A 115,343-nucleotide genomic window follows, 5' to 3' on the forward strand; every position below is an offset into this window, starting at 1 on the left:
ATCATGGTCGTGCTCCGCCTGACGCATCCGCGCCAGCGCTCCGCTGATATTGGCTTCCGAGTCAATCAGGAAGAGTCCGTTGGCCACAATGGATTCCCCTTCCTGCAACCCGTCAGCAATGCCGGTTTGTTGCGATGTGGCCTGCAACACGCGAATGGCTTTCGGCACAAAGCGCCCCGCGTGGTCTACGGTGATCACGCGCTGTTCATCACCGGTATCGATCACCGCCTGGGACGGGATCAGCAGCATCTCGTCGCTTTGGCTTTGCAGTTGCAAAAACGCGTTCATGCCAGGTTTCAGCAATTCATCACGGTTATCCACTTGCAGGCGCACCTGAAGCGTGCGCGTGGTCTGATCAACACTCGGCAAAAGGGTCCATTTTTCGATCCTGAACGTGTGGTTTGGATAGGCCGGCACCGACACGGCAAACCGGGAATGGTCGTTCAGCAATCCGGCGACCGCTTCCGGCACCGCCGCGCTGATCCATACCGGATCCATGCCCTGAATCTGTGCGACCACCTTGTCTTTCGAAATGTTCATGCCGCTGCGCAGATCAAAGGCGGTAATCACGCCATCAATCGGCGCTTTGATGGTGAAGCGAGTCTGAATGCTGCGCGAGGTGCGTAAACGCTGGATGTCCTCTTCCGGCATTCCCGCCAGACGCAAACGCTCCAGAATTCCTTTCACCTGGGTTGTCGACCCGCCGCTACTGGACAGCAACAAATATTCGCTCTGCGCCGTGACCCATTCAGGAATGGTAATATCGATCAGCGTCGTGCCTTTTGGCACCTTATCGCCAAGGGTGAGCGGGTATACCTTCTCCACAAACCCATCGGCGCGCGCCTGAACAATCACAAACTGATAATCGTTAAAACTGACGTTGGCCGGAAGGGTGCGGCTATATTGCAGGCGACCTTTGCTGACTTGTACCGTCTTCATGCCAAGGTTCTGCACCTGCACCGGATCAATACGGATACCGTTGCTGTTTGCCGCGTCGCCCTCATCGGCGTATTTCGGCACCAGGTCCATATCCATAAAGGGAGACTTACCCGGTTTGTCGAATTTCGTATCGGGTTTCATCGGGTCATACCAGAATAAAACTTTGCGCTCTGCTGTGGGAGAAACGGCTTTTTCGCTGGTGGTAAAATAAGGGAAAGCTGCAACAGCAATCAGCCCGCCGATTATCAAACTACCGAGAGCCACAGCAGCATATTTATAGGTTAACGATGCCATGATGTGATTATTCCGTTGTCCGTAGCGGTGCGATATTTAAACCCCGCGCGATAAATCGCGCCGCTACGGAGGGTGTTATCCAATATTGATGCTCTGCAACAGCGAGATATTCCCCTGCTGAATAAACGAGAAGCTGACCGGGCTACCCACCTTTAAGGCATTGATGCTGTCGTCCTGAGTGATAAAGGTGAAGCGCATGGTCATGGCAGGCCAGCCGAGTGCCGGGATCTCTTCATGAGCGATGGTGATTTTTTTATTCGCCAGGTCAATCTGTTTGACCACGCCGCTGGCGTTAATAACCTGCTGCGCTATGGCGGCATGCTGCTCGCTCGCCTGCACACCGGGCAGCAGCATTAACGGGAAAAAACTGAATAAAGCAACGTTAATAAACTTACGCATAATATTGACTCCTGATGATATGAATTAAAAAGTTATTCTGTCCAGCCGCCGCCCAGGGCGTTAAACAGGTTGATTTCATTTACCTGGCGGGAATATTGCAAATCCAGCAGGGTTTGTCGGGTGGAAAATAACGAACGTTGTGCATCCAGCACCTCGATATAACTCACTGCTCCGCTGGAATATAACCCACGCGCCCGTTGCAAAGTTATTTCCAGCGAGGACAGGTAGCGCTGCTGCGCCGCCATTTGTTTTTCGAGGCTGTTGCGCAATGCCAGGGCATCGGCCACCTGCTTAAACGCGGTTTGAATTTTTTGCTGGTAATTCACCACCGATTGTTGCTGACGCACATCCGCCACGGCCAGGTTGGCCTGATTACGTCCGGCGTTAAAAATCGGCACCTCAATTTTCGGGATAAAATTCCACATCCCACTGCCAGCGGAGAACAGATTGGTCAAATCCGTACTGCTGGTGGAAAGCTCGCTGGTCAGGCTAATCGACGGGTAAAATGCCGCTCTGGCCGCGCCGATATTGGCGTTAGCCGCCATCAACTGGTGTTCAGCTTCCATCAGATCCGGGCGCTGGCGCAGGATCTGGGAGGAAAGATGCGCAGGAAGCGTTACCGGATGAAGTTCGGTTGTGCCGGGCGGCATGGCTGGCAGGTTTTGTCCACTGCCCAACACCAGTTGCAACGCCGTCTTCGCCTGTGCCAGTTGTCCTTCTCGCGCAGCCATCTCCGCCCTGGTGCTTTCAATCAAACCACGCGCCTGCTCCACTGCCAGGACGCTGCTACTCCCGGTCATCAGCTGTTGTTCAACTAACGCGTAAGATTGCTGATAATTTTGCAGCGTCTCGCGCGCGATATTCAGTTGTTCGTCAGCCAGTTGCAGGCTGAAATAATTCTGAGCAACGGTGGCTACCAACAGGATATGGACCGCACGCTGCGCTTCCTGGCTGGCAAGGAAGTTTTGCCGATCGGCTTCGCTGAGGTTTTTCAGCTTACCGAACAAATCCAGCTCAAAACTCAGGTCAATCCCGGCCTGATATTGCCTTTCCGTGACGCCGTCACCTTTTATGCCTCCGCTGTAACTCGCCTGCGATGCGCCATTCAGCTGCGGGTAGCGATCGGCATCGGTGATCCGATACTGCGCGCGCGCCTCCTGCACTTTCAGGGTCGCCATGCGCAGATCGCGGTTATTACGCAGCGCTTCATCAATCAAACGCTGAATCTGCGGGTCAGCAAAAAAGGTGCGCCAACCGCTATCCTGATAACCACGGGTCTGCGGCACCAGGCTGTTGACTGACAGCGAAAATTGTTGCGGGATCGGCAGTTCAGGTGCCTGATACTCCGGTGCCAGCGAGACACAGCCCGCCAGTAACAAGGTCGCGGCCACAACGGTCAGTTTTAATTTGTCCATGATGTTCTCATCCGCCGCGCCGCGACGAATACCTGCAAGATATAATGGCGGCCACTGTAACCGGGCGACTCTGTTGGCAGGGTGACAGGTGAATGACAAAGCTGTCATTTTCAGATGAAGTCGTTGATATCGCCCTTTGGCCGCTTAGAATGACATTCGATGAGTCGGGAGCGCGGTGAGAAGATGAAAATACTGATTGTCGAAGATGAAGTGAAAACCGGGGAATATCTCAGCAAGGGGCTGACCGAGGCAGGTTTTGTGGTGGATCGCAGCGACAACGGCCTCACCGGTTATCATCTGGCGATGACTGCCGATTACGACCTGATCGTACTGGATATTATGCTGCCGGACGTGAACGGCTGGGATATTGTGCGCATGCTGCGTGCTGCCAATAAAGGCATGCCGATTCTGTTGCTGACCGCGCTCGGTACCATTGAGCATCGGGTGAAGGGGCTGGAGCTGGGGGCTGATGATTATCTGGTGAAACCTTTTGCCTTCGCCGAATTACTGGCACGGGTCAGAACCCTGCTGCGGCGCGGCGCTAACATCATTCCTGAAAGCCAGTTCCAGGTGGCCGACCTCACGCTGGATCTGGTTTCCCGTAAGGTGTACCGGGGCAGTAACCGCATCACCCTCACCAGCAAGGAGTTCACATTGCTGGAGTTTTTTATTCGCCATCGTGGCGAAGTGCTGCCGCGCTCGCTGATTGCCTCGCAGGTATGGGATATGAATTTTGACAGCGATACCAATGCTATCGATGTCGCGGTTAAGCGGCTGCGGGCGAAGATCGATAACGATTTTACCCCGAAACTGATCCAGACCGTGCGCGGTGTTGGCTATGTCCTTGAGGTGCCCGATGAGGATTAACCGCTTGCGCCGCCCGCTGTCGCTTGAGTTTCGACTGACCTTTTTTATCAGCCTCACCACCATCATCGCCTTTGCCGCTTCGGCCTGGATCATGCTGCACTCGGTGCAGCATCATTTCGCCGAACAGGACGACAACAATCTGCGCCAAATCAGCACGACCCTGTCCACCATCCTCAATAATCCGGACGAATCGGAACAACAGAAAGTCGAGAAAATCAGCATCATTCTGAACAGCTATCGCTATATTTCGGTGTTGTTGCTCACCGCGGAAAATCAGGTTCTGTTCCGCTCGCCAGATGGCCCGGAGTTGATGCCGGTAGTGCACGATCCCGCATTTCGTCAAAAGCTGGCGTCCGGCGAGGTTTTTCTCTGGTCGGATGGCATGGCTGCACACCCGATGCGCAGCGCCAGCTATCGGATTATCGCTTCATCGATTGCGCCGGGTAATGACCGGTTATTGATTGCGCTGTCGATCGATTTTCATCTGCACTATCTCGATGCGCTGAAACATAACTTGCTGATTATCGCTTCGCTTATCAGCCTGCTGATCATCTTTATTGTGCTGTTTGCGGTGCATCGCGGTTATCAGCCACTGCGTAATGTCAGCGGGCGGATTAAGAACATCACCTCAAAAAATCTCGATGTCCGGCTGGAACCGAAAAGCGTGCCGATTGAGCTGGAGCAGTTGGTGATCTCCTTCAACCATATGATCGCGCGTATTGAAGATGTGTTCACGCGTCAGGCCAATTTCTCCGCCGATATCGCTCATGAAATCAGAACCCCGATCACCAATTTAGTCACCCAGACGGAGATTGCGTTAAGCCAGCCACGCAGCGTGAAGGAGCTGGAGGATGTGCTTTACTCCAGCCTTGAGGAGTACAACCGCATGGCAAAAATGGTCAGCGACATGCTGTTCCTCGCCCAGGCAGATAATAATCAGCTGATGCCAGAACGTATCGCCCTGGATCTGCGTAGCGAAGTCATACGGGTGTTTGAATTTTTTGAGGCCTGGGCAGAAGAACGCGAGGTGCGGTTAACGCTGGAAGGGGGAAGCGCCGTGGTGGAGGGTGACCCGTTGATGCTGCGCCGGGTGATCAATAATCTGCTTTCCAACGCCATTCGCCATACGCCTGCCGGTCAAGCCGTTACTGTCCAGCTCCAGCCGCGCGGGAATCAGGTGGAGATGGTGGTTGCCAACCCTGGCGTTCCGATTGCGCCAGAGCATTTGCCACGACTTTTTGACCGTTTCTACCGCGTTGATCCGTCACGCCAACGAAAAGGCGAAGGCAGCGGTATTGGTCTGGCGATTGTAAAATCGATTGTCACCGCCCATCAGGGGGAAATCAGCGTGGTGTCCGATGCCGTTACCACCCGATTTACTTTACTGCTGCCGGGAATTAACGTTAAAAATGCGCCGTCGCGGCTTTAATAATTCATCCCTGACAAATCACAAGTTCCTAATAAAGAAACACGATTCTTCTGGCAAAACAACCCATTCTGATCCGACCGCACATTTTGTATGTCTGTCACAAAAAATAAATAAATAATTCCCTTAATACCTGAGCAAATGTTGTCATTCTTACCAGGTTGGCTTTAGAATCGCTTCATCACTTGCCGTTCAATGCACAGAAAAAGTTATAAGTACCGTGCAATCTGCTTTATTCTAAGCCAGAGTTGTGCTGTACTTCTCTGCACAGAAATGTAAGGGTCAGATGTTCTACCTATAATTGCGCAGTACAAAATCAAACAAAGCTTAATTTATTCGTTCAATGACACAGAATTTTTGGGAGAAGTCCATGAGTGATTCACTTAAGGCGTTTAATAATATTCGTATCCTGCGTGCTCAGGCGCGTGAAGTTCATCTGGCAGAACTGGAAGAGATGCTGGAGAAGTTCACTATTGTGGTTGCCGAGCGTCGTGAAGAGAACCACGCAGAAGAAACAGCGGTGCGTGCGAAGGCAGAAAAGCTGGCTAAATACCGTGAATTGTTGCTGGGCGATGGCATCGATCCCACCGAATTATTAGGTGTATTGCAGGCCGCCGGCAAACAGCGTACCAAGCGCGCTCCGCGTCCGGCGAAGTATAAATATACCGATGAAGACGGGCAGGAAAAAAACTGGACCGGTCAGGGCCGCACACCTGCGGTGATTAAAGCGGCGATTGCCAGCGGTAAATCGCTTAATGATTTCTTAATCTAATCCAGCATTGTTTGTAGCGGCGCGATTTATCGCGCAAGGTGTTTGAGCAAAAATGCGCGCGATAAATCGCGCCGCTACGGAATGTGCCAGAAGTTATTCGGATTATTACCGGCTTTACTCGCGAGGATGCGCATTGTAATGTTTGGGTTAAAACATAATAATAGTCGGTGACTTTCTATGCATGCTTTGCTGACATCGCTAAGATTCCCCTCACCTTTTGACCAGGTTAAATCATTTAGCCCATTTCAGGCCGATATCATTAAAACCATTGCCCTGATGGCGATGCTGGCTGATCACATCAATACCATTTTATTAAATAGTCACAACGCCCTTCTTACGGCTCTTGGTCATAGCGCTTTTCCTTTATTTACCCTTATCTGGGCCGCCAACCTGCCCGATGATGCTGCACGGCTGCGTCAGCGCGCCAAACGGCTATGGATGTGGGCGATCGCCACCCAACCGCTGTTCTGGCTGGCTTTTATGATGAAAGGTCAGTCATGGCTGGCACTTAACATCCTGTTCGCCTATGCCGGTTGTACGCAATTGCTGAGCTGGTTTGCACGATGGGGTATCAATGGTGCGATGGCAGGGCTGGCGGTGCTTCTGCTGCTGGCATGGCCGTTGACACCTGCCAGCTATGGCATTCCCGGCATCGTATTTTGTTTGCTGTGTATGGCCGCCAGATGCATCAGTGCTGTCGCGGAAAGTCGCTTGTTTCTGCTGCTGGTGTGCGCGGCGTTGACATGGCTGAGTTTGCCCGGTCACGGCTTTCAAGACACCCTGGTTTACGATTTACTGCCAGGGCTGGTGCTACCACTGTTGATTATTGCCGCAGTCGCTGCGCTGCCGCATATCTCGGTAGCTCGCCTCTGGCCCCGGCGTTTTTTCTATCATGCCTATGCCGGACATCTCACCCTGCTTGGCGTGCTGGCGGTAATGCCGGTGCGCCTTTAGCGGCTGATTTCACCGCCATATCCGGTTACCTTCAGCACATCTCCGATCATTTCCACCACGGCAAATGGCGCGGCCTCTGCGCCATCCAACAGCCCTTGCAGGGTAAAAAATTCAGTATCGCCGATACGCGCATAGCCGCCGCGATGATCATGTCCCGCAAAACAGGCACGTACCCGGTAACGGCAAAATAGCGCCGCCAATTGGGGACCATTCCACAGGATATGCGTGGTATGCGGTGCCAGCGGGTAATGACCAAATACGATCACCCGCTCATCGCTCGCCTGCGCCTGCTGCAACTGCTGTTCTATCCATTGCCACTGCTGGCTGCCTACCCCGCCATTCCACGGTTGTGCCTGCGGCTGCTGGTTTGTCACCAGTTCTGCCAGCATTGTTTCAGCCTGCTGACGTTCGGCACCGCTGCAATACAGACTGATATCGTTACCGTCATACACCACAAAACGCCAGCCTGGCAGGCGGAAGCTGTAATAACTTTTTGGCAGCGGAACATCGGCCAGACGGTCAACCAGGCTGAGTGCATCATGGTTACCCATCACCACCGCATGCGGGTGTTGCAGGCGCTGATAAATCGGCAGCAGCGCGGCATAATCTTCCCAGTGACGATCAACCAGATCCCCAAGCGTCACGACAAAATCCAGCGGCTGCTGGTTCAGTTGCCCGATGATCGGCGGCAACTTGTGTAATGCATGGCGGTAGTAGCGGTTTTTCTCATGATCAGCTTCGATGTCGGCGTACTGTGGGTCCGCCATCAGGCCAAAGCGTAAAGCCGGATTGAGTAAACCAGGGCGTAAAGTCGGTAATTGATAAAACTGACTGACATCGCCCAATAAGCTGCGCTGCTGTGCGGTTAACGGCTGAACAAATGACATGAAGATCGCTCCTTAACGAATACCGGCACGCATAAATGACTGAATAAATTGACGCTGGAACAGGAAAAACAGCAGCAACAGCGGCAATGTGGTCATCAGGGTGGCCGCACCAATTAATGCCCACTGCACCCCCTGCTCCGGGGCGGAAAACAGTTGCAGCCCTACCGTTAATGGTCGTACCTGCACGGAATCGGTAATCACCAGCGGCCAGAGAAAATCATTCCAGTGAAAACTGATCGACACCAGCGCAAAAGCCACGTAAATCGGTTTCGCCAGCGGTATATAAATTTTGCGCAGGATATAAAAACGGCTGGCCCCTTCGATAATTGCCGCCTCTTCCAGCACCAGCGGAATACTTTTGAACGCCTGACGCAGCAGGAATATCGCAAAGGCCGAAGCAAAATAGGGCAGCGCAATGCCGGTCAGGCTATCGCGTAATCCAAGCGCGCCAATCGTTTTGTAATTATTCAGGATCAGCACATCGGGGCTGATCATTAATTGCAGCAGGATAAGTGCAAACAATATGCCGGAATATTTCATGCGAAAGCGCACTAACGCGTAAGCCGCCATAGTAGCTAAAACCAACTGCACGACCACGATCATCACAACCAGCAAGCTGGTGTTAATAAAATAACGCCCGAATGGCGCGGCATGCCAGGCGTTGACGAAGTTTTGTAACGTCAGCGGCGCGAACAGCGAAAAACTGCCCTGCTCCGCCGCCGGATGGATCGCCACCCACAATGCCACCAGAATGGGTAGAAACCACAGCAGCGCCGCCAGCCAAATCACCAGGTTGAGCAATCTCATTGATAATGCGCTCGCTTATCCAGCAGGTTAAATTTAATCAGGGCAATGCTGGCAAGGATAACCAGCAATACCACCGTCATCGCGGCAGCAGCGGGCATATCCCAGTAGCTGAATGCGGTGCGATAAATATAGAACAGCAACAGACTGCTGCTGTTATCCGGACCGCCATTGGTCATGGCAATCACCTGATCAACGATACGGAAAGCGTTCATCGACGCATTGATCAGCACAAAGAGCGTGGTGGGCATCAGTAGCGGCCACTGCACGCGCCGGAAGAAATAACTGCGCGATGCGCCTTCTATGGTGGCCGCTTCACTCAGACGTGGATCGATTTGCTGCAACGCCGCGAGGTAGAAAATCATAAAAAATCCCGCCTCACGCCACACCGACACCGCCATCAGACAATACAGGGCACTCCCCGGCTCCCCCAGCCAGTTGACGGCGGGTAACGAGAACAGCGCCAACAGTTTGTTCAGCAAGCCGAGCTGCGGCGTGTAGAAAAACAGCCACAGATTGGCGATGGCGATCATCGGCAGCAGCGACGGAATAAAGAAGGCTGCACGCACCAGCGCGTTACCTCGCAGATGGCGGTTGACCGCCAGCGCCATCATCAATGACAGCGCTACCGCCAGCGGAATAGTGATCAGCGCATACAGCAGGTTATTCCACAGCGAACGGATAAATACATCGTCATCCAGCAACGCCAGATAGTTATCCAGCCCGACAAAGCGGGCCGGATGACCATTGCGTGCGGCACTGAACACGCTCTCCCACAGCGTCGCCAGCACCGGATAATGGGTAAACAGCAGCAAAAAGCCCAGCGCCGGTAATATCAGCAAGTAGCCATACAGTTGAAGTGACCAGAACCGTGGGCGGCTGACTGCCACTGTTGGGAGGAGCTTGCTCATTATTGATACGCTTTTAACAGACGGTCGGCCTGCTTCTGCGCTGATTCCAGCGCCTCAGCCGGTGTTTTTGTCTGCGTCACCGCCGCCTCGATCGCGTGGTTCAGCGCTTCCTGGATCTGCACGCTGTTATAGGTCGAGAGTTCCGGCTGCGCGTACTTAAGCTGTTCGCGAGCGACCAGCGCCTGCGGCACATCCTTAACATAATCTTTCATCACGCTGGTATCCCAGGCGGCGGGCGATGTGGCAACGTAGCCGGTGGCGATACTCCAGCGAGCAGCCTGTTCCGGTGCAGACACCCAGCGGATAAATTCCATCGCGGCTTTTTGCTGTTCCGGTGAGGCATTTTTAAACACGTAGAGGTTGCCGCCCCCTGTCGGACTGCCACGCTGGGTTTTCTCCGGCAACATTGCCACACCGAACGGAAACTTCGCGTTTTCACACACCACAGTCAGATTGCCGGTGGTGGTGACCATCATCGCGGTTTTGCCGCTGATAAAATCCTGCGGCGTGGTGCCCCAGGCGATGGCGCCTTGCGGTGACACGTTTTCTTTCTGTCCGAGATCGGTCAACCATTGCAACGTGGCAATATTGCCGGGGGTATTGAAATGCACCGCCGTGCCCTTACCGTTATCCAGACGACCGCCGTTAGTGGCAGACAACCCCTGGAAGTTCCAGTAGCCGTTGGGCGTTGACGGGATCTCAATCCCCCACTGGCTGACGCCGTTGTTATCTTTGATCACCAGCTTCTTACCGAAATCGACTACCTGCTGCCAGGTGGCTGGCGGCGTATTGGCGTCCAGTCCGGCTTTTGCAAACGCTTGTTTATTCCAGTACATCACCACCGTGGAGCGCTGGAACGGGATCCCCCAGACTTTACCGTCGATACGACGCAGAAAGGCTGGATAGAATCCGTCGATCCATTGCTTTCCTTCGGCATCATTCGCCAGATCGCTGGCAGCAACGATAGCGCCAGCATCAATCAACGAATACGCCTCAATATCACCAATCACCGCCATCTGCGGCGCATTGCCGCCGCGAAAAGCGGTGAGCGCTTTGGTGACGGTGGTGGCGTAATCTCCGGTATAAACCGGCTGAATGCTGACCTCAGGGTGCACTTTTTCAAAGTCAGCCACCAGGGCATCTACGGTGTGGCTTACCTTTCCCCCCACCGCAATCGGGTAGTACATCTGCAATGTAACCGGTTCGGCGGCCAGTGCTGCTGAGGATGCGCAAAGTAATAAAGCTGAAGCGAGGCGTATGTGACGAAGAGCAGACATGATTTTTCCCTGATCGAAAGATGAAGGTTAAACAGCGTATTTTTTTTCGCATGAATAGAGCGTTTGCTCAGCCAGCCAACAGCGCTTTCCGCTGTGACTGGCAAACAAATATTGTTGCGAGGGCGACCATTGCAGCCCGACCAGACTGCCTTCCTCAAAGCGTTGCATGCCAGGCACCTTGACGGTGAGCGCGTCAGTGACGTTCGCCAGTGCACACACCAGCAGGGTGTCGGCACCCATATATTCGTAGCTGATGACGTGGGCGGTCAGTTGTGCGCTATTCGGCTCGACCAGGGTGATATCTTCCGCTCGTAATCCCAGACTCAACGCGGATTCATCAGGATCGATCACGATCGGTGCCACCATGCGGCTGAGATAGTGCGCACTGCCCCGACAATGCAGCGGCAGAATATTCATCGGCGGGGCACCAATAAATTGTGCAGCGAAAATGCTGGCAGGATTGTTGTAGAGGTCGTCTGGCGTGGCGTGCTGCTCAATGCGGCCGTCATTCAGCAAAATAATGCTGTCGGCCATGCTCATGGCTTCGGTCTGGTCGTGGGTAACGTATAACATGGTCAGACCGAGTTTCTTCTGCAAGGCACGGATCTCACGCCGCATACTCTGGCGTAGTTTGGCGTCCAGATTCGACAGCGGTTCGTCCATCAGACACAGACGGTGTCTGGCGATCACCGCTCTGCCGAGCGCCACACGCTGCTGCTGACCGCCAGAGAGTTGAGAGGGTTGGCGATCCAACAGTTTCTCCAACTCCATCAGCTTGCTGACTTCAGCCAGACGCGCGGCAAACGTCTGTTTATCCTCGCCACGCGCTTTCAGACCGAACAACAGGTTTTCGCGTACGCTGAGGTGGGGAAACAGGGCATAAGACTGGAACACCATCGAGAGTTGGCGCTGTGACGGCGGCAGATGACTCATCGCGTTGTCGCGACAGTAAATTTCACCCTGGTCGGCGTTTTCCAGCCCGGCAATGGTGCGCAGTAAGGTTGATTTACCGCAGCCGGACGGTCCCAGCAGTGCGACAAAAGTCCCTTCTTCCGCGGCAAAACTGATGTCGTTCAGGGCAACTTTATCGCCCCAGGCTTTGGTGATGTGTTGAAGAGAAAGGTAGCTCATGCGCCCTCTGGCCCGGAATCAGAATGGCGGTAACTTAGCTGGGGAGAGTGAAGGAATTATTTAAGTTGAGTGACGTTTAGATGATGGCAGGGTGATCCGGGTGCCGCATTAACACAAATTTATTGTCCGAACGATAACTCTTACTGTCATAAAATTTGACCCATATAAATTTCGTATAACATTATTCTGAAAATGTTGTTTCAGCTGATTATTCCATATCATAACTTTCAATGGGTTGTATTATCTTGTAACGAAACGTAATAAGCGCTCCTCCGAAAAAAATACAAAATAATTACACTTTTTCGGACCGGTAAGAGATGCTGCCTTCCCGATCACACAGAGATAATAACAATGAAAAACACCTACTACATCAGCATCTCCAAAACCAATGATAATCATATCCTGCATAACGCTACCTGCCGAATTTATGCGGAAAATAAAGAGGATATGATTCTGATTGGTCGTTACGAGCAACTTGTGATTGCACTGGGCGTTTCTCGCAATAACTTCAGAAAAGTCACACCCTGCCCGCAATGCGTCCTAAAACGTCGGTTGTATAACTTTTCACGACCACGGCAGGAACCTGTCCCGGTGCGCCATTTCCCGGATTAATTACCGGGCATGGCTGACAATCGTAGCGGTGCGATTTATCGCGTGATGATGCTAAAACGCGCGATAAATCGCGCCGCTACATGCCAGAGTTTTCCTCAATTGCCCCGCGTTTCCCGCCGCCAGGCATAGCTACAGGTGATAATCGCCAGCACTAACGCCGACGCTTTGACCAGCCATTCGGCGGTTATCACGCGCCTGAGCATACTGAAATAACCTTCTGCATAAAGCGGCACATTGGCGATTTTCAATGCAAAAATATAGAGGACACCCAGGACGACAAGCTTACCGATAAACCAGCCAACCGCCGGGACAAGCAGCCAGAGTTTGCGGTTGGCAATACGATTCATCAGGCAAACGAAGCACAGCAGCGGTATCATTGCCGGGATTATCTGGATGCTGTTCACCGCAATCAGTTGCACCCACGGCACGCCGAATTGTTGACGCATCTGCCACGACATGGCGATATCAACAGGTAACGCGCAATACAGCAGCAAAAAACAGACAACGCCCCATACCAGGGCAGCCCTTAACGCATTATTCATCCTGGTTCCCCTCACGAGATATGTTGCGTTTATCGAACAATGCATAACAGTAAAGTTATTTACCGCCATGAAATCTGATATTTTTCTGAGAGTTACCAGGAATTTTCTTTGAGCAATTAGGTTTTTGCTACGCGGTGTCAGCCTGATTATTACAACACCCGTGACATCCCCCACATTCTGCGGCCGTGTTATGTGGTGCGAGCGTAAAATGATGCGACGTCATGCGTCTACCCAGACGACGCATCACCATCAGGATGACACCATTCAGTGCGATCACGCTGACCACGCAAAGCGAACTGAAGCCTGGATGTGCAGCAAAACTCACGCTTTGATAAAACAGGGTAGCCAGCGACCAGGCAATGTTTAATCCCCAGAAGAAGGAGAACAGCATCCAGTTGCGCCCTGCTTCACGGGCAATCGCCCCCATTACTGAGACGCAAGGCACGTAAAGCAGCACAAAGATCAGATAGCTGTAGGCAGCGAATCCATTACCAAATTTCGCACTCATCGCGCCCATCTGCCCGGCATCCATCACACCATCGCCTTTACTGGCCTCGATGGGGTTTGACAAGGCGCTTAAACTGAAAGCCGCCGTCAGGCCATCGCGGGTTTGTGTCAGTGCGTCTTTGATTTCACTTAGCATATTAAATTCGCGCGGGTCGAATTTCCCACTCTGAATATCTTCCCCGGTATAGAGACTGTTCAGCGTTCCTACCACCACTTCTTTTGCCATGATGCCAGTAACCAGCCCAACCGTGGCCTGCCAGTTATCTTGCGTGACGCCAATGGGTAGTAAGACTGGGGTAATCACTTTGCTGGCAGCAGCCAACGCGGAGTCATTGATGTTATCGACCGTTCGACCAGTTAATGAAAAACTACTCAACACGCCAATCAACATGCTGACCAGGATAATGACCCTGCCCGCCCGTACGATAAACATTTTCAGCCGCTGCCATGTTTGCAAGAGCAGGCTTTTAAGATGGGGTCGGTGGTAAACCGGCAGTTCCATAATAAACGGCGAAGCCTCACCCCGTAACAACGTGTGCTTTAACACCAGGCCGGTGCCAATCGCTACCACCATACCCAGTACATACAACGAGAAGACCAGGCTGGCACTGTGCGTATCAAAAAAGGCAGCAGCAAATACGGCAAAAATTGCCAGACGCGCGCCACAAGACATAAAGGGGGCAATCAAGACCGTAATCAAACGTTCACGCGTGGTATCCAGGGTACGAGCGCCCATTACGGCGGGCACATTACAGCCAAAACCGACAATCAACGGCACAAAGGATTTGCCGGGTAGCCCCAGCGATTGCATCAGACGGTCCATCACAAAGGCGGCGCGCGCCATATAGCCGGAATCCTCCAGGAACGACAGGAAAAGATACATCAGACCAATTTGTGGGATGATCGGCAGCACCGTGTTGATCCCGGCTCCGATGCCCTGAGCCAGAAAGGTTGTCAACCAGTCCGGGAAATGCCAGCTGTAACCCAGCCATTGTGCACCATGAATAAACAACGCCACCGAACCGGCATCAAAGATAGGTTGTAGCGCAGCGCCAATATTGATCGACAACACAAACATCAAATACATCACGGCGAGAAACACCGGAATGCCCGCCCAGCGGTGAAGAAGGACATTGTCGAGTCGCTCGGTAAAACGATTCGGGGTACTGTGCTGAATATTGCTGACGGCGGCGCATAGTCCGTTTATGGCACGGTAGCGTGCATCGGCGATTGACATTGCGGGATCATCGCCGGCCTGTCGGGTGAGGTCAGCGAGGTGTGGCACCACCGCCGGACAGAGCGACTGGCTATTGATATCGCCTTCCAGCAACTGCAATGCCAGCCAGAATTGTTTTTCTGCTGGAATATCAGACGGCATCCAGGCACATAAGCGCGGGATAACCGCATCGATCGCCGCCGGATAAATGACCTGCCTGACTGGCTGATGAGCAGGTTCGCTGTCAATCACCGCCTTCAGTTGGGCTATGCCTGCACCACGCGTCGAGGTGAGCGAAACCACCGGACAACCCAATCGTTGTGATAGTGCGGCAATATCGATATCAATATGCTGGCTGGCGGCAATATCCTGCATATTCAGCGCAATAATGCAGGGCACACCCAGTTCCAGCAGTTGGAAAGTGAGAAACAGATTGCTTTCGAGGTTGGATGCATCAACGACGTTAATCACCAGGTCAGCATCATCATTAAACAGGTACCGGCAGGCGATGCTTTCATCAATCGAGCTGTCGGCAGAGAGGGTGGTCAGCGAACGCGTTCCCGGCAGGTCAATCAGACGGACATCCGTCTGCGCGGTGAAAAACTGCCCCTCTTTGCGTTCCACCGTGACACCTGCCCAGTTTCCCACACGTTGGCGTGCGCCGGTCAGCTGGTTGAATAAAGTTGTTTTGCCGGTGTTGGGATTGCCAATCAGTCCGATGGTGAGTTGTTTCATGACACCACTTCCTCAAGCAACAGCGAGGCCAGGTCACTCTGTCGTACCGCCAGGCTAACGCGACGGGTGCGAATTTGCACCGGATCACCCAGCGGAGCGACACGGATAACCTCAATCAACGATCCAGGTAACATCCCCATGGTTAACAACTTCTGCCGCCAGTGTGGGTTTATCGCAGGTTGGTAACCCGCAATGCGCCAGGTGGTTTGCGTTTTTATCTGCATATCATCAGCCAGTCCGGTAATCAGGAACGGCGATTATATAAATGATAAGCATTCCACTTTTTTGATCTGAGACGTGATCAGAGTGGGGAGCAGGGTTTTAATTTCAATAAAAGGTTAACGGCGGGCGGATTTGCGGGGGGATTTTAGGTTTTCATCTGTCTATTGCCAGGCAGACGAGTACCCCAGGTGTCTGACGGGATGTCCTATAGATGCAAGAATGATGTTGTAATTATTATCAGAAACTGCATCACCAACGATTTGGTAAAACTAAGAACGGGTCACGCAGCAGCACCTTAAATAACGCTGCTGCGGAAGTAATGCCACTAATGTTTTCTGCTATGCGCCCCCAAACCAGAATAATTGACAAACGACATGCCGCAGTCTTTGCAAACTATATCCGTTTTTTTGTGTGTTTCTTTGTGCATGGGGAGTTCGGTTTCAGAATAAAAAAACGCAGGGCACCCCTCAATATCGCAACGATATATTGGTGTCAGATTATGAGATTGCAGGTGCTGATAATAGGTGGCAAAGCTATCAAAAACTCGATTGCATAAGGGGTTCATACACTTGAAATTATTCATCCCATGATTTGCCACAAGGAATGCAAGGAATACATGGCGTTGTTGAATAAATCGAACTTTTGCTGAGTTGCAGGATCAGATCACGCATTCTCCTGACTACGCAGGCAGTACCGTCGCAAAGCAGAAGTTCAAAATCACCAGCTGGTCCACCTACAACAAAGCCCTCATTAACCGTGGCACCCTCACTTTCCGGCTGGACGATGAGGTGATTCAGGCTTGGTACACGATAAATGCCATTGAATCGGTGCATCGCCAGTTCAGGAAACTGACAAAAACCAAAGGCGCTTTCCCGAATGAAAACAGCCTGCTGAAACTACTTTATCTGGGGCTGATGAATGCACAGGAAAAAAATGGACAATGCCCATCCAGAGCTGGAATTTGACATTGTCGCAGTTTGCCATTTATTTTGACGGTCGATTGAATAACGTGATGATGTTGTAGCATTTTTAACGTGACACAGAATTCTGAACACTCTCTTATGTCTCTCTATTTAATCTCCTCAAGGTCGTGGTAAATCTCTGTTAACAGGACGTAAATCTTCCTCATCCCTGTACTGAGGTTCTGCCTGTTTCAGTTCCGGTTGTACATTCCTGTTCCTCAGGCTCTCTTCAGTAGCATGTACGCTGGCCATTAGTTTTGGATCACTGACTTTAAAGACGTGTCCGTCACGCTTAGTAATGTTTCGGACTACGCCAGAATACAGTACGCGGTTAACTGCTTTCTGATCTCCTGTCAGCATCGTATTGTCGCCGCTGCGCCACGCAGTCAGCTCTGCAGCAAGGTCATTATTGAAACGGTCAGACTTGCTGTCAGGCGCAGAGTAAACTTCAACTCTGTCACCAAAGTCGGTAACAGCTGGCTTACCATCACGAAGGTAGCTGACGGTTCCGTCACGCAGCAGACGAGTCTCGTGCTCGCTGGATTTAAATGTTGGAACGTTGTCACCAGGGCCATAATGAATGACGGCATTCGGTTCCGGCCACGCATTATTGTGCTTACGCGCGGTGCGCTTCTCACGATACGCCCAGCCTCGCATTTGGCTGAGCGCCGCTGCATCCCCTTTCACGGCTTCCCGCTCAACCCATGACTTCCAGCTCAGCGGTCGGCTTTCTCCCGTATCTTTAAGAGTCTGACGCTCCTCACGCAGCTGCAGCCGTAATTCGGCCATCGCCTTCATTTTTTCAAACTCGGCAACGCGGTACATCAGTTTGCGCATAAGCGGGTCCCTGACGGTGTCACGGACGTGGGCTTTGGCAACCAGACAGTGGGACACAATCTGACGGAACCGCTCACCTGCGCGCAGGTCAGGTTTCTCCCAGCCGTTACGATAAGCCTCGTAGCGCGCCCTCAGAATGTCACGCGCTATCGCGCGGGCTTCGCGACGTTCACGACGCGCTTCCTGGTCACGAACGTGGAGCTGAGGCATGTAACAGTTCTGCATGTCCAGCATGCCGTCTTCAGGGCGGTCAGGGTTATAAACCGGAGGGGCTGGCTGATACTTGCCGTGCTGACTGACCATCGAGGCAAGGCTGATATCCGGATGAACGTCAGAAGCTTTCACGCTGACGCCTTCCGGGTTCATCAGATCGAATACGGCAAGCCCGCCACTCTGCTCGCGCAGTCCCAGACCGCGGGTATAGAGAATATTATGCAGGCGGTCCCAGCTCATGTTGCCCTGCGCAATCACGTCAGAAAGAATCTGACGGGTTTCCCGTACCGCATAACCGTGCAGGCTTTCTTTGTCTGAGAAGATTTCACGCTTAGCTGCGCCGCGCGGAGCTGACGGCATATCGCGACGGGTACGGTGAAGATCACCGTAAGCATCCATATGCCAGCTGCCGTTATCCACTTTAAAGCCGAGCTCTCGCTCCAGCACGCGGCAGCACTTCTGTAATTCATCGGCGTCGTTCCACATGTTCTGCGCGCGGAACGTGGTCGGGTGTACGCGGTTAGCCGATATGTGGCAGTGGATATTATCCGTGTCACGGTGGATGGCAGCCACGTACTGGTGTTCTTCCATGCCCAGCTGTTTGAGGCTGTAACGCACGGAGCGGAATACCGCATCGGGTGACGGGTCCTCATCGCCCTGCCAGGACAAAATAAAGTGATACACCGCGTCTTTACAATGGCGGTTCTGCGAGGCGGTCATATCCATTTCTGACGCGGCAGTTTCCAGTGAGAAGCAGTTGGTTTCACATAGCACTTCACCCGAGAGTACGCGCTGAATGCCCTTGGGTGAAATGCTGAGGATTTCGGTAGCAGGTGTTTCGCGCTTGCGTCCGACGTAATCAACAAGCTGACCAAATCCCGGCGTGGAGACGTACTCATTACCGGGACTATGAACAGCTTCATGCGTCACAGCTTCACCTGGCTTTTTTTCCTCCCGCGTGCTCACGTAGCTGACCAGCTTCTTAAAGCTGGTCTTCTTATCGCGACGCTTCGGCGGGATGATAACGTTCATCAGTCTTTCATGTCCTCGACAGGAACAGGGGTCATATCCAGCGTGTTTATGGCGTTCTTGATGCTGGTCAGCACCTCGGAGAACTGATGACTCAGTTCTGTGGTCATGCTCTCCTGCATCTGGGTGTACAGATGTTTCTGCTGCCCACCCAGACGAAGCAACTCGTTCATCATGCGAATGTCGGTGCGCACGGTAATGCGGCGGTTAAGTGCCGTACGGCGCAGGTACTCAGAAGTCGTCAGCCCGGCAGCTACAGCTTTGTTGTTGATGGCCTCGTACTCTGCATCCGTACAGCGGCATTTGACCAGTTTATCTCTCTGACGCTTTTCACTTTTCGACATAACTCAACCTTGGCACATTACCCGGGTCTCGGGGTGGAGCCCTGAGCAGGTCGTTTTGGGAATCATTGCCAGCGTGCTGGCGGTGGTCACAAAACATTTCATGTCCTGTGTTTTTAAAGAACTGTTCGTATTTTTCCACTTAGCTGGTCCGAAGTAAACCGGCGTCATGTGAGGTGGGGGAGGAATGGTGGTATAAATCAAGAAAAATCGGGGCTTTACCAATGCGAAGGAAGAAATGAGATGGCGGTACGTAATGTTTTCACACAGGAGCAGCTGGATGAGGCTCGCAGGAGGCTGGAAAATCTGCCGGATTTGACTCCACAGCGCATCACCAGAGAGGCCGCACTGAAAGATACCATTCTGGTTCTGGCGAAAGAGAAAGGTTACACAGTAGCGGATATCAAATCAGCACTGGACGCAATGGATTTTCGTTTCAGTGATAAAGCTATTTCTGCGGTGATAAACGGAGTAAGTGGGAAGAAAAAGCGTCAACCTCGTAAGCCTGAACCAGCACAGGATAAAATCAAACCGCAGGACAGTCAGACGGCATTATGAAAATCTCCGGCAGGAAAAACATTAACCTGCCGGAAATTTTCAACCAGTTGAGAACGGATAAAATCACTCCATTAAACAGGCTTCAGCGCCTGAGTGAATCAACTATGCCTGACACCTTCATTAAGATTTTCAATTCAAAACCGAAGGATCGTGAAACCCGTGTCAAAGTCATACACCGCAAACGGATAACTGTCACGGAGGTAAATTTTACGTCCATCCGGCTCATCTGTGGGTTCATCGATGACGGTGAGTGACAGAAATTCTTTACCCTGAATTCCGCCAGACCCGTTGAAAACACCGCAGCAATAAAGGTAGTCAGCAAGGTCATTGAACTGCTCCGGTGTGAGCGACTTATCTATATTTTCTGAATTTCCTTTAAGCTGATTAAGCGCATAATAAATGGCACACTCGGTGATATTGTAAATCTTCAAATGTTCCTCATCAGTCAACGGGCGACCGAGTCTGAAGGAAACAGAATCGGTCACCAGTTCGGTGAATCCATCATGCGAGTCAGTCATCGCTTCTGTAATATCTTTGATGGTCATTTTCATTTCGTTCAGTCCCACTTTGTATCTTCGTCGGATTCCGCATCGAAGTGCATCCTGGCGGTATTCAGTGCACCTTCAAAAGAGACAGGACCGCTGTCCGGCCAGCAGTGCGCGCACAGGTGCATCAGGTCGGTCAGAAGATCAGTGACGGCAGTGTCAGCCGGTTCGTAGCTGTTTCCGATGCCCGTCATATCCGCGAAATGTAACAGCACTGATGCCGCAAGATTGATGCGGCGTGCGTTGTCTGTCTCCGTTTCGACAGCCGATGCCCGTGCCGACAGGGCCTGTAAATCCAGGATGGTGAACGTTTTTTCAGAAAGCGAAGCGGTCAGAGTGGTGCTGGTTCAGAATGCATAATCATTTCCTCTGCGGTGATCTGGCACAAGGGTGGTTTCCGGACAAATGACGTATCGGGGCCGGTCATACACTGGCCCCGATACGCATCAGGCGCAGATGGTTCGGTTATAAATCACCTTATAATCGGTGTACTCCGGGCCATCCCGCAGCGGTTCCAGCCGCACCACGTTCTCCGCAACGCCGTTCATAGTCAGCACGCGCTCGATGCCCGCGTGCCAGTCTTCATCCGCGCTCAGCGGAAACCAGAGGTTACTGTTAGCGCCGCTCAGTAGCGGGTCGCAACAGACGTGTACGCCGCGTCCGTGGCGGGTGTTATTGCTGGCTGTCACAATCAGTTCGCCGCGCACCTGACGCGTAAATGATGCGCGCACCAGTTGCGTTACAACGTCGTCCCAGCACCATTCCCTGTCATCCGGGACGGGAAGCTCGACGCAGCGAAGGGACTTGCAGCCTGCGCGCGCCATACTTTGCGCAAGCTCCATTACAGAAGGCTCACCGCAGCTGGCGTCTGCGCCAGTGATCCAGTTGCCGTGATGAAAAAAGGCTTCTTCGCCGTTGTCCAGGCGTATAAAGGTGTATTCACCCAGCACGCGGAGAATGTCGTTCTGCGATACTGGTGAAAGAGAAAAAGGTAAATTCAGCGGAGTTGCGATGCTCATGCCTGCACCTCCAGCTGGTGACGTACAGCGCGCATAAAGTGCGTAAACTGGTTAAAGGTCATTTTTGGTACGCGCACACCACGTCCGCTGTTGAAAGCTTTTACAAATGCCGTTGCCTGTGCGAGGATTTGCGGGTCAAAAATCATATTACTCTCCTGAGTGTCTGGTCTTTGATGAGGCAGCCAGCTCCAACTGGCCGCCGTAATGAAGCAGGGGCTACCCTGCTTTTTTTACGCCTGTACGTTGCTGACCTGCTCCAGCTCAGCGGTCAGCCACTGGCTGGCTTTTAAAAACGCCGTTTCACCCTGAAGCCCGAAATGCGCCAGCGCGATCCGCCCGGCTTCTTCCCAGACTTGCGACTCATCAGCCGGAAGCATCACCTGATTTACCGGTACCCGCTGCACTACCGCCGCGGCTAAGTTGTTCAGGATTTGGGTCATAAATTCCCGACGCTGGCCCAGCGTCATCGCGACATCATTCAGATCGGTCAGTGCCTTCAGCTGATTATTGAGTGGCTGACGCACGCCATGACTGTTGATGTACCTGCGCAGCCAGTAGCCCGCATCATGCTCAAAGCTGAAGCCCCTCCAGATAAGAACGCCAGATGGCTCGCGTGCGACGAGGCGGAAGTGGCTGCCCTGAGCGTCTTCAATGAAAACATTGCTGAAAGCGGCAGCGACGTTTGCAGCCTGTTCGCGCGTAAAAGTGCCGTCACCCAGCGCCGCTACGCAGCGCATTTCGGTGGTGGTGCCCGTCTGGTTTGAAATCATGATGTGCCCCTGTCTGAAATTAATGATCCGGCTGAGCGCCGCGCGGTGCCCGAAAAGCCCTTCTCTGACGCGGGTTTCTTCTTTCCGGTCTGGCCTTTCGCGGTTAAGGGCAAAGGAGCAACGACGGAGAGAGGGCATAAAGGGGCGACGACAAAAAGTTTTTGAGGACCCTCGCAAAAAGTTTTTGGCGGCGTTCATTCCACCCCTTTCTGCCTGAACCGGCGGTGCTACGACCAGCCCTCCGCGCAAGGGCTGGCCGGAATGCAGGGAAGCGTCAGAAGGGATGTGTCAGACCGCCCCGCGGGCTGGCCTTAAAGTCCCGGCGGGGTTTGCCGGGACGGTGAAAGCGACGGCGCAGCCGGCAGCAGCCGTTGACCTGGGACATCAGACCGAAACCGCTTGCGGCCGAAACCCGAAGGGGTTCGGTGGTGCTTGGCGGCTTGCCGCTTAGCGACATAGGGCTCGACGACCCGGCACCGCCGGGGAGCCGAAGGGGGCTGTGCGACAGGAAGTCGTTTAACATATTGTTTTACATTGATAAAATCAGCTATTCCATTAGCTGTAGCCTACCGGAACAGGCGTTGCTGGCAACGGCGGGGTCTGAAGCTTCCGGGACAACGAGATCGGGCGTTAGCCCGGGGAGGCCTCCGTGAGGGAGCCTCCCTTGCTGCAAGCATCATGCGGCTGGATTGCTAGGCTGGTCAGAAGGGTTAACACATGTGAACTGTTGATAAACGCCGTTATCGGCAACAGGCCAAAGATGCTGAAAGGCCTGAACCAAAAGGGTACGAGATCTGGTTGCTCCACAGGGCCACCCGGAGCACATGGACACAGAGATCTCCGGTGAATAGACAGAACCCACCCTGACCCTTTGTATGTTAAACGGAACCTGGTAAACCCGTATCGCTGCCTGATGGCAGGTGAACCGTAAGGGACACTGTTGGCGGTGCGGGCATAGGAGGACGGAAAAAGCGAATGCCTGATGGTAATCATCAGGATACGGAGCGGATCATACTTCGACGCGAAAGCGGGCAGACTTCCGTCTGGTCTTTAACTGCATGAAATATTGTAAAACTTTCAACAGGATATCTGTGAGATGAATACACACAGCAGTGTGTCCACGATACCCCGCCCGGCAGGTTGGCACGCCATTGACTGGCGAGCCTGCCATGCCAGGGTGCGAAAGCTACAGCTACGGATTGCAGAGGCAACCCGACAGCAACAATGGCGGCGTGTCAGGGAACTGCAGCGTATTCTCACGCGTTCATTCTCCGGCAAAGCCGTTGCTGTCAGGCGTGTGACTGAAAACACCGGGAATAGGACGCCCGGCGTGGATGGCAAAACATGGAACACCCCGGATGAAAAATGGAAAGGAATGTACAACCTGAGTCTGAGAGGTTACAGACCACTGCCGCTCAGGCGCATATACATCCCAAAATCGAATGGCAAAAAGCGTCCGCTGGGCATCCCGACAATAAGGGACAGAGCCATGCTGGCACTGGAGCCTGTGGCAGAAACAACGGCTGATAATAACAGCTATGGCTTCAGGCCCATGCGCAGTGCTCACGATGCCATTGAGTCCATATTTCACCGGATGAGCCAGAAAGTATCGCCAGCATGGGTGCTTGAAGGCGATATCAAAGGGTGTTTTGACAACATCAGCCATGACTGGCTACTGTCCAACATACCAATGGACAAGCGGATCCTCAGAAAATGGCTGAAAGCCGGATATATGGAAAAAGGCGTCTTCTTTCGCACCGAAAGCGGCACTCCGCAGGGAAGCATTATCTCTCCCCTCCTCGCCAATATGGCACTCGACGGACTGGAGGGAGAACTGATGCGTACATTCAGGAAGAGCAGACATTACGGGGCAAAACATCAGGTGAACTATGTGCGCTATGCCGACGACTTCATCTGCTCCGGGATCTCCCGCGAGTTACTGGAGAATGAGGTTAACCCCCTGATAGCGGAGTTCATGGAACAACGGGGACTTACGCTGTCTGAGGAAAAAACAGCGATAACGCACATAGAAGAAGGCTTCGACTTTCTGGGTCAGAACGTCAGAAAATACGGCGGCAAGATGTTAATCAAGCCTGCTAAAAAGAATCTGAAAAACTTTCTGAGCAAAGTCAGAAGAATAATTAAAGGGAATCCGACGCTTCCGGCATGGAAACTGATTAACCTGCTCAACCCCGTGATCCGTGGATGGGCGACTTATCATCACCATGTCGTGGCCAAAGATATCTTTAATTACGTCGATACCCAAATCTGGCGGGCAATATGGCGGTGGTGTAAACGGCGGCATACACGTGAAGGCCGGCGTTGGGTTGCAGATAAGTATTTCACATTTGGAGACAGGCGATGGCTGTTCAGCGCCGCTACCCCGGAAGGAAAAATACTCTATCTCACCCGGGCGATGGATACGCCCATTAAACGCCATATCAAGATCAGAGGAGACGCGACCCCTTATTCGCCCGGTATGGAAATCTACTTCGAGCGGCGTCTGGATCTGATCTGGACCGGAAAACTGAAGAAGATGAAAACCGTGGCGGCATTGTGGAAACGTCAGGGTAAATGCTGCCCGCGTTGCAGACAGCTCATCACCAACCAGACAGGCTGGAATATACACCACCGGGTCAGGAAGGTGATGGGCGGCAGCGACGATATGTCTAATCTTGAACTGCTACATCCCAACTGTCACCGTCAGTTACACAACAGGGAGGCCGGTGCCCATAACGGGCATTTATAAAGGCTTGAGCGGTATGCGGGGAAACCTGCACGTACCGTTCTCAGGGGGCGGTGGCGCAGTAATGCGCTGCTGCTACCCGACCATGCTGTTGCTGTTGCTGTTGCTGTTGCTGTTGCTGTTGCTGTTAACAGGATTTTTTCGGCGGCGGGAACAGGCAAAGGATCTGAGAAAAACCTTTGCTGATTCAGGGAAACGCATGCCGGAAATAAGCGGCCTGACGGGGATGGCCGGTGCGGCAGCACCGGCTGTTACCGGCCCGCAGGGCGGCGGTGTTGGCTTCCGGGGCGTGAATAGAGCACAAAGAAAAACCGCGCCGGTCAGCGCGGTGTGGGGGTATCCGCTGGATTCGCCTCAGAGCTGTGCGAGGGTCTGCAACGTTTCCGGGTTCTGCTGCACCATACGGATCAGCAGAACGGCCTGAGCGTTAGGCTTAGCCCGGCCCTGCTCCCAGTTCTGATAGGTGGTTTCACCCGTGTGGAGATAATGCGCAAAAACGGCCTGTGACAGGTTAAGTTTTTCGCGCACGTCGCGCAGCTCCTGCGGCGCAATGGTAGCGGGCTCCCGCTTACTGACCTTATAGGTCTTGAGCGTGATTTTTCCGTCCTGATGAGCTTTAAGCTCCTGCATACCCGTCATCAGTTCACTGAAAATGTCGCGTTCAGTCATATCTCAGCCCCTTTTTAATCACGTTCAGCGCCTCCGCCAGGGCATCGCGCTGCTGTTTTGTCAGATCGTCACGCTAATCTTTATGGTAGATGGTAAACAGGATGAACTGACCTTGTTCATTGGTCCAGTAGTAGATAACTCTGATCCCGCCTCTTGCGCCCTTGTTGCGCCGCTCATCCTTGAAGCGAACTTTACGAAGACCACCCGTATCAGGGATTACATCCCCCCTTTTTAGGGTCATCCAGTAACATGTTCTGAAATACCCTGAACTGATCGTCATTCAGATACTCAGCCCGGTATTTCTCAAAGCTGAAAAGCTCGATAAATATTGCCTGCATGGTTTCTCCCTGCCCCCAACTAAGGGATATTTTATCCCCATATTGGGGATATTTCAATATTCATCCGTCAGCAATTGAGGATAAGATTGTACCGTCAGTTTGTTCGGCACCAGCCAGCGGTTCATCGCTTTCTGCGCGCTGTCCCTGTACAGCGCGCAGGTGTATTTCCCCCGCCACTTCACAGGCGACATCTCCGGCGTACAGCTGAAGGGTTGCCGGCTTGCCGGTTAGCGACATAGGGCTCGACGACCCGGTTTGCCGAGTCGCCGAAGGGGGCCCATGCTGTTGCTGTTGCTGTTGAAATGTATTTTTATACGGTGAGAGCCTCACGAAGGTGGAAGATGATTCAGACACACGCATGATGGACATACACGGCCTGCCGGGAAAGGACGGTGCACCAGCACCGACTTTTCCCTGCCCGCAGGGCGGCGGTGTTGCATTTTGCGGAACGAGCTGGGGGCACAGGAAAAACCGCGCCATTCAGCGCTGTGTGTGCAGGTTTGTGCCAGAGTGCGTTACTTTACGGCGCGGTGAGGGGCAGAACCGACATTCATACCCGGATGCAGATGAACACCGGAAACATCGGTGGTTTCACGCGCCTTATGCAGGTCGCAGGCAGCCTGCATGGATAACCACAGGCGCGCCGCAATCCCCAGCCCCGCCTCCAGCCGTACTGCCATTTCCGGGCTGACAGACGCCTTTCCGCTAGCGACCTTGCTCAGCGCCGAAGCTGACACGCCCAACTCTTTCGCCAGCACACGCAGGCCGATGTTATTATCTTCAATGTACTCGGTGATCAGACCGCCCGGATGCGGGGGAATGAACATGGCCATCAGTGGTAGTCCTCCAGGTTGAGAATATAGGCATCACCGTCCGTGAATTCGAGGGTGATACGCCAGTTAGCCCTGACCGTGATGGAAAACAGGTTTTTCCTGTCTCCCTTCAGGGGGTGAAAACCAAAGCCCGGATAGTTTCTGAATTCATCCGTGGAAAGCGCCTCATCGATGGCCAGCAGGCGGAGCCGGACGCGTTCAGCGCCCTTCGCCTGTACGCCGCTGATATCACCTTTTTCAAACAGCTTCTGTAATCATTTGTGCTTCCTGCTTTTAATCACTTTTCGGCTCCGCGTTTCCCATTGAGAAACAGTATATCATATGTTTCTCAGTCTCGGTCTGACGGCGTCTGGGTCGTCAGCTTGTTGGGCACCACCCAGCGATTCATTTCTTTTTGAGCGCTGTCCAAGTGCAGCGATCGCAAATGAATTTCCCCGGCTACCCCACAGGCGGTATCTCCGGCATACAAATGTGTTTCTGACTCTTATTTTGTTTTCCCTCTGACACTTCCCTCAGGCCGTTATAACGCCTTTATCCTGGCGTTTACTGCAAAGATCCCGTTCGCTCTCTATAGCTTATATAAGCTATAGAGAGCAGGCTTATACGGCAGCACTGCATAAGCTAGAGAGAGTTGAGATAAGCTGTAGTGAGTACAATACTTAGTTATCACGCCACCCCACAAATGTTAGCAATCACTAACATATTATAAATCATGTGGTTATATGTTAGTGGTTACCAGGGCGGTAGCACAATATAAGCTATAACAAGTAGGCTACTCCTCTCATGCTATATATAAGCTATAGGGAGTAATATATCTGTTCTGTCACGACCCGATAAGCTGTAGTGAGTAATTCATGGCCCATGAGGATAGTCAGCATAAGCTGTAGTGAGTAAAAAATGTGATGCCCTACCCTTTTGGCAGGCACCGGACAGGCCTTCTGCTCACTATAGTTTATTTCATAAGCTATAGTGAGCAGAATACATAAACTATAGGGAGTAACAGCCACCGATCAAACATGAGAAGATGATGATAAAAAAATAATAAATCAGGATATTAACCGGATAAGATAAACTGTAGTGAGTCTAGTGGGAGGTAACATAAGCTGCAGTGAGTAACCTACTCACTGCAGCTTATCGGCTTATTTGCCTTTGAAGAGTTTTTCGAGATCGGCCATAGAAATGCCTAACTTACTCAGAAGGTTGAGCTTTTCCTGAAGCTCCACATCAACAGGTTCAGCTGGTGTGACAGGCACTGGTGGTTGTGCGTTTTCAGCACTCTCGTTCCTGGGTGCTTTCAGCTTTGGCCGACGATAATGCACATTAAAATAGACGCTACGCCCCCGTTGCACCTCGGAGTAATCGAGATATCCAATCTCCTTAAGTTGCTCCATAGCACGCCGTACCGTCTGGTTTTGCGAAAACACCGGTGACTTCAGGTTCAGCCTGTCACGCAAGCGAGCCAGTGAGATCGGTGCCGGATTCTTTGGCAGGCTTTCGATATAGGTGTACAGCGCCTGAGCAGACTCACGTCGCTTTAGCGCATTAATCGCTTTAAGCTGCAAAAGCACCTTACGATCAAACTCATACAGCTCAAACAGTTTGGGATCCGCTTGTAAAATCACGATATCTTTTTTGGTATCGTAATAGGCTGACTGAACCAAATGCGTGATGTATTCCTTACCATCTTCCCCCATATTGCTGGTAAAGGAGATCGTTGTCGCTGCGATACGCTTCAGAGACGGACTGATGCGCTCTCTGAGTTTTTTGGAAGAACGGCTGGAGGGGATTCCGCAGAGTTTGGCAAATTCAACGAAGGGAAGCTGTACCTTGTCACCGATGACTTTATGCTTGGCAAAAGAGTGAATGATCCCGACCCAGGTCTTGAAATCATTGTCCATATCCAGGCGCGGACCGACTATCTCGACTTTGTCAAATCCCTCTGCTTTAGCCAGCGAAAGTCGGGTCAATTCTTCCGTTGCATCAGTGGTAGAAAAGGTTTTATTTTTACTGTTTTTCAATGACTTAAGCGTAGGGACAAATACACCGAGCCTCATCAATGCAACGGGTTGAACGGTATTATTTGCATTCGGCGTTAGCGTGATCACCTCACCTGTAATTTTGTCCGTTTCTTCAAACAGTTTTTTGAGGTCAAGATTTTCGCTGTCCACAGGCTTTCTCACGGTTTTCGATGATGATCGACAAAAGGATCGAGGCATCTGGATTTGTGAATGACAGAACAACAACTCACGCAGGGCGAGCCTAATTGCATGAAGACAGGAAGAAAAAACTATCCACAGCAATATCTGTGTTCAGGGCGTTTGACTCACTATAGCTTATGTCGCTTTCTAACTACAGCTTAGATTTAACAATCTATAGCTTATTATAAGCTGCCTATAGTTTATAATTTACTTTCTATAGCTTATGCAATACCCCTTTCAGGCCAGAACTGGTGCGGGCTGGTGCGATCGGGGATCTCTTTGGGATCTATATGGGATCTAAAATGGATCTAAATTATTGGGATCTGGACTGTGGATAAGTGGATATCTTGCTGACCGTTCTCAGTAATTCTGAGGCTTATGTGAAAAATGCGAAGTCAAAATCGTTCTGCAATAAGACAAGTTTTCCGGCTTATACAAACCCTGGGTAAATCCTCCCCCCTGATAAGCAGCTTTGTTGGCTGTTAGGGATTAACATTCAGCTTGTCAGAAGCAAGCTGAGCACAACATGGTGCCTGTAAGCGTGTGTACGTCATCCTGTGTGCCTTAAAGACCAATTGCGGGAAAAATCCTCTTTCTTCTTTCTGGTGAAGCCATGTGGGGTTCTACAGAGTGGTTTCCTTACACCTAGAATATAAATTTATCGGCCTGATGATCATGACGGATTTCTTGCGAAGTGAAATGGATCGACAGCACTGAACAACTGATCCTGAACTGACAAAATCACTTAAAGGAGAAGAACGAGTTACAACGTCACAAGTTAGTTATTATGTTGTTAAGATGATAACTAACTTTCTTGATAATATTGCTTACTGAAGTTTCGCTCTGCTGATCAACACAGAGATCTCTTCATCAGAGAAACGCTCCAGACCTAGAATCGCAGCACGTACAATATCTGAACGATTAACCCTCGTGCCTCCGGCAAGAATTTCATTACGTATACGGTTATCAATCTCGCTAAGATTTTCGTCAGTGAAAGAGATGCTGACAGGTTTTGCTTTAGCTTTCTTCACAGGCTCTGCTTCAACTGCATTTACGTCTGGAGCGGTATTGGGTGACAACGCTGCTGTGCCACCATTGATAAAGTCGTTTTCTCTGTCTTTCATCACACTTGATCTGTTTCTCATAGAATGACCTCCTGGATCAGTCTTTCGACTTCATCTTTCGCTTTTCTGTTTTCTGTTTCATAGATGGTCATGGATTCAGCCCAAGCATCTCGGTGCGCTTTACGATCACAAATGCGGGTATCGGCCAGTTTCATTTGAGGGAAATCTTCCAGTACTTGAGCAGCTTCGTTGCCTTCATTTACGAACATGTTGGTAGGTGTCATGTTAAGCACCAGATATCCTTTAACATCCTCATTGAAATCTTTTGCGGCTGTAAACACCGAGCAGGTATGTGGCACGACATCGAGGTCCATCTGAGAAGGACGCAGCGGTGAGATAAAGACATCGGCGGCCATCAGGCCACTGCGCATCTCTGCACTGTCTCGTCCGGCGCAGTCAGCAATGATGAAGTCATAGGATTTTGCGTGCTCTTTCAGCATCGCTTTAATATTGCCAGAAGCACCAGTGACGGGAATATGTGGCAGCGATTCCGGGCGATTGTTGTACCAGGTCAACACAGATTTTTGGTCATCGGCATCAACTATCAATACCCTGTAGCCACGGGAAAGTAAGCCAGCCGCAATCGAAACAGCCAGCGTACTTTTGCCAACCCCACCCTTCTGGCTTCCTAAAACGATAATCATTGATGAGCTCCATTGAAGACGACAAAAACAGGAATAACTATGCCTGATTATCTTAACAAGATAATTAAATAACAACAAGGCAAGAGATTATCTTGTTATAATGGTAAGGTTGTTCAATATAACCACATGACAATATAGGATTGTTAAGATAATATCATGTTATGATAATGCAGCATTAGGCTTACATTGTTATTATGATAATATCTTGTTAAGGTTTTTTTCGGTCATATTTTTGAGAGACATGCGATTACAATGATTCGTGGTAAGATGAATGTGTATCAGATGTATCGAATAACCAGGGCGTTTCCTGATGTCGAAAACCCTCTTTTTACTTATCACTTTCAACCTTGAATGACCTGATTTTAAGCGCGCGATATCTCTTGTTATGCTTTAGGTTAAGGTGAAGCTTTGGTGTTGCTCCCTCATTTTATTCTGCGTTATTGTGCACCATCGCTATTCCGACCCCGTATTTTCTCTTCCATTACGTGTCGTATGCTGGCTGATTGTGATATCCGGTATGCCATTAAAAAATTATCATATTATCTTAATAAGATAATAGCTTGGTGTTGCCACCAATAAGAATAGCACCCACTTAACTAACGAGTTGTTATCTTAGCTTCTTAACAAGACAACCTTTTACGTATTACCTTCAAATCCTCTGCAGCATGAAAGCTGTAGAGTGACTGTTGAAATAAGCATTCGGGGCAAAGTAGCAGAAACGACAATTTCAGAGATTAGTTAACGTACTGAACCAATATGGTGCCATAGCATAAAATGCCCTGAGAAGCTGAACAGCATACGTGACGATTGAGTTGTTATTTTATTTTTATAATATCTTATTAAGATATTAATTGCTATACAGTATAATAAGAAGTTAATATGTTAAAATATTATCTTAATAAGATCTTATCTTAATAAGATATTATCTTATGTTCGTCAGAACACGTTGTTTACGCTAAAAAACTGAGCGAGACTTTGTTACGGGTCAAATCCCAATGTTTCCTAATATAGCGCACCGGGTATGATGTTATGCAGTGAGAGAAATCGTCTCTCAGACTTTTTGTAATTAGTCCAATCTGTTCTAGGCATCACTTGTGATACGGTTGCCATCACACCGTTGAGCATAACCTTATGAAATAAAATCGATTAGCGCATGCACTCCCGAAAGGAGAGGGTTTGTGATACGGTATTTTCATCTTATTCCTTCTCACATCGCACACACTGATTTATCACAACATGACAACACATCATAACCTTGCAGTAATGCACTGGGGCACCTATCGCGTATCAACCTCCGAAGGCGCATTGACTGGCATAGACCCGGTCGAGTGGGATCGTAATCCCTCGGCAATAGGCCAGTCTCTGGTCGGCACAGTCGATGGTCCGAGCCGTATCCGTCGCCCTGCCGTTCGTTTGGGATATCTGCAACAGGGGCGCGATGCGCGTCATGGACGTGGCAAAGAACCTTTTGTCGAAGTCAGTTGGGAAACAGCCCTTGCGCTGGTAGCCGATGAACTCACGCGAGTAAAACAAACACATGGCAATCAGGCGTTTTATGCAGGATCTTATGGCTGGTCAAGCGCCGGACGCTTTCATCATGCGCAAAGTCAGTTACATCGCTTTTTTAATCAGTTAGGCGGATATACCGACAGCACCAATACTTACAGCCTAGCGGCTGCCGAGCGATTACTGCCCCATATCATTGGGGAATTAGATGTATTGCAAAAACAGCACACGCATTGGTCTTCCCTGGCGGAACACTGCGAACTGTTTGTTGCATTTGGTGGCCTGCCGCTGCGTAATTCCCAGGTTAACGGCGGTGCGGCGAACGATCATTCGCTGAAACACTGGCTGGGAGAGATGCAGCGTAACGGCACTCATTTCATTAACGTCAGCCCGGTGAAAAATGACCTGTCAGGTGTCACTAACGCGGAGTGGTTGTCATTACAACCCGGCAGTGATACTGCACTGCTGCTGGCGTTGAGTTATGTGCTGATTGATGAGTCCCTGTATGATGCGGGTTTTATTGCCAGTCACACCGTGGGTTTTGCACAGTATCGCGACTACCTGATGGGCGACAAAGACGGTAAAGCGAAAGACCCGACTTGGGCGGCGCAGATCACCGGCATTGATGCGCATAAAATCCGCGAGATGGCACGTATGATGGCGGCAAAGCGCACCATGATAAATATCGCCTGGTCGCTCCAGCGTGCGTTCCAGGGTGAACAGACATTTTGGGCCACCGTGGCGTTAGCATCTATGATCGGTCAGATTGGTACACCGGGCGGTGGCCTCGGTTTCGCCTATGCCAGTACCAACTTGGCGGGTTCAGTACGCCGCACTTTCTCCGGTCCACGTTTTCCGGCTGGAACCAATCCCGTCCAGAGTGTTATCCCGGTGGCGCGGCTTTCCGATATGTTGCTTAATCCTGGTGGGGCTTATCAGTTTGATGGTAAAGAATGTACTTATCCCGACATCCGTATGGTGTACTGGGCGGGCGGCAATGCATTCCACCATCATCAAGATCTGAACCGGCTGGTGGAAGCTTGGCGGCAACCGGATACGGTGGTGGTCCACGAGCAGTACTGGACTGCGCAGGCGAAGTTCGCTGATATTGTCTTCCCGGTAACGACCTCACTGGAGCGTAATGATATTGGCAGCTCCAGTAATGATGGTTATATGATTGCCATGCGTCAGCAGATTGCTGAGCAGGGTGAGGCACGGAGCGATTACGCCATCTTTAATGCACTGGCGGAAAAACTGGGCTTTGGCGACAGTTTCAGCGAAGGACGTGATGCCGAGGCGTGGATCCGCTTTATTTACGATGCCTCCCGGCCGCGCGCACTGGCTGACGGAATCGAGCTACCTGCTTTTGATGATTTCTGGGCGCAGGGCATGCTGGAGTATGAGCGGCCGGACCAACCGCAGATTTTGCTGCAAGCCTTTCGTGACAATCCTGAGCAAGCACCGTTGCCGACCCCCTCGGGGAAAATCGAGCTGTTCTCCCAGACGGTAGCGGATTTTGGCTATGATGAGTGCCCGGGGCATCCGTTCTGGTACGAGCCGGAAGCGCAGTTACAACGCGAAACGGCGACGCGTTGGCCGTTGCACCTGCTTTCCAGTCAGCCACGAACTCGTCTGCACAGCCAGTATGACCACGGTAGTGTCAGCCTCAAAACCAAGATTCAGGATCGGGAACCATTGTGGTTACACCCGGAGGATGCGGCGGTGCGTAATATTCACGAGGGCAGCGTGGTGAGGGTGTTCAATTCACGCGGTGCGATTCTGGCAGGTGTCCATTTGAGCGAAGATATCCGTCCCGGTGTGGTGCAGATGTCGACGGGGGCCTGGTATGACCCGCAAGATCCCCACCAGCCGGACTCACTCGACAAACATGGAAATCCGAACGTGCTGACGGAAGATCGTGGCAGTTCAAGATTAGGGCAGGGATGTAGCGCGCAGAGCTGCTGGGTAGAAATTGAGAGTTGGGATGAGCCGCTGCCTGCGGTAACCGCATTCCAGCCACCGGCGTTTGTACAGGGATGACGCGCATTGCGAGGCGTCGCGACTCGGTTTTCTCCGTAACTTTTCATGAGTAACAATATGATAAATAACAAAAAATAGTGTAATTTTCAGCCTGAAAACTCCGTAACACAGATGCCATTTCCACTGATTGGCATCTGTGTTACACGCCTTGCGATGCTTGGTAACACCTTTCGCAATATGACCGTAGAGTAGCGCAATGTATCGTGTAATATCAATTCGAATCGTTATCAAATGAGATTATGCGCCCAATTTTATGGATTTGCGTTTTCATGTAATCAAGGTCAAATTCGTTGATGGTAAAGAATGAGGGGGCTGAGTCTTTTTTTCGCACCCGTTTATTGTTGCAGGGTGATGTTGCGATTGCCGTGCTTACCATAGATTTTTTATAGGCAGCGAGGATGGTATGCAACGGGAGGTTATTTCACGGGGTCATTATCAAGTAGCGAATAAAAATAGATCTTATGAGGGGGAATTTCGGGGTTATTTATTTTACTGCAAACCTCAACGGCACGCATAACGAAACTTCTGCTTTTCCCATTCGCCTTTTCTCTTTTAACTGCCTTCTCCGCCATCCGGTATGCAGCCAATTCAGCCTCATATTCAATCGAGATTGCAATTAATACCGTGTATCTCAGCATATAAAACTGGAATATTTCTCCGCATTCAATAAAGCCCGGCGAATGAGCACTTCATTAATACCTCTGGCGAAAAGGTCAATTAATATTAAAACAAACTTTGCTTCGGTAGGAAGCTTATAATATTGAGCATTGTGTATAACAGAATCGTGCACCTCAACGACCAACTTCATCTGAAGGCGTTCCGGTTGGCACTGAGCTGGCTAATCGACTCGTTTACCGCACGTCTCAACAACTGAGGTCTGTTGGCATCTCCCTTTAATAAAACGCATCACCTGTTCCACCTGAAAAATGTCCCGTAATCTTGAGGTCAATTTGCATAACTATCTTTCCAGCCTCTCCTGATTAACTTCGATGTGAGCAAACTCAACGTTGGTCGCGTCATACCAGCTTTGCAAATGAGCAATGGGCGTATTGGCTTTAATGCGAAACTAATCCAAATCTATTGCTTCGAGGGTGACCGACTTGCATAAACGAGTTGCTTTTATGGCTTTAAACAAATTTTTGACGTCACATTTCTTGATGGTTTCATTTTGAGATAACGCGTCAAGTAGTGCTGAAGCGTTGGTCAGGTTCTTATCTTCCAGCGCGGGCTGAATTTCCTAATGATTTGCAAAACCGCCTTGTACGAAGCATCGACTTTAAAAGGAAGTTTCGCCTGGCTCAACATCGTGTCTGAAAGAATGATGAAGATGGGCATCAGGCCAAATTGTAACACGCGAGTGGGAAACGTGAGTGCATGTTATTCACAAAGGCATTCGCGAGGGCTTGTTTGTGGTTTGAGCTAAGGGATTTAATCGATGTTATTCCGGCACTGTCGGCCATGGAGCCAACCCTGTTTAATTTTTTCCAACTATAACGCATCGGGAAAGCACCTGACCCTCTGAAGGATCTTACGTAATTTATTTTTCTCCAGCGCGATATCGTATTCTTCCAGCTTGTCAGCGATGTCTCATACCTAGTGGTCTCTCTAATCCTTCAGGTGAATATGCCTCAGCAGTCTCTCAACCATGTCGGGCGATGATGTGTTTTTGGCGTTATGGTGGGTCACCAATCAGTGCTAATCTTTGATGGCATGATAAGAATATGAAGCAGGCAGTTGATACTATGGTTAATGCCACAAATGTGGCAAGTAAATTGATATCGTTGATTTTTTTTCATGTGGGCGAGGCGATTGTTGAAGGCACTGTTATCGCGCAACTTATCGGCTGTGGCATACCATCCCCATTAATCACAAAGTGAGTTACAGTATTTTTAACGTTTTCCTCAGGAAGTTACAAGGCTGTCAGCCGCTTTATCACAAAAATATCAATCAGATAAGATAAATCAAATCCTTGAGAGGAATTCCAGTTTGAATGTGTTTTCCTGAAAAATTGGCAGGCGGAAGCTTTTTGTGTATCATGCAAAAAATCATTACATATGAGGATGTTATGAAACGTGACTATGGCGATGTGCTGGAGACAGCCAAGCGAGCGCACAGTTTATTGCAGGGACTGAGCAATCATATTGAAAAGCAACGGGCTGAATTCAACCAGACCGGGTATTACCAGACCTGGTCACGTAACGCGGTAGCGAACTTCCCGCTATTAAGTAAACACTCGGTGGTGGCAGCCATCGGTGATATGGAAGAGGCAGGATACGAGTTCGGCAAAAAGCAGACCGGCAGCACCGCGCAATATGCGTTGACGCTGCAAAATGTGATTGATATCTACCAGCATCGCAATGTCCCTAAATACCGTGATAAACATAAAGGCCCGTTTGTGGTATTTGTGGTTAACCTCAAAGGTGGTGTCTCCAAAACGGTCAGCACCGTGACACTGGCGCACGGTATGCGAGCTCATCCGGCTATGCTGCATAACGATTTACGCATTCTCGTGATCGATCTCGACCCGCAGGCATCCAGCACCATGTTTTTAAGCCATAAAGACAGCATCGGTTCGAAGGCGGAAACGGCTGCCCAGGCGATGCTCAATGACCTCGGACGTGACCAGTTACGCAGTGAATTTATTCAGCCGACGGTGATGCCAGGTGTGGATGTGATGCCCGCATCGATCGATGACGGTTTCGTTGCCAGTGACTGGGATGCGCTGGTGCAGCAATATCTGCCGGGTGTTGCGCCCTCGGAGGTGCTGCGCCGCAATGTGATTGACCGTCTGGCAGACGACTACGATTTTATCTTTGTAGATACCGGGCCACATCTGGACTCCTTCATGTTGAACGCCATCGCTGCCAGCGACATTCTGCTGACACCGACGCCACCGGCGCAGGTCGATTTCCACTCCACGATGAAGTATCTCACTCGTCTGCCGGAAATGCTGGAGCGGATTGAGAAAGAGGGCGTTGAGCCACGTCTGAAAGCAAATATTGGTTTTATGTCGAAGATGACCACCAAGCATGACCATCTCACGTCGCAAAGTTATGCGCGCGAAGTATTTACCAAATCAATGCTCGATGCGTCACTGCCGCGCCTCGACGGTTTCGAGCGTTGTGGCGAGTCGTTTGACACGGTGATCAGCGCCAACCCGCTCTCCTATCCGGGCAGTGCCGATGCGCTGAGAAAGGCCAAGTATGAAGCGGAACAGTTCTCCCGTGCTGTTTTCGATCGCATTGAATACATCAGGAGTACGCTGTGAGTATGCATAAACCCGTTCAACGTATTGGCCGCACCATGGGCCAGACGGCTATCGCCAACTTTATTGACAGCAACAACGCGTCGCGCACCTTCACCCTGAAATCGGGCAAGAGCGCCACCTTTACCCGACAGCTAATCCCCCATGGCGACATTGCATCTCGCACCTATGTTGATACCCGGATCAACGGGCGCGATCAGGCAACGCTGACTGAGGAGTCGGTGCGGGATATTACGCGTACCATTGGCTTGCAACAATTCTTCCCGGCAATTGGTCGGCAGAAAGATAATCGTATTGAGATCATGGATGGTTCCCGCCGCCGTGCCGCCTGCCTGTTCGCTGGTGCCAGCCTTGAAGTGCTGGTTACCAACGACGAGCTGGATATCAGCGATGCCCGCCAGTTGGCGGCCGACATTCAGACTGCAAAAGAACATAACCTGCGTGAGCTGGGTTTGCGCTTTACCCTGATGAATCAGAACGGCATGAGCAAAAGCGACATCGCTAAAGTGGAAGGGATCTCCAACGCTAAAGTGACGCGCGCCTTTCAGGCCGCTTCAGTTCCGGCAGAGCTGATTGCATTGTTCCCGGTGGTGTCGGAACTGACTTTACCAGACTATCAGTTACTGCTGGATGTGACTGACAATGCCAGAGCAGAAAGCGTAGCGATCGGTGACGTGGCGGAACAAGTACGCAAGCTTATCGGTGAGCATCCGCCGCAGGTTAATAGTGCGGATGAACAGAAAAATCAGATCCTTGGCCATTTCCGTGCGGCTAAGCGCAGCCTGGTGCCGCCTAAAGCAAAAGCTTTGGTAACGGAAAAGCTGGCAGATTTTGACGATCGTAATATACAGGCCCGTCGTAAAGTGAATGCGGAAAAGCGCGCTATCAGTTATGAATTTGTACGCTTACCTAAAGATGCGGTGGAGCAGATTGAAGCCGCAATCAAGCAGGTATTGACGGGGGTAAAAGGGGTTAAGATAAAGTAGGTTCCGGAAACGGCGCGATAACTGGAGTGACCCCGCACCGGTAGACAGTTTCTGTCCTCACGACGAGGCCTTTTCGAAGGCCTCCGGACTGACACCACCCAGATGGCTGTGCCGCCGGGTCCGGTTGTAGAACATTTCAATGTAATCGAAGATATCCGCCCGGGCCATGTCCCGGGTTTTGTATATCCGTTTTCTTATACGCTCCTTTTTAAGCGAGCTGAAGAACGATTCTGCTACCGCATTATCCCGGCAGTTGCCGCGACGGCTCATACTCGGCGACAGGTTATGGGCCCGGCAGAACCGCTGCCAGTCATCGCTGCCGTACTGACTGCCCTGGTCACTGTGCACAATAACGCTGCCCGCAGGCTTGCGCCGCCACACGGCCATCAGCAGCGCATCCAGCGCAAGCTCGCGCGACAGGGTCGGTTTCATCGACCAGCCCACCACATTGCGGGCAAAGAGGTCGATGACCACGGCCAGATAGAGCCAGCCCTGCCAGGTGCGGATATAGGTGATGTCCGTTACCCAGACCTGATTGGGTTTCACGACCGTGAACTCCCGCTGTACGCGGTTAGGTGCTATCAGCGAAGGTCTTCCCCTGACGCCCCGGGGGATTTTATAGCCGTGTACGGCCTGTATCCTGTTCTGTTTCATGATCCTGGCAACGCGATTTCTGCTGCAGACTTCTCCGATTTCACGAAGATCGCCGTGAACTCTGCGGTAACCGTAAACACCGCCGCTCAGTGCATAAGAGTCGCGGATTAACGCCAGCAGCCGCTGATTATCCTTTTCTCCGGCTGTAACAGGACGATGAAGCCAGACGTAAAATCCTGCACGGGCAACCTTCAGAACCCGACACATTGCTACGATCGACCAGATTTCACGGTGATCGTTAATGAAGCGGTACTTCAGTCGGGCTCCCTTGCAAAGTACCGCGCTGCCTTTTTCAGAATATCCCGTTCTTCCTCGGTGCGTTTAAGCTGCGCTTTCAGCTTCAGGATTTCCGTTCTCGCGTCGAGCAAATCCTGCGCCTGATGCCCGCTGTTATCCGGTTTTACTGAACGAACCCATTTATAAAGGCTGTGTGCCGATACGCCGAGACGTTCTGAAACCTCGGCGACGGAATAGCCCCGTTCGGTGATCTGGCGGACGGCTTCTTCTTTAAACTCAGGGGTAAAACGTGTTGTGCCCATAGACTCCTCCTGTGCTCAAACTATAGGGCAGATTTGTCTACGGGCTCGGGGTCACTCCAACTATAGGGCTGATTTGTCTACGGGCTCGGGGTCACTCCAAACAATGCAAAAATTTAAAATGGATACGTGTTGATGTCTTTACAACAGCGTATAGCAAATTCTGTAGCAATCCCTGGCGGCTGGTGTTCTTCGGTTTTATGGTCTTTTGGGCGGTAATTGCATCATGGGGATTATGTTTGGTTTAACCATGATTATGGTTTGCTTTCAATAGTTACAACATACTAAAAATCGCTATAAACCACCCATCATCCAGCTTTTAAACAGGAATAAGCCGCACAGGCAGGGGAGGTATTTTTCTACAGGTCGATAGAGTGAAAAAAATACAGGTTTTTCTGGTCGGGTTGCTGGCCTTATGTCCGGCACTGTTTGCACTTGATCAGAAGTCAGGGACAGTGATAAAAATTTATTTGACGACCATACTTCTTTTCCTTATTTCTGCCTGGTTTTTTAAACGGAAATCAACAGTTTTACTTTCGCTGGCCTTATGTTTTGTTTTATCACTCTCGGTAGTGACATCATTATATTTCCATTATGAGTTCGGCACCGTTTTTTCGGCGGTAATGGCCACAACGTTCATTAATGCCAGCCAGAAAGAAAGTATTGATATGCTGTACTATAATTATCGCTACGTTTTCTGGTTTGCCATAATTTTCTTGCTTTATGTGTCGCTTGCTTATTATTTGTCCCGGCGTGTCACTGAGAGAAAACTGGTACTGTCTGGCATCATATTATTGCTCTACACTGGCATCTCGATTTTTTTGTATACGGTATCTGGCAAGACCCGTTCCGAGGATTTCCTGATCTCCGAACGATTATTGGTCAACTCGCCGTTATATAATTTTTCCCCCATCGTACGTGCCTACAACGACGCGAAGCTGACCGACATCGTCATGCAGGCGAAAAACAGTTATGACTACAGTTGGCAAGATAAAGGTATCGATAATTATGTGATTGTGATTGGCGAGTCTGCGCGCAGGAAAGATCATGCGATCTATGGTTCCGACTACCTTACCACGCCATTTATTGATGCGCAGCATGGTAGTATGCTGCTGTTTAATCAGGCCATTGCCCCTGCGCCGTTAACCATTCTTTCCGTACCGGCCTCTCTGGCAAAAGTGCCTCTTGCCGATAATGTACCTTTGACTGCCTGGGCTGACAATGTGATCTCATTAGCCAACGATTTAAAACTCGATACCTATTGGTTCAGCAATCAGGGAAGTGTTGGGCAGAGTAATAGCTTAATCACAGCGATGGCAAAACGCGCCGGGCACCATAAATGGAACGAAAAGATAGGGCTTGATAGTAGTCTGGTGGATGAACTGGCGCAGGTGATTCCTGAGCCGGGGAAAAAACTGATCGTGCTGCATTTTTACGGTAGCCATGAACCTGCCTGTGAACGCTTTCCACGTAGCGAAACCATCCCCTTCACAGGCGATGTTAAAGACAATTGTTATCTGAACTCGATTGCTTATACGGATAAGCAACTGGGGCGTCTGTTTTCATTACTTGCCGGTACGCGGTCTTCATTAATCTATTTTTCTGATCACGGGCTGGTACGTGATCCGCAAAAATACGCAAATTATTACCATCATGATATCAGCAGTCCAACCAAACAAGCTTTTGATATCCCGATGTTTATCTGGTACAGCAACCCAGTGGCGGCCTCTAATACCCGTGGGACGGTGTTTCCAGACAAATATTCAACCAGTAATAACTATTGGCTGCTCAGTGACTGGTTGGGCGTCACACATCACGATAACCGGCGTTGCAGTTCGCCACTCAGTGATTGTTATCAGAAACCACAGGTTATCCAGGTCATGGACGGCAATAAAAAGCGACTTGATTACGATGGGTTACCGGATGAAGGGCGGTGATCTTTACCATTGTTATCGCGCGAACCGGAGAGGTTCGCGCCACCAGTACAGACTTACTTCTCTTCAGACATCTGCAAAAGCGCTGCCTGAAAAGACGCCGTGAACATCGCGCCATGCGTCAACCCCGGAAACAGCGAATAGGTTGCGACAACGCCATTGCTGCGCAGCGTCTCTACTGCCTCACGCAAGGCCCGCAGCCTGTCTGGTGTGGCACTGGCCTGCGGTCTTTTCTCATCGCCGTCGCCTTCCATTATATCCAGCCTCTTATGACTGAACGCCTCCCCGGATGTAGCGGTGATTTGCGCGAGCATCTCGTTGTTATCACGATCCAGCGAAGGGCTGGCCGTGTAATATGAACGGAAGAAATTCGAAGATAACCAGGAATCCAGCACAAATAACCCGCCATACGAATGCCCCCACAGCCCGCGCTGCGCAGGATTAATCTTCAGATTTTTTTCACTGGCAGGGGCAATCGTCTCTTCGACAAGATGACGAAAACCGGTGCTGCCCCCGGCTGGTCGCCCGTGGGTAGCCCATTTACTGAGAAAATGCGGTGGTGTGTAATCATACGTTCGGGCTTGCAGATCAAAAGGCAGCGTCGTCTGATAGCCAATAACGACCAATACCGGCGGCGACCCCTCTGATAATTTTTCCAGGAAAGAATCAGAGAGTCTGTCCATCACGGCATTGCCATCGAGCATGTAGAGAATAGGAAAACCTGCTTTGGGAGGGTGCTTATCTGGCACACCTGTCCATACTTTGTAATGGCGTTTACCGTCAGCGGAATCAAATGTGCGGGTGGAGAAATGGTAAAAGGTGGATCCTTTGTCAGCAATGTTAGGACCTAACGGTGTCATATCCGGTCTGGCATAGCTATTTCCGGCACAGACAAACACAAAAGTTAACGCTGAGATTCCCTGAATTCCTTTCCTGTATAAGCTCTGATTCATTTGATGTTCATCTCCCATCCGTTTGATGACATTCGTTGGTGATCGGTGACCCAATCGTTAAAAGCGGCGAATATGCTGGGGGAATAACCTAATGATAATAACAATCATTTGCAAGTCGTTAAGGCTCAACGCACCGATTGTTAGTCTTTGTATCGGCGCGATTTATCGCGCCGATACAGAATGCCAGATGAAAATATTACCACCAGCGGTCCAGTGAGACCATTTTAGGATCTTCAACTTCTACCGCGACGGCCAGTCCACCTTGCGACGTTTCACGGTAGTTCGCATGCATATCTTTGCCTGTCTGATACATTGCCGCGATCACCTTATCCAGACTGACACTCGGTGCAGAACTGCGGCGCAATGCCATCCTGGCTGCATTCACTGCTTTAACGGCGGCGATAGCATTGCGCTCAATGCAGGGAACCTGAAACTGGCCCGCCAGGGGATCACAGGTCAATCCGAGGTTATGTTCCATCGCAATCTCTGCTGCAATGCAAACTTGCTGCGCACTGCCACCCCATACCGCAGCCAGTGCGGCGGCGGCCATCGAACACGCTACTCCCACTTCTCCCTGACAACCCACTTCAGCGCCAGAAATTGAGGCATTCATTTTATACAGTGAACCGATAGCGCTGGCGGTGAGATACCAGTTGCTTAAAATATTGTCATCGACCGGGCTGACGAATTTATCATACCAGGCCAGTACCGCCGGGATGATGCCACAGGCGCCATTGGTGGGGGCTGTCACCACCCGACCGCCAGAAGCATTTTCTTCACTGATCGCGAGTGCAAACAAATTAAGCCAGTCTAACGTCAGCAAAGGATCGTTCTTTTGACTCTCGCTACCCTGCAACAAACGATGTAGCGCCGGCGCGCGCCGTGGTACGCGGAAGCGTCCCGGCAAAACGCCATCCTGAGCCAGACCGCGCTCGATACCTTGTTGTGCCACGGACCAGACGTTACGTAAATGCGAGGTCATGGTACTGGCATGATGCAGGGCCAGTTCGTTCTGCATCATGACTTCAGCAATGGTGAGATGGTGGCTGTGGCAGATGTCCAGTAAATCGGCTGCGCTGGTGTAAGGGAACGGGACATAGGGCGCATCAGTCTGCGTTTGCCGCATCTCCGACTCTTCCAGCACAAATCCACCGCCGATGGAGAAATAGGTTTTCTCCGCCACCACGCGGGTATCTTGTCGGGCCTGAAGCCGTAAGCCATTTTCATGCAGCGGCAACGCTTCGGCGTGGAATTGGATATTGTCCTGTGCGGTAAATGAAATCGAGTGCGCTGTTTCAGCCAGCGGTAATTTTCCAGTCTTCGTCAGTTGCGTCAGAAATACCGGGATAGCATCAATATCAACATTATCCGGGGAGAAACCCGCCAGCCCCAAAATAACAGCGTTATCAGTTTGATGGCCTTTTCCCGTCAGTGCCAGCGAACCATAAAGATGTACATCAATATGGGTCACTGCGGTAAGTTGCCCATCCTGTTGCAACTGTGTCACAAAGCGTTTTGCCGCTGCCATTGGCCCAATGGTGTGGGAACTGGAAGGGCCAATGCCTATTTTAAACATATCAAGAATCGAGATCATGCGATTACCTTACTCACTGCATGGCCGATCAGGCGAACAGGGAAAAACAGATACCTGTCAGTGCCACCAGGCCAATAACCGTGACAAAAACATTGCTTAACGCGCCGCGATATTTGTGCATCGCCGGGATTTTGCGGACGGCATACATCGGCAGTAAAAACAGCAGCATGGCGATGACCGGGCCACCCAGGGTTTCAATCATGCCAAGGATGCTCGGATTCAGTGTGGCGACGGCCCAGGTGGTGATCAGCATAAACAGCGATGTCACCCAGCCGAATTTTTGGCTGTTGATGTTCAGCAGCGCGTTGAAGCCCTCAGCGGCACCAAGATAATGACCAAAGAAGTATTTAGTAATTGCGACGATGGCAATGATCGGCCCCATCCAGACGACAAATGGCAGAGAGAAGTGGTTAGCCAGATAGGAAAGGATTGAGATGTTCTGCGCTTTCGCTTCGGCCAGATTTTCTGGTTGCAGGCTCAACACGCAGCTGAAAAAAAAAACATCACCGTGACAACCATCATGATGTGCGCATAAGCCAGGATGCGGGAACATTTTTGCTCGGCTTCTTCGCCATATTCTGCGCGCTTCGCCACGGCAAATGAGGAAATGATGGGGGAGTGGTTAAATGAGAACACCATTACCGGGATGGCCAGCCAGAGGTAAGTCATGACGCTGCCAGAAGATGCGAATGACAAGGTTTCCAGTGCGGCACCATTCCAGTGAGGGATCAAATACATCGCCATTAGCAGCAGAGACAACACGAACGGGTATACCAGGATGCTCATCGCCTTAACCATAATGTTCTGTCCAAACTGGACGATGGTCATCATGCCGAGGATTAATAACAACGCCAACAGTGCGCGGGGAGGCGCAGTCACACCCAGTTGATTAACCAACAGACTTTCAACGGTGTTAGTGATGGCAACGCTATACATCAACACAATGGGATAAATAGCGAAAAAGTAGAGCAGCGCAATAATTTTGCCTGCGCGAGGACCAAAATGTTCCTGCACCACTTCCGTGATATTTGCGCCGGGTTTACTGCCAGAGAGAACAAAGCGCGTCATGCCGCGATGCGCGTAAAAAGTCATTGGGAAGGCGATCAATGTCATCAGGATCAAAGGTATAAGGCCGCCAAGACCCGCATTGATTGGTAGAAATAACACGCCAGCACCAATCGCAGTGCCGTATAAACTTAACATCCAGACGGTGTCCGTTTTACGCCAGCGATTCAGGCTTACCGCCGTTACTTTTTCAGTGGTGTCGAGACTCATAGTTTTTTCCTTATTTTCCAGGGCGAAAATTGTATGAATTTAATGTAAGGCAAAGGGGGTTATTTTTCTGCTGATAAGTTTGTGGTTATTAATATGAGGGTTTAAATTGACGATGTTTATTCGATAATTATATTGACTATTTTTCTATTAAAAATAAGTTTGTTTACCGGTTATATTGGAAATTTCTCAGGTCAGCCAGGGGGATTCAAATAAATATTTCAGGGTTTGATCATGGCAATGAAATAGCCAGGGGCAGGTTCAGATAGTCAATTTCGGCAAGAAAACTGGCGTTCCTTATCCGTCACTCCGTGGGAAAGGGTAACGCCAGGCTGCGATTTTCGGGTTACTTTGCTTCAACATCAAGGCTTCGGAGCCAGTCGCCCGTACAGCATTCCTTGCAGTAGCGCACATTTTTGCTACGTTGCTTTGCAATCGACATCGCCTGTGCGTTGCTGTACGCAGAACCGAGGAATAGGCTGATACCTTTATGAACATAGGGACATTCTTTGCTGTGCAGAATCTGATTATCCAGATAATAGAAAGTTGATTTATGCATACTTATTGTCCCGGTTATGAACTGAAAGCCCAGGCTTCTCGGTGCTGACCAAAAGTGAAAAGCAACCGGGTGGAATCGTGCAAATTCCTCGCCGTGTTTGCCAGGGATAGCGTTTTTTGTTCAGGAAGAGACAGCGGTATCCCATGTTTTTGCCCGGTAGTGAACGGGCAGATATTTCTGGTTAACCTGTGATCATCATCACTGTCTGTGGATATAAGGATGTAATAGGTCCTGGCGTTCATCTTCATCACCTTTCATGACAATTTACAGGGTGCTGGTAAGATGTCACACCAGTTGTCAATGCGGAAGTACCTCAAAAGGGTAATTTCACGCTATTAGGAATATCCCTATATACTTTTTGTCTGCTATGAGATTTCCGTCTCAGAAGCGGGGAAGAGATTGCTCTTTATCTCCGCATTAATTTTATACATACCACTCTTAATCAGACTAAGGACAGCCAATGTGGATACTGCTGGCAATAGCGCTTCTGTTTTTGGAAACGCATAAAAAGTTCGCTTTAGGTATTTTGCTTATCACGGTGATTCTCGCGACATACACCCACGTTCTGGACTGGCAAGCATGGCTTTTTTTCGCTGGATTGTTGTTGGTGGCCCTGACGTCATTTCGTTTTGGTGAGAACAAACTGGTGCGCTATGGCGCAGAGGCACTTATGTTCATCGCCGCGATCGCCCTGATGACCCATCAGATTCCCGGCTTTCATAATGTCAAAGTCCTCGATCAGGTCATTGCCGGACCGCAAAGTGTGCCCTTCACGATGTATTACAACTTCGATAAGGCGTTGACTCCCTTCGTGCTGTTAGTGGTGATGCGGTCGTTATTTGTCTCGCAGCCTTCTCGCCAGGCGCTGCGCTGGCAGTGGCTGGGGCTGGTACTGTCGGTCCCTGCGCTGTTATGGCTGGCGGTCTATTTTGGTGGATTAAAACCGGAGAGACATCTGCCACAGTGGCTTATTCAGTTTGCCTTTGCCAATGTGTTCTTTGTCTCTCTGGCGGAGGAGGCGCTGTTCCGGGGGTATCTGCAACAGCGTCTGGCGGGATGGATATCGCCTTTCCTTGCCCTGGTGCTCGCTGCGCTATTGTTTGGTTTGATGCACATCACGGGGGGCATCCTGCTGGTCGTGTTTGCCAGCCTGGCTGGGCTAATCTACGGTCTTGCATGGATGTGGAGTGGCAGGTTATGGGTTGCCGTTTTATTCCATGTCGCGCTCAATATGCTTCATCTGCTGTTCTTTACTTATCCCATGTTGCGACATTAACGCTCAATCAGGCCGCTAATAAAAAAACGCACCTACACCCATATTCACTCCCGCAGGCGACGAGGTCGCCATTACCTTATGGGAGAATGAATGATGAATCATCGATTTAATGAAGCATTTGAGATGTTAATGGGCCATGAGGGAGGATACGTAAATCACCCGAACGATCCTGGTGGCGCGACCTGTTATGGTATTACCGAACGGGTAGCACGGAAGAACGGTTACACCGGTGATATGCGTCATCTGCCGTTAGAAACGGCGCGAAACATCGCTCGTCGTTTGTGGTGGGACCGTTATCTTTGTGATGATTTGCCATCATCCATCGCCTTACAGATTTTCGATATCGCGTTTAACGGTGGGCATCCGGTACGTTGGTTACAATTGGCGATCGGTGTAAACGCCGATGGCATTATGGGACCGCTCACCCTCCAGGCTGCACATCAGGCTGACCCCCGCCAGGTGATCCTGCGGCTGAATGCCTACCGTCTGACCTATTACACCGCACTCAAAAACTGGCCGCATTTTGGTCGGGGTTGGGCCAACCGCGTCGCGGGGAATTTATTGCGAGGGGCACAATGATGGACGCAGTGAGCCTGGTCATGTCGTTAGCCAATGTTGTCCCTGCGGTGTTGCAATGGCTTGGTCATGAAAATGCGGCAGGTAATGCCGCGCAGATACTCAGTACTGTTCGGGACATTACCGGGGAAAAGCATGATGAAGCGGCGATTAAGATGTTGAGGAATAATCCGACAATGGTGCAGGCACTGACAGCGGCACTTTATCGCCATCAGGAAGCACTGATGGAGATGGAAACGCGTGCAACCATCTCAAGGGAAAACAACGCCGCGGCAGTGAATCAAACCATGCAAGTGGAGGTCAGTGCGCTGCACTGGCCGACCTACAGTTGGCGCCCCTTTATTGGTTTCTGCTTTGGCGCGACGGCAATCTGCTCTTCGTTAACGGTGGCAATGTGCTATCTCGGCGTCATGTTTTTCCAGGCGGATAGTCAGACCCTCAGTGTGTTACCTGGCATGATAGGGGCTGAAGCGGGCATTATGGCAACCATGAGCCCCGTGCTGGGCATTGCTTCCTGGTTTCGGGGAAAAATGCAGGTTAACCAGGATATGGCAGGACATCGTTGAACGCCAGGTTGAATTCCGGCTCCAGATGGGGGGCGGAATTTATCTCGTCGTACCTCGCCATAGATTTACTCACCACCAGCTTTATTTTTCGTTATAAACGACTACATTTTTTGTGAATATTATCGCAGGCGCGTTTTCATAATCACAAGGAATGTCATTAATGAATACTGATAATTACTTCGCTTACAATGGTATTGGTTTTTATGCCGATCAAAGTGTCTTGTCACTGGTTCTCAAGGGAAATAATTTACTTGTTGGTTCGATAAGAAAAATTACCCACGCACCCTGGAATAAAATATCCAGCCTGATTTATGACTATTTGCCAACGATACAAGAAAAGAAAGAGATAACAGCGGCTGATTTCAGAGGAAGTAAAATGGGTTATGAACATCACCTGGATCTGAAGGTTGCAGTTAATGTGATGCATTCTGAAAAAGGCAGGGAATTACGGGCGCAATTATTTATTCCTGAAAATGAAGTGGAGACATTTCTTCAGTTAGAAGGTATTGCAGGGTGCGTTCCCCTTGAGGAAAATCGGGCAAAATATAATCAATTACTTCTTCTACTGGAAGAAAACAACGCATTCAAAAAAAGCACGAACGCGACTTCTTCGACGGGATTCACCCGTGAAGAGGTTTTGCGCGAATTTATTTTCGCTTTTATCGAAACGAAATTTTTTACCTCTGAAATGATGAGTGCAGGATTGAGATATGCGTTGATACCTGCTATCAGCTGGATATGCCCCCCCCTGTGGGGGCCACAATTAAATTTATTGACGGTTTTGATCTGGTAAGGCCGTTGTGTCAGGAAACCATAGTTGACCTGGAAGGGCTGGCTCGGCATAAACGTCGGCAAAAGATAGCTAAATATAAGGAAAAATTACAGCATGCCTCAGTAACGCCAACCTCAGCCAGTAGCAGGTTGGACGTCAATGCACCTCTGCTGGCGAGCGGAATGACTACCGCAGCGCTGGCATTGCATGCACCCCAGCCCGGCAGGAACATCGTACCAATAGCGGGGGCACTGACGTTAGTCGGTGCCAGTCTTATGGTGGGCTATCAGTTTCTGCTTTCGTCACAGGAAGTCGCTAATAATAATGGTCTGATATTAACCGACAATGAGAGGGATGTACCCCTGGGCAGTGTGTCCTATGGGAATCGTCCTCCGGCTCTCGATTTACACCTAAACTCTACAGCCAATAGCACCTGTTACGACGTCGTCGCAAAGATCAGGAAGTTGCTGCATTCCAGTCAGAGCGGTATTCGGCTGGCTGATGAATTTAGTCAGTTTATCTTTGATGAAAATATCGATCTGCGTGTTAAGCATGCGGAAAAATTGATTACAACCATGAATGTGACAGAGTTTACCTGTCAGGATCGTGAGCAAATGAATAATTTGTTGATCGACATTTTTTCAGTTTTGCTTACTCCACCCGGAAGTAGGCATGTATTGAACATGGCAAAGCTTATTAATGTTGTAAATATGAAAGTGAGTAAAATATGGCGTGATAATGCAAATGGTACAGAAAATGATTCCATTGGCAAAGCAATTCAGGGACTTCACTCCTATATTTTACGTGCTATGGTAAATGCGTTGCAAACTACACAATCAGAAAAGTTAGAAAGAATAATTAAGTTTGTGATTAATTTCCCGGCACCAGATTTTATTCAATTTCTTAATCACGGCTTATCAAATGAGTCCGTCATTTCAAAGAGTCTTAATGACTACTGGATAGATATGGGGGTGGAATACCCCAAAAATAAATATATCAAGTTTGGCGATTTCAAGTCGGCTCTGGATCGAGGTGAATTACTGACATTCAGACTTGCGAGAGTCAAGGTTTACCTTGGTGATTCGGAAAATTCTACAGAAGTAAATAAATATCAAAAATATAATCGCGTTATCAATAAGCCCTATCAGGATTACCATGAGTTAGATATTAATCTGGAAAGAACCAAACCAGTAAGTGCTCGGGATGTTGCCCGATCAAAATACGAAATCCTGGGGGTTGATATTGATAAAGAGAGTGATTTTGAGAGGCCAACTTTTAAGATTCACAGAACTCCATTAAGAAAACCAGAGTACCCCATCATTATCGAGTGCAAAGACTTATTTTGTGTGATAATGAGTTTTCCTGATGGCATAAAAGTACTTTATGATCTTATGCCAAATTCCGTACCTGGCCCGTTGCGAAAATATCCTTATGAAGGAAAAACAGCCTTTAGCTTAAAACCACACCCGTTACGCACGGAAATAAAGAGTGATTATGAGGAACTCTATAAAACGTTTGAAGATGAACATATTAACTACTATCAGCAGGTAATAACGAAAGCTTTTAATATTACGACTGCTGATGTTAAAAGTTATTTATCTGACCAGAATATGGTTTATTCTCTTGTTGACGGACATAGTAAACGCTTTCAGATGGTAAGATATCTTTTTATCCAGGCGGCATCCAAACTCAACCCGGAAGTTCTGAGTAATGCAGCTTTTAATGAACGAATAAAAACTGAGGGTGGGGTCATATTTTTTGGCGAAAATATTAAAACCTGGAAAAGAAAATATTTCCTTTTAAATCCCGAAATTGCGAGGAAAGGTCAATTATTTCCGATTATTATCCTACCAATCAACACCACAAGAGATATTCAAACACTACAGGAAGAGATCCTCAATCAACACTATTTTTTTAAAGATGGAGGAACTTACTGGGATCGCTGTGAAACGGTTGAAAAACCCCGGTCGGGCTGGACCGATGACGCCAATAATTTCTTCAAATTTTACAGTGGATGGACAAAATATGTCCTGTCTAAGGGTTGTGAATTTATTACTCCTTCATGGCAAATCATCCCGTGGTTTGAGGAGAAACAACAGGGGCCTGCTGCAACTGCCATCCCACTCATCATTGAAAGAGCACTTGAGAACAGGAGAGCCTTTTTAAGCTGGCAGAAACAGAAAGTAGATGAAGCCACATTAACGCAGGGCGAGAAGGAAGCACAGCTTGGTGCACTGGGAATCATTGTCGAAAAATTTCCACTTAAAAGCTGTGCCGATTCGGTGAATAACTTATTATTAAAATCTGTAGATGATCTTCCCATCGATCATTATGAAAATCTATTAAGATTCCTTTCGTGCGGAGTAGAACTTTTGTTGCCTCGTTCTGTATTCAAAATCCTCAAGGGGTTGGGACGCGCAATTTCCAAAGTTAACATGCAAAAACTAAGCATTCTTGCAAAAAAGAAAGTGCTTGATTCGTCGTATAAACTGGCACAGACCTTGCCACATAGCAGTAAGCAACATGTATCCTCACTGATTGAATCACAAATAACATCGGAGATTGCTCAACTTAAGGCAGCAAAAGCCATGTTGAAGCAATTAGAACAAGAGCGGTTTATCAAGCTTCTGGAAGCGGTCAGTATATTTCCCGGTTATATGTATCCCCTGACCAATCTGAAACCCTTTGGAACGAACCTGTTCAGCCTGGTCGAGGCATTGAAGGGGAAGGGGTTTGCAGGGTTTTTTACATTGGCGAAAAGAGAGTTAATTGATTTCTATCAGCAGCATAAATTTCATCCATTTTCGCGTTGGATTGCACCACAGGGTAATCGAAGCCTGGAAATTGAAAATTATATGTTTCCATTGCCAGCGGGTGGGGCGATTCACTGCTACAACGATACAGTTGAGGTAAGTAATCTAACGATAAATATCTTTGAAATTCATCAAAAAGACCCTGGTTTGTACAAAGAGCTTTTATTTTCTGAACTAAAATCGGGCAGCATTGAGCAGGTTATCGATGCGGCCAAAGCCGGTGGGTGGACTATTGCAGCTGATTATGATCCATTGGCAATGTTTGCTTTCAGGAGTTTTACACCCGAGTTGAGAAAGTATGTCATGCAGGTTTTGGATTTAGGTAATTATTATAACCTCAACCCTAATCGTACGGATATTGATGCCAATTTTTTTTACGATTATCTGAAAGAGAATTTTGACAAGGCGAAACCCACCACGATCCGAAATCTCATTCTGACTCCCGAGCAAAATATCTTGCTCGCGCACGCAAGGCAAAACATAAAGGACATTATGACAAGTAACTCCTGTGCTTTTGAGAACAATTATCGATTTGTTCTGCAATATGTCCTGGTTAGCAAGACTCAGGAGGTGCTTACACAGTTAAGCGATGTGACGACAAGAGAGCGTATTGTCAGGATGCTTCTGCCGGAGGTCTTTTATTATCTGCAAAGGTTCACTGTTAACACAAAAAAAAGCATTGCACAGGAAAATTATCATGTCGAAGTGATTAATTTCCTGGCGTCACGTATTAAATATAAATTGGCTGAGAACCCCGCGACCATAACTTTATATTGCGAGAACTTATCATATTTTAATGATAATGTTGATGATTATGCGAAAAAAATCCTGATGCACAAATGCCTACGATGTCGGAGTATATTTCTGAGTCCATTCTAATAAAAAATAGATTGAAAATACTCTATGAAAGATATGCAAGGATTGAATACACTGTCAGCGTATTAAATGACTATTTTATTGACGACTGGTTGGGTGTCGATGCGCAAACTGCCTGGCTGGCAAATATGCAGGAATTTCTTACCCCGGAGATGCGTTATCAGAATCTGACGCCTTTCCTGGCCGATGCGACCAAAATCGTGATCGCCGAGTGGAAAAAAGTATTAAGCACGGCTGACGCGGCGCATGAAGTTAAAATTATGCATGATGATGAGATGCATGCGGAGTTTATCGCTATCGTGCAAAAAGCATTCGCGCAGAGTTGTCGTATCCATAAAAATCAGCTGTTTTGCCAGTATTACACCATGGATAATGGCAGTTTCACCTTTATCAAACATGATTTCATTGCTGAACGTAAGCCACGTTTGCTTTCCCGCAGACAGGTTGAACGCGGTCATCCCGATGTATTAATGCCGGTGATTGAATATAAAGGAATGAGGGAAGAATTTACTGCCTCGCGAAAGCTTCTTGAGTCATGGCAAGCGATGACTGACACCTTGATGTATCAGCAAGAAGTAAATAATGTGGCACTGAAGTTTATCGGTTTTTTCCACCTTCCTTTTCATGAGCGTCTGTATGGCTATGCGCTGGGTGGGCCTGACAGGAGTTCAGTCCTGGCGGATGACGTGATCACCATGATCAACAGTATCATCAATGAAAATGGTCGCCTGGTAGATTATCAGTTACGCGTATTCCAACGTTATTTACCCGCTGACATGGTCATGGACACCGACCGGGTGCTGGCATTGCTCAGTGATCTCTTCCGGTTAAAACACCCAACCATTCCACGTCTCTATACCCAGGTCATTTTTTATTTGCAAACCCCTCTGGCAGGCGCTGATGTGACGCTGCGTCAACTTAGCGACGGAAGTTTTGCGCATGAGCAGGTCAATACTGTCATGCGTAGGTTTGCAATGCTGTTGGAGAGCGAGCAGGGCGCAACGATAAATGCTGTTCGACGGTATATTCGCGCGGCAATCCATCACCAGTTGGACTTTACCCGGCATCTGGCTGCGGTGGATCCGGCGTTAATCGACTCAGTAGCAGGCGAGGGGATTGGGCAACAACTCTGTCTGGGCGCCATAATCGCACAGCAGCTAGGCTGGGAAAATGTCGTCCATGGCGATTTGGTGCGGCTTTACAGCCTTGCGATCCGCGATGCCGGAATCGTACCGATGAATGCATTGAGCCGGTTGGCCTTGTTCAACATGCCCGGCAATAATCATGCAGAAGATGCGCTTGCGACCTTTGGTCACTGTATTGAACATGGGGCGAAAACGTTGACACCGCTGGTTGCCTGTATCAATGACAACCAACGGTTAATGGCATCGCTGGCAGAATTGACGTTCGACAATGCGACGCCACTGGAGCATCGACTGTTACGCGAGTTAGTTTTGAAAGCGATACAGAACCAGCAGGAAGTACTGACTCGGGTTATGCCAGCGCAGCAAGAGCAGCAATTCCGGGCAGCACATGCGCGCGGAGAATTACAGCTTACCTGGTATCTGGCGCGGGAAGCCAATAGCACCGGCGAATTCACCGCAGCAGGTGTTGGATTCGATATCGTGAATCAGCAAGGGGGACTGATCTTCCCGTTGGGCCTGCCGGTGCCTGAGTCGGGGATGTTTTTGCAAACACCTGCGCATATCTCTAACCGGACATTGACGGCTGCATGTTTTGACGACGGTCAGATTGGCAAGATGCAATTCAAACGCAAAACTGTCACTCCCGCGCCATCACAGGATAAAGAAAATAGCGGGGTGGTTACTCTGCTGACGCGCTATCTGGAAACCCGATCGCAAAACTTTCAACAACAATTGGCTCGTGCGAAAAATGAGACAGAATTCAATACCATAAAAGAGCGTTTTCAACAGTGGTTAACGCAATTTTTTGCCTTCTACCGCGACAGCAGTAGCCTGTATGAACAGCTGGATGCGGAACGTATTATCCAGCTAACGGCTGAAGCTGATGTGAATAGCTGGATAACCGGGCAACGTCCAAAACCCGACATGGTGTCTTCAGGTGATTATTTTGAGCAGGCGATTCGCGGGTTGATGAGCGGCTATACCGACTATCCGGACTATGCGGCGAGGTTAAGAACTCGCTCTCCGGTCAACAATACATTGTCGCCTGCCAGCCTGCCGGAAAATGGATTTGCCGGAGTCTGGTGGGACCCGATGAGTTATTGTTGTTATATCGGTTTTATCAACGGCGATGAAGATCAACTTTTTGCCAGCCTTGCGGATCAACGTGCGACGTTATTTCCACTGGCGGATAAACATGCACATGCAACTATCTGGCAATCGCTTAGTCTTGCGACTGAGTTGCAGCTGAATCTCACCGCCATGCGCAACGGGGAGATTACGGCTACCGAGTTTTTTGATCAATACGTGTCTGATGCCTGGCGCAAACAGCATGATCAGGCTGAAGAACGCTGGCAATTAATGCCAACTGTGCAGGCGAGTGCATTGATTGAACAGGGGGTGGTGACGCCATTATCGTATGTGCAGAAAACGGCAGCAGGCAATTCTACCGCCACAAAACTAACCCTATATATTGCAATATCACAATGGGAATTTTGTTTTTATTCTTAGCAAGGATGATTATCAAAATATCCATTATCGCGTACTGGATCCCTCGGGTCAGTTACAGGTTATGCCAGTGGGGATAAGCGAATGGCCGCAGAGAGTGGCACCAGCGCCAGGGAGGAGCGCAAGGCAGCAATTCCGTGTAACGATGGACCGGTTTCTGGCCGAAGAAGAGAAAAAAACGACACCCATGTTTTTGCCGTTACTGAATATACAACAACAAAGAAATGTCAGTGCTGCCATGTTACTCAGGCAGAAGGCCAGTGCGGAACAATTTCGACAACTGGCAAATGCTACCGCGGGTATCCCTTACAGCTTTACCGTCGAAGATGATCATTTGATGGAAATCGAGCAGCATCTGCATGCTTACGGAACCAATCTGATTTTGCAATTACAAAAGCGCATGGAGCATCCCGTGGATATCAGTCCGGCCATCTGGGATGTCTTTCTGTGGCGCAAGGCCAATCTTTACGATCCACACATCTTCAACAACACATTGCAGGATTTAAAAAGCAGGGAGGTCGTTTTGTCAACGCTTGATCGCTTCATTAAAAGAGGAGTGAAGATGGCGCAATTTCCAGGCAAGGACTCAATCAGTTGGGTGGCCGATAAGCTGAATATTCTGACCCATACTATCGCCGCCTTCGAGTGGTTTCGCTCAGAAAGAAAGCCGCCGTCCCCTTCACGAGCTGATATGACGAGGTTGTATCAAAATTGCCTGGCAGAGAATAATTTTTTCAGTCGCTACGGTACCTATCCCCACTGTACGCCGGATACCTTTCAGCAGCCGTGGGCATTTGAAATCGATCAGCATCCTTCACCGCTTAACGTACCTGCGTGGCAAGCTGGTTTTGACTTGCTTCGTCAGCTCACCGCCGGGTTAACAGCAGGCAAGCTACTCAATACATTTCTGGAATTCAATGCAGAAGAGTGGCAGGAGGCGCACATGCGCAACTACAGCAGAATCTTTGAGCAACACTTCAATCGCACCGTGAATTATTGGCAACAACCACATGATGCCAACGAAATCATAATTATCAGACCAACGCTCTCACCGTTTGGATTTGACCTGACTACGGCTGAACGCAAAAAGCCGACGCAACTGATCCTGACTGCGCGCATCGGTTCGGTTTCTCACAAGGAAAAAGCCTCCCCGTTTCTGACAGCTCCGGAAGTTGCGGAAGATTTATTGCTGGAGAATGTCCGGCAGGCAGACAACACCGTCACCGAAGCACGCCTGGCGGGAATCAGTAGCCATCCCCATACGGCAAAAGAGTTTGTCGCATGGACAAAACATCGACTTGCCGGCCCCATATTTATGAGTGAGTTGTCCAGCCCGGCCTTTTTATGGCGCCTGCAAAACCGTATTCGTCAGGTGATAGCAACCGAAGCGGAGTTATGGCGCGAAGACGAACGTCGTTTCTACCGGTCATCCCCGACTCACCATTTTCTCAATATTGCTGATTTTACCGCTGACAATAAAAGTCAACGCCTGGCATTTTTTCAGGCGCTGTACGCCAGTGAACTATTGATTTTGCGCCTGATTATGCCGGATGCGGAAATGGTGTTTGGCATGCTGTGCGCGTTAGCGCCAAAGCAAGATGACGATGTCACCCATGCATGGGTTTGCCTGAAAGATACCCATGAAAATATACCGTCAGAAAAGCATCTGCCCACCATTCATGTCGTTGGTGTGTAGCTACCGGTACAATACGACTGGTTTAGCCGGCGCGAATGTTCGCGCCGCTAATGTTGCGAGTCACGGGGATCAGTCTGCCAGATCGGTCAGGGTGTAAGGGTCAATGCAAGTATCCGGCAATTTCAACGCGTTCAGCTCCGCCATGAGCGTATTGTAAGCGTTGGGATCTTTGGGCATTAGCCCCCAGGTCGTAAAGAAAGAGGCGAGGTTATAACCCGAATAAATACTGGCATTGATAATAAAGCTGTTTATCTTCTCGGCATCAGTGGGTAAGTCTGGTGCGCTTGCCCGGTAATGACGGTGGAGCGTTTGATAAAAATTATCGCCGTACGCCAGCCAGAGTTGATGGAACATCATCAGTCTTCCTTCATAACCTAACTCAGCATCCTGATTAAAATCTTTTTGCGCGACGGTTTTATTCAGGAATTTTATCGCGCGAGGCCAGGATTGTGCCAAACTCATCCACTGAGATGGATAAATCCCCATCTCCCTTTCCGCGGCAAGAGAAAAAATATTAACCTGCACTTCAGTAATGCTGCTCCAGCTCCATGCCCGCTGTTGATGCATATGACCAAGTTCATGTCATGGTCCCCAGCCTTCCACCGAGAATCCTTTCTCAGTAAGGATATTTCCCATTACATCTTTATTAAATACTGTGCGGTAATCCGTTGTATACATAAGTGGAACCGGGTCATCGGTTTCGGTTATTAATATCTTATGTTGGCTTCGGCTGTGGGTGTAAATATATCCCTCATCTTTAGTTAACATCAATATGTTGTCCTGAGCATTGATTGCCTTGTCAATCGCCTGCAACACCTTATCCTGGTTTTCATTCACATAACGAAGGGCATTTTCCCGTGATGCAACAATAATGGCGCGCTCCGATTCAAGGACCACATCAGGCGTCGGGTAATTATTTAACATCTCACGCCATGCGGCATTGGTGGTCGTACCCAGCCGATACCAGGGCATTGGCCGGGCATCGACTAAGTTGAGACGGCAGTTTGCGCCATAAACAAACTGATTCATTGGTGTGTAAGCATAAATAACACCGCCTTTTTCACCCGCTTTGACATAGGAATTAACTTCCTGCTTTAGCTCGAACATATCAGGGTTGATTTTGTCTTTGTAACGGCTGTAAGTGCCGATGAGCAGATGAGGCATAATATTGCCTTTGTAATTGGGGCAATTAACAGCATAGTGAACCAGTTGATTAGGTTCGGCATAATAGCCGGTTGGATAACCCGGATGCCAGGGTAATGAACCCAATCTTGCCGCATCCTGATGAATCTCCGATGTGCCGTGGACCTGCATATAAACCGAATCATAGTTTTCCACCCCGGTATTTATCGGGGTAGGGGACAATTGTGAAAGTGAATCTCTGGCGAATAAGCTCCCCGTTGCCAGAAGCGAGGCTAAGGTGATGGTACTTATCAACATATTTTTAAACATTGCTACTCCTTGAGTTATTTTCCGTTTCACTGCCTGTTAACCTTATATGAAGATTTTCTTCTGCCAGAGAAGGTAGTTATAAATTCATGTATTTCTCATCTTATTGATGCGTTGCGTCAGGATAAATTTCAGCGATTAATGGATTTTCATATCAAGTGAACGGTATCCATTCTACCGGGATGTTTTTAATAGATTGGTTGTGACTAAAGTGAGTGGCCTATTCTCAGGAGAAAACCTATGTCACAGCAGCAGGAATATTACCGGTATGTTGCGCCCGGCCAACGCGCGTTTAAACATTACCAATTCGATACTCGTCAGCAGCAGGTGTGTTATCTGCCGGGGCTGGAAATACGCAGCGGCACCACAGGCAAGACCTACGACCAGCCTCTGTGGATGATCGTGGCCGGCAGATGTCGTCTTTACCGCGAGGCGCAGCAAACGCTGATTCATGTCAACCTGATCGACAGATTGGGCAGCGTATACGGCGTTGTAGATGAAACGGGAACTCTGGTGAGTCAGGAGTGCTGGTATCCCTTTGGTGGCACGGCAAGCTGGTTAACCGGGAGGCAGAAAGGTGCGATGCTGAAGTTTCAACGTTACGCGGGGAAGGAACGGGATTGCACCGGGTTAATCTACTTCGGCTGGCGTTACTACCTGCCGTGGCTGATGCGCTGGCTAAGTAGCGACCCGGCTGGAACGATAGAGGGGTTAAACCTGTTTCGTATGCTGAGAAATAACCCTGTCACGCGCTACGACCCTGACGGACGCATGACCAATGGGGAGTCATCTTTCGATCTTGATGCCGTTATAAGAAATGAGGGTACTGATACATCTGAGTATCGTGAGCTTCTGCAAGAGTTATGGGAGGAGCATTTACCCGGTGCCGCCGCTGAAAATCCCCCAAGCTGGCAGCCAGTACCTTCAACCTCTTCTTCTGTAACCTGCGACCCCCAGTCTCATCAAGACCATGCGGCGGCGCTGACCACAGAGCATGTGCCCGGGGGTAATCAAACCTGGCAATGCAACCGATGCTATGATTCCTTTCATTCTGAACCTGAATGGCGAGAGCATATTGCCCAAATGCCATGCAAAAAAAAATACTCCTGTATGTGGCCTGACTGTAGAAAGATATTCACCAGAACACAAAATCTACATATTCATATGCGTAACCATAGAGACGAAAAGCCGTTTGTTTGCCACGGGGAAAGTTGTAGCAAAAAGTTCACCTCTAAGGATGGCCTAACCAGGCATTTCAGACACAGTCACCTTGGACAAAAGCCATTTCAATGCAACGTAGACGGATGTGGCTTTTCGTGTACGAGAAGAAAATTTCTTGAGAAACATATCACAATCTTCCATGCCCCTGGTTCTGTCGGACTTTACTGCACGCCATGCAGACTGACATTTGACAAACAAAGTGTGTTTACGCTGCAGAGTAAGTACTACTGTCCCTACAGGGCTAACCATTCCTGAAAAAGCCCGACACATTAATGGGCTGTGTTGCCAGCCTCTGCGCAAGAACAATCTGTAGCAGCAGAGGCTACTCAATCTTCATTTTTTTCTCATGTTGTTCAGGCCAGTGTTAAAAACCACCAGGCTACGCTTGAAGTCGATTATTTTCATGGAAGAAAAATGATGACTCATATTCCCGTCTGTTCCACGCCGTCTGTTCCATCCACTACCCCGGTTCTGAATGCCTTATGTCATTTGAATGGCATAGGTGACAAATTTTTGTCAGTGAAATCCTCACTTATCAAACCCTTATCGCAAACATTAAGTCGGGTCACCAGCCTGACTGCCAACAAGTTGGCTGCCAGGTTACCCGCAGTGGCCACCGTCCTCAACGCCTGGGCGGGGAAAGAACTCCTCTCCCGTCGGCAGGTGGCGCTGTGGCAGGAATATTTAAGAAACCCGAACCTGCCAATCGATGCCGCCCTCAAAAACTATCTCGAACCCTGTTTTGCGCTGCTTGCTCGTTATTTGCTGGAACAGCCGGTGATGAAATTGCTGGGTGGCAGGACCCATCATGTCGCGGAATTTCTCCATCTGGAAAAAGCCAATAGCCTCCTCGACACCATGCCCAACCGTCAACGACTGGCGCAGCTCTATATCGACGCTAAACCCGGGTCGCAGACCCTGGAAAGCGAGATCCAGCACACTTTATTGTTAATGATTGGCATCTTCGGGAGTGCGGGGAGTGAGGTTAAGCCCCGACAACTCAATATCGAGATATTCAATGCGCTGTATCAGGAACTGTTCGCTGGCGAGGCATTGAGGTGGGAAAAAAACACGGCCCACCCGGCCGAAGTCCAAAAATGGAGCGAGGCCGAGATGGAGGTGAAAGTGCAGGCCTTTCTCACCACTAAGTATGCCGAGCAATTTTCGGCGCAGTATGTGAGCAGCGAAATGCTGGTGCAGTTGAGCGGGGTGCCTGCACGAATCCAAAGCGAGCTGCTGTCGATGCTCTGGCCCGCTGATGCTGAACCGACTAACACGGTGCTCGCGCAGCTGGATAACTTGCCACCCCCACCGGGTATTCATATTCCTTTTGCCGGGACGCTGCGCACCCTGTCACCGGCATATCAAAACATCGTACTGGGAAAAAATTCCACGCTGGTGCTGGCGATACCGGTGTGCCCGGCGAATAGGTTTATGAATACGACCACAGAAGGCAGCGGCATTTCTCTGGGCGGAGTGGGGAGCGCCACTGAAGACAACATGAAGTTGTTTCTCAGTAATATCAATGCCGCATCTACTCAGGTTTATTTCAGGAGCCGCCATCCTGCCACCGGGTTTAACGCAAAATTGCGTCCGAGCCCCTTGCCCCTGCTGACGTATCAACCTGAAAAGACTGACGCGCCTTCCTCCTCGCTGACAGATGCAGCCTGCCCGGTGACTACGGTGGAGATAATCGATCCGCCAGAACCACCTTTTCTGTTACTACCGTCCGGTGTCGCGGGAGCCTTGCAACACTTTGATCAATGGTTTTCGCAGATGCTTAACCCGACAGGTGTTGCCGGTCAGCATCTTGATGAGGCAGACGCAGTGCACACGCGTCTGGCACGTCATGCCATCGTCGACAGTCGACCAAAGGCGGTTCCGGTTAATGATGTGCAATATGATCGTCTGTCGGAAATCCCGCTGATAGCAACGGCCGCTGCTCCGGTGCAGGTCGATGTTAAAACGGCGTCGCACGCCTGTAACCTGTGGCAAATGATACTCAGCCATAAGCCTGCGGATGAAAGGGAAAACGGATTTGCGCGTTATGCGGCGTTAATAACCGAAGATCCCTCACAACGTGAGATTGGACAAGATGCCCGCTTCCAGGACACCACACCACGAACACCGCTTAACCGTCTGAAGATCTTATTGCTGTCATTACAGACGCTCATCACCCGCCCGGACGAAGATAGCCCATTCGTGTTGGATGAGAAGGAATTCGCCTATTTACAGAATGACCAGCGCAGCGGTTGGTCTGGCGGGTTAGCGATCATGAGCGATGGCGAACCGCGCGCCCGATTGAGGTTGTTGGGCAAAATGATCTTGCCGGTGATTGAGGTTGTTCTGAAAGCCATTGACCCGGCGACCCACTTTGCGGGCTTCGCTTCCATCAACAGCAACATCATTGCGGGCCTGACTGAAGCCGCGATCCCGACCATCACGATTAAAGAATTCGCCCGTCTGACCGCCGAGAAGACAGCAGCATTTTGCGAAGCGCTGGGGCAACAGTTCGCACAGTTGACTTCACTGGACCTCGCCCGTATTCGTCTGTTGTTGGATGAGCAATGCAAAGACGCTTTTCCTGTGACCGAATTTGCGGCGCACCCGAAATTACAGGATGAAACCTGTTTTAGCGAGTTGGGGTTATCGGCGCCACTGGCCGCTCCGGTGGTGGCAGATCATAAACGCAGTGCCATTCCATTACAGGCCATCAGGCAGATTGCGCTGTTTATGTTGCTCAATCAAAAAACCGGGACGCTGATTAACCAACTTGGGCAGACCACGTATGTCAGTCCTGGAGTGAAAAAAAAGCTGACCGAATGGTGGGAGGAGGAAACCCAAACATTTGCGGATGTACTGGATTTTGTCCGGGCCCGGCGTGCACTGGATAAAATACTTCTCCATCCGCACGGCATCACGCCTTTGCAACTGGCCGAGGCGAAAACCGATGTTCAAACCACGCTCAGAACATTTTACCGACATACCTTTCTGGATCTGCCACGGGAGATGCGGCACGCGCTGAAACAAAATTACCCCCAGCCGTTGCCGGTGACATTTATTCAGGTGTCGCGACCGGAAGATTCGTCGTTGGTGAAGCCCTGTCTCGGAATTATTATTCAACACAATGCTAAAGCGTACATGGTGACACCGCTACCGAAAATCGGCGATGCCACCCGGCATACCTGGTTTGACGTGACAGAACATCAGAGTGGATCCGGATTTCGCACCGAAGAACAGAAACAGGCGTTAATGAATATTCTGTTCAGAACGGGCGATGCGTCAGCGCGTCATCAACTGACGTTGACCACCTCGCTATTGCGTTTTGCACCCGCAGATAGCGAATTGTGGGCAGCGAATCTGGCGGAAATTGTGGTGAAGAAGATGGAACAACTGTCCAATCCATCTTCTGCCGCCAGCTTGCCCCCGACCACTTCAACCACGGCATCGGCTGAGTCCCTGGTTCAGAGCGCCTGGAGTACGACGTTGTCATTACTTTTTCACTCCCCATTGGGTGAGTGCCTGAGTTTTGTCGATAACCTGTTCGGTCTTGGCTTGCAACAGGAGCCAGCCGAACAAAGCGGATTAGTGAAGCTGGGATCGCTGGTGGTCTGCGTGGAACAGGCGATGCCAGAAGGAGAGGCGTGGACTGTTGCCGATACGCTGGTTGAGAACGGGGTACAACAAGCCTTTCGCCAGGCGAAGCGCTACCAGGCTAAGTATCGGATTACGACTGAGGCACCACAGGAGGATACGGCGTTCATAAAATGGCTGGAATATGAAATGAAGGAATTCATGGATTCCTTCCCTGAGCTGGAGGATTTATACGCTCATCGGGATCTCAAGCCCTGGCTGGCGCCGCAGATGCAACCCTCCTGGTCGTCCTTATCAAAAGCGGATTATTTGCCTGAGCCAACCAGTCTGGAAAAACTAAATGAGCTGGCGGGTTACGCACACTATTTATCCGATGAAGAAGGAAAAGAGTATATCTTTCATCCCTACGGCGACTCCTGGCTGAAATTTGAAGTGGCGAGCACCTCCCTGTCGCAAACCGGTGAAGTGAGATACCACATTCCGGCAGGTGCGCCCGCCGACCGCATGGTAACTGTGATTAAAGACGCAAAGGGGAATTTGCAGGTGGTGGCTGACAATCTGATTAGATTGTTGCCGTCTGACGCCAGCAATAAGCATAACGACTGCGAGTTAAGCGTACCGCAAGGGATCTCAGTAGAAGAGATGTTGATATCAACCTTCAATGATAATCGCCTGGTAATAAAAATAAAGACGAGTGAGGGGGAAACATTATACAGAATGCTCTGTGCCAGTGGCGCGTTTATCCCCTTTGAACCGCAAATATTCGCTAATATCCCTTATCGCATGGGGCGAGGCATTGAAAATGACCCCAGTACTAACGAAAGTCCGATATTTCGTGGTCGTTATGCGTTGAGCCGAATTTACGATACGGTACGTAGGCATGCCATACTGGAATTATATAATCTACGTAAGAAATTAGTGTCACTGAGAACGGTGAAGGAGTTGGAGGTAGATATTATCTGCCTGGCCAATCAGGTGCATAAACTACCGGCACATCTGGCAATGCTGAAACATGCCGATTCACTGCCGGAAAGTGATATCACATTGCATGGTTTTCTCGAGCTGAGCCAAATGGTAGAAGAGATAGCCCGTGGTGTGCTGACCTCAATCAGCCCTGAATTGTCCCCAGACCAGGCATCCTATAAGGAGTTTTTACGCAAAATTAAGGATGCAGGCAGAGGGATTAACAATATCATCAAAGTCTTCGGTCTTCCGGGTAGCGATCATGCCCTCACGCAGCATGACATTGATAGTTATGCCACAATGGCAAAAAAATTGGTGAATTTCGCCAGTGTGTTCAAATCAGAAATGACCTCGTCCGAAGTGGCAAACGCCGCATTCAGAGCGAGGCAACTGGCCTACATTGATGATTATGGCGATCAGATTTTTAAAGCGGATGATATCACCGAAGTCTTTCTGGCAACGATTTCTGTCCCTGAGGAGTTAAGAGGGATCAGATATGTGGGTACTGGCTCAACGGTATGGAATAAGTTCCCGTGGATGAGAAAGGAACTGGAGCAGATAGATAATGAAGACCGGTTGAATATGGATAAAATTAGCGCGGCCATAAGCCAGAATGCTAATTTTATTGCACAGAGCTTGAAAAAAATCTTCCATGTTACGGAAAGTGAGACGCTGGACGTCGCGTTGTTTGAGAAATTATTGCATCAATATCGGATAACGCTGGAGTCAGATACTGAATATCGAATCAAGGTATTTAAAGATGCAATAGGCTACAACCCCAAAACAAAGCAGTATGCGTTGATTAAAATGAAAACCATGCCGGAAAGAGAGTTGTTTTCCTGGAACGGACTCAATGGTTTTGCGACGGGGCATAAAAAAAGAGATGAAATTGCCGTATCCTGCGCCAACCAGGGACATAAAAAATCTCTTGCCACCACGGTCAGGCATGAGGACGGGCATAACATCATCAGGAAATTCGTCCCCCATGCGAAAAAAATTATTGGCGAGCCCTATCTGGACTGGCCTGACCGGCAAAGATCGTTGGTACGTAGCGAACAACGAGAATTACTCCATAAGCTGATGTCTGCGCCTGCGGTGTTTCGGGCTTATATCCAGGACCTGGAGGAGTTTACCCGGACTTATTTTCACGCCTGCGTCTATTCATCCAATGCAGAAATCGCCCGTCTCGCGAGTGAAATACGCGATAGTTGGGCCTATCCAGTGACGGAGAGTAACCAGCAGAAGATCGATCGGATTATCGATATCCTGGCGACCGATCCGAAACTGAAAATCGAACCGGCTCTGCCATTTCCGGACTTTTTCAATGCGATGGTTCAACAGCTGGTGGAAAGCGTACCGAAAGAGGTTGCCGATAGGGTTGAAGCCGAATGGGATCCGACTGACTGGCGCAAACGTTAATGAGGGCATTTTTGGCTGCTGGACTATAACGTCTGATGGCGCACAGGCAAGACCCTGTTAACCAGGGTCTTTTGTGGCACGTACTTAACAATTTGTGCCGTAGTTTAATCATATTTTTCAATGGAGTAGACAAAATCCGGTGAATTGCACGCCGTTGATTGCTTGCTATTAAGTAGTGCGCTATGTAAATTGAACCCGAAGCCAACAACGAGCGCACGGATTCATTCATTTAAGTAGCGCACTATTTAATAGCGAAATATAAAAGGGGATCACCATGAAAATTAAACAATCATTATTAGCCATTGCATTAGGTGCTGTATCTGTATCAAGCATGGCGGGAGAGCCACAACCAGAACGTCATGTGCAGGCTTTCCTGAATGCCCTCAACAGCAGCGGCGGCAAACCTATTGAACAGCTCTCACCTCATGATGCGCGTCAGGTGCTGATTGGCGCCCAGAAGGGAGCTGTACTGCCGGCCGCAGACGTGACTGAAAAAACCATCGAAGTTAACGGACAACCGCTGAAGTTAAATATCGTCAAACCGAAAGGGGCAAAAGGTACGCTGCCGGTATTTATGTTCTTCCACGGCGGTGGCTGGGTGTTAGGTGACTTCCCAACCCATGAGCGCCTGGTACGTGACCTGGTGGTGGAATCAGGAGCAGCGGCAGTTTTTGTTAATTACACCCCATCACCGGAAGCGCATTTCCCGGTGGCGATCAATCAGGCCTATGCTGCCACGCGTTGGGTTGCGGAACATGGCCAGGAAATAGGCGTTGACGGTAAACGCCTGGCGCTGGTGGGGAACAGTGTAGGGGGGAATATGGTGGCCGCTGTCGCGTTGCAGGCAAAACAGCAACATACCCCGGCGATTCGTTATGACGTGATGTTATGGCCGGTTACAGATGCGCACTTCGATACCGCTTCTTATAACCAGTTCGAGAATGGCTACTTTCTCACACGGAATATGATGAAGTGGTTCTGGGATGCCTACACCACCAAAGAGAGCGATCGTAACAACATTCTGGCATCTCCGCTGCGTGCCACCCGCGAGCAGTTACAGGGACTGCCGCCGACATTGATTCAGACTGCTGAGTTGGATGTGCTGCGTGATGAGGGTGAAGCGTTTGGTCGTAAACTGGATGAGGCCGGGGTGGATGTGACCGTCACACGCTATAACGGTTTGATCCACGACTATGGTCTGCTGAATCCACTGAGTAACGTGCCGGCGGTGAAAACAGCGCTGCGTCAGGCGGCGGAAGAGTTGAAAACCCACCTGAAATAATCTCAAAGGCCAGATTAATCACCTGGCCTTCACCTTTTTACAACCCCGTAACGCCCTCCCGACAGCCAGATACCCGACAAAAAGTACGACTTTTCCGGTAATGAGAGACGGACAACTGTTCTATAGGAAAAGATGATATTGAATGGACAATCCAACGAAGAAGCACAGTTATCCACCTGTTTTTTGCCAATTGATGTGATGACGTTCAGTGAAGAATAACCGTTGATACTCACCTGCCCAGCAGACCGGGTAACATTTTGCAAAAATGCGTAAGTTAAGTTGTGCTTAATGATTAATTTTAAAGGTGTTGTTGTTGCTAATTTAACCAGTGCTGGTTTTCGCCTTCCAGCCCAGGCTGGGCCTGGATTAGTGCCATTCATCAGCATTGATAATGCAGGAAACACAAACTTAATAGTTCAGTAACGTAACTAATTTGTCAGTTTTCAAATGCTAATCAATCAGTTAAGGGCGGTAAAGGCAGCACAAACAGTAAATTCTGCTACAATTCATTAACATGTTTAGCGGAGTGAGTCTTAAGAATTAAGCGATTGTAGGCTAACCGCTAATATCCAACTGTATTTTATCAAAAATTTGTTCCCGCCTGGCTTATGTGACTGATGTATAGAGCATAATGCCACCAAACGCCTACCTCTTCCTGATTATTCGGGACAATATTCTATTCATTCGATTTAGGAAAGGATCGATCGATCAAAGGTTATTTTTTGATAGGTAAAAACATAGATAAAACCGATCGTAAAGTGTTTATTGATTGGTATTAGTGATCATAGAATGAGAATCATCTGATGTGTGTTATGGAAAACATTCTCATGAATCTCAGCGAAGTCTTAACAGGTAAAGTTATCAGTGGTATTGAAGCGGAACCGATAGTAGACAGAGCAGGGAATGTTCTGGCGGTAAAGATACGTACAGACAGCGCCGCACCAGGGTGGTTTTTCAGGCAGGTTGGGAAACCCGCTAAGGCACAGAAAAAAAAACTGTTGAAGGATCAACTCACGCTTATCGACCTAAAAACAGCATATTTTCAAAATAATAATATTTTATGCTCCATCACTATTGATTTTGATATGGCCGCGCTCCTGATACAGGATGAGGAGATTGCTGAGTTAGCCAAATCAAAACCCTTTTTACGTTTAGAGATTTCAGAAGGTTTTCCAAATCTTTCCGATGGGAGAAGCAACCGGGTCTTGCAGGCATTAGCCGAAGAGTACCGCTTGTGGTTGGGAGATTTAGGTTCAGGCGAATCCAGCCTGAGAGCATTGCAGGAAAATCTCTATGACGCCGTAAAGATTGATAATGATTTTTTTAAGATCTACAGCAAGTCAGGCATCTGGCCGGTCATTATCAAGAACATAATGCGATATTGTAAGTTTATCATCATCGAAGGTGTGGAAAGCACAGAGCAATGCCACGCCATCGAAACGGATATTAAAGCGGTACAGGGTGGATGTTTTAAAAGTGTACGGCTTGAACAAATCGAAAGTTTAAATAAGAAATTCATATTATAACTTTGAATTTTTAATATACGTCTTTTACACAGCAAAATGGCGGCATTGTCCTGCCCATTATTTTTTTTGCCAGCGTCGCAAAGGCGTCGCTGCGCCTGTTGTATTGATTATTTATTTTTTTCAGGCTATTGGCGCCAGTAAGCTAAGGGCGGTAGCGTGCCTGAAACGTCAGGAATGAGTGAGTAATAAAAGTGGTAAAAAACATCATTCATTATCGCTAACAACCAAAAAGGTAACATTATGAAAATCACAGCAATGAGTACTTTGTTATTAACCGGTTTGCTGAGTTTGAGTGTAAACGCAGCAGAAGAAACGACAACGCAACAAACAGCCGCCGCACAAAATGTGGGTGCGCCAGCAGGTGAAAGCGCAACCAGTTATGCAGCCGGAACCAGCGTGGTTGTGGGTGTCTCTGCGGTTTCCGCGCTGGCCGCGCTTGCTTTAGCGACGCAGACTAACGATGGCAGTAGCACCGGAACCACCACCACCACCACGACCAGCACCACGGGCAGATAGTTCTAACCAGACAGCGGAGGGCATCGCAAAGGTGTCAGAGAGATATGAGGATAATATCTGATGATTACTATTTGAGTCTGGGTTTGCGGGAAGCATTAAAAGTCCACGAAATTGGACTACAGGACATGACTATTTCGTTAAGTTCTGACCTGAAAACCATCAGACTTTATAAAGACATAAGTGTTTATTCTAATGAGAAGTTTTTTGTCGGTAATTGCCTGACAACCTTTGTGATGAGTTACCAGTTAGATGATGGGCTAACGCCTTTACATCACAAGCTGTATCGACTCATCGCTGAAAGAAAAACCATGTACCTGACTCCACGAGAAATCGATGTTTTGAAGGATTTATTAGACGGACAAAATATACTCGAAATCTCAAGGAACAGCGGGCTTAGCCCAAAAACAATCAGTGCTCAAAAAAATTCAGGTTTAAAGAAACTGAAGGTCAGTAACTTACATATGTTGCACCGAGACATTTCATCATTCAGAAATCTGTTTTATGGAAAACAACGCAGCCACGCAGGGATGGGTTTCTAAGGGTGAGTGAATGACGTTTCCCTTTACTATGCCTCTTTAGCAAATTGATAAAGAGGCCTTATTTTCTTGCATTTAATAGGATGATAGTTCAACTCATGATGATGAAATTGCCTTTTAGACTATCCGCGATTGCGGTGTCTGCTTTTTTTCTTTCCGCGTGCACCATCATTCCAGGGCAACATTTATCGACCAGTGATAAAGATGTCGTGGAGCAGATGGATTCGAATACGGACATTAGCAAGTACGTTACTGTTTATCCGTTAACACCAAAATTGATTGATTCGCTGCAACCCCAAAAGGTGATGTCCAGCGCCAACCCACAGCTGGAAGATGAAATCAAAAACTACCAGTACCGAATCGGCATTGGTGACGTATTGATGGTGACGGTATGGGATCACCCGGAACTGACCACACCTGCCGGCCAGTATCGCAGCGCCAGTGACACCGGCAACTGGGTGAACACCGATGGCACCATTTTTTATCCTTATATTGGCAAGGTGAAAGTCGCCGGACGCACTATCGAGGAAGTCCGCAACGAGATCACTGAGCGACTTAAAACCTATATTGAAAGTCCGCAGGTTGATGTGAGTGTCGCTGCATTCCGCTCGCAAAAAGCGTATGTGACAGGGGAGGTGATACATTCAGGCCAACAGCCGATCAGCAACATTCCACTGACGGTGATGGATGCGATCAATGCGGCAGGCGGATTAGCCCCGGACGCAGACTGGCGCAATGTAGTGTTGACGCATAACGGAAAAGACAGCCTGATCTCTCTTCAGGCATTGATGCAGCAAGGGGATTTACGCCAAAACCACCTGTTGACCCCCGGTGATATTTTGTTTGTACCTCGCAACGACGACCTGAAAGTGTTTGTGATGGGTGAAGTTAACAAACAATCTACGCTGAAAATGGACCGCAGTGGGATGACTCTTGCGGAAGCACTGGGTAATGCCGATGGGGTCTCACAGGAAATGGCGGATGCATCAGGTATCTTCGTGATTCGTCCCCTGAGAAACAAAGATGCAAACGGTAAGATGGCTAATATTTACCAGCTGAACGCAAAAGACGCAGCAGCCATGGTAATGAGCACCGCCTTCAAGTTGCAGCCCTATGACATTGTCTATGTTACTACCGCTCCGATCGTGCGTTGGAACCGTGTTATCTCCCAGTTGGTACCAACCATTGGTGGAGTGTATGACATGGTAGATGCCGCTCATTATATCCGCGAATGGTAATCAATATGTTTGACTCAATTCTGGTGGTTTGTACCGGAAATATATGCCGGTCACCAATGGCCGAATATTTTTTTAAAAAAAAACTTACTGACTTTACAGTTGCATCTGCAGGAGTGAAGGCTGTTGTAGACGAAGCAGCAGATAAGATGGCAATTGAAGTTTCGTTTAAAAACGGTATCGATCTTAGCGGACACGTTGGACGTCAATTAACCACAAGAATTGCTAAAGAATACGACATTTTGTTAGTCATGGAACAAAAGCATATCGAATTGATCAGTGAAATGGCGCCAGAGTTAAGAGGCAAGACTATGCTTCTGGGGCATTGGCTTGATAAAAAAGAGATACCAGACCCATATGGTAAAAGCGAGGCCGCCTTTGACCATGTTTTCAGGCTTATTGAAAAATCATGCGTAAGCTGGATTGAAAAACTTATTTAACGAATCGAGAAATTTTATGATTAACCGGACTGAAGGTAGAATAACCAACGCTATTACTGATGAAATAGATATTGGTAAAATCGCAGGTGAAATATTAGATAGAAAAAAACTAATCATATCAGTTACAGCAATTTTTGCAGTTATTTCAGTTGTTTATGCATTATTCGCGAGTCCCGTATATCAGGCCGATGCATTGATACAGGTAGAACAAAAACAGGGTAACGAAATTCTGGATACGTTGAATCAGGTTCTGCCCACGGGTACTCAACCCTCCGCTCCAGAGATTACATTGCTCCAGTCGAGAATGGTTCTTGGAAAGACGGTTGAAGACCTCAATCTGGAAATAAATGTCAAGCAAGATTACTTCCCAGTTTTTGGTAGTGGTTGGGCAAGAATGACTGGACAGAAAAAAGGCAAACTTGATATAACAAGATTATATCTTTCGCAGGTTGATGGGAAGGATATTGATGCTGACATAGAAGTTTTAAACAGAAATGAATATAAAATAACTGTAAATGATGTGGATTATAAGGGGCGTGTTGGTGAGCTTCTGAATAATAAAGCGGTTACCATTATGGTTAACAATATTGACGCTGACCCTGGGACTAGCTTTACTGTAAGTACTGTTGGTTTTCTCAAGGCAATAAATAATATTAAAAAGTTTTACAATGTTGATGATGAGGGTAAAGACACCGGGATGTTAATTCTCACATTAACCGGTGAGGATAATAATAAAATAAAAAGCATTTTAGATAGCATCAGTAACAACTATCTTGAACAAAATGTTGAGAGGCAAGCTGCTCAGGATGAGAAAAGCCTGGAATTTTTAAAAGTTCAATTGCCCAAGGTTCGGGATGATTTGGATAAGGCCGAAGATAGGTTAAATGATTACAGAAGGCAAAAAGATTCTGTTGACTTATCAATGGAAGCACAGACTGTACTGAACCAAATCGTGAATGTTGATAATCAGATCAATGAGTTAACATTTCGCGAAGCTGAAATTTCTCAACTATACACAAAAGACCATCCTACTTATAAAGCATTGTTAGAAAAAAAGAGGACATTGTCGCAGGAAAAAAACAAACTTAATGAAGCCGTAAATGGAATGCCATCAACTCAACAGGAAATTATTAGATTGAGTAGAGATGTTGATTCCGGAAGAGCTGTGTACATGCAACTATTAAACAGACAGCAGGAATTAAGTATTTCAAAGTCGAGCGCTATTGGAAACGTCAGAATTATCGACCCAGCAGTGACTGAGCCTGAACCCGTCAAGCCGAAAAAAATACTCGTGGTGTTAATTGGGACACTTCTGGGTGGTTTCCTGACCGTGATTTATATTTTAATAAAAATCTTAATCAGGAAAGGAATTGAAAAGCCGGATGATTTAGAGGTTCTCGGCATAAATGTTTATGCAAACATCCCATTCTCAGAATGGCAGGACAAAAATAGTCAGAAATTACTGAAAAGAAAAAGAAATGAAAAAAATCAAAATGAAATTCTTTCAATTGAGAACCCAGCGGATCTCGCTATAGAAGCCCTGCGCAGTCTTAGAACAAGTCTTCATTTTGCAATGATGGAGGCTAAGAACAACGTTGTAATGATCTCAGGGGCCAGTCCCGAAAGTGGGAAATCATTTATCAGTAGTAATCTTGCAGTAATTGTCTCTGAAATAAAGAAACGCGTATTACTGATAGATGCAGATATGAGAAAAGGTAAATCTCATATCGTTTTAAATAAAGTTAATGATAAAGGATTATCAGAGTATCTCTCCGGAAAATCATCAATTAATGAAATACTAAAAAGTAAAACGGATAGTCTGACTTTTATATCAAGAGGTGCTGTACCACCAAATCCATCTGAGCTATTAATGCACCATCGTTTACAAGAGTTGCTGGCATGGGCTTCAGAGAACTATGACCTGGTCATTGTTGATACACCTCCAATCTTAGCAGTAACGGATGCAGCAATAATTGGACAATATGTCGGCACTAATTTGTTAGTTGCAAGGTATGAAACAAATACTGCTAAAGAAATTGAGTTCAGTAAAAGAAGATTTGAGGACAGCGGAATTATAGTCAAAGGTGCCATTCTTAACGCAGTTAAGAAAAGTACTAATTCTTATTATAGCTATGGTTATAGCTACGACTCGGATAAGAAATAATTTAAGGGTTAAACATGAACCAGCAAAGCCTGAAAGATCAATTACAAAGTATTCTGGCATATATCAAAGATAGAAATGATGTTATATACCTTGATTATCCTTTACACCTTAATGTCGGCGATTTGCTTATCTATCATGGGACGGAGAATTTTTTTTTAGAACATGGAATAAAAGTCAAAGCAAGAAGGAGTCATGCACGATATTCAATCGCAGATATCAAAAATTATGTTGGTAAAAATACAACAATACTGATGCATGGTGGCGGTAACTTTGGCGATCTGTATCCTGAATACCAAAAGTTCAGAGAAGATGTGGCTAAAAGCTTTAAAAATAATGCCGTAGTAATTTTACCGCAAACTGCATATTTCAGTTCTGAAGAAGAAGAAAATAAATCTGCTGAAATATTCAGGCAGCATAAAAATTTGGTGATCTTTTCAAGAGATACAAGAAGTCTTGAGGTATTTAGAAAGTTCACCGATAAAAGTTACCTAATGCCTGACATGGCTCATAGTTTATGGGGGAAACTCCCCAGAGCTGAAAAAAACAAAGGCACATTGTTTTTAATAAGAAAAGATAAAGAGATTAATCAGCTGCAAGATAAACTTGTTAGCAAAACAACCAGTACAGTTGATTGGGAAGATATATTAAAATCGGAAGATTTTAGAATTAGGATGTTGTGTCGCAAGTTGGATGGGGCAGGGAGTGTATACAAAATAACCTCACTGAAGAGGCTATCTAATTGGATTTGGTTTAATCACACGAAGAAAATGGTAGATAGGTATGCGTTATTTTTTACATCACATGAGAAAGTCGTCACATCGCGAATGCACGGCCACATTTTTTCTTGTCTATTAGAAGTTCCAAATGGTGTTATCGATAACGCATATGGTAAAAACAGCGGTTACTATAACCAGTGGACTAATAAAATAAGTAATGCGGAGCTATTAGCTGAGTAATCCATGATTGAGCAAATTAGAAGTATTCTCAAAATTCTGAGTGCTAGTTTTGGCAGCGTGGTAGTATCATTTCTTCAGGCCGTTTTGATGACGCGACTTTTGAATGTAGACGATAGAGGAATAGTTCAGCTTTTTATTGTTACAACCACCATATTCTCGTCATTTTTCATATCTGGTGCAGGGAATACTATTGCTTTTTGCATTCGGAATAACCAAAAGAAAGGTTATGAGAAACTTCTGGGTTTGCTGACATCAATTTTGTTGCTGGCCATTGTTGTGAGGCTTTTGTTCGAGAGCAACGAAAATAGATCGATTCTATTTGCAGCTCAGGTGGTTTCATTATGTTTTATACAGCTATCATCTGAGCTGTTGAAGTTACAAGATGGCCTTAGATTATATAAAGTCTATGTATTTGTGACGCCATTTAGTTTCTTTTTAATTACAGCCTTTTGCTACATAACGCAAGAGTCAATCACTGCCAGTGAAGCAATTATTCTGGCGGTAAGTTCGAATTTGGTAGGTGCCATCACGGGTGTCATATTCATAGCACAAGTAATGAAACTCATATCTATCAACGGAAAGATCGAGAGAAGGGAGTTTTACAAATATTATGTTAAGCAGTATTTGATGCAGGTTTTTGGTGTTATAACTAACAATATGGATAAATATCTAATAGGGAAGTATATCGGTATTACGCCATTGGGTTTATACTCAACGGCTGCGGCATTTAATACTTTGCCTTTAAAGTTTTACAACACCTTGGCAGATTATTTATTTTCTGGATATATTTATAAAAAAAATCACGACAAAGCAGTGATTCTGACCGCTATTCTTGGAGGGGTTGTCGGTGTTGCTCTCTCTTTTGTACTTTCCAAGATGCTCATTGTATTGGCATTTGGAGAAAAATATCTGTCCTCGCATGAGTACCTGCCATTCATAATCCTTAATCTTTCAATAAATGGATTGGCATGGATACTGAGTCAAAAAGCACTGATTTCTGGTAACCAATTACTCATCATTGGAAGGCAAGCATTAGGATTTTTGCTTTTTATAATAATTTTTTTCTATGGCACAGAGTATGGATTGTGGGGAGCAATTTATGCATTGATTGCCGGAAGCATTCTTCGCCTGATCATCTCAATCATGTTTTTCATTAAAATTAAGGTTTAAAATTGATGCGAATTCTGATGATAAATACGTTGTATTATCCATACAAGGTAGGCGGGGCAGAGGTTTCAGTCAGACTTTTAGCTGAATCTCTGGTCAAGCGAGGCCATACCGTTAGGGTCTTATCGGTTAATGACCGAGGTGTCAGGATAAAAGAAATTATTAATGGCGTAGAATCGGTATCAGTTGGCCATGAGAGTGTGTTTTGGCCATTTGCTAATAAAAAGTTAAGTATTGTTGATAAGCTGATTTTTCATGCTAATGATTTTTTCAATATTAGAATGCAGAAAAAAATCAAGAATGAAATTGAGGACTTTAGACCTGACATTGCCCATACCAATAACCTTTTTTGCTTTTCGTGTTTGACATGGATGACACTAAGCAAAAAAAACGTAAAGATAGTTCATACTACGCGTGACTACTATATGTTGCATCTTAATGCAGCATTGTTTCGTAATGGAAAGAACATTGATCCTTACGGTTTCGAAGTTAAAATTTTATCGTGGATCAAAAGCCGAATATCTCATCGTGTGAGCACATTTGTCGGCATCAGCGAATATATGTCGAAGATTCATCGTTCAGCCGGTTTTGCAAACAGAGGCAATCACAAATATATCTATAATACTGTTACTAAAATGGAAAGAAACAGAAAAGCAGGCAAAAAATTAGTTGTAGGATTCATAGGGAGATTAACTGTTGAAAAGGGGTTGGACAGATTTTGTCAACTGGCCAGAACTACCCAAGAAACAAACGACAACGTCGAGTTTATAGCAGCGGGAGCTCTCGAGTCCTTGAGTATAGATTTAAAGAATGACTGCGAGCGGTCAAATGTTCAATTGATAGGTTTTATGGGTGTGGAAGAGTTTATCAATCAGGTTGATGCTGTTGTTCTCCCGACAAAATGGAATGAACCATTTGGAAGGATCATTGTGGAACTCGGTCTGGCAGGTGTGCCAACTTTCACGAATCTCAGTGGCGGCACGGGCGAAATTGCTGAACTTTTTCAAAGTATCCATGCTATGGATGAATTTTCAATTGAATGCATAATGAAACCAGCGGCTTATCTGCTTGATGAAGCTGTTGTTGAAATGTTTTCCTCAGGAAATATCTGCTCACAGTATGAGACTTTATATCAAAAAGTGATTAAAAATGCATAATAAGTTAAGTCTAAATGAACGATTTCTCTGTGTATTGTTCGTTGTCTCGCTTGTTTTCAGTTCAAGGTCACTCGAGTTATTAAATATTCCTCTCTATTACTTCTTAGAGATAGGTGCACTTGGTGTTGTATTCGTTTTTTTATTTCTTATAGTTTGTGTTAATAAAGAACATTATAGGTCTGTTGGGTATGATATTTTATTTGTTGCAATAATTATCGTTTCTATGGATGTTATTTGCTCTTTGATGTCATACATAAACTATGGTCAAGGCATTATAATCAGTCTGTTAACCTTTAGAGTGGCGTTTATTACATGTGCAATTATTTTTTTGTTCGCCATAATCTTCCGTGTTAAACAGATAACGGAACACAGTGAATTTTTCGATTATTTAGTAATGCTGATATTCTATCTGTCACTATTCATAACCTTGCTTTGGGTTTATCTCACATACACTCTGAATGCAGAAGAGTACTACTTGACAAGTGGGAATCTACTTGTAGATACGAGGAGTGATGGAAGTTACAGATTTAGATTTGATATATTTTTCCCATTCATGCTTTTGTGTTGTGGATGGCTAAGACTAAAGACAACTAACAAGAAGTTGATAAATTTAGGTGCGATGTGTTTTTCAATTATCTATATTGTTTTTTATTATCAGGGACGTATGTTCATCCTCGCTATGGTTTTAGCGATGGGGTTATCGATGATTAGGCCTGCAGTTTATAGACTGAGGTATGTGTTGATATTAGTGCTTGCTTTTATAACCACAGCGGCATTCCTTATAATATATTTTACATATGATCAACTTATAAATCTTTATCAAACGCTACTTAACGACTTTAACTTGTCAGATAGTTCATCGTTGACCAGGCTGAAAATATTTAGAATGATGGGTGAAAACTTTCTGAATAATTTTATCATGGGGAATGGGTATCTTAGCAATCAAGGGGATGCGAGTTTTTCTAATGTTAAATTCAGCCCTCTGGATGTTGGGTTGTTGGGGGTGGTTTATACCTATGGTTTTATCATTTTCATTATCGGATTTGTATGGTTTAGCCATTTGTGGTTGAAATCATTTGGAAAGAATAATAGTCAGATATTTACTTTTCTTTTTACAACTTTATTTATTAATTCAATCTTTACTGGTGGGTTGTTTTTTAGACCTTACCAAATACTTGTTATGATGGTTTTTGTCTATTTGTTTGGAAAAACACGATTTTTGAGTATTTATAAGGAGAGAGGATGAAAGCTCTGGTTTTCTTAGGGTTAAGACATACCATTTTAGCTAAACAGTGGGAGTCAGAGTATGCATTAGGGATGAGAAATGACACGATGCTCTATGGATACGGAAACGCAGCGACAAAGGATTTTTCTGTCGAATATTGTTCCTTTTCAAGAGTTGAGAGAATCTTCTTCAAAGAAAATAAAATAGGTAAAATTTATCTTTATCTTTTAAAATTACCAATTTTATTAATGAAGTATGATGTTGTCTGGACTCATTTAGACAGAGATGCTCTCTTCATAGCCAGACTAAAAGAAATCCCGTTAATTGGCAGGTTGTTTTGTAAGCATATAGCAAATTTTGTTTGGTTAATCGATCACACGCAGAAATTTGATTCAAATAAAAAAAAGAGAATTTCAAAGAGGTTAGGTAAAATAGATAAGATTTTTTATCTGTCTAAATCTGAGGAGCAAGAGTTCATCACCCACTATAGAGTCCCGAATGATAAGTTACTTTATACTCGATACGGTATAAATTTCGCTGCATATGGTCCTCTAGCAACTGGAAGCAAACCGCATAATTTCAACCATAGAAACTATATTCTATCTGTTGGTACCGACGAGCATAGAGACTTAGACTTGTTGGATATTGTTGCAGGGGGGAACCCTGAAAAAAAATTCATCGTATGTTCTGGTAGTCCTGCTCACCAATTAAAGAAATTTAAAAATAATAATATTATGTTGATGCGAGCAAATTATAATGAAATGGTTTATTTGTATCGTAATTGCGAGATGGTAATCATCCCCTTGAAATTCAACTTTCATGCGAGTGGAATAACAACACTTCTCGAAGCTGCAGCTGCCAGGAAACCAGTAATAATAAATTACACACCTGGTCTTGAAGATTACGGCATAGACAATGAAACGTGTTTGTTTGTACCTATTGGTAATAAAGAGAAATTTAATGAAAGTATCAATCTGCTTTGGTCTAACAGTGCTTTAGCCGAGAAGATTAGCAATAACGCCTATGAATATCTCAGGAATGAATTTAATACTCACACTTATTCCAGTATATATATTAAAAATAGCATTAGATTATTTAAAAAATGAGGTTCTATGCGCGCGCTCTTTTTAACTACTGTACTACCTTACCGTGCAAGCTCTGGTGGTGAATCAGTAAGCAAGAATTTGATCTGTAAGATGTCTGAACTGGGTGTATATGTTGATGTTGTTGGCTATAAGAGAATGCATGAGTCTACAGAGAAGAAAGAAGAAAATTTTCATAGCGTAGATGAACGAATTATAGAAACTAGCGGTAATAAGTTTCAAACCATAAAGTGGCTCATCAGCGCTATCGTCTCTAACAAGTCATTCTCAGTAATTAAGTACTACGGAAAGTCTTACATCAATAAAGTAAATGAACTAATAAAAAAGAATTCATACAATTATGTTTTTATTGATCACACTCAGATTTTATGGATGTTGGATTATTTGCCTCCGAACTTAAAGGTTATTTTTATTAGTCATAATGTTGAAAGTGATTTGTATTTCGATCTTTATAAGAAAAGTCAGGGTGTTATAAAGAAAACAATTTTTTTGAGAGAAGCAAAAAGCATCTCAAGACTAGAAAATAAAGCCATATCTAAATGCAATCAAGTGTGGTCATTAAGTAGTGATGATTTGATGTTTTACAAGAATCAGATCAAGGTTAAAGATGAAAAGCTAGTGTTGTTCGAACCCTTACCGATGATTGAGCCTAGAAAAAAGTCACTAAGAACGCACATAAATTGCGATATTTCGATCATAGGTACCTGGACATGGAGTGCAAATTCTAAAGGATTGGAGTGGTTCTTCGATCAGGTATACCCAAAACTGCCAGATGACATAACTATTCATGTCGCAGGTAAAGGAGCACAGTGGTTAAAAGACAAGTATTCTAACGTTTCATATTTGGGTTTTGTGCAGAGTGCAGAGGAGTTCATGCTTTCTTCTCGAATGGTAGTCATACCATCAGTGTCCGGAGCCGGTGTTCAAATTAAAACTTTAGATGCAATTACCTTGGGGGTGCCAACTATCGCTTCACGGTTCGCACTTAGGGGTATTGAAGATGCACCTTCATATGTAAAAAGTGCTGCTGATCATGAAGCCATGATTAAAGAGGTTAAGAATGCATTATCGTCACAGCTTGGTGATGAGGAACTTATAAATTGTAGTGTTGAAGCGAGTAACTGGTATGAAAGAAAGAATACCAGACTTAAAAAAATCATCTTAAACAGTCTATCTTAAGGTTATTATGATTAACAAATCTGAATTTAATGGCCTGACCATAAATGACGTCTCTTTACGGCAGTTTGTTGATATCGTTCAGGCCAATTTAATAAGTGATGAAGATAGATCAATCAAAGTTGTAGTTACGCCTAATATTGACCATTTTCAACGATTAAGCATAAATTCTGATACGGCTTTTGTAGAGGCTTATGAACGTGCAGATTTTCGTTTATGTGACAGCCGTATCGTTAAGATTTTATCTTATTTAAAAGGTAATAGGATAAATAATGTTGTTCCTGGTAGTGACCTCACCCGTGACATAATAGCTTCACAATGGATAAAAAACTATCGTGTAACTATCATTGGCAGCGATTCTGTTAGTGTGATCGAATTAAAAAAACAATATTCGCTTTCAAAAATAGAACATCATAATCCCCCTATGGGCTTTACCAAGAATCCTGACGAAGTTGAGAAATGTGTGGATTTTATACATGAAAGTAATCCTGATTTGGTTTTTTTGGCTGTAGGCTCTCCCGCTCAGGAAATTGTTGCCTGCCGACTGTTAGATAAGTATCAAAGAAGAAATAATGCTAATTTTTTTGTTTTTTGTATCGGTGCATCTCTCGATTTTCTTACAGGCAAGCAAAAGAGAGCGCCTGCATGGATGCAGAAATTAAGTCTTGAATGGTTGTTTAGAGCATTGAGCAATCCGAAAAGATTACTACCTCGTTATATCAAGAATTTTAGTTTTGTTTTGCGCTATTTAATTTCCACCCACTGAAAGATTTTTCTTGGGGCTCCTTATGGAACGTAGAAAGGCTTTCTTGAAAGGTGCTGCTGCAGTGGCTGCAGTCTTTGGCGTGTTAAGAACGTCGGCATCTGATTCTTCTGTTCAGCCATCATTACATCATGATTTAGAGATAAAAAAAGAAATAAAATATGTTTTTTTTAATAATATTGATGAGTTGAGAACATTTGAACCTTCAGGTGAAAGAGTCCAGGTTGTTCTTCATGAATATCGGAATGGTAGTGGAAAGGGAGGGGGTGTTTTCTACTATGATAAAAATGACAAGGTGAGTAAGGATGATAATGGAACAGTTATAGTAATTAATAATAAAAGATGGAAGAGGAAATTTGACGGGAACTATCGTCCGGAGTTTTTCGGTGCCATTGGAGATGGTATAACGGATGATACTAAAGCATTACAGAAAGCGCTAGATGCTGCCATAAATCACAAATTGATCCTTTCTTCATGTATTTACAGATCAAGAAACCTTTATATTAATGGACCGTTAATCATTCAAGGTGCTGGCAGAAGGGTCGAAGCGGCCTTGGTTCCCCTTCCAGATACATCAGGGAATTTTATCTCAATTAACTGCCTTGAGTCACCAACCTTCTATGACCTCACTATTTCAGCCAGAGCAATTAGCCTGGAAAATAAACTAACGGGAGTATTCATATCGTCGAACAATACCAAGAAATACTCCCCATCAATCATTATGTATAATTGTAATATCAACAGCTTTACTGGTAATTGTTTATACTCCTCCCATGGCAGACATATGGGTGTCATTGAAAATTGTCAAATTGAGTACTCACATCTGGATTCAGTGGTTATTAATGGTGTTGATTGGAATATTTCGCATAGTTCGATTGGTTACACAAAGAATGGTAATGGAATTGTTATTACACAGCCGACGTATCGAATCGCTAATTGTGATGTTTATTTTAACAGTGAAAATGGAGTCTTGCTTCAGAGAAATGCTATAAACGGATATTTTTCTAATAATGTAATTAATAGTAATGGGAAGACGGCTATATCTATAGAGTCTGTTTCTCCTAATACTCAAGGGCATATCATTGCTGGTAATTTTTTCTTCAATAATTCAAGGAAAGTCAGTGGGGTATATTCTAATGTCTTTTTAGCGAAGAACGTTGTTGGTGTTAATCTAAATGGAAATACCCATTATTCTTATTCTAAAAAAAGCGAAAAACCCAGATTCCTTTTGGAGTTAAGTGAAGGAGCTGACGCTGAACTTCTGACAGACCTATATGACAACACTAGTTATAGTGACAAAGTGGTCAGCGTAGCAGATTCAACACTGAATGGAGAGTCTTTGTTCCAGATTTCAAGCACAAAGAAAATTAAAAAAATTGTTCAATCTGGACGTGGTGATGCTTTCAATGTCACAGATCTTGAGGGTAATGATGTTTTCAAAATTAATTCATTCGGTTCAATATCAATCTATAACAAGTCTAAAAAACCTGTTGTCATTGAGGTTGATCAGAATGCACAAAACCAGATGAATTTAATGTCAGGGTTTTCAGTAGGTGAAATAGAAACGGAAGGTAATGATGGCTTGTCATATGTGAAAATTGGTCGATTTTTTTTGTGGGATGATTTGGGTGATTCTTTAAGGATAAGTAAATCAGAACCTAAAAACCTGCTAGACGGCATTCAACTTTATAAACTTTAACTTATCGTTCGATAATTAATTCATCGAGGTAAAAATGATACTTCCCGTTGTCATGGCTGGCGGAACAGGTAGTCGTCTTTGGCCTATGTCCAGAGAAACCTATCCTAAACAGTTCCTGCGTCTAAGTGGTGAGTTATCAATGTTGCAGGAAACGATCGTGCGTCTAAATGGCCTTGATACCCACGCCCCGTTGTTAATCTGCAATGAACAGCATCGCTTCTTGGCCGCTGAACAATTAAGACAGATTGATCTACCACATAGCGATATCATTCTTGAACCTGTTGGAAGAAATACCGCACCTGCAATCGCTCTTGCTGCACTTCAGGCCGTTAAGAATAATGACGATCCCCTTTTGCTGGTATTGGCTGCAGATCATGTTATAGAAGATAAGAATGCATTTCATGATGTAATAAAGAAAGCGCTACCCTATGCTCACGACGGGAAATTATGTATTTTCGGTATCGTCCCAACGGCTGCTGAAACGGGTTACGGTTATATCCAACGGGGTGAAATGTATAATGATACTCCAGCTTTTGGTGTTCAACGGTTTGTAGAAAAACCAAACTTAGAAACAGCTAATGAATACTTTGTTAGTGGAGAGTATTACTGGAATAGCGGCATGTTTCTCTTCAAAGCCAAACGGTATCTCGAAGAATTAGGTAAGTTTCGCCCGGATATTTTAGAAGCCTGTAATAAATCCATGTCGAAACTTAACAGGGATAATTCGCAAGATTTCATTCGTATTGACACCGAGCAATTTAGAACATGTCCGGAAGAGTCAATTGATTATGCTGTTATGGAAAAGACATCCGATGCTGTTGTTATTCCACTTGATGCTGGTTGGAATGATGTTGGCTCGTGGTCAGCCTTATGGGAGGTTAACTCCAGAGATGAACGTGGGAATTGCTTAACAGGAGATGTTTTCGTTTCAGATGCTGAGAACTGCTATATAAATACAGATGACACTTTCGTTGCCGCCATTGGAGTTGAGAATTTAGTAATTGTTAATACTAAAGACGCGGTACTTATTATTGATAAGACGAAAGTTCAGGACGTTAAGAAAGTTATTCAACATCTGAAAGTTCACAACAGAAAAGAGTTCAGACTACATCGAGAATCTTATCGCCCCTGGGGCCGGCATGATGAGGTTGTTACCGCTCCGCGATATCACGTTAATCGTGTAACCGTAAAACCAGGTGGGAAGTTTTCATTACAAAAGCATCTTCATCGTGCAGAGCACTGGGTCGTTTTATCCGGGACGGCTGAAGTGACCTTAGATGACAGAGTTTTTTTACTTACAGAGAACCAATCTACTTTTATTCCTCCTGGGGTGGTTCATATGTTGGAAAACCCAGGGAAGATCCCTCTGGAATTACTGGAAATAGAATCAGGTTCTTACCTGGGCGATGACGACATTATCAGATTAAAAGCTCATTACTAAACGAGAATAAAAATGACTAAAAAAATGACTTGTTTTAAAGCGTATGATATCCGCGGAAAACTGGGTGAAGAGTTAAATGAAGATATAGCTTACCGTATCGGCCGAGCATTCGGTGAATATCTTAAACCGGAAACGGTTGTACTCGGTGCAGATGTCCGTTTGACCAGTGAAACGCTCAAATTAGCTTTAGCCAAAGGATTAATGGATTCAGGATCGAATGTTATAGACTTGGGCATGACTGGTACTGAGGAGATCTATTTTGCTACCTCATGGTTGAAAACAAGCGGTGGTATTGAAGTTACTGCAAGTCATAACCCGATAGATTACAACGGAATGAAACTTGTTCGAGAGGATTCTAAACCCATCAGTGGTGACACTGGTTTAAAGGAAATCCAACGACTGGCCGAGGTAAACAATTTTGCTGACGTGAATCCTTTTCAACGAGGTTCTTATCAGCAACATTCCGTCATGGAATCCTACGTCAACTGCCTTCTTGATTTTGTTGACCTTAAAAACTTCACTCGCCCATTAAAAATTGTTGTAAACAGTGGGAATGGTGCTGCTGGGCAGGTAATTGACGCCCTTGAAGAACGTTTCCAAAAATTCTCAATTCCTGTCGATTTAGTTAAGGTACATCACTCACCCGACGGCACTTTCCCTAATGGGATTCCTAATCCTTTATTGCCAGAATGCCGCCATCATACTAGTGATGCAGTCATTGCCAATCAGGCTGACTTCGGCATTGCTTTTGATGGTGATTTTGACAGATGTTTTTTCTTTGACCACCAAGGCAACTTCATTGAAGGTTATTATATCGTAGGGCTTTTGGCCGCTGCATTCCTGGAGAAAAATCCTGCTGCACGCATTATTCACGACCCCCGTTTAAGCTGGAACACTGTTGACATTGTTACCAGAGCGGGAGGGGTTCCTGTGATGTCGAAAACCGGGCATGCATTCATCAAAGAAAGAATGCGTAGTGAAGATGCCGTATATGGTGGTGAGATGAGTGCTCATCACTATTTCAGAGATTTTGCATATTGCGATAGTGGTATGATTCCCTGGCTTCTGGTTGCTGAATTAGTTTCATTACGTGGTTTATCTTTAAATGCTTTAGTCGAAGAGTGTGTTAATGCTTACCCTACATCAGGCGAGATTAATAGCACTGTTTCTGATGCTCCTGCTGCAATCAAACGTGTACTGGATCTGTATCAATCAGAGGCCAATGTTGTCGATCATACTGACGGCATAAGTTTGGAGTTTGATGACTGGCGTTTCAATCTACGCAGTTCAAATACTGAACCTGTAGTTCGTCTCAATGTTGAGTCAAGAGGAAAGCCTTCTTTGATGCTTTCTAAAACTGAAGAGATTTTATCTGCGTTACGGCAGTGATAATAATACTAATTGTAAAGTCACACTTCATATTTATCGCGTATTCATTGCACCTATATAAATAGTAAATAGGGTAGGTGTCCTCTTTTTTGTTTTTCCAGTGAGGACGCCATTTAATCACTAATGAGATCCATATCATGACAACATTACAGCATGTAGCTTCCCCCAAACCCAATGTATCATTGATATCTATAGTGCAACGCATATCGGATGTGCTAATCATATTTGTGGGTCTTTACATTGTCACCTCATTTAATAATCAGCCTTTTTCTGCCCAATCGCAGCTAATCGCGATGGCTGGTATTTTTATCTTCCAGACGATAAGCGGAATCACTGACTTTTATCGTTCATGGAGAGGAGTGTCTATATCACTAGAGATTTTTACTGTTTTGAGAAATTGGTTGTTAACATTAAGTTTTACATGGTTTATTAGCAGGCAAGTACCAACTTCTTCTTTTTTAAATCTTCTTTTCGCACATTGGTTTATTTTAGTTTCTGTCGCATTTGTTGCAAGTCGTACTGGTATTCGTTTACTGGCAGGTATGCTAAGAAAATATGGATATAACACGCGACGTGTTTGCATTGCTGGTAGCATGCCTGCTGGTATCGCGTTACTAAAAAGTTTCGAAAAATCACCATGGCTCGGCTTCGTTGTAAAAGGTGTTTATGATGATGCTTTCTCGAATAACCTTGATGGTGTCCCTTATGCCGGCAACATCTCTAGTTTGGTAAATGATGCGCGTGAAGGGAAAGTTGATCGTGTTTATATTGCAATGAACATGAAAGATGAAGCTCGTATCAGTGAGTTGGTGAGACAGTTGACAGATACGACTTGCTCTGTTTTATTGGTACCTGATGTTTTTACTTTCAATATTCTGCAATCGCGTACAGAAGAAATTAATGGTGTTCCTGTTGTGCCATTGTTCGATACACCTTTTATAGGAATCAATCGTATTTTTAAGAGAGTTGAAGATATTCTGGTGTCTGGATTTGTTTTGCTTCTTATTTCACCTGTATTATTAACTATAGCTTGTGCCGTCAAGTTAACGTCTCCAGGCCCTGTTATTTTCCGACAGACTCGTTATGGAATGGATGGCAAACCAATATCAGTATGGAAGTTTCGTTCTATGTCTGTAATGGAAAATGGTAGCGCTGTTACACAGGCAACAAAAAATGATCTCCGTGTTACACCTATTGGTCGTTTCTTGCGCAATACCTCGTTGGACGAATTACCGCAATTTTTCAACGTATTTTTTGGTCACATGTCTGTAGTTGGTCCACGGCCACATGCTGTTGCACATAATGAGCAGTATCGTTTTCTTATTCAGGGGTATATGTTGCGTCATAAAGTTAAGCCTGGTATTACTGGACTTGCTCAAATAAAGGGATGGCGTGGCGAAACTGATACTCTTGAGAAAATGCAGAAACGAATTGACTTTGATCTTGAGTATATTCGTATGTGGAGTGTCTGGGTAGATTTGAAAATAATCTTTCTGACTATATTTAAAGGGTTTATCAATAAGGCAGCTTATTAATCATGCCGAAACATTACTTGATGTGAGGTGATATCATGTCAAATCTACGTGCCTGGTCATTAGTTGTGGGGTTTTGTGCCACAGTTTGGTTTACATTAATAGTATTGCTCTTAACAGGTTTGCATTACTTATAAGTATGGCCATTTGCAAATTTACTTCGAATTTTACAGGTGATCAGTGTTACCAATTACAACTGATTAGCTGAATTTTTATCTCGCAATGATATATTCAATGGTGACATTGTGATAAAAAAAGATCTATTTCTCATGCAGCTACATAATAAGTTTATAGGATCTGCAATTGATGGCTTGTTGCAAAGTATCAATCGCCCAAGACAATTTTATATTGTTTGTGATATTCATCATTTTTTGGTTTTATTGAGTCGTGGTGATGTCAATTCCAGAACAAAGAATGTTGTCTTGATTTTCAATAATGAACTGGAAGTTTTCATTCTTCAGTCAATCTGTAATGTTTCTTTTTTCGCTCTTGATGTGCGGAGTTATGATATATTCGATTTTTTTAAAGGTACCAAGGAATTCAAGAAAGTAAAACCCTTCAAGGAAAAAGACGACAGCGCAAGAATGCGTGTTTTTCTGCTTATTCTTCGCGGCTGGGACGATGAACGAATTTGCGAGACATTACTCATTACACTTAAAAAATTACGAGAGTACAAATCACAGCTCACCTATACTTTCTTTGAAAAAAGAAGAAACCTGTTTTATCTGACTCTTAACGGCTTTCTACAGACGGAAGTCATGGCAGCATAATGAGTATGGCAGGCGGCTCTTAGTAGCCGCCTGCTCACCAGTCAAGGATTCTATGTAGTAAACCGCTTCTTCTTGGTAATAAAACTGTTACTTCATCACTCCTCAATAGCCGTCAGCAGCGCATTCTGAATAATCCTCTGCGCCAGCAGCGGATTCTGCTCCACCTGCGCAGCCTGCAACGCCACAATATCCAACTTATCCAACGCACGATACACATGCTTTAGAAACCGAATCGACAGGTTAGCTGCTTCCACATTATCCTCGCGGAATGGGAACTGATCCAACTGCCAGACACCCTGCCAGTTATTGATCTTCAGTACGTAGAAGAACTCGAAGATCTCGGTCAAATGTACCGTTCCCACCACCAGGTCATCATCCCAGCCGCGTAGGTTATCGTTCACATCCATGCCGAACAAGCGGCCATGATCGATAATCAGTTGCGCGGAACCGGCAGGGGACTCTCCGGCAAATAAGGCATGACCGAAATCCAGCAGGATACCCACATTATCCAGCCCCATTTCCTCAATACCCAGTAATGTACGTGCAGCTGAGTCCCAGGTCATTTTTACCCGAGGCTCACGCGGTTTGTATTCAATGGCAAATTTAACATCCGGGTTCGCACTCGCCAACTCGCGCATGCCATCAACCGCCAGTCGCCAGAGATTTTTATGGTCGACCTGGAATGGATAATCCCAACCATCCTGACCTGGCCAAACCTTGACATAGTTAGCCCCTAATTCGCGTACCACACTGGCGGCTTCATGCATCAGTTCAAATGCCTGTTTGCGCAAAGTCGGGTCCGGGTTGGTAAATGCACCCCGTGAAAAACGACGTAAGTAGATCTCCGGGGTAACCCCGATAGCTTTTAAGCCCGCGTCCGCCAGGGCCTGTTTGACATCGCTGACACTGACACCTTCGGTAAAGGGATAGGGGACATCAACATACGAAAGATCTTCTACTGTACCAGCGATGCGAATCTGCTCCAGCGTACTCAGCGCGGGTCCATAACCATCCACCGCATAACGGTCAACATAGTTAGCGAAGTGCCACAAGCCCGCGCCAAATTTTGGGTAGTTCCAGGTACTCATAAGATGTTCTCCTTAAACCACGGCTATGATGCGAATGCCGATGTCCGGCTTACACGCCGATCCATGCGGCTCGTCGAAGTATCCTGTACTGCATGAATATATATTCATGTTGGTATATATATTCCATTGTGCGAGATCCAGGCACCTTCCAGCCAGCGTGATAATGCGAATTTGTCGTGGGAATCACAAAAAAGGTCTGATTCACATCTTTTCAGATAACTTTCATGGTGCAAGAGCGCCGTAGGTTGACGTTCGTACTCCTGATTACATCAGCGGCTAATGGGATAGTCTAAAGAACTGAAAAGGTGGAAAATTACTCTTAATAACACAAGTCTTAACATCTAATATCATGAATATACATATCTTGCTGTTGTGCCTGTCATGATGTTATTCATCATGCGGCTCTCTTCATTACTGAGTTATTACCGTGGTTGAGAAAGATTATCGGGTATGTGCACTATAATAAGTACGCTATTCGAGAGTGTATCTCTTCTTTCACGAAATAAGTTTTCGTCGTTCCGCGTTTCAATATTTAGCTTCTCGGCTTTCAATGGGGTTTTTATGATCAGAATGCCTGCATCAAATGTCGTTCCAGGCGCGTCGGCGACCCTGTCAACGGCAACTCCTCTTCAGTTACCCTTACAGCAGATAACGGTATCGCAAAGTTCTACGACGATATCTTCTGTAATTTACACCAGCACATCGGAACTTGATGATATTATCATACAAAAATTTAAATTGCTGAGTAATCCCCTGACCCAAACTGAAGCGTTACAGGACATCATTTTCCATTGCGATGACTGTATATTAACCGTGCCGAAAATAAAAAAATTTATTTATAAAATGAATTGCCGTGGTTTGATAGTTAATCAACAAGTTATCGAGGGGATTGTTTCGTTTAAACACAAGCGCGTTGATGAAGATTTTGTTGGAATATACAATAACATCACGAATATGTATCCTGAACTGGATCAGAGAAGATCCATGTTTCTTATGGCAGAGAAGTTAATTGAAAAAAATATCATGCTCACCCCTTCTGCCTGGCAGCAAAAGCTAAAAGCATGTGGCACGAATATACCTCATTTTAATCTTCTTAGTACTTGCTGGAGTATCGCTGACGCCGACATCACAACGGACATGAGTCTTTGGATACAACACAATCAACCCGGAAAATTGGTCCGCAAGGTGGCTCAACAATTTGAATGGCTTGTAAAGCTTCTGAAAGCGTTTCCGGATGAGCACTTAACCTGGCACCAACTGACAAAAGCCGCCTTTTGGGCTGGTATTAATCCACAAGAGAAAGTTGTCCGTGAGGTAATAAAATATGCAAACGCTGAAAAAGCTCGGCTTATGGCTGCGCCAGCCTGTGACCATGAGAGGTCCCTGATGGAGGTGCGTTTTCCGTCGGCAACCATAACAACGGACTCATGTTTACCCTTCATCTCGCAGTTACCCGTATATTTGCCACCAGTTGACAGTGCTGTTCTTCCTGGATCTGATCAGATTATGTTGTGCTGGGAGTGCGTGAAGAAACGCTGCCATCTGTTACAGAAGTTGTTAAATATTATTATTAGCGATGAAATCAAATGGCTGATGTTAATTCATGAAGTGCAGTTACTTGCGCCTGATAAGGATAGACTCAGTTTAGAAAAGATCACCACGTCGCTGGTTGAGCATATTTACGCAGGGGAGTTAAACGGAGCTGCGGCTAAAGCGGCATGGGATGCCAGCAAAGCCGATTTGTCAAAGCTGGATCAGTCGATGTGTTCCGCATTTTTGCGCACAATCGATGTTAAGTCGGAGGCGGAAACAAGGGATAGCATCAGGACATTGTTTATTAAGTTTCCCTGGTTAAGGAATGAATCACCGGGAACGTTAATGCTGTTGTTGTATCGATACGAGATGTTGACGCATTCCGTCTCGCTGCTGAATTCCGTGAAGTACGAGCTGAACGACAACCCTCAACTATTACGGCAGCGTGACCCGTCATCTGCAAGCGCAGTGACGGGTCGCAGATAAATTACGCCAGGTTTGGACCCGCCAGTGCAATACGGGCACCTTCCGGGGTTTGCGCATATTGACTGAAGTTAGCAACAAACAGGCTGGCGAGTTTGTCTGCTGCATCGTGCCATTGTTCCGCGCTTGCCCAGCCGTTGCGTGGGTCAAGCTGGTGAGACTCCACCTCTGGCACAGCATCCGGGATCAGCAGGCCAAATACCGGCAGCGTGTTATCACCGAGAACGATACTGTCGTCCAGAATGCCACGAATAATATTGCGGGTATCTCGCAGAGAAAGTCGTTTACCTTCGCCATTCCAGCCGGTGTTGACCAACCAGGCTTCAGCACCGCTTTCCGCCATTTTCTCCGCCAGCACTTCCGCGTATTGCGTCGGATGCAACATCAGGAAGGCGGCACCATAGCAGGCAGAAAAGGTTGGGGTTGGTTGGGTAATACCACGTTCCGTCCCGGCCAGTTTAGAGGTAAAACCAGACAGGAAGTGGTATTTCATCTGGTCGGTCGTCAGGCGTGATACGGGCGGTAACACACCAAAACCGTCTGCCGCGAGGAAAATCACTTTGGATGGATTGCCCGCACGGGAAACCGGTTTAACGATGTTTTCAATATGTGCCAGCGGGTATGAAACACGGGTGTTCTCGGTTTTACTGCCGTCGGCATAATCGACTGAACCATCTTCACGCACCACCACGTTTTCCAGTAGCGCATCGCGGCGAATAGCACGGTAAATCTCTGGCTCTGCCGCTTCACTCAGATTGATGGTTTTGGCATAGCAGCCGCCTTCAAAGTTAAAGACACCTTCGTTATCCCAGCCATGCTCATCATCACCAATCAGCTCGCGCAGCGGATCGGTGGAGAGGGTGGTCTTACCGGTGCCGGAAAGACCGAAGAACAACGCCACATCGCCCGCTGCGCCACGGTTGGCGGAACAATGCATAGAGGCGATACCGCGCTGCGGCAGAAAATAGTTCATCACCGAGAACAGGCCTTTCTTCATTTCTCCGCCGTACCAGGTGCCGCCAATCAGCTGCATCTTTTCGGTCAGGTTAAATGCGACGAAATTTTCAGAGTTGAGACCCTGCGTCTGCCAGTTCGGATTGGTGCATTTTGATCCGTTCATCACAATAAAATCAGGTTCAAAATTTTCCAGCTCTTCTGCTAAAGGCGGGATAAACATGTTTTTCACAAAGTGAGCCTGCCAGGCTACCTCGGTAATAAAGCGCACCGCCAGTCTTGAGTCATTGCTGGCACCACACCAGGCGTCCACCACGTAAAGTTGCTTGCCAGATAACTGGTTTGATACCAGATGACGCAGCTCAGCCCACACCGACGGGGAAAGTGGCTTGTTATCATTACGGCCAGTACCCGCATCAGACCACCAAACGGTATCTCTGGTTAGCTCATCACGGACAATATATTTGTCCTTCGGCGAGCGGCCGGTAAATTCACCGGTATCGACCGCGACCGCCCCGGAAGCAGTCATGATGCCGCGTTCATAGCCGTCAAGCGTTGCCGAGGTTTCATGTGCGATAAGCAGGTCATAATCGGGGTTATAGATCACTTCGCTTACGCGGGTGATCCCTAAATCTGACAGGGCTGTTTTAATCTTCTCAGAGCTGGACATGTTATACCTGACTGATTGCTGGCTGAATATTGGGCTGCATAGCACTGCGGCCGATAGTTTGTTTGATAGTTAACTGAGCTGTTAATGAAATGGCGAAGTTCAGTTATGCAACTGTTCAGGATACTAGCACCAACATTCAGATGCATTGATTGCATAATTTCTATATGCCATGCATAATTTGCATAGCGGCAAATAAGATTTTGTGAGAATCAGCGCGATGGTCAGTAATCTGGAAGTGAAGTGGTTTTATGATGTTATCGCTCTGGAAGAGACACGGAGCTTCACGTTAGCCGCTGAAAAGCGCAACATTTCCCAGTCTTCATTCAGCCGTCGTATTCAGTCGCTGGAATCAGCGATTGGCTTCGCCATTTTCGACCGCAGCGTTAATCCATTGCAGCTTACCCGCCAGGGTAAAAGTTTTGTCGGCTACGCCCGCAATATGCTGGATGATATGGATTACCAACTGAATCGGATCAAAGGACTGGACAATTTCCGTCAGAGTATCAAATTCGACGCCGCTCCCTCACTGTCGGTTTTGTTGCTTCCGACGTTAATTGCCGGTTTTGCCGACAGCGCTGAAAGGATTCATTATGTTGAATCCATCAACGTGGATGAGGCGGTATATAACCTCAAAGAAGGGAAAAGCGACTTTATTCTGACCTTCTACAACGAAGAGTTTATGAATTACCCCTTTATCCACCACAAAATATTCGATTCATTTTTGCATCTGGTTTCACCCTGTGATGTTGATGGCAGACCGTTGTTTCGGCTCAACGACGGCGGGTTGCCATTGATGAAATATGCCAACGACAGTTATATGGGCCGTCAGGTGAATCAGGTGATCGATAAGATCCCTGACAATACCTTTACCCTCAGCTTCGTTTCCTCGATGAGTGAGTTGCTTAAACGTATGATTGTAAACGGACATGGGGTGGGGTGGTTGCCGCAATATTCGATTCAGCGTGAACTGCGTGAGGGCAAGCTGATGATTCTGGATGGCACCTTGTCGTTACCGATCTCGGCCTATGTGTATCGGTCGGGCGCGAGGCTGAATCTGGCAGCGGAACGTTTTTGGCAACATATTAAATCGCAGAATATCCGGGTAAATTAATCATTGTCGTATTTTTTTACACGATATGAGAAATATGAATCCTCTTTATATATTCGTTGTACTTCAGGATTATCCAGGCTCTCATACGTCACATCATCTTTATCGAGGCCGTCTAATCCTTTTATTCCGCCAATCATTTTAGGCCAATCATTTCGGCTTGAAATTTCAACGATTAATGGATTCAAATATTTATCAAGATGGCCTTTGGAAGGCTCCGCTATTTCTTCACTAAGCGCACTTAGATATTCATCTTTGTTGGTCTTCCCCCAATCTATTGAGAAGCCAGCCCGATATGAAAGTTCCATAAAAACAAGAAGTAATGTTCGCCCATTGCCATCGAGAAAGGGATGTGCAAAAGCTAATGCCCCCATCACTTCCCCTGGCTTATTTTTAAAACCATCTTGATTTGAAGCCAGGCGTAAAGCGTAGTCAATTGCAGGTCGGATATAATGGGGGTGTTCGAAAGTGGTATGTCGAGGATTTTCTGGCGAACCTTTAAAAACTGCCAGATGAGGAACTAATGCATTTCTGTCTTTACCCGCCCAAGGGTAAAAGCCAGAAAACAGGATCTCATGAACCTTCAGTACGTCGTCATAATCAATGACTTCGAGTCTGGCCAGGTAATCCAGCGCATCTTCAATACTCGATTCAAAAGCCAGATGTTCTGATTCCTTAACTTCATTTGGATTTTTCAATCCTAACGAGTTCTGTAAGTAACCAGCAGTGTTGAAATCACCAAAAGGATCAAATGTCATGCATTCAGATTCTTATCAGCATCTCTTTTTTCTCTGAGATAATCTGCTTGGATGGAAAGGATCTCCGATTTTGTGAGGACGCCTTTACGTTTTAAATTCACAAGCATCTGTTCCACGGTGTCCAGTTCGACAGTATCACCAGCAAGACGTGTTATCGCTACAGCCATTCTGCTGGTATCGTCGCGACTTGCAGAAACATGGTGAGCAGCTGCAAGGTTACGTACTTTATTTTCTACAGTTAAGTAAGCTGTTTTAGGCATGAGCAAGACCCTCTGGTATCGTGATAATTTTAACATGCCCCAGCTGGACTGTCTTTAAAATTGGGCAATTACGCAATCCTTATGTATATGTGATTGTAGCGGCGCGATTTATCGCGCCACCCATTATTTAAATCACCGGTGACCAGAGGTCATAGTTGAGTGCGAAGCTATTGCCCTCGCGTACCACCTTACCGGTAGTTGGCAAGTTAAAATGCATTCCGCTGACGGCAAGGTTGTCACTGGCGGCGCGATCCAGCAGTTGGCTGCGAACCTGCGCGGCAGCGGCGGGATCGCTGTCAAACGCGATGGTGACCTCAGGTTGTGTTACCTGGATATGCGGGAAATGCACAATATCACCCCAAATCAACAATGATGCTTTCTCATCGCCGAGCAGATAGCCGCTGTGTCCCGGTGTATGCCCAAACAGCGGTACGGTCTGAATGCCCGGTAAAATCGCTTCCTCGCGGAAAGGCACCAACTGTTGGTCGTAAGCGCCAAACGCATTACGCGCCAGCTCAAAATAGGGACGAAACCCATCCGGGGCGCTGGCCGCAATGGTTTCATCACGCCAGAACGCTAACTCCTTTTCATGCACAAACAGCTGCTGCACATTCCGAAATAGCGGCGTCTGCAAAGGCGCCGCGAGCCCGCCAATATGATCAGGATGTGCATGGGTCAGCAAAATGGTGTCAATCTGGAGTGGGTCGATCCCTGCTGCCGCCAGCGCCACCGGCAATCTGCCGCCCCAGCCTTTAATTCCGCCAGCACCGCTGTCGATCAGGATGGTACGCTGCGCGGTCTGAACCACATACACGTTGATGTTGATGCGCGGGGCGACCGGTACACCGCGTCGCTGGAGTAACGCCTCGGCTTTTGAGCCATCAATGCCTGATAGCAACTCAAAGGAAACATCGAGATAGCCATCACTCAGCATGGTGACGAGCATATCGCCGACTTGTTTACGATTAATTGCCGGTGCCTGCCAGTTCGGTTGCATATTCATTCGGTACTCCCTGATTTCAGTGTTTTTCAGATAGTCACAACAATCTTGCCCACCTGGCCGTTCGCTTCCATATAGCGATGGGCTTCTGCAATCTCATCGAGACTGAAGGTTTTATCGATCAACGGTTGTAGCTTGCCGCTACGTAACCCCTCAAGCACGAAGGATTTTGCACGCGCCAGTCTTTCTGCATCAGTCGTGATTTCAAACAATTCATAGCCGCGCAGCGTGAGGTGTTTACCGAGAATATCAAATACCGGGACAACCATATCGCGACTGTCGAGTGCGCCATACTGGAAAAACATCCCCTGGGGTGCCATCACCTGAGTCAGTTTTGCCACATCCGGGCCACCGACAGGATCGAAAACGATGTGCGCCCCCTGTCCTGCGGTGGCCTGCTGGAGTTCCGCTACCATATCCTGCTCGGCGGTAGCGATCACCGCCGCCGCACCTGCCTTTAGCAACATCTCTCGTTTATCGCTGGTACGGGTCAGGGCGATCGGTTTCGCTCCTAGCATGTTGCAAATCTGGATTGCTGCCAGCCCGACGCTGCTGGATGCCGCACGAATAATGACGTTCTGGCCCGCCTGCACATTACCGAATTCCACCAGCGCACCATAGGCAGTGACATACATCATCCAACAGGCCGCTGCGATGGCAAAAGAGAGATTCTCCGGGTGTTTTACCAGGGCATGAACCGGGGCATTAACGACCTCGCCATACATACCATATTCGTTGAACATGAAAGAAGGTATGACGCTGACGGCATCACCTGGGTGAAATTCCGTGACGTTGTCACCAGTAGTCGTAACCACACCCGCGGCTTCATAGCCAAGGCGGGCCGGGAACACCGGGTCAATAACGTACTGACCGTTGCGATACATGATCTCGGCGCGGTTCAGCCCAATCGCATGAACACGAATTTGCACCTCACCAGCAGCGGGAGCGGGGACCTGCTCATTAACGATTTCCAGCACCTCCGGTCCCCCGGTGCGGTTAAACCTGACAACTTTAGACATTTTCAGACCTCGTATTTAAGTGGCGTAGCCAATTACTCTACGGGGTGACTGACGCGGCAAAAATGGCTATTCGGGAACTTCAGTATTATTGGTCTGGTAACAATCCGCGTTGTTGGGTGAACAGTTCACTGAACCAGTCGATGAAGACGCGCACTTTAGGGGCAAGATGGCGTTTGTCCGGGTACATAATCGACACCGGTTTAGCAACGGAAGGATAATGCGGCAGTACGACCTTTAACGCCCCTGATGCGATATGCGGAGTAAGCGCGATACAACTGGCCTGAATGACTCCTAACCCCGCCAGCGCGCACGACAGCAAAATATCCGAGTTGTCTACCAACAGGTTGCTGGTGGGGCGATACGCGACTTCTTCACCCTCAACGATAAATCTCCACGCCATCACTTCGCGGCTATTTTCGCTGAAGAAATTCACCGCCTGATGTTGTGCCAGATCATCAAGTGTGTGTGGATGTCCGTGCTGTTGCAGGTAAGCCGGCGCGGCACAGGTCACCATCTTGATCTCACCCAGTCGTCTGGCGATAAAACTGGAATCCTGTAGTTCGCCAAGGCGAATCACACAATCGACGCCTTCGGCGATCAAGTCACTCCTTTTGTCTGACGATCCCAGTACCACCTCAATCTCAGGGTAGCGGCTGATGAAGTTCGGCAGATGGGGGATGAGCAGCGTGTGGGCCAGCGCGAGCGGGACATCCAGCCGGAGTCGACCACGAGGTGGTTGAGTGGCAGAGAAACTGGACATCATATCGTCCACATCGGTCAGCAGCAGTTTGGCGCGCTGATAGAACGCATCACCTTCGTCGGTGACGTTGAGTTTACGGGTGGTACGATGTAACAGCTTTACCCCAAGTTCAGCTTCCAACTGCTGAATCGCTTTACTCACCGTAGGCCGGTGTAATTGCAGGACATCGGCCGCTTTGGTGAAGCTGCCCAGCTCCACCACCTGGGTAAAGATCTGGATAAATTCGATCATATTGGCACGCATGATTTAGCCTGGTCCTTGTGCGCTCAGCATTTGTCGCAATCTGGTGTTCACTTTGCCTCACTTCACGTTTTTGTCAGCCAGGCGTTGGGTAAATTCTGGGTGAACCAGAATCTCTGATAAGGGTATGTAAAATGAAAAAAGTAACATTTAGCGCCCGTCCAAATCCAGCAGGGGTAACTAAAGCGATCCTTTCCGTGATGGCGGCAGAAGGTTGGGAATTACTCGATGCGCAACATGCAGCTGAACCAGGTGAGATTGGTCAGTTAGATGATGTGACGGCTGAAAGGCTGAGAAAAGCCATTGAGGATGCGGCGGGGGATAAAGTGAGAATCGAGGAAGAGTAAACTGATGCGGCTTTCTGTTGTTAAGCGAAAGTCGCATCAACCTTCAAGGAGAACGAAACAATGGCAACCGTCACATGGGACATCACGTCCAATAAATTTCCTGTTGTGGTGATAAAAAAAGTGCGAGAAATTCTCGGCTGGGATATGGCAGTCACTAAGCATGCTGTAGATAGTGGCAAAATTGAGAACATTGACGAGGCGAAAGCGCACCAAATTGCCGATGTGCTTAAAGAAGAAGGGATAACAGATATAAAAATCTCTGATTGATCTCCGTCTCCTCTCCCTGACGACAGGTCAGGGAGAGGGCGGATCACTACGGCTTCACGCGATATTGCACGGTATAATCCGTATTGGCCGGTACCCACAGCATATTGCGGTAATAGCTGGCAGGGAAGCTCAGTTCATCACCATGCAACCTTTCACCGGCAGCAATCGGCAGATTCAACAGGTTAGCCTGCTGATTGATAAACCGCGCCAGATCGGCTGGCCATAAATACTGGCTGCCCCGTGTGACTTTAAACACCGGCAGTGGACGTTTGCTCCCATCCGGTTGCGTTACCGTCACGTCAATTTCGGTTCCGGGTGCCAAATCACGCTCTGCCGTAATACCGGGTTGTGCTGCATTCAGTTTCCACGCAGAGACGATCTCCGGCTGGGGTGTGACCTGTTGCTCCAGGTTAAAGCCTTCGTCTTTATAGCGGTTAAAAACCCAAATCTTATTACGATATACACTTGCCAGTGGGCGAATCACGCCATTCTCATCTTTTTCGCCAATGCGTAACAAATCGCTGTTTTTATTCACATGTTCCGCAAGGGCTAATGGCCAGTGATATTGATTCAGCATGGTGGTATTGGCGTTATCAATCGTGATTTCTCCTGTCTCACGAGGAGGGCAGTGATCACAGGCTTTTCCGGTTCCCCAGCCAAATGTGGTTGTTGACCCAGGTAAAGTGTATCCAGAGAGTGTTTTACCGGTGTCAGAATAATCCATCATATAGGAGAGATCGTAATGGAATACTTTTCCTTCGACCCCAATAGATAATACGCGGTCTTGTACGGAAATATCAGCGTCTTCCAGCCGGTTGTAATCATGGTGAAAGGAAAACAGTACATGGTTTAGCGCTCCGTTGGGCGGCAACAAAAATACGCGTAGCTCCTTTGCCAAAAATGGTTGGTCCAGTACGTATGCCCAGCCGCTGGCCGCATCAAAGAGGATTTTTTTAATACCCGCATCCAGGCGAATCTGTTTAATCGTCTTACCTTCAGATTTAGTCACCCAATTCAGGGTGCCATTCTCATCCCAGGCATAGAAAATATCCCGTCCGGGTGGTAGGGCCAGGTCCTGAGCCGCACTCATCTCTTTCACCCATGCCAGCTCAAATGGCGAAGTACTGTTAAAAAGATTTAGTTTGAATAGTTTGTTCTTCGCCACACCAAAGACAGTTTTACCGTCATCCGAGGTGAGGGTAAGCGTTTTTTGCAAGGTTCCATCTGCCAGCGCAGGCGGCAATACATCCTCACTGATAATGGTACCGCTGGTTAAGTCCACCACGTAGAAATGCGTGTCGCTTTGCAGATAGAGTTGGCGCTCATCACTGCTGATTACCTGAGCCAGCACGATACTGTCAAAGCGGATTTCATGCCAGTTCTTGCTGCTGCCATCAAGGGACGTTTGCGTCAGCCAGGAACGGTTACCATCCTTTCTGGTGCCATATACCGCGTTATTTTTTTCAGAAACGCGTAAAGGCGTGGTAAACCCACATTGGGTGATAGATTTATTCTGGCATTCGGTTCTTAACAATAACTCCGGTTGTTCACCTTGTGGAGAGAGACGATAAATTTCCAGATCTTCATAAGTACCATCTGGCTGGAGCTGAAATCGAAGGTTGCTTGCCGTATTGATTCGCCAGGTACATATTGGTATCGAAACCTAACGTGGATGAACGGGACTGGATATGATGGCGATATCCTTCTGCGCTTGTCAGCGTTACTTTCTCTACCGGATTGTGACGCGAAGTTTTGTACAGGCTATCACTGACCTCATTAAGGATGTAATTTGTTCCTTGTGGCGTGATAAAAATTCTGGAGATTCGGTCCTTGTCAGAAGTGAATGCCTCCTATTTGTCTTTATAATGCGGTGGTTCAGCGGTGACGAAAGCCCATGCGTTTGAACCGAGGGTGAGGGAAGAAAGCAATAAAGTGCTGTAAAGCAAACTTGTTGGTGTGTGGAAAATCCTGGTTTTCATAATAAATAAGTTCCATTATTTTTAGTTTATGCGAGGAAATATTTGTTCCAGCTGAAAAGTCGAACAGCGGGATCAAATAAGGGTTACGGTTTTATGCTATATTGCAGCGTATAACTCTCATTAGCTGGAACCCATAACATATTGCGATAATGGCTGGAGGGAAATGTCAGCGCATCGTCACTCAACCTTTCACCTGCGGCGATGGGCAGATCAAGTTGACTCGCCTGGCGATTGATAAATCGGGCGAGATCGGCGGGCCAGAAGTATTTGCTACTGCGCGAAACTGTAAAGTTAGGCAGCGGGCGTTTGCTGCCGTTGGGTAGGGTCACGCTGAGTTCAATTTTGCTGCCGATCGCCAGATTACGCTCCGCCGTGATACCGGGCTGTAGAGGATTCAGTTTCCATGAGGAGACTATTTCAGGTTGTGGTGTCACCTTGTTAGCCAGAATATATTGGTATTGCTTATAGAAATCTAATATCCATATTTTGTTGCGATACTCGCTCGCCATTGGTCGAATAATACCGTCCTCATCCATTTCCCCAATGCGAATAAGATCACTATTTTTATTAACATTTCCTGCCAGGATCAATGGCCAGTGGTATTGATTCAGCAAGGTCGTATTGGCGTTATCAATAGTCACGGTGCCTGTTTCTTGTGGACACCACAGGCTACAATCTTCGCCGGTCTCCCAACTAAACCTGGTGGTGGTGCCAGGTAAAGCATACCCTGCCAGATTGTTACCACTGTCCGTATAATCCATCACACCGCTTAAATCGAAGTAATAGACTTTGCTTTCGACAGCGATGGATAAAATATTATTTTTTAAATTAATGTCTGAATCCATCAGTGAGGCATAATCAGCACTGAATCTGAATACAGCATCGTGAATTGCTCCACTGGGTGATAACAGTGAAACGGTCAGTTGGGCACCAGGCAGTTTACGATACATCACATACGCCCAACCGCTCACAGGATCGAATTGCATTTTTCTGATTGTGTCACTCATGTCGCGTTTTTTTAAGGTATTCCCTTCTGTTTTGGTTACCCAGCGTAATTCACCTTTAGCATCCCAGGCATAAATTACATCCCGCTTTGGCGGCAGAGCGATGTCCTGAATTTCGGCTATTTCTTTGACCCACGCCAGTTCAAACGGGGATGTGCCATTAAAAAGATTCAGCCTGAATAATTGGTTGCCCGTCGCGCCAAATGCGGTGCTCCCGTTGTCGCTCCTAAGAGAAAGGGGTGTTGCTGACGGGGTTCCTGCCAGTGAGGGGGGCAATTCACCCTGAGCGGTAATGCTTCCGCTATCCAGATCAACAATATAGAAATGTGAATTGCTTTGCAGATAGAGTTGGTGGTCATCTGCACTGATGACCTGGCCCGTCACGACAGTGTCAAATTGGATTTCGGGCCAACTTTTGTTACCGCCATCCAGTGCGGTTTGCGCGAGCCAGGAGTGATTTCCATCCCTTCTGATACTATAAATGGCGCCGTTCTTCTCCGACACCAGCAACGGAACGGTAAATTGGCAATCACTTAATCCCGGATTCTGACAGTCGGACTCGCGTAATAACTCCAGTTGATCTCCCGCTGGTGTCAGGCGGAAAATCTCCAGCGACTTCATCTGTTCCAGCGCATCCTGAGAATAAGGGGCATAGGTCGAGTTTGGCAGATAGAGTTTATCATCGTAACCCAATGTCGCTTTATCGGCTCTAAGGGTTCTTTTGGATCCCGTCTCAACAGGAACTGTTATCTCTTGCACTGGTGAATTGCGTGAGACTTTATAAACAACTTTACTGTAGTGATTGAGAATATAATCAACCCCGGTACGGGTGCTAAATTGGCGGGAAATTCGTTCATGGTCAGATGTGGTAATTTCCCACTTCTCTTTATAAGGAAGCAGATTGCCTTCTATTACCGCTTGAGCTTCACCTAACCAGGTAAGTGAGGCTAACGCTAAGGTGCTGTAGATAAAACCGGAAGAGAGTGGTGAGCGAAGCATCCTGGATTTCATATTGAATCCCTTTTTAAAAGGTAGATATGTGAGGCGCTGATGTTGTCGTGGAGATAAATATGATCTTTTTTTCGGAAAGGATTTTACCTCTGAGCGTTGCGTGTCAGTTTGATATTAGAGTGATTTATCGCTGAAATCAGCTTTATCAGAGTAGCGCTGCACGTTATCACGACTGTGCAAAACAGCGCGATAAATCGCGCTGTGACAACAAAGTCCGGGGGAATTAAGGCGACTCTCCAAACAGTTGTATATACTTTTCACGGGATAAATTACTTCTGACGGTTTCCAGATGCTGCCGTAAGAGATCCATGTCCATATTCGCCAACCATACTCTGGGCTTACACGCTAATTCATCAGCGACCATATGATGGAGCGTTTCTACCAGGAATGTTGTAAGACCATATTCCGCCAGCCCCTGACTGATGCTGATAAATAACGAGTCACTATTGGCAGGGACGTGACTATTTTGCCTATCCTGGCGGTTCAGTTCCCACCAGGGGGCGGTAAAATTCCCGATATGCATATCCTGATTTGCTACCAGCGAAATCACCTTGTCATTAGCTGTGGGAGCAGTGTTCGGTTTGCGCAGTTTCATATTATTTTCTACACCGTATCGCCGGTCTGTAATGTCCAACACCACATCATTTGGAAATTCAACGCTGGCAACCAGCATGCGGAGCACCCATTCAACGTGTTGCTTATGAATGCCTCCTGGCTGGCGCAGTGTCCCTTCTGCCAGCAGGATCACATCGTTTTCCGAAGGAAACCAGGGTGTTTCATCGATCACCATGTCTGGCTCGAGCTGTGGCAACTCCATCGGATCAGCGCCGACATAGAGTTGGGTCAGGTCGGAGGGGAGTGAGGGCAAATCATTAAGCCAGTCATCCCGGCGCGATGCTGAAGCACGTATGGAGGGTGGCGTCATGCGAATATCCTCGGGATAAGGTGTCACCAATGCGGGTAGCGATGATAGGGCAGAGGAGGGCATCTGGAGGTGCTGTATGGGTTCGGGAGCGTGAACAATAATCTGCGGCGAAGTCATGGGAATATCCCTGGGATCGGGTGTTGCCAACGCAGGCGGTGGTGATAGGGCTTCCGGCTGCGGCTGGGCGAACGGTATCAGGGGAGGAGGGTTGGTCATCGCTGGCGGGGGAAAAACAACGTCGCCCACAGGGACAAGCGATGGCTGTTCAAAACCTGATGGTTCATACCATTCCTCCATACGGGATGTAACAGGGGAAGCCACGAAAGCGGTTGGTGTTGTGGGCGAGGTTGCGTGGCTGTGCGCAGCAGATAAACGTCTGTTAACCGCAATGGTCGTCGATCTTCTGGAGGCCGTGGCGGTGTTGATGACAGAACTGACAACCGTACTGGTTGATCCAGCACGTCGTTTTTTGGCGCGTCTTACGACCGCTTTCGTATACTTCGGCGCAAATTTATTGCCAAACAGCGCAGCAAAATCGCCACGGTCATTTTTATCTGTGCGCATTGAAGTAACCCGATAACCGGTTACACGGGAAATTTCTGCGGCAGAGAGATCGGGACGGACTAAATGGAGATACAGTGAGTACTGGTAATCATCCCGACCATCGCGTGGGACGTTTTTTTCTGCCTCACGGGCTTCAGGGGTCCATTCGAGATAGTCCTGATCTGAGGAGATTGTCCAGGTGTCCAGCTGCGCAATGGTACTTAATTGTTCGAGGGTTATGCTGTAGTCCTGATGACGTATGTGTAAAGCCCAATCCAGTGGATGCCGCCCTTCCTGCGGATAAAGTATTTTCAGTGCTTCGGTATCATCGGTAGGCTTTTTAAGTTGCCACAGGCCTCTGATGGTGGATAAGCTCACGCGGCTAAGCAGTGAGATATCAGTAAGCGTCAAATCCGGCATAGTTGGATCGAGGTTATAAGTCTGGAACAGGCGGATGGCGAACTCTTTCTCTGTTTCAGGTTTCTCACCATTGGGGCCGTGTTCGCGTCGCCGTTTTTCTTTTTGAAAGGCCTTCACACCCTCCTCTGATAACTTCCAGAACAGAGGATGCTGCGCCAACTCTGTCTGAGTTACACCGGTCAGGGCGATCAGGTCGCGCGAGTTAAGGGAACGGTTTTCCCTCTTGTACTTCATCGCCTCTTCCAACGGCGTTATGCACTCGCTCACATCGGTCCTGTTTATAGCCAGAAGCGCTCTGTTGCTCAGTATCTTGATAATCCCCCAGTCTTGTAGGGTGCGTTGAGTCCGATCCAGAATTCGGCATTTTTGTTGGTTGGAAAGGTTTAGGTGTCGGGAACGTTTATCAAACTCCAGTGCATACGCACGGGAAGATTCGAACGTGTTCTCAGGAAGCAGTGCATTCTTTATCGCCATCGCTTCAGCAGGGACAGTCGCGAAGCGCCCGGTGTAGCGTAACGTATCGGAACGGTATCCGGTGGTTTTTTGGATGATTCGGTAAGGTAAGCCCAGATCCAGCAAGCGATGCACCCACTGCTCCTCGATCTCACCGTCTTTTTGTTTCAGCGCCTGCTCAATGCTTTCCTTACGACGAGAGAGTTTAGCCATTTGTGGCGGGGAATCATGGTGTTCGGGGACTTTGCGTTTGATGGGGGTAGTAGTGGTTGGCAGCACAGCGGAGGTTGATGTGCCCGGTTCGGCAGCAACTGGCGGGTCTGCATCGGATGTGTCGCCGATAACCCTGCCAATCAACTCGCCCAGCTTCACTTGCCGAATATATTCTTTGAGTTCCTGCTGACTGTTGTGTGGCGCCTGCCTTAGCAGCACGGTTGCAAATGCGTCTACTGTTGCCTCGGATAGTGCCTGGCCAGACATATTTGCGCCAAGCAAGTTCATGGCATGTTTCAGTAGGTTGTCCTGCAACAGACGAAAATGCGGAAAAGTGGCTTTGGCGATGTTCTCCAGAGTAACGACCATCTGCTCTTCCGCATCTTTCTTTGCCTGCATCTCTGGCGTCAACACAGCTGCCGCACGTCCCGTTCGCCTTATCCGTCTTGTAGGGATTGGCGACCAGGCATTGTTGATTCGATTTTCAATCACATCACGTTGGGTTCGCGTGATATTGGGCATATCGCTGCGACGTGTGGGGGCCGTTGTATCCGTAAAAATCTGTTCCAGAAGGGCACCTGTACGGGGGAGAACCAGATGTTGCGTTCTTAGTATTGAGCCAGTCAGCAGAGGAGGTTGCGCAGAGGCAGCTAATGAGTGTGCCAGCGCATAGTTTTGCGCTGGAGGTTGCACGTTAACGGTGGTGGGTTGAAATGCCGTGATAATGGATTGTGTGCCAGCAAAAGATGATGAGAGCGTGGCCTGAGCCATATTAAGGTTTGCGATTTGGAACGTTCCCGGTGTTATTTCTGTCCGATCATCCCGGCGTGCAACTGTATTTGGAGAAGGAAGGCTAACCGTGCCGTTGGCTGGATACATATAAGTCCCTTTATCGTGTTTTTGCTAACAATATTAAGTTAACAACTTAGTATGATGATGGGTTTCGCGGTTTTGCATCTTTATCACATCATGGGCAAAACACGGGGAATTATAGGTCAGTACCCGTCCGTTAAGGTATTGCGGCACCAGGGGAATGATGCGGAAAGAAGGGTGCCTGAGAGCCTGTGCTTTGCAACAACCGGAACGGCGGGGCGAACCCCGCCGCGATTGCTCTTACTTCCTGGATTCGTAAGCCAGTGAGACAGCAACCTCCATAACGCCGGTTCGGAATCGCACCTCACAGAGTTCCTTCCGGACGACCAACAAGACAGCCGTGGCCGTCACAAGGATAAGGGCGGTGATAATGATCACCGTCTGCTGTTTCATTGATACTCCTCCTTGTCTTTCGACAGGTAAGAGGCTACCTTTATGTTGCTTGGCATAAAGGGGGCCTCAGGTTGATGGATATTAACCTGGGGCTTTTCTCTTTCTGCCGTCAGCGAAAGCAATGCTTAAGACAGAAAGTCTCAAGCACCCGCCGCGAGTCTACTTATTCCCTGTCACAGCTGCAATTAACAGAATGCGCGAAATTTCGACGATTTTTTACAAGAACTTATGTTTTTTATCATTTAAATCAATATGATGAAAAAATATAAAATAATATAATTTATTTTGTCGAGAGAAGTTATTTGTGGGCAATTTCTCTGTATAAACCATCAGAAATGATTGTTACATCACAATTCGGTGATTAACCTCACAATAATGCCGATTTACTCGTTTTTATTCTTTTTTTCTGTCACGCGCTTATATTCATGACTTTGGGGTCATAACCTAACGTTCTTGTTAGCTTTTCTCTCAGGATATATCCTGTATTTTTCCGCTTTTACGGACCGATAGCCTTATGAATGCAACGACGCGCCTCCTGTCTGTGGAACACCTCAATCTGGCAACGGAAGACCAACGTCTGCTGGTGGACGATGTTTCGTTCCATCTCGATCAGCGGGAAATTGTGGCACTGGTGGGGGAGTCAGGCTCCGGTAAGACACTCACCTCGCTGGCATTGATGAATTTGCTACCGCCGGGCGTGCAACAAACCTCGGGTATCATCCGTTTTCAGGGAGAGGAACTGGATGCAAGGCGCACCGCCACGTTACGCGGTTGCCGTATCGCGACGGTGTTTCAGGAACCCATGACCAGCATGAACCCTACGCTGCGTATTGGTGAGCAAATCGCCGAAGTACTGGTGCGTCATCGGCAATTCAGCTGGAAACAGGCACAGCACGAAGCGGTGGCATTGCTGGATCGCGTCGGTATCGTCAACCCGGCACAGCGCGCGCGCCAGTATATCCACCAACTTTCAGGTGGCATGCGCCAGCGTGTGATGATTGCCAGCGCCATCAGTGGGCAACCGGATGTGTTGATCGCTGATGAACCGACCACCGCGCTGGATGTCACCATTCAGGTACAAATCCTGTCATTGTTGCAGGAGTTGCAGCAGGAGATGGGGATGGGCATGTTGTTGATCACCCACGATCTCTCGGTGGTGGCGCGTTATGCGCATCGGGTGTGCGTGATGCAACAAGGGCAGTTGGTTGAACAGGGGGATGTACTTAGCACCCTCGGGACGCCAGCGCATCCCTATACCCAAAAACTGATCAATGCTTCTTTATCACATCTTCCCCCCACTCCTCCGGTGCGTGAGCGTCAGACACCGTTGCTGACACTGCGCGACATCTGTAAAAGCTATTCAACGCCGGGACGCCTGCCGCTGATGCCGGGCAAGCGCCAGACGGTGCTGCATCCCACCAACCTGGAGATTCAGCCCGGAGAAATTGTTGGTCTGATTGGTGAATCTGGCTCAGGCAAAACCACCCTGGGCAGTGCAGCAATCGGCCTGATCGCAGCCGACAGCGGCGAGGTGTTATTTGAAGGGAAACCGTTGAAAGGTCGCCAGTTGAGCAGCCTGCGTCGCCACAGCCAGATTATCTTCCAGGATCCCTACGCCAGTCTGAACCCGAAGATTGCCGTGGGAGAACAGATTGCCGAGCCGTTACGTGTCTGGCAGCTACGGCACGGGGCGGCGATCAACGCGCGAGTCAATGAATTGCTGACGCTGGTGGGTTTAAAACCGGAACATGCAGATCGCTTACCCAGCGCCTTTTCGGGTGGACAGCGTCAGCGTATTGCGATTGCCCGTGCGTTGGCGATGGAACCCAAACTGCTGGTGGCGGATGAGGCGGTCGCCGCATTGGATCTCTCGGTGCGCGGGCAAATTCTGTCTTTGTTCAGCGAGTTGCGTGACAAGCTTGGCTTGTCTGTGTTGTTTATCAGCCACGATCTCAGCGCGGTTCAGCAATTGTGCGATCGTGTCATTGTGATGTATCACGGCAGGATTGTGGAATCCGGCGCGACCGAGCAGGTGGTAAGGCAGCCTCAGCAGGAGTACACACGCCAGCTTCTGGCCGCCGCGCCGAATGTGCAACAGGCGCTTACGCAACGTGCCATTTGTCCGTAGCGGCGCGATTTATCGCGCTATTTCGAGCACAAAGCCGGAAAAACCTGCGCCATAAATCGCGCCGTGACAGGTTTTTATAGATTGCCGGTGACATAGATTCTCCCTTTTTAATACAGGAGAAAATGTATGTCACAATCCCATGAGTTTTACCGTTACGCTGCTCCCGGCGAGCGCCAGCTTAAGTACCATCACGGCACCCGGCAGCAGGTGCGTTACCTGCCAGGCGTGGAGCTGCGCAGCGGCGCGCAACAGCGTCTGCGGGTGGTCGTTGTCGGGAATAGTCATATCTATCAGACTGTCAGTGAGCAAATTATGCACTTTAACCTCGCTGACAGGCTCGCTAGTCTGAGCGGCATAGTGGATGAAGAGGGCATGCTGGTCAGCCGTGAAATCTGGTATCCGTTCGGTGGCACTGCCAGTTGGTTAACCGGTGCGCAGGCTGGCGCGGCGCTAAAATTCCAGCGTTATGCAGGTAAAGAACGTGATGCCACCGGGTTGATATATTTCGGCTGGCGCTGTTATGTGCCGTGGAAAATGCGCTGGCTGAACTGCGACCCAGCGGGCACCATTGACGGATTAAACCTGTTTTGCATGGTGAGTAATAATCCACTTACGCTGCGCGATCGGGATGGCAGGGTGGGAGAGAATGAACCGCTGAATTTGAGTATGGGAGGCGGTCTGGGGGCGACAAATCCTGGGGACAGGTCGTTACCACCGATTAAGCGGTACCTGAGGATGCTCGCCATATCGCAGCCGCCGCAAGCGGAGGCCATCCCACTCTCCGATCCCATACCCCGGCCACCTGTGGCCCCGGTAACGGAGGACAGACCAGAGACACTGCAACCCGGCACATCAACCGACTCAAAGACAAAGAATAAATCCTGGTGTCGTAAGTGCGTTCCACCGAAATCTTTTAGTTCGTACAATAAACGTAATTTACATTTATTGCAGGTGCATAATATTGGATTTGAGTGTAAGCATGAAGGCTGTGGGAAAATATTTTCCGATAAACAACTCTATGAAAGTCATATAAATGTCCATGCTGGCGATAAGCCATACATTTGTGAAATGGAGGGATGTGACAGCCGATTTTTCTCCATGAGTGACCTTTGCCACCATAAACATACTCATGCTGAAACCGGAGAATTTAACTGCACGAAATGTGTGAAAAAATTTAAAACCTCAAGGACCTTAGCGGCGCATAATAGATATATTCATGGAATGAATGAAAAGCGACGTCCCTGTAATGAGAATGGGTGTAATGTGGTGAGTTACACTTTAACGCAATATAAAAGGCATGAAAAAAGCCACCGTTCTTCGGTACGGCATTGATATTCTGCCCAGGCTAATGCAAATCGCTGAGGTTTTTATAGATTCACGCTGAAGTACATTTCGCCTTTCACTCCCGGAGAAAATGTATGTCACAACCTCATGAGTTTTATCGTTACGCGGCCCCCGGCGAACGTCAGGCCAAGTACCACCACGCGAGCTATCAGCAACAGGTACGTTATCTGCCGGGCGTAGAATTGCGCACCGGCGAACAACAGCATTTGCTGATGATTAAAGCAGGGAGCAGCCATATCTGGCTGGAGGACAGTCAGAAGATAACGCATTTTAACCTCGCCGACAGGCTCGGCAGCCTGAGCAGCGTGGTGGATGAACAGGGTGTGTTGGTCAGCCGCGAAACCTGGTATCCGTTTGGCGGCACCGCCAGTTGGCTAACCGGCATGCAGAGCGGAGCCACACTGAAATTCCGCCGTTATGTGAATAAAGAACGCGATGCCACCGGGCTGATTTTTTATAACTGGCGCTATTATGTGCCGTGGGCAATGCGCTGGCTGAACAGCGATCCGGCAGGCACTGTGGACGGGTTGAATCTGTTTTGCATGGTGGGTAACAATCCCGTTACGCTGCGAGATCTGGATGGCAGGATGGCTAATGAAGAGCCACTCGATCTAAGGATCAATAAAGCTAAAGACCTTCCTCAGCAGTCTGTACCGGATGGCGTTCAGCCGCCCATAGCCGTGCTCAATCTCACTTCTGACAGTTTAGATCCACCGCCGCCTGTGGCGGTTGCGGCTTTGGTGACACTTGAGTCACCAAAGCCCGGTCCTTCATGCGATCCTGTGCCCATGCCGACGCAAAAAGCGTTCGTAAAGCGGTGTCCAACCTGTAGACAGGTTTTTAAATCCCAATACTTATATACAAAACATAAAAATCAGGAAAACAATACGCCCATTATTTGCAGCCAATGTGGGATACATGTTTACCATGCTCGAGACATGAACAGCCATATGCACATACATAGCGAAGACAAACCCCACATTTGTCAGAATGATGATTGCAGACAGGCTTTTAAGCGGCGTTTTGAACTGGCAGCGCATATAAAAAAACATAATCCGGAAAGGAAATACATTTGTGAACTGTGCAATAAAACATTCAAAAATGCAGGCACGTTAAATGGTCACAGGTCGAGAATTCATAATAATAAACAGCGTTTTCATTGTGACCTTTGTCCGGCTTCATTTACGATGGAAAGTAAGCTGGGGACGCACAAATTAATTGTTCATCAGGACTGTTCGTTATTGAAATAGGTGCGTTGAATTACAAAATGGGCAGTTCATCATGTTCTGCCCATTCATGCCAGGAACCCACATAAATCGCCACTTGCGGATAACCCGCCAGTTTTAATGCCGCCAGCACGGTGGCGGCGCGTGCGCCGCGATGGCAGTAGACCTGCAACTGTGCACCCCGTGCCAAACCTGCCGCTTCAGCTCGCTGGGCGATTTCCACAGCGGTACGAAAGCGGCCATTTTCCAGCACATCTTCCCAGAACAACAGGCGGGAATGAGGGATACGCCCGGCGCGATGGCAGCAATCGTGCACGAAGCTGCCATCAAATTCTGACGGACGCCGCGCGTCAACGTTGATCACCGTTTTGCCATCAGCGTTGATGACCTGCTGACGGCTGCTGACCCAGCGGCTGTCCCAACTTGCGACATCGTGTTCTGAATTTTGTGTGACGGTGTAACTTAATCCCTTACCCGGTTGCAGGTCGTCACCTGTCTCCCGCCAGGCATCCAATCCGCCATCGAGAATCAATGCATCGTCCCGACCCAATAGCCAGGCGAACCAGGCACCGCGCGGCGATCGCATCCCCACCTGCTGTTCAAAAAACACCGGCGTTGCGGCCGGATAGTGATCAAACAACGGTTGCAGCGCGGCAGCAGCATCGGCTGCCATCGCCGCCAACCCGGCAGGGGTGCTGTCGGCGATAAAATAATCGTAAACGTTGCAGTGCTGCGCACCGGGCAGCGTATTGGCCTGCCATTCAGCCACGTCACGCACATCAATCAATAAAAAATGTTCGCCGCGTGACTGTCTCAGCCGCAGCGCACTGGCCTTAATGATCATACGTGACTCCATTAAATAATGTTTGCCAGTTACCAGACTGCTGCTGCTCGGCCGCTGTCAGCACGCGGGCGGCGAGGGCGATATCGAAAACGTTCAGCCCGAAGGAGGAGAAGTAGACGCTATCGGTAGCGTCGGGTCGCCAGCCATCTATCACCAGCGAGGTGAGATCGGCCGCGACTTCGTGCTTGGCGAATTCCCCCGCGCGGAACATCTGGAACAAACTTTTGGCGCTGCGCTGGGCGAAATCACCCCACGCATCCACCACCACCTGGCGACTGGCTTTGATCGCGGCAAAGCTCACTTCGTGATAGCCCACCTGGATTATCAGACGGCCCGCACGTACCGCAGGCGCATCGACAATCGGCTGCGTCGCGCTGGTACAGGTGATCACCGCGTCATACGGTTTTGCCAGTGCCGCGTCGAGATCGGGCTCGGGGGTGATGCCGTTAAGGCCAGACATATTTTCCGGCGTGCGATTCCACACGCCGATTTGCGACAGCGTCGGAAACAAGGTCTGCAACATACGCAGATGCGCCCGGGCGTGAAAACCGGCACCCAGCAGCAACACGCGTTTTACCGCACGGGGCGCGGCATATTGCAATGCCAGCGCGCTGACGGCAGCGGTACGCGCGGCAGTTAATGCGCCACTGGCAACCAGGCCGCGTGGCACGCCACTGGCGGCATCGTTGATCAGCGTTACCGCCAGGGCGGCAGGTAGCGCATCAGGTCGCTGCGGGCGGTGGGCGGTCCACTTGACGCCCGCAGCGTTAAAATGTCCGCCAACCCTGGCGGGAAGTGCATAGGCTTTGCCGAGCGGTGTCGCGAGGTCGATATGGTTTTCGGCAGGCATCTGCGTTTCACCGGCGCGCATTAGCGTGACAACGTCACGCACATCGGCCAGCGCTAACGCCGGATCGTCGCCGCCGAGCAGCGCCACCGTGGCTTCGTCCAGCACGCGCATTTATTGCTCCAGCAGCCGGTCGGCAAACGGATAGAGCGCGGGAGAACCACCGCAATGCACGAACGTCACGTTGGCACCTTGCGGAATACGCCCCTGTTTGACCAGCGATATCAGGCCGTGCATCGCTTTGCCGGTGTAGACCGGATCGAGCAACACGCCTTCCTGCTGCGCCAGTTGGTAAATGGCGTCGATACCGCCCGCTGATGGGATGCCGTAAGCTTCACCGACATAGCCATCTTCAATCCAGATATCATCGGGTTGCCACTGTTGCGGCCATTGCAGCAAATCAGCACAATCCTGCGCCATGCCTGAAATACGCGACTGGAACCAGTCGGCTTTGGCACTGACGCTGATGCCGATCACTTTTGTCTCAGGCCAGTAACGGCGCGTGCCAACGTGCAGTCCCGCGAGGGTACCGCCGGAACCGGTCGGTGCGACCACAAAATCCGGCACCGGTGCGGCGCGCTCAGCAAGCTGCGCGCTGATTTCCTCAACCGCACGTACATAACCCAGCGCGCCGAGCGGCGTTGCGCCGCCCAGTGGGATGATCATCGGCTTCTCGCCGCGGGCGCTGGCCGCATCGGCGTGCGCCTGCATCGCCCCTTCGATCTGGGTGAAATAACCGTCCGGGTCGAGGAATTGCACCTCGGATCCGAACAGCTTATCGAGCAGCAGGTTGCCCTGCCAACTGGCAGGCGGGTTGCCGCGCAGCACCAGCACCGGACGCATACCAAACTTACGCGCCGCTGCTGCTACCATGCGGGCGTGGTTTGACTGATGTCCACCGGTGGTGATCACCACGTTGACGCCCGCCTGGCAGGCCTCTGCCATCAGGTACTCCAGCTTACGGACTTTGTTGCCGCCGCCGCCGAAGCCGCTGTAGTCATCACGTTTGATGGTGAGATTTATGCCTAATACCTCCCCAAGCCGCGGTAGCGGCTCCAGCGGCGTGGGGAAGAACCCCAACGGCACGCGTGTAAACTCATCGACTGTCTTCATTAAAATTACCTGTAATATTTTGTTTTAGTACTTCTCTGGTGTTTCCCTGGTGTGGCGCGACCCGACCAAAGGTCGAGTCAGAAAATGCGGTGAGCCACAGGCTCAGTGACTGCTGGAAGCGCTCCAGTCCAGTCAGGGTGACAAATTCGTTTACGGCGTGGGCGTTGCCGCCGTGCCCCAGGCCGCCAATTAAAAAAGCGGGGGCGATGGCAGCGAAGGCATACGCCGGGGCGCAACCCGGTGCCCACGGCCAGATTTGCGGCTGTGCGCCCAGCGTCTGATAGCTGGCGATCAGTTCATCGACGCCGCTGGCGTGGCGACCGAAACGAATTCCCGGATAGCGATCAACCAGTTCCAGCCGGGTGCCGGTCAAATCCGGCTGTGCAAGGCGCTGCTGCGCGGCTGCAATCATCGCATCCTGATCAAACGCGGGCGGGATACGGAAAGCCAGTTCGGCGCTGGCTCGGAACGGGATCACGCCACGACCACCGACCGGATCGCTGTGCAACTCAGCCAGCGTCAGCACGGCGCTGCCGAGCAAGGTTTGCAAACAGGTGACCGCGTCACCGGTAATCATCAGACGCTGGCTGCGGCGGAAGTGCAGCTCATCATCGATGCTGAACGACTGCGCCAGCGTTGCCAGCAGCGCGTTAGCCTCGGCATCCGGCGCGATGTAGCCCAGTACACCGCTGTCAGCGGCGGGGGCGATGGCGTCCAGTGCCTGCACCAGACGCCAGGCGGGATTGGCTATCCATCCGGCGTTACTGGCGTGAATGGCGGAGGAAGGGCCGCCCCAGTCGCCGCCGTTGACGCTTAAGCGTCCGGTGGCGAGGCCGGTAAAGCCGAGATAGACGCGAGGCGCGCCGCCGCCATATTCGCACAGCGACGGAAACAAAACCGCCTCAGCCGGTGCCACCGGACAGGGCTGTTGCGCGAGGTAACGCCGCAGCGTGCCGCTGCCGATTTCCTCTTCGCCTTCCAGCAAGATTTCGAGGTTGACCACCAGCTGGTTGTTCTGCAACAACTCCCGCAGCACAATCAACATCCCCGCCACCGGGCCTTTGTTGTTCTCTGCACCGCGTCCGACGAACACATCACCTAAATCGTCCCAGTGGCAGACGCCACCGACGAAGGGCGGCACATCCCAGCCCGCGTCATCCGCAGGCATCACGTCGTACATGTTGTACAGCACCACGGTTTTGCTGGCACCGGTATCAATACGGACATGCACCACCGGCGGCTTGTCGGCTGCCTGGCTGGCAACCGGATAAATCACGCGGGCGTTCAGGTGCGTCACCATCCAGGATTCGAGCCACGCGGCCAGGCCGTGTTGCGCGTCAAGCTGTCCCGACACGCTTGGCCAGCGTGTCAGTTCACTCAGCAGTTCCAGGGTGGCGTCGAGTCGGTTCACAGGCGGATCCTCGGGTTCAGCACCAGATACAACAGGTCGATCAGCAGATTAATCATCACAAACACCAGCGCGGCCAGCAGGACGATCGCCTGTACCAGCGGGAAGTCGCGGTTTTGAATCGCCTGAATCGCCAGGCGACCAATAC

General features: G+C 48.1%; 90 protein-coding genes and 4 pseudogenes (1 of these 94 running past the window's edge). 47 read left to right on the forward strand and 47 right to left on the reverse strand.

Annotated features, from left to right (window positions below; genetic code table 11):
* The 3 genes from L579_RS16425 to L579_RS16435 form a co-directional block, all read right to left on the reverse strand.
* On the reverse strand, positions 1 to 1,233 hold a 1,233-nt coding region (locus tag L579_RS16425; RefSeq protein ID WP_036626992.1), incomplete at its 3' end, for an efflux RND transporter periplasmic adaptor subunit.
* Between the two features lie 75 nt (positions 1,234 to 1,308).
* A complete protein-coding gene (locus tag L579_RS16430) occupies positions 1,309 to 1,587 on the reverse strand; it encodes a copper-binding protein (RefSeq protein WP_235056606.1) in 279 nt (92 codons plus the stop codon).
* Between the two features lie 77 nt (positions 1,588 to 1,664).
* Positions 1,665 to 3,047: a Cu(I)/Ag(I) efflux RND transporter outer membrane protein gene (locus L579_RS16435; protein WP_021185310.1), complete on the reverse strand. Its 1,383-nt coding sequence runs from the start codon at positions 3,045 to 3,047 to the stop codon at positions 1,665 to 1,667.
* A 183-nt stretch (positions 3,048 to 3,230) separates the two neighbouring features.
* Between L579_RS16435 and L579_RS16440 the strand changes: the two genes are divergently transcribed.
* The 4 genes from L579_RS16440 (at position 3,231) to L579_RS16455 (ending at position 7,066) form a co-directional block, all read left to right on the forward strand.
* Positions 3,231 to 3,914 (forward strand): copper/silver response regulator transcription factor, encoded by a 684-nt coding sequence (locus L579_RS16440; protein ID WP_021185311.1) that lies wholly within the window; start codon positions 3,231 to 3,233, stop codon positions 3,912 to 3,914.
* Positions 3,904 to 5,343, forward strand: coding sequence for a Cu(+)/Ag(+) sensor histidine kinase (locus L579_RS16445; protein ID WP_036626995.1), 1,440 nt, complete (start codon positions 3,904 to 3,906; stop codon positions 5,341 to 5,343). The genes L579_RS16440 and L579_RS16445 overlap by 11 nt, the downstream gene beginning before the upstream one ends.
* Positions 5,344 to 5,710: 367 nt before the next feature.
* On the forward strand, positions 5,711 to 6,112 hold the full coding sequence (locus L579_RS16450) for an H-NS family histone-like protein (RefSeq protein ID WP_021185313.1): 402 nt from the start codon (positions 5,711 to 5,713) through the stop codon (positions 6,110 to 6,112).
* Between the two features lie 177 nt (positions 6,113 to 6,289).
* The gene (locus tag L579_RS16455; RefSeq protein WP_021185314.1) at positions 6,290 to 7,066 is read left to right on the forward strand and encodes a TraX family protein; all 777 of its coding nucleotides are present in this window, start codon (positions 6,290 to 6,292) and stop codon (positions 7,064 to 7,066) included.
* Here the strand turns inward: L579_RS16455 and L579_RS16460 are convergent.
* Genes L579_RS16460 through L579_RS16480 form a run of 5 tightly spaced genes read right to left on the reverse strand, consistent with a single transcriptional unit; the run spans position 7,063 to position 12,076 of the window.
* Positions 7,063 to 7,953 carry a metallophosphoesterase gene (locus L579_RS16460; protein ID WP_021185315.1) on the reverse strand — a complete coding sequence of 297 codons (891 nt, stop codon included), beginning with the start codon at positions 7,951 to 7,953 and terminating at the stop codon, positions 7,063 to 7,065. The two genes, L579_RS16455 and L579_RS16460, sit on opposite strands and share 4 nt — an antisense overlap.
* 12 nt (positions 7,954 to 7,965) lie before the next feature.
* Positions 7,966 to 8,760, reverse strand: a complete 795-nt coding sequence (locus tag L579_RS16465; protein ID WP_021185316.1) for a carbohydrate ABC transporter permease — start codon at positions 8,758 to 8,760, stop codon at positions 7,966 to 7,968.
* Entirely contained in the window at positions 8,757 to 9,668 is a 912-nt protein-coding gene (locus tag L579_RS16470) for a carbohydrate ABC transporter permease (RefSeq protein ID WP_036626999.1), read from the reverse strand. Before L579_RS16470 ends, L579_RS16465 begins: the two co-directional genes overlap by 4 nt.
* Complete coding sequence (locus L579_RS16475; RefSeq protein WP_021185318.1) at positions 9,668 to 10,945, reverse strand: ABC transporter substrate-binding protein; 1,278 nt, start codon at positions 10,943 to 10,945, stop codon at positions 9,668 to 9,670. Before L579_RS16475 ends, L579_RS16470 begins: the two co-directional genes overlap by 1 nt.
* 27 nt (positions 10,946 to 10,972) lie before the next feature.
* Positions 10,973 to 12,076, reverse strand: coding sequence for an ABC transporter ATP-binding protein (locus L579_RS16480; protein WP_021185319.1), 1,104 nt, complete (start codon positions 12,074 to 12,076; stop codon positions 10,973 to 10,975).
* A gap of 351 nt (positions 12,077 to 12,427) precedes the next feature.
* On the opposite strand from L579_RS16480, the gene L579_RS16485 reads away from it, so the two are divergent.
* On the forward strand, positions 12,428 to 12,688 hold the full coding sequence (locus tag L579_RS16485; protein ID WP_021185320.1) for a hypothetical protein: 261 nt from the start codon (positions 12,428 to 12,430) through the stop codon (positions 12,686 to 12,688).
* A 95-nt stretch (positions 12,689 to 12,783) separates the two neighbouring features.
* Here the strand turns inward: L579_RS16485 and L579_RS16490 are convergent, their stop codons facing one another.
* The 3 genes from L579_RS16490 to feoA all read right to left on the reverse strand — a co-directional run bounded on the left by L579_RS16490 (position 12,784) and on the right by feoA (position 15,912).
* On the reverse strand, positions 12,784 to 13,230 hold the full coding sequence (locus tag L579_RS16490) for a hypothetical protein (RefSeq protein ID WP_021185322.1): 447 nt from the start codon (positions 13,228 to 13,230) through the stop codon (positions 12,784 to 12,786).
* Positions 13,231 to 13,357: 127 nt separating this feature from the next.
* Complete coding sequence (gene feoB, locus L579_RS16495) at positions 13,358 to 15,688, reverse strand: Fe(2+) transporter permease subunit FeoB (protein WP_021185323.1); 2,331 nt, start codon at positions 15,686 to 15,688, stop codon at positions 13,358 to 13,360.
* The gene (gene feoA, locus L579_RS16500) at positions 15,685 to 15,912 is read right to left on the reverse strand and encodes a ferrous iron transporter A (protein WP_021185324.1); all 228 of its coding nucleotides are present in this window, start codon (positions 15,910 to 15,912) and stop codon (positions 15,685 to 15,687) included. Before feoA ends, feoB begins: the two co-directional genes overlap by 4 nt.
* Positions 15,913 to 16,707: 795 nt before the next feature.
* Between feoA and L579_RS23970 the strand changes: the two are divergent.
* A pseudogene (locus L579_RS23970) lies at positions 16,708 to 16,934 on the forward strand (transposase); the annotation flags it as partial.
* A gap of 58 nt (positions 16,935 to 16,992) precedes the next feature.
* Here the strand turns inward: L579_RS23970 and traI are convergent.
* Both traI and mobA read right to left on the reverse strand, forming a co-directional pair.
* Positions 16,993 to 18,954: a TraI/MobA(P) family conjugative relaxase gene (gene traI / locus L579_RS16515; RefSeq protein WP_021185326.1), complete on the reverse strand. Its 1,962-nt coding sequence runs from the start codon at positions 18,952 to 18,954 to the stop codon at positions 16,993 to 16,995.
* Entirely contained in the window at positions 18,954 to 19,295 is a 342-nt protein-coding gene (gene mobA / locus L579_RS16520) for a plasmid mobilization protein MobA (protein ID WP_021185327.1), read from the reverse strand. The genes traI and mobA overlap by 1 nt, the downstream gene beginning before the upstream one ends.
* A gap of 240 nt (positions 19,296 to 19,535) precedes the next feature.
* Here mobA and L579_RS16525 point away from each other — a divergent pair, with 240 nt between their 5' ends.
* On the forward strand, positions 19,536 to 19,850 hold the full coding sequence (locus tag L579_RS16525; protein ID WP_021185328.1) for a DUF3368 domain-containing protein: 315 nt from the start codon (positions 19,536 to 19,538) through the stop codon (positions 19,848 to 19,850).
* A 134-nt stretch (positions 19,851 to 19,984) separates the two neighbouring features.
* Here L579_RS16525 and L579_RS16530 read toward each other — a convergent pair whose 3' ends face one another.
* From L579_RS16530 to L579_RS24350, 4 genes and pseudogenes are all read right to left on the reverse strand, one after another.
* The gene (locus tag L579_RS16530; RefSeq protein WP_152521896.1) at positions 19,985 to 20,395 is read right to left on the reverse strand and encodes a hypothetical protein; all 411 of its coding nucleotides are present in this window, start codon (positions 20,393 to 20,395) and stop codon (positions 19,985 to 19,987) included.
* A 446-nt stretch (positions 20,396 to 20,841) separates the two neighbouring features.
* The gene (locus L579_RS16540) at positions 20,842 to 21,414 is read right to left on the reverse strand and encodes a hypothetical protein (RefSeq protein ID WP_021185331.1); all 573 of its coding nucleotides are present in this window, start codon (positions 21,412 to 21,414) and stop codon (positions 20,842 to 20,844) included.
* Positions 21,411 to 21,560, reverse strand: a complete 150-nt coding sequence (locus tag L579_RS24185) for a hypothetical protein (protein ID WP_021185332.1) — start codon at positions 21,558 to 21,560, stop codon at positions 21,411 to 21,413. Before L579_RS24185 ends, L579_RS16540 begins: the two co-directional genes overlap by 4 nt.
* A gap of 372 nt (positions 21,561 to 21,932) precedes the next feature.
* Positions 21,933 to 22,184 (reverse strand): annotated as a pseudogene (locus L579_RS24350) (DUF905 family protein); the annotation flags it as partial.
* 1,096 nt (positions 22,185 to 23,280) lie between these two features.
* Here L579_RS24350 and ltrA point away from each other — a divergent pair.
* Complete coding sequence (gene ltrA, locus L579_RS16550) at positions 23,281 to 24,933, forward strand: group II intron reverse transcriptase/maturase (protein WP_021185334.1); 1,653 nt, start codon at positions 23,281 to 23,283, stop codon at positions 24,931 to 24,933.
* Between the two features lie 351 nt (positions 24,934 to 25,284).
* Here ltrA and L579_RS16555 read toward each other — a convergent pair whose 3' ends face one another.
* The 7 genes from L579_RS16555 to L579_RS16585 form a co-directional block, all read right to left on the reverse strand.
* Positions 25,285 to 25,599 carry a helix-turn-helix domain-containing protein gene (locus L579_RS16555; RefSeq protein WP_021185335.1) on the reverse strand — a complete coding sequence of 105 codons (315 nt, stop codon included), beginning with the start codon at positions 25,597 to 25,599 and terminating at the stop codon, positions 25,285 to 25,287.
* Positions 25,600 to 25,990: 391 nt separating this feature from the next.
* Positions 25,991 to 26,128, reverse strand: a complete 138-nt coding sequence (locus L579_RS23975) for a hypothetical protein (protein WP_161628644.1) — start codon at positions 26,126 to 26,128, stop codon at positions 25,991 to 25,993.
* A gap of 324 nt (positions 26,129 to 26,452) precedes the next feature.
* On the reverse strand, positions 26,453 to 26,770 hold the full coding sequence (locus L579_RS16565; protein WP_021185338.1) for a HigA family addiction module antitoxin: 318 nt from the start codon (positions 26,768 to 26,770) through the stop codon (positions 26,453 to 26,455).
* Positions 26,770 to 27,015 (reverse strand): type II toxin-antitoxin system RelE/ParE family toxin, encoded by a 246-nt coding sequence (locus L579_RS23395; protein ID WP_235056607.1) that lies wholly within the window; start codon positions 27,013 to 27,015, stop codon positions 26,770 to 26,772. The genes L579_RS16565 and L579_RS23395 overlap by 1 nt, the downstream gene beginning before the upstream one ends.
* 894 nt (positions 27,016 to 27,909) lie before the next feature.
* Entirely contained in the window at positions 27,910 to 28,908 is a 999-nt protein-coding gene (locus tag L579_RS16575) for a RepB family plasmid replication initiator protein (RefSeq protein ID WP_036627116.1), read from the reverse strand.
* An 887-nt stretch (positions 28,909 to 29,795) separates the two neighbouring features.
* Positions 29,796 to 30,113 carry a hypothetical protein gene (locus tag L579_RS16580; protein WP_036627006.1) on the reverse strand — a complete coding sequence of 106 codons (318 nt, stop codon included), beginning with the start codon at positions 30,111 to 30,113 and terminating at the stop codon, positions 29,796 to 29,798.
* A complete protein-coding gene (locus tag L579_RS16585; RefSeq protein ID WP_021185341.1) occupies positions 30,110 to 30,736 on the reverse strand; it encodes a ParA family plasmid-partitioning AAA ATPase in 627 nt (208 codons plus the stop codon). Before L579_RS16585 ends, L579_RS16580 begins: the two co-directional genes overlap by 4 nt.
* A gap of 1,236 nt (positions 30,737 to 31,972) precedes the next feature.
* Here L579_RS16585 and L579_RS16590 point away from each other — a divergent pair.
* The 3 genes from L579_RS16590 (at position 31,973) to L579_RS16605 (ending at position 38,533) form a co-directional block, all read left to right on the forward strand.
* Positions 31,973 to 34,282: a molybdopterin-dependent oxidoreductase gene (locus L579_RS16590; protein WP_036627009.1), complete on the forward strand. Its 2,310-nt coding sequence runs from the start codon at positions 31,973 to 31,975 to the stop codon at positions 34,280 to 34,282.
* A 2,065-nt stretch (positions 34,283 to 36,347) separates the two neighbouring features.
* Complete coding sequence (locus L579_RS16600; RefSeq protein WP_036627117.1) at positions 36,348 to 37,550, forward strand: AAA family ATPase; 1,203 nt, start codon at positions 36,348 to 36,350, stop codon at positions 37,548 to 37,550.
* Positions 37,551 to 37,552: 2 nt separating this feature from the next.
* Complete coding sequence (locus L579_RS16605) at positions 37,553 to 38,533, forward strand: ParB/RepB/Spo0J family partition protein (protein ID WP_021185345.1); 981 nt, start codon at positions 37,553 to 37,555, stop codon at positions 38,531 to 38,533.
* A 57-nt stretch (positions 38,534 to 38,590) separates the two neighbouring features.
* On the opposite strand, the gene L579_RS16610 is transcribed toward L579_RS16605, so the two are convergent.
* A protein-coding gene (locus L579_RS16610) for an IS3 family transposase (RefSeq protein WP_235056600.1) occupies positions 38,591 to 39,726 on the reverse strand; the annotation gives its coding sequence in 2 pieces (ribosomal slippage) (positions 38,591 to 39,480 and positions 39,480 to 39,726; 1,137 coding nt in all).
* Between the two features lie 371 nt (positions 39,727 to 40,097).
* On the opposite strand from L579_RS16610, the gene L579_RS16620 reads away from it, so the two are divergent.
* A complete protein-coding gene (locus L579_RS16620; protein ID WP_051337983.1) occupies positions 40,098 to 41,660 on the forward strand; it encodes a phosphoethanolamine transferase in 1,563 nt (520 codons plus the stop codon).
* Between the two features lie 53 nt (positions 41,661 to 41,713).
* Here the strand turns inward: L579_RS16620 and L579_RS16625 are convergent, their stop codons facing one another.
* The 4 genes and pseudogenes from L579_RS16625 to L579_RS16640 form a co-directional block, all read right to left on the reverse strand.
* Positions 41,714 to 42,610, reverse strand: a complete 897-nt coding sequence (locus tag L579_RS16625) for an alpha/beta hydrolase (protein ID WP_021185349.1) — start codon at positions 42,608 to 42,610, stop codon at positions 41,714 to 41,716.
* A gap of 196 nt (positions 42,611 to 42,806) precedes the next feature.
* Entirely contained in the window at positions 42,807 to 44,204 is a 1,398-nt protein-coding gene (locus L579_RS16630; RefSeq protein WP_021185350.1) for an L-serine ammonia-lyase, read from the reverse strand.
* 28 nt (positions 44,205 to 44,232) lie between these two features.
* Positions 44,233 to 45,479: pseudogene (locus tag L579_RS16635) on the reverse strand (serine/threonine transporter).
* Positions 45,480 to 45,822: 343 nt separating this feature from the next.
* Positions 45,823 to 46,035, reverse strand: a complete 213-nt coding sequence (locus tag L579_RS16640) for a hypothetical protein (protein ID WP_021185351.1) — start codon at positions 46,033 to 46,035, stop codon at positions 45,823 to 45,825.
* 460 nt (positions 46,036 to 46,495) lie between these two features.
* Between L579_RS16640 and L579_RS16650 the strand changes: the two genes are divergently transcribed.
* From L579_RS16650 to L579_RS16680, 7 genes are all read left to right on the forward strand, one after another.
* Positions 46,496 to 47,311, forward strand: a complete 816-nt coding sequence (locus L579_RS16650) for a CPBP family intramembrane glutamic endopeptidase (protein WP_021185352.1) — start codon at positions 46,496 to 46,498, stop codon at positions 47,309 to 47,311.
* 90 nt (positions 47,312 to 47,401) lie between these two features.
* Positions 47,402 to 47,890: a glycoside hydrolase family 108 protein gene (locus L579_RS16655; protein WP_200864675.1), complete on the forward strand. Its 489-nt coding sequence runs from the start codon at positions 47,402 to 47,404 to the stop codon at positions 47,888 to 47,890.
* On the forward strand, positions 47,887 to 48,453 hold the full coding sequence (locus L579_RS16660) for a hypothetical protein (RefSeq protein WP_152521898.1): 567 nt from the start codon (positions 47,887 to 47,889) through the stop codon (positions 48,451 to 48,453). The genes L579_RS16655 and L579_RS16660 overlap by 4 nt, the downstream gene beginning before the upstream one ends.
* A gap of 160 nt (positions 48,454 to 48,613) precedes the next feature.
* Positions 48,614 to 49,246: a hypothetical protein gene (locus L579_RS16665; protein ID WP_036627021.1), complete on the forward strand. Its 633-nt coding sequence runs from the start codon at positions 48,614 to 48,616 to the stop codon at positions 49,244 to 49,246.
* Positions 49,204 to 52,917, forward strand: a complete 3,714-nt coding sequence (locus L579_RS16670; RefSeq protein WP_152521899.1) for a hypothetical protein — start codon at positions 49,204 to 49,206, stop codon at positions 52,915 to 52,917. The genes L579_RS16665 and L579_RS16670 overlap by 43 nt, the downstream gene beginning before the upstream one ends.
* A complete protein-coding gene (locus L579_RS16675) occupies positions 52,878 to 55,568 on the forward strand; it encodes a hypothetical protein (RefSeq protein WP_021185356.1) in 2,691 nt (896 codons plus the stop codon). Before L579_RS16670 ends, L579_RS16675 begins: the two co-directional genes overlap by 40 nt.
* A 142-nt stretch (positions 55,569 to 55,710) precedes the next feature.
* Positions 55,711 to 57,261: a hypothetical protein gene (locus tag L579_RS16680; protein ID WP_021185357.1), complete on the forward strand. Its 1,551-nt coding sequence runs from the start codon at positions 55,711 to 55,713 to the stop codon at positions 57,259 to 57,261.
* A gap of 69 nt (positions 57,262 to 57,330) precedes the next feature.
* Here the strand turns inward: L579_RS16680 and L579_RS24190 are convergent.
* A pseudogene (locus L579_RS24190) lies at positions 57,331 to 58,713 on the reverse strand (M60 family metallopeptidase).
* A gap of 237 nt (positions 58,714 to 58,950) precedes the next feature.
* Here L579_RS24190 and L579_RS16695 point away from each other — a divergent pair.
* The 3 genes from L579_RS16695 (at position 58,951) to L579_RS16705 (ending at position 67,189) form a co-directional block, all read left to right on the forward strand.
* Entirely contained in the window at positions 58,951 to 60,186 is a 1,236-nt protein-coding gene (locus L579_RS16695) for an RHS repeat-associated core domain-containing protein (protein ID WP_021185361.1), read from the forward strand.
* 27 nt (positions 60,187 to 60,213) lie between these two features.
* Positions 60,214 to 65,907: a hypothetical protein gene (locus tag L579_RS16700; protein WP_152521900.1), complete on the forward strand. Its 5,694-nt coding sequence runs from the start codon at positions 60,214 to 60,216 to the stop codon at positions 65,905 to 65,907.
* A 274-nt stretch (positions 65,908 to 66,181) separates the two neighbouring features.
* The gene (locus L579_RS16705) at positions 66,182 to 67,189 is read left to right on the forward strand and encodes an alpha/beta hydrolase (protein WP_021185363.1); all 1,008 of its coding nucleotides are present in this window, start codon (positions 66,182 to 66,184) and stop codon (positions 67,187 to 67,189) included.
* Positions 67,190 to 67,218: 29 nt separating this feature from the next.
* On the opposite strand, the gene L579_RS23980 is transcribed toward L579_RS16705, so the two are convergent.
* On the reverse strand, positions 67,219 to 67,575 hold the full coding sequence (locus tag L579_RS23980; protein WP_161628645.1) for a hypothetical protein: 357 nt from the start codon (positions 67,573 to 67,575) through the stop codon (positions 67,219 to 67,221).
* A 426-nt stretch (positions 67,576 to 68,001) separates the two neighbouring features.
* Between L579_RS23980 and L579_RS16710 the strand changes: the two genes are divergently transcribed.
* From L579_RS16710 to L579_RS16795, 18 genes are all read left to right on the forward strand, one after another.
* Positions 68,002 to 68,715, forward strand: a complete 714-nt coding sequence (locus tag L579_RS16710; protein WP_200864676.1) for an EAL domain-containing protein — start codon at positions 68,002 to 68,004, stop codon at positions 68,713 to 68,715.
* Positions 68,716 to 68,955: 240 nt separating this feature from the next.
* Entirely contained in the window at positions 68,956 to 69,231 is a 276-nt protein-coding gene (yjbE, locus tag L579_RS16715; RefSeq protein WP_021185365.1) for an exopolysaccharide production protein YjbE, read from the forward strand.
* A 125-nt stretch (positions 69,232 to 69,356) separates the two neighbouring features.
* Positions 69,357 to 69,770 (forward strand): helix-turn-helix domain-containing protein, encoded by a 414-nt coding sequence (locus tag L579_RS16720; RefSeq protein WP_235056601.1) that lies wholly within the window; start codon positions 69,357 to 69,359, stop codon positions 69,768 to 69,770.
* 98 nt (positions 69,771 to 69,868) lie between these two features.
* Positions 69,869 to 71,005: a polysaccharide export protein gene (locus tag L579_RS16725; RefSeq protein WP_036627133.1), complete on the forward strand. Its 1,137-nt coding sequence runs from the start codon at positions 69,869 to 69,871 to the stop codon at positions 71,003 to 71,005.
* A 5-nt stretch (positions 71,006 to 71,010) separates the two neighbouring features.
* Positions 71,011 to 71,442, forward strand: a complete 432-nt coding sequence (locus L579_RS16730) for an arsenate reductase/protein-tyrosine-phosphatase family protein (protein ID WP_036627046.1) — start codon at positions 71,011 to 71,013, stop codon at positions 71,440 to 71,442.
* Positions 71,443 to 71,458: 16 nt separating this feature from the next.
* Positions 71,459 to 73,606, forward strand: a complete 2,148-nt coding sequence (locus L579_RS16735) for a polysaccharide biosynthesis tyrosine autokinase (protein ID WP_021185367.1) — start codon at positions 71,459 to 71,461, stop codon at positions 73,604 to 73,606.
* A 14-nt stretch (positions 73,607 to 73,620) separates the two neighbouring features.
* A complete protein-coding gene (locus tag L579_RS16740; protein WP_021185368.1) occupies positions 73,621 to 74,562 on the forward strand; it encodes a polysaccharide pyruvyl transferase family protein in 942 nt (313 codons plus the stop codon).
* 3 nt (positions 74,563 to 74,565) lie between these two features.
* Positions 74,566 to 75,732, forward strand: a complete 1,167-nt coding sequence (locus tag L579_RS16745; RefSeq protein WP_021185369.1) for a lipopolysaccharide biosynthesis protein — start codon at positions 74,566 to 74,568, stop codon at positions 75,730 to 75,732.
* 5 nt (positions 75,733 to 75,737) lie between these two features.
* Positions 75,738 to 76,886: a glycosyltransferase gene (locus L579_RS16750; RefSeq protein ID WP_021185370.1), complete on the forward strand. Its 1,149-nt coding sequence runs from the start codon at positions 75,738 to 75,740 to the stop codon at positions 76,884 to 76,886.
* A 475-nt stretch (positions 76,887 to 77,361) separates the two neighbouring features.
* On the forward strand, positions 77,362 to 78,132 hold the full coding sequence (locus L579_RS24195) for a hypothetical protein (RefSeq protein ID WP_235056602.1): 771 nt from the start codon (positions 77,362 to 77,364) through the stop codon (positions 78,130 to 78,132).
* Positions 78,129 to 79,217 (forward strand): glycosyltransferase family 4 protein, encoded by a 1,089-nt coding sequence (locus L579_RS16760; protein ID WP_021185372.1) that lies wholly within the window; start codon positions 78,129 to 78,131, stop codon positions 79,215 to 79,217. The genes L579_RS24195 and L579_RS16760 overlap by 4 nt, the downstream gene beginning before the upstream one ends.
* A gap of 6 nt (positions 79,218 to 79,223) precedes the next feature.
* Positions 79,224 to 80,393, forward strand: a complete 1,170-nt coding sequence (locus L579_RS16765; RefSeq protein WP_021185373.1) for a glycosyltransferase — start codon at positions 79,224 to 79,226, stop codon at positions 80,391 to 80,393.
* A gap of 7 nt (positions 80,394 to 80,400) precedes the next feature.
* Positions 80,401 to 81,156: a WecB/TagA/CpsF family glycosyltransferase gene (locus L579_RS16770; protein WP_051337985.1), complete on the forward strand. Its 756-nt coding sequence runs from the start codon at positions 80,401 to 80,403 to the stop codon at positions 81,154 to 81,156.
* A 22-nt stretch (positions 81,157 to 81,178) separates the two neighbouring features.
* Entirely contained in the window at positions 81,179 to 82,852 is a 1,674-nt protein-coding gene (locus tag L579_RS16775; RefSeq protein WP_021185374.1) for a right-handed parallel beta-helix repeat-containing protein, read from the forward strand.
* 34 nt (positions 82,853 to 82,886) lie between these two features.
* Positions 82,887 to 84,293: a mannose-1-phosphate guanylyltransferase/mannose-6-phosphate isomerase gene (locus L579_RS16780; protein ID WP_021185375.1), complete on the forward strand. Its 1,407-nt coding sequence runs from the start codon at positions 82,887 to 82,889 to the stop codon at positions 84,291 to 84,293.
* Positions 84,294 to 84,305: 12 nt separating this feature from the next.
* Positions 84,306 to 85,682, forward strand: coding sequence for a phosphomannomutase/phosphoglucomutase (locus L579_RS16785; RefSeq protein WP_021185376.1), 1,377 nt, complete (start codon positions 84,306 to 84,308; stop codon positions 85,680 to 85,682).
* Between the two features lie 137 nt (positions 85,683 to 85,819).
* On the forward strand, positions 85,820 to 87,217 hold the full coding sequence (gene wcaJ, locus L579_RS16790) for an undecaprenyl-phosphate glucose phosphotransferase (RefSeq protein ID WP_021185377.1): 1,398 nt from the start codon (positions 85,820 to 85,822) through the stop codon (positions 87,215 to 87,217).
* 266 nt (positions 87,218 to 87,483) lie between these two features.
* On the forward strand, positions 87,484 to 87,984 hold the full coding sequence (locus tag L579_RS16795) for a hypothetical protein (RefSeq protein WP_235056603.1): 501 nt from the start codon (positions 87,484 to 87,486) through the stop codon (positions 87,982 to 87,984).
* A 95-nt stretch (positions 87,985 to 88,079) separates the two neighbouring features.
* Here the strand turns inward: L579_RS16795 and L579_RS16800 are convergent, their stop codons facing one another.
* Positions 88,080 to 89,072, reverse strand: a complete 993-nt coding sequence (locus L579_RS16800; protein ID WP_021185378.1) for a sugar phosphate isomerase/epimerase family protein — start codon at positions 89,070 to 89,072, stop codon at positions 88,080 to 88,082.
* Between the two features lie 561 nt (positions 89,073 to 89,633).
* Here L579_RS16800 and L579_RS16805 point away from each other — a divergent pair.
* A complete protein-coding gene (locus tag L579_RS16805) occupies positions 89,634 to 91,091 on the forward strand; it encodes a hypothetical protein (RefSeq protein ID WP_036627051.1) in 1,458 nt (485 codons plus the stop codon).
* 1 nt (position 91,092) lies between these two features.
* Here the strand turns inward: L579_RS16805 and pckA are convergent, their stop codons facing one another.
* Positions 91,093 to 92,712, reverse strand: coding sequence for a phosphoenolpyruvate carboxykinase (ATP) (pckA, locus tag L579_RS16810; protein WP_021185380.1), 1,620 nt, complete (start codon positions 92,710 to 92,712; stop codon positions 91,093 to 91,095).
* Positions 92,713 to 92,929: 217 nt separating this feature from the next.
* Between pckA and L579_RS16815 the strand changes: the two genes are divergently transcribed.
* Entirely contained in the window at positions 92,930 to 93,823 is an 894-nt protein-coding gene (locus tag L579_RS16815; protein ID WP_021185381.1) for a LysR substrate-binding domain-containing protein, read from the forward strand.
* Here L579_RS16815 and L579_RS16820 read toward each other — a convergent pair.
* The 5 genes from L579_RS16820 to L579_RS16840 form a co-directional block, all read right to left on the reverse strand.
* Positions 93,820 to 94,578, reverse strand: coding sequence for a Fic/DOC family protein (locus L579_RS16820; protein WP_036627053.1), 759 nt, complete (start codon positions 94,576 to 94,578; stop codon positions 93,820 to 93,822). The genes L579_RS16815 and L579_RS16820 overlap by 4 nt on opposite strands.
* Positions 94,575 to 94,838: a hypothetical protein gene (locus L579_RS16825; RefSeq protein WP_036627055.1), complete on the reverse strand. Its 264-nt coding sequence runs from the start codon at positions 94,836 to 94,838 to the stop codon at positions 94,575 to 94,577. Before L579_RS16825 ends, L579_RS16820 begins: the two co-directional genes overlap by 4 nt.
* Positions 94,839 to 94,965: 127 nt before the next feature.
* Positions 94,966 to 95,841 (reverse strand): MBL fold metallo-hydrolase, encoded by an 876-nt coding sequence (locus L579_RS16830; protein ID WP_021185383.1) that lies wholly within the window; start codon positions 95,839 to 95,841, stop codon positions 94,966 to 94,968.
* Between the two features lie 26 nt (positions 95,842 to 95,867).
* Positions 95,868 to 96,857, reverse strand: a complete 990-nt coding sequence (locus tag L579_RS16835) for a zinc-dependent alcohol dehydrogenase family protein (protein WP_021185384.1) — start codon at positions 96,855 to 96,857, stop codon at positions 95,868 to 95,870.
* An 85-nt stretch (positions 96,858 to 96,942) separates the two neighbouring features.
* Positions 96,943 to 97,860 (reverse strand): LysR family transcriptional regulator, encoded by a 918-nt coding sequence (locus L579_RS16840; protein WP_021185385.1) that lies wholly within the window; start codon positions 97,858 to 97,860, stop codon positions 96,943 to 96,945.
* Between the two features lie 131 nt (positions 97,861 to 97,991).
* On the opposite strand from L579_RS16840, the gene L579_RS16845 reads away from it, so the two are divergent.
* Positions 97,992 to 98,204, forward strand: a complete 213-nt coding sequence (locus tag L579_RS16845; RefSeq protein ID WP_036627057.1) for a hypothetical protein — start codon at positions 97,992 to 97,994, stop codon at positions 98,202 to 98,204.
* Positions 98,205 to 98,264: 60 nt separating this feature from the next.
* Positions 98,265 to 98,471: a hypothetical protein gene (locus L579_RS16850; protein ID WP_021185387.1), complete on the forward strand. Its 207-nt coding sequence runs from the start codon at positions 98,265 to 98,267 to the stop codon at positions 98,469 to 98,471.
* Between the two features lie 46 nt (positions 98,472 to 98,517).
* Here the strand turns inward: L579_RS16850 and L579_RS16855 are convergent, their stop codons facing one another.
* From L579_RS16855 to L579_RS16870, 4 genes are all read right to left on the reverse strand, one after another.
* Positions 98,518 to 100,005: a hypothetical protein gene (locus tag L579_RS16855; protein ID WP_021185388.1), complete on the reverse strand. Its 1,488-nt coding sequence runs from the start codon at positions 100,003 to 100,005 to the stop codon at positions 98,518 to 98,520.
* A 528-nt stretch (positions 100,006 to 100,533) separates the two neighbouring features.
* Positions 100,534 to 102,465, reverse strand: coding sequence for a hypothetical protein (locus tag L579_RS16860; protein ID WP_021185390.1), 1,932 nt, complete (start codon positions 102,463 to 102,465; stop codon positions 100,534 to 100,536).
* Between the two features lie 223 nt (positions 102,466 to 102,688).
* Positions 102,689 to 105,898, reverse strand: a complete 3,210-nt coding sequence (locus L579_RS16865; RefSeq protein ID WP_021185391.1) for a hypothetical protein — start codon at positions 105,896 to 105,898, stop codon at positions 102,689 to 102,691.
* A 234-nt stretch (positions 105,899 to 106,132) separates the two neighbouring features.
* Positions 106,133 to 106,285, reverse strand: a complete 153-nt coding sequence (locus L579_RS16870) for a Hok/Gef family protein (RefSeq protein ID WP_036627069.1) — start codon at positions 106,283 to 106,285, stop codon at positions 106,133 to 106,135.
* A 514-nt stretch (positions 106,286 to 106,799) separates the two neighbouring features.
* On the opposite strand from L579_RS16870, the gene L579_RS16875 reads away from it, so the two are divergent.
* The 3 genes from L579_RS16875 to L579_RS16885 all read left to right on the forward strand — a co-directional run bounded on the left by L579_RS16875 (position 106,800) and on the right by L579_RS16885 (position 111,007).
* On the forward strand, positions 106,800 to 108,413 hold the full coding sequence (locus L579_RS16875) for a dipeptide ABC transporter ATP-binding protein (RefSeq protein ID WP_036627071.1): 1,614 nt from the start codon (positions 106,800 to 106,802) through the stop codon (positions 108,411 to 108,413).
* A gap of 126 nt (positions 108,414 to 108,539) precedes the next feature.
* Positions 108,540 to 109,745: an RHS repeat-associated core domain-containing protein gene (locus L579_RS16880; RefSeq protein ID WP_021185394.1), complete on the forward strand. Its 1,206-nt coding sequence runs from the start codon at positions 108,540 to 108,542 to the stop codon at positions 109,743 to 109,745.
* An 86-nt stretch (positions 109,746 to 109,831) separates the two neighbouring features.
* A complete protein-coding gene (locus L579_RS16885; RefSeq protein WP_021185395.1) occupies positions 109,832 to 111,007 on the forward strand; it encodes an RHS repeat domain-containing protein in 1,176 nt (391 codons plus the stop codon).
* A gap of 10 nt (positions 111,008 to 111,017) precedes the next feature.
* Here L579_RS16885 and L579_RS16890 read toward each other — a convergent pair whose 3' ends face one another.
* The 5 genes in view from L579_RS16890 to L579_RS16910 are tightly spaced (each overlapping or abutting the next) and all read right to left on the reverse strand, a layout consistent with a single transcriptional unit that may run on beyond the window.
* Positions 111,018 to 111,827: a rhodanese-like domain-containing protein gene (locus L579_RS16890; protein WP_021185396.1), complete on the reverse strand. Its 810-nt coding sequence runs from the start codon at positions 111,825 to 111,827 to the stop codon at positions 111,018 to 111,020.
* A complete protein-coding gene (locus L579_RS16895; protein WP_021185397.1) occupies positions 111,817 to 112,788 on the reverse strand; it encodes an ornithine cyclodeaminase family protein in 972 nt (323 codons plus the stop codon). Before L579_RS16895 ends, L579_RS16890 begins: the two co-directional genes overlap by 11 nt.
* Entirely contained in the window at positions 112,789 to 113,787 is a 999-nt protein-coding gene (locus L579_RS16900) for a 1-aminocyclopropane-1-carboxylate deaminase/D-cysteine desulfhydrase (protein WP_021185398.1), read from the reverse strand.
* Positions 113,771 to 115,198, reverse strand: coding sequence for a M20 family metallopeptidase (locus tag L579_RS16905; RefSeq protein ID WP_021185399.1), 1,428 nt, complete (start codon positions 115,196 to 115,198; stop codon positions 113,771 to 113,773). Before L579_RS16905 ends, L579_RS16900 begins: the two co-directional genes overlap by 17 nt.
* A protein-coding gene (locus tag L579_RS16910; protein ID WP_021185400.1) for an ABC transporter permease crosses the window boundary here: on the reverse strand, positions 115,195 to 115,343 show its end. 766 nt of this gene lie beyond the right edge of the window; 149 of the gene's 915 nt are visible here — the last part of the coding sequence; its start codon lies off the right edge, out of view; the stop codon is at positions 115,195 to 115,197. Before L579_RS16910 ends, L579_RS16905 begins: the two co-directional genes overlap by 4 nt.

Origin of the sequence: Pantoea sp. AS-PWVM4, from assembly GCF_000468095.1 — a bacterium.
GTDB classification, from domain to species: domain Bacteria; phylum Pseudomonadota; class Gammaproteobacteria; order Enterobacterales; family Enterobacteriaceae; genus Pantoea; species Pantoea phytobeneficialis.

Excerpts from the sequence above, each read along its gene's own strand:
- L579_RS16695 (WP_021185361.1), top strand. The coding sequence starts at position 58,951 with ATGTCACAGCAGCAGGAATATTACCGGTATGTTGCGCCCGGCCAACGC.
- L579_RS16740 (WP_021185368.1), top strand. The coding sequence starts at position 73,621 with ATGAACCAGCAAAGCCTGAAAGATCAATTACAAAGTATTCTGGCATAT.
- L579_RS23980 (WP_161628645.1), bottom strand. The coding sequence starts at position 67,575 with ATGCTGATGAATGGCACTAATCCAGGCCCAGCCTGGGCTGGAAGGCGA.
- L579_RS16850 (WP_021185387.1), top strand. The coding sequence starts at position 98,265 with ATGGCAACCGTCACATGGGACATCACGTCCAATAAATTTCCTGTTGTG.
- L579_RS16895 (WP_021185397.1), bottom strand. The coding sequence starts at position 112,788 with ATGCGCGTGCTGGACGAAGCCACGGTGGCGCTGCTCGGCGGCGACGAT.
- L579_RS16890 (WP_021185396.1), bottom strand. The coding sequence starts at position 111,827 with ATGATCATTAAGGCCAGTGCGCTGCGGCTGAGACAGTCACGCGGCGAA.
- L579_RS16675 (WP_021185356.1), top strand. The coding sequence starts at position 52,878 with ATGCCTACGATGTCGGAGTATATTTCTGAGTCCATTCTAATAAAAAAT.
- L579_RS16725 (WP_036627133.1), top strand. The coding sequence starts at position 69,869 with ATGATGAAATTGCCTTTTAGACTATCCGCGATTGCGGTGTCTGCTTTT.
- L579_RS16590 (WP_036627009.1), top strand. The coding sequence starts at position 31,973 with ATGACAACACATCATAACCTTGCAGTAATGCACTGGGGCACCTATCGC.
- L579_RS16750 (WP_021185370.1), top strand. The coding sequence starts at position 75,738 with ATGCGAATTCTGATGATAAATACGTTGTATTATCCATACAAGGTAGGC.
- L579_RS16435 (WP_021185310.1), bottom strand. The coding sequence starts at position 3,047 with ATGGACAAATTAAAACTGACCGTTGTGGCCGCGACCTTGTTACTGGCG.
- L579_RS16840 (WP_021185385.1), bottom strand. The coding sequence starts at position 97,860 with ATGCGTGCCAATATGATCGAATTTATCCAGATCTTTACCCAGGTGGTG.
- pckA (WP_021185380.1), bottom strand. The coding sequence starts at position 92,712 with ATGTCCAGCTCTGAGAAGATTAAAACAGCCCTGTCAGATTTAGGGATC.
- L579_RS16440 (WP_021185311.1), top strand. The coding sequence starts at position 3,231 with ATGAAAATACTGATTGTCGAAGATGAAGTGAAAACCGGGGAATATCTC.
- L579_RS16630 (WP_021185350.1), bottom strand. The coding sequence starts at position 44,204 with ATGATCTCGATTCTTGATATGTTTAAAATAGGCATTGGCCCTTCCAGT.
- L579_RS16710 (WP_200864676.1), top strand. The coding sequence starts at position 68,002 with ATGGAAAACATTCTCATGAATCTCAGCGAAGTCTTAACAGGTAAAGTT.
- L579_RS16485 (WP_021185320.1), top strand. The coding sequence starts at position 12,428 with ATGAAAAACACCTACTACATCAGCATCTCCAAAACCAATGATAATCAT.
- L579_RS16765 (WP_021185373.1), top strand. The coding sequence starts at position 79,224 with ATGCGCGCGCTCTTTTTAACTACTGTACTACCTTACCGTGCAAGCTCT.
- L579_RS16835 (WP_021185384.1), bottom strand. The coding sequence starts at position 96,857 with ATGTCTAAAGTTGTCAGGTTTAACCGCACCGGGGGACCGGAGGTGCTG.
- mobA (WP_021185327.1), bottom strand. The coding sequence starts at position 19,295 with ATGTCGAAAAGTGAAAAGCGTCAGAGAGATAAACTGGTCAAATGCCGC.
- traI (WP_021185326.1), bottom strand. The coding sequence starts at position 18,954 with ATGAACGTTATCATCCCGCCGAAGCGTCGCGATAAGAAGACCAGCTTT.
- L579_RS16650 (WP_021185352.1), top strand. The coding sequence starts at position 46,496 with ATGTGGATACTGCTGGCAATAGCGCTTCTGTTTTTGGAAACGCATAAA.
- L579_RS16480 (WP_021185319.1), bottom strand. The coding sequence starts at position 12,076 with ATGAGCTACCTTTCTCTTCAACACATCACCAAAGCCTGGGGCGATAAA.
- yjbE (WP_021185365.1), top strand. The coding sequence starts at position 68,956 with ATGAAAATCACAGCAATGAGTACTTTGTTATTAACCGGTTTGCTGAGT.
- L579_RS16795 (WP_235056603.1), top strand. The coding sequence starts at position 87,484 with ATGCAGCTACATAATAAGTTTATAGGATCTGCAATTGATGGCTTGTTG.
- L579_RS16780 (WP_021185375.1), top strand. The coding sequence starts at position 82,887 with ATGATACTTCCCGTTGTCATGGCTGGCGGAACAGGTAGTCGTCTTTGG.
- L579_RS16705 (WP_021185363.1), top strand. The coding sequence starts at position 66,182 with ATGAAAATTAAACAATCATTATTAGCCATTGCATTAGGTGCTGTATCT.
- L579_RS16450 (WP_021185313.1), top strand. The coding sequence starts at position 5,711 with ATGAGTGATTCACTTAAGGCGTTTAATAATATTCGTATCCTGCGTGCT.
- L579_RS16805 (WP_036627051.1), top strand. The coding sequence starts at position 89,634 with ATGATCAGAATGCCTGCATCAAATGTCGTTCCAGGCGCGTCGGCGACC.
- L579_RS16555 (WP_021185335.1), bottom strand. The coding sequence starts at position 25,599 with ATGACTGAACGCGACATTTTCAGTGAACTGATGACGGGTATGCAGGAG.
- L579_RS16875 (WP_036627071.1), top strand. The coding sequence starts at position 106,800 with ATGAATGCAACGACGCGCCTCCTGTCTGTGGAACACCTCAATCTGGCA.
- L579_RS16800 (WP_021185378.1), bottom strand. The coding sequence starts at position 89,072 with ATGAGTACCTGGAACTACCCAAAATTTGGCGCGGGCTTGTGGCACTTC.
- L579_RS16585 (WP_021185341.1), bottom strand. The coding sequence starts at position 30,736 with ATGATTATCGTTTTAGGAAGCCAGAAGGGTGGGGTTGGCAAAAGTACG.
- L579_RS16880 (WP_021185394.1), top strand. The coding sequence starts at position 108,540 with ATGTCACAATCCCATGAGTTTTACCGTTACGCTGCTCCCGGCGAGCGC.
- feoA (WP_021185324.1), bottom strand. The coding sequence starts at position 15,912 with ATGCAGATAAAAACGCAAACCACCTGGCGCATTGCGGGTTACCAACCT.
- L579_RS16830 (WP_021185383.1), bottom strand. The coding sequence starts at position 95,841 with ATGAATATGCAACCGAACTGGCAGGCACCGGCAATTAATCGTAAACAA.
- L579_RS16735 (WP_021185367.1), top strand. The coding sequence starts at position 71,459 with ATGATTAACCGGACTGAAGGTAGAATAACCAACGCTATTACTGATGAA.
- L579_RS16660 (WP_152521898.1), top strand. The coding sequence starts at position 47,887 with ATGATGGACGCAGTGAGCCTGGTCATGTCGTTAGCCAATGTTGTCCCT.
- L579_RS16445 (WP_036626995.1), top strand. The coding sequence starts at position 3,904 with ATGAGGATTAACCGCTTGCGCCGCCCGCTGTCGCTTGAGTTTCGACTG.
- L579_RS16885 (WP_021185395.1), top strand. The coding sequence starts at position 109,832 with ATGTCACAACCTCATGAGTTTTATCGTTACGCGGCCCCCGGCGAACGT.
- L579_RS16490 (WP_021185322.1), bottom strand. The coding sequence starts at position 13,230 with ATGAATAATGCGTTAAGGGCTGCCCTGGTATGGGGCGTTGTCTGTTTT.
- L579_RS16460 (WP_021185315.1), bottom strand. The coding sequence starts at position 7,953 with ATGTCATTTGTTCAGCCGTTAACCGCACAGCAGCGCAGCTTATTGGGC.
- L579_RS16900 (WP_021185398.1), bottom strand. The coding sequence starts at position 113,787 with ATGAAGACAGTCGATGAGTTTACACGCGTGCCGTTGGGGTTCTTCCCC.
- L579_RS16775 (WP_021185374.1), top strand. The coding sequence starts at position 81,179 with ATGGAACGTAGAAAGGCTTTCTTGAAAGGTGCTGCTGCAGTGGCTGCA.
- L579_RS16475 (WP_021185318.1), bottom strand. The coding sequence starts at position 10,945 with ATGTCTGCTCTTCGTCACATACGCCTCGCTTCAGCTTTATTACTTTGC.
- L579_RS16665 (WP_036627021.1), top strand. The coding sequence starts at position 48,614 with ATGAATACTGATAATTACTTCGCTTACAATGGTATTGGTTTTTATGCC.
- L579_RS16820 (WP_036627053.1), bottom strand. The coding sequence starts at position 94,578 with ATGACATTTGATCCTTTTGGTGATTTCAACACTGCTGGTTACTTACAG.
- feoB (WP_021185323.1), bottom strand. The coding sequence starts at position 15,688 with ATGAAACAACTCACCATCGGACTGATTGGCAATCCCAACACCGGCAAA.
- L579_RS16540 (WP_021185331.1), bottom strand. The coding sequence starts at position 21,414 with ATGAGCATCGCAACTCCGCTGAATTTACCTTTTTCTCTTTCACCAGTA.
- L579_RS16815 (WP_021185381.1), top strand. The coding sequence starts at position 92,930 with ATGGTCAGTAATCTGGAAGTGAAGTGGTTTTATGATGTTATCGCTCTG.
- L579_RS16745 (WP_021185369.1), top strand. The coding sequence starts at position 74,566 with ATGATTGAGCAAATTAGAAGTATTCTCAAAATTCTGAGTGCTAGTTTT.
- L579_RS16825 (WP_036627055.1), bottom strand. The coding sequence starts at position 94,838 with ATGCCTAAAACAGCTTACTTAACTGTAGAAAATAAAGTACGTAACCTT.
- wcaJ (WP_021185377.1), top strand. The coding sequence starts at position 85,820 with ATGACAACATTACAGCATGTAGCTTCCCCCAAACCCAATGTATCATTG.
- L579_RS16730 (WP_036627046.1), top strand. The coding sequence starts at position 71,011 with ATGTTTGACTCAATTCTGGTGGTTTGTACCGGAAATATATGCCGGTCA.
- L579_RS23975 (WP_161628644.1), bottom strand. The coding sequence starts at position 26,128 with ATGTCGCCTGTGAAGTGGCGGGGGAAATACACCTGCGCGCTGTACAGG.
- L579_RS16680 (WP_021185357.1), top strand. The coding sequence starts at position 55,711 with ATGGACCGGTTTCTGGCCGAAGAAGAGAAAAAAACGACACCCATGTTT.
- L579_RS16605 (WP_021185345.1), top strand. The coding sequence starts at position 37,553 with ATGCATAAACCCGTTCAACGTATTGGCCGCACCATGGGCCAGACGGCT.
- L579_RS24185 (WP_021185332.1), bottom strand. The coding sequence starts at position 21,560 with ATGATTTTTGACCCGCAAATCCTCGCACAGGCAACGGCATTTGTAAAA.
- L579_RS16625 (WP_021185349.1), bottom strand. The coding sequence starts at position 42,610 with ATGAATCAGAGCTTATACAGGAAAGGAATTCAGGGAATCTCAGCGTTA.
- L579_RS16465 (WP_021185316.1), bottom strand. The coding sequence starts at position 8,760 with ATGAGATTGCTCAACCTGGTGATTTGGCTGGCGGCGCTGCTGTGGTTT.
- L579_RS16845 (WP_036627057.1), top strand. The coding sequence starts at position 97,992 with ATGAAAAAAGTAACATTTAGCGCCCGTCCAAATCCAGCAGGGGTAACT.
- L579_RS16770 (WP_051337985.1), top strand. The coding sequence starts at position 80,401 with ATGATTAACAAATCTGAATTTAATGGCCTGACCATAAATGACGTCTCT.
- ltrA (WP_021185334.1), top strand. The coding sequence starts at position 23,281 with ATGAATACACACAGCAGTGTGTCCACGATACCCCGCCCGGCAGGTTGG.
- L579_RS16870 (WP_036627069.1), bottom strand. The coding sequence starts at position 106,285 with ATGAAACAGCAGACGGTGATCATTATCACCGCCCTTATCCTTGTGACG.
- L579_RS16470 (WP_036626999.1), bottom strand. The coding sequence starts at position 9,668 with ATGAGCAAGCTCCTCCCAACAGTGGCAGTCAGCCGCCCACGGTTCTGG.
- L579_RS16860 (WP_021185390.1), bottom strand. The coding sequence starts at position 102,465 with ATGAAATCCAGGATGCTTCGCTCACCACTCTCTTCCGGTTTTATCTAC.
- L579_RS16525 (WP_021185328.1), top strand. The coding sequence starts at position 19,536 with ATGGCGGTACGTAATGTTTTCACACAGGAGCAGCTGGATGAGGCTCGC.
- L579_RS16565 (WP_021185338.1), bottom strand. The coding sequence starts at position 26,770 with ATGGCCATGTTCATTCCCCCGCATCCGGGCGGTCTGATCACCGAGTAC.
- L579_RS16655 (WP_200864675.1), top strand. The coding sequence starts at position 47,402 with ATGATGAATCATCGATTTAATGAAGCATTTGAGATGTTAATGGGCCAT.
- L579_RS16640 (WP_021185351.1), bottom strand. The coding sequence starts at position 46,035 with ATGCATAAATCAACTTTCTATTATCTGGATAATCAGATTCTGCACAGC.
- L579_RS16455 (WP_021185314.1), top strand. The coding sequence starts at position 6,290 with ATGCATGCTTTGCTGACATCGCTAAGATTCCCCTCACCTTTTGACCAG.
- L579_RS16430 (WP_235056606.1), bottom strand. The coding sequence starts at position 1,587 with ATGCTGCTGCCCGGTGTGCAGGCGAGCGAGCAGCATGCCGCCATAGCG.
- L579_RS16530 (WP_152521896.1), bottom strand. The coding sequence starts at position 20,395 with ATGACCATCAAAGATATTACAGAAGCGATGACTGACTCGCATGATGGA.
- L579_RS16865 (WP_021185391.1), bottom strand. The coding sequence starts at position 105,898 with ATGTATCCAGCCAACGGCACGGTTAGCCTTCCTTCTCCAAATACAGTT.
- L579_RS16580 (WP_036627006.1), bottom strand. The coding sequence starts at position 30,113 with ATGAGAAACAGATCAAGTGTGATGAAAGACAGAGAAAACGACTTTATC.
- L579_RS16760 (WP_021185372.1), top strand. The coding sequence starts at position 78,129 with ATGAAAGCTCTGGTTTTCTTAGGGTTAAGACATACCATTTTAGCTAAA.
- L579_RS16785 (WP_021185376.1), top strand. The coding sequence starts at position 84,306 with ATGACTAAAAAAATGACTTGTTTTAAAGCGTATGATATCCGCGGAAAA.
- L579_RS16600 (WP_036627117.1), top strand. The coding sequence starts at position 36,348 with ATGAAACGTGACTATGGCGATGTGCTGGAGACAGCCAAGCGAGCGCAC.
- L579_RS16720 (WP_235056601.1), top strand. The coding sequence starts at position 69,357 with ATGACTATTTCGTTAAGTTCTGACCTGAAAACCATCAGACTTTATAAA.